92 protein-coding genes, 2 pseudogenes and 1 riboswitch (1 of these 95 running past the window's edge) are annotated in these 100,606 nt (G+C 72.7%); of the genes and pseudogenes, 50 read left to right on the top strand and 44 right to left on the bottom strand.

Annotation, left to right across the window (positions count from 1 at the left end; translation table 11 throughout):
- Positions 1 to 35: 35 nt before the first annotated feature.
- The gene (locus AB0I16_RS13050; protein WP_363249403.1) at positions 36 to 437 is read right to left on the bottom strand and encodes a hypothetical protein; all 402 of its coding nucleotides are present in this window, start codon (positions 435 to 437) and stop codon (positions 36 to 38) included.
- A 30-nt stretch (positions 438 to 467) separates the two neighbouring features.
- The gene (locus AB0I16_RS13045; RefSeq protein ID WP_363249402.1) at positions 468 to 1,724 is read right to left on the bottom strand and encodes a CoA transferase; all 1,257 of its coding nucleotides are present in this window, start codon (positions 1,722 to 1,724) and stop codon (positions 468 to 470) included.
- A gap of 106 nt (positions 1,725 to 1,830) precedes the next feature.
- Here AB0I16_RS13045 and AB0I16_RS13040 point away from each other — a divergent pair, with 106 nt between their 5' ends.
- A complete protein-coding gene (locus AB0I16_RS13040; RefSeq protein WP_363249401.1) occupies positions 1,831 to 2,397 on the top strand; it encodes a GNAT family N-acetyltransferase in 567 nt (188 codons plus the stop codon).
- Here the strand turns inward: AB0I16_RS13040 and AB0I16_RS13035 are convergent.
- Positions 2,391 to 3,332, bottom strand: a complete 942-nt coding sequence (locus tag AB0I16_RS13035) for a TauD/TfdA family dioxygenase (RefSeq protein ID WP_363249400.1) — start codon at positions 3,330 to 3,332, stop codon at positions 2,391 to 2,393. The genes AB0I16_RS13040 and AB0I16_RS13035 overlap by 7 nt on opposite strands.
- Before the next feature lie 189 nt (positions 3,333 to 3,521).
- Complete coding sequence (locus AB0I16_RS13030) at positions 3,522 to 4,394, bottom strand: SAM-dependent methyltransferase (RefSeq protein WP_363249399.1); 873 nt, start codon at positions 4,392 to 4,394, stop codon at positions 3,522 to 3,524.
- Positions 4,395 to 4,666: 272 nt separating this feature from the next.
- On the opposite strand from AB0I16_RS13030, the gene lpdA reads away from it, so the two are divergent.
- The 3 genes and pseudogenes from lpdA (at position 4,667) to AB0I16_RS13015 (ending at position 8,379) form a co-directional block, all read left to right on the top strand.
- A complete protein-coding gene (gene lpdA / locus AB0I16_RS13025; protein ID WP_363249398.1) occupies positions 4,667 to 6,070 on the top strand; it encodes a dihydrolipoyl dehydrogenase in 1,404 nt (467 codons plus the stop codon).
- A 130-nt stretch (positions 6,071 to 6,200) separates the two neighbouring features.
- Positions 6,201 to 6,953, top strand: a pseudogene (locus AB0I16_RS13020) (MMPL family transporter); the annotation flags it as partial.
- A gap of 64 nt (positions 6,954 to 7,017) precedes the next feature.
- The gene (locus AB0I16_RS13015) at positions 7,018 to 8,379 is read left to right on the top strand and encodes an MMPL family transporter (RefSeq protein WP_363249397.1); all 1,362 of its coding nucleotides are present in this window, start codon (positions 7,018 to 7,020) and stop codon (positions 8,377 to 8,379) included.
- 30 nt (positions 8,380 to 8,409) lie between these two features.
- Here the strand turns inward: AB0I16_RS13015 and AB0I16_RS13010 are convergent, their stop codons facing one another.
- Complete coding sequence (locus tag AB0I16_RS13010) at positions 8,410 to 9,624, bottom strand: MFS transporter (protein ID WP_363249396.1); 1,215 nt, start codon at positions 9,622 to 9,624, stop codon at positions 8,410 to 8,412.
- A 476-nt stretch (positions 9,625 to 10,100) separates the two neighbouring features.
- On the opposite strand from AB0I16_RS13010, the gene AB0I16_RS13005 reads away from it, so the two are divergent.
- Positions 10,101 to 11,627 (top strand): DHA2 family efflux MFS transporter permease subunit, encoded by a 1,527-nt coding sequence (locus AB0I16_RS13005; RefSeq protein ID WP_363249395.1) that lies wholly within the window; start codon positions 10,101 to 10,103, stop codon positions 11,625 to 11,627.
- A gap of 17 nt (positions 11,628 to 11,644) precedes the next feature.
- Here AB0I16_RS13005 and AB0I16_RS13000 read toward each other — a convergent pair.
- Both AB0I16_RS13000 and AB0I16_RS12995 read right to left on the bottom strand, forming a co-directional pair.
- Positions 11,645 to 12,372 (bottom strand): annotated as a pseudogene (locus AB0I16_RS13000) (pectinesterase family protein); the annotation flags it as partial.
- Positions 12,291 to 13,259: a LysR family transcriptional regulator gene (locus AB0I16_RS12995; protein WP_363249394.1), complete on the bottom strand. Its 969-nt coding sequence runs from the start codon at positions 13,257 to 13,259 to the stop codon at positions 12,291 to 12,293. The gene AB0I16_RS12995 and the pseudogene AB0I16_RS13000, both read right to left, overlap by 82 nt.
- Positions 13,260 to 13,426: 167 nt before the next feature.
- Between AB0I16_RS12995 and AB0I16_RS12990 the strand changes: the two genes are divergently transcribed.
- Positions 13,427 to 14,182 carry a sulfite exporter TauE/SafE family protein gene (locus tag AB0I16_RS12990; protein ID WP_363249393.1) on the top strand — a complete coding sequence of 252 codons (756 nt, stop codon included), beginning with the start codon at positions 13,427 to 13,429 and terminating at the stop codon, positions 14,180 to 14,182.
- 268 nt (positions 14,183 to 14,450) lie between these two features.
- A complete protein-coding gene (locus tag AB0I16_RS12985; protein WP_363249392.1) occupies positions 14,451 to 14,723 on the top strand; it encodes a hypothetical protein in 273 nt (90 codons plus the stop codon).
- Positions 14,724 to 14,734: 11 nt separating this feature from the next.
- Here the strand turns inward: AB0I16_RS12985 and asnB are convergent, their stop codons facing one another.
- Both asnB and AB0I16_RS12975 read right to left on the bottom strand, forming a co-directional pair.
- Positions 14,735 to 16,576, bottom strand: coding sequence for an asparagine synthase (glutamine-hydrolyzing) (gene asnB, locus AB0I16_RS12980; RefSeq protein WP_363249391.1), 1,842 nt, complete (start codon positions 16,574 to 16,576; stop codon positions 14,735 to 14,737).
- Between the two features lie 280 nt (positions 16,577 to 16,856).
- Positions 16,857 to 17,462 (bottom strand): TetR family transcriptional regulator, encoded by a 606-nt coding sequence (locus AB0I16_RS12975; RefSeq protein ID WP_363249414.1) that lies wholly within the window; start codon positions 17,460 to 17,462, stop codon positions 16,857 to 16,859.
- 461 nt (positions 17,463 to 17,923) lie between these two features.
- Here AB0I16_RS12975 and AB0I16_RS12970 point away from each other — a divergent pair, with 461 nt between their 5' ends.
- The 4 genes from AB0I16_RS12970 to AB0I16_RS12955 all read left to right on the top strand — a co-directional run bounded on the left by AB0I16_RS12970 (position 17,924) and on the right by AB0I16_RS12955 (position 22,097).
- Positions 17,924 to 18,811, top strand: a complete 888-nt coding sequence (locus AB0I16_RS12970) for a Gfo/Idh/MocA family oxidoreductase (protein WP_363249390.1) — start codon at positions 17,924 to 17,926, stop codon at positions 18,809 to 18,811.
- A gap of 463 nt (positions 18,812 to 19,274) precedes the next feature.
- On the top strand, positions 19,275 to 20,093 hold the full coding sequence (locus tag AB0I16_RS12965) for a helix-turn-helix domain-containing protein (RefSeq protein WP_363249389.1): 819 nt from the start codon (positions 19,275 to 19,277) through the stop codon (positions 20,091 to 20,093).
- Positions 20,094 to 20,204: 111 nt separating this feature from the next.
- Positions 20,205 to 21,245 carry a PhlD gene (locus tag AB0I16_RS12960; protein ID WP_363249388.1) on the top strand — a complete coding sequence of 347 codons (1,041 nt, stop codon included), beginning with the start codon at positions 20,205 to 20,207 and terminating at the stop codon, positions 21,243 to 21,245.
- Between the two features lie 63 nt (positions 21,246 to 21,308).
- Positions 21,309 to 22,097, top strand: coding sequence for a GNAT family N-acetyltransferase (locus AB0I16_RS12955; RefSeq protein WP_363249387.1), 789 nt, complete (start codon positions 21,309 to 21,311; stop codon positions 22,095 to 22,097).
- A gap of 11 nt (positions 22,098 to 22,108) precedes the next feature.
- Here AB0I16_RS12955 and AB0I16_RS12950 read toward each other — a convergent pair whose 3' ends face one another.
- Positions 22,109 to 23,335, bottom strand: a complete 1,227-nt coding sequence (locus AB0I16_RS12950) for an acyl-CoA dehydrogenase family protein (RefSeq protein ID WP_363249386.1) — start codon at positions 23,333 to 23,335, stop codon at positions 22,109 to 22,111.
- Between the two features lie 164 nt (positions 23,336 to 23,499).
- Here AB0I16_RS12950 and AB0I16_RS12945 point away from each other — a divergent pair, with 164 nt between their 5' ends.
- Positions 23,500 to 24,144, top strand: coding sequence for a TetR family transcriptional regulator (locus tag AB0I16_RS12945; RefSeq protein WP_363249385.1), 645 nt, complete (start codon positions 23,500 to 23,502; stop codon positions 24,142 to 24,144).
- Between the two features lie 22 nt (positions 24,145 to 24,166).
- On the opposite strand, the gene def is transcribed toward AB0I16_RS12945, so the two are convergent.
- Entirely contained in the window at positions 24,167 to 24,709 is a 543-nt protein-coding gene (gene def / locus AB0I16_RS12940; protein WP_363249384.1) for a peptide deformylase, read from the bottom strand.
- A gap of 139 nt (positions 24,710 to 24,848) precedes the next feature.
- Between def and AB0I16_RS12935 the strand changes: the two genes are divergently transcribed.
- From AB0I16_RS12935 to AB0I16_RS12915, 5 genes are all read left to right on the top strand, one after another.
- Positions 24,849 to 26,087: a MurT ligase domain-containing protein gene (locus AB0I16_RS12935; protein WP_062775844.1), complete on the top strand. Its 1,239-nt coding sequence runs from the start codon at positions 24,849 to 24,851 to the stop codon at positions 26,085 to 26,087.
- 48 nt (positions 26,088 to 26,135) lie between these two features.
- Positions 26,136 to 26,864, top strand: coding sequence for a glutamine amidotransferase (locus AB0I16_RS12930; protein ID WP_363249383.1), 729 nt, complete (start codon positions 26,136 to 26,138; stop codon positions 26,862 to 26,864).
- 178 nt (positions 26,865 to 27,042) lie between these two features.
- A complete protein-coding gene (locus tag AB0I16_RS12925; protein WP_363249382.1) occupies positions 27,043 to 28,068 on the top strand; it encodes a 6-phosphofructokinase in 1,026 nt (341 codons plus the stop codon).
- Positions 28,069 to 28,176: 108 nt separating this feature from the next.
- Positions 28,177 to 29,127: a cytochrome c oxidase assembly protein gene (locus AB0I16_RS12920; RefSeq protein WP_363249381.1), complete on the top strand. Its 951-nt coding sequence runs from the start codon at positions 28,177 to 28,179 to the stop codon at positions 29,125 to 29,127.
- A gap of 87 nt (positions 29,128 to 29,214) precedes the next feature.
- On the top strand, positions 29,215 to 29,373 hold the full coding sequence (locus tag AB0I16_RS12915) for a hypothetical protein (protein WP_363249379.1): 159 nt from the start codon (positions 29,215 to 29,217) through the stop codon (positions 29,371 to 29,373).
- Between the two features lie 35 nt (positions 29,374 to 29,408).
- On the opposite strand, the gene AB0I16_RS12910 is transcribed toward AB0I16_RS12915, so the two are convergent.
- On the bottom strand, positions 29,409 to 29,819 hold the full coding sequence (locus tag AB0I16_RS12910; protein ID WP_363249378.1) for an SSI family serine proteinase inhibitor: 411 nt from the start codon (positions 29,817 to 29,819) through the stop codon (positions 29,409 to 29,411).
- Positions 29,820 to 30,042: 223 nt separating this feature from the next.
- Here AB0I16_RS12910 and AB0I16_RS12905 point away from each other — a divergent pair, with 223 nt between their 5' ends.
- Positions 30,043 to 30,777 carry a lysophospholipid acyltransferase family protein gene (locus tag AB0I16_RS12905; RefSeq protein WP_363249377.1) on the top strand — a complete coding sequence of 245 codons (735 nt, stop codon included), beginning with the start codon at positions 30,043 to 30,045 and terminating at the stop codon, positions 30,775 to 30,777.
- A 169-nt stretch (positions 30,778 to 30,946) separates the two neighbouring features.
- Here AB0I16_RS12905 and AB0I16_RS12900 read toward each other — a convergent pair whose 3' ends face one another.
- The 7 genes from AB0I16_RS12900 to AB0I16_RS12870 all read right to left on the bottom strand — a co-directional run bounded on the left by AB0I16_RS12900 (position 30,947) and on the right by AB0I16_RS12870 (position 36,521).
- Positions 30,947 to 31,750, bottom strand: a complete 804-nt coding sequence (locus AB0I16_RS12900; protein WP_363249413.1) for an urease accessory protein UreD — start codon at positions 31,748 to 31,750, stop codon at positions 30,947 to 30,949.
- Positions 31,747 to 32,433 carry an urease accessory protein UreG gene (ureG, locus tag AB0I16_RS12895; protein WP_363249376.1) on the bottom strand — a complete coding sequence of 229 codons (687 nt, stop codon included), beginning with the start codon at positions 32,431 to 32,433 and terminating at the stop codon, positions 31,747 to 31,749. Before ureG ends, AB0I16_RS12900 begins: the two co-directional genes overlap by 4 nt.
- Before the next feature lie 188 nt (positions 32,434 to 32,621).
- Positions 32,622 to 33,296 carry an urease accessory UreF family protein gene (locus AB0I16_RS12890; RefSeq protein ID WP_363249375.1) on the bottom strand — a complete coding sequence of 225 codons (675 nt, stop codon included), beginning with the start codon at positions 33,294 to 33,296 and terminating at the stop codon, positions 32,622 to 32,624.
- 28 nt (positions 33,297 to 33,324) lie between these two features.
- Positions 33,325 to 35,046 (bottom strand): urease subunit alpha, encoded by a 1,722-nt coding sequence (locus AB0I16_RS12885; RefSeq protein WP_363249374.1) that lies wholly within the window; start codon positions 35,044 to 35,046, stop codon positions 33,325 to 33,327.
- On the bottom strand, positions 35,039 to 35,383 hold the full coding sequence (locus AB0I16_RS12880) for an urease subunit beta (protein ID WP_363249373.1): 345 nt from the start codon (positions 35,381 to 35,383) through the stop codon (positions 35,039 to 35,041). The genes AB0I16_RS12885 and AB0I16_RS12880 overlap by 8 nt, the downstream gene beginning before the upstream one ends.
- Before the next feature lie 16 nt (positions 35,384 to 35,399).
- Positions 35,400 to 35,702: an urease subunit gamma gene (locus tag AB0I16_RS12875; protein ID WP_363249412.1), complete on the bottom strand. Its 303-nt coding sequence runs from the start codon at positions 35,700 to 35,702 to the stop codon at positions 35,400 to 35,402.
- Positions 35,703 to 35,900: 198 nt separating this feature from the next.
- On the bottom strand, positions 35,901 to 36,521 hold the full coding sequence (locus AB0I16_RS12870; protein ID WP_363249372.1) for a TetR/AcrR family transcriptional regulator: 621 nt from the start codon (positions 36,519 to 36,521) through the stop codon (positions 35,901 to 35,903).
- Positions 36,522 to 36,699: 178 nt separating this feature from the next.
- Here AB0I16_RS12870 and AB0I16_RS12865 point away from each other — a divergent pair, with 178 nt between their 5' ends.
- Positions 36,700 to 37,704, top strand: a complete 1,005-nt coding sequence (locus tag AB0I16_RS12865) for an ABC transporter permease (RefSeq protein ID WP_363249371.1) — start codon at positions 36,700 to 36,702, stop codon at positions 37,702 to 37,704.
- A gap of 402 nt (positions 37,705 to 38,106) precedes the next feature.
- Here AB0I16_RS12865 and AB0I16_RS12860 read toward each other — a convergent pair whose 3' ends face one another.
- Entirely contained in the window at positions 38,107 to 38,385 is a 279-nt protein-coding gene (locus AB0I16_RS12860; RefSeq protein WP_363249370.1) for a type II toxin-antitoxin system Phd/YefM family antitoxin, read from the bottom strand.
- A 127-nt stretch (positions 38,386 to 38,512) separates the two neighbouring features.
- Here AB0I16_RS12860 and AB0I16_RS12855 point away from each other — a divergent pair, with 127 nt between their 5' ends.
- The 4 genes from AB0I16_RS12855 (at position 38,513) to AB0I16_RS12840 (ending at position 41,131) form a co-directional block, all read left to right on the top strand.
- Positions 38,513 to 39,148 (top strand): ATP-dependent Clp protease proteolytic subunit, encoded by a 636-nt coding sequence (locus AB0I16_RS12855; RefSeq protein ID WP_363249369.1) that lies wholly within the window; start codon positions 38,513 to 38,515, stop codon positions 39,146 to 39,148.
- 7 nt (positions 39,149 to 39,155) lie between these two features.
- On the top strand, positions 39,156 to 39,464 hold the full coding sequence (locus tag AB0I16_RS12850) for a hypothetical protein (protein ID WP_363249368.1): 309 nt from the start codon (positions 39,156 to 39,158) through the stop codon (positions 39,462 to 39,464).
- Positions 39,465 to 39,781: 317 nt separating this feature from the next.
- Positions 39,782 to 39,990, top strand: a riboswitch (cyclic di-AMP (ydaO/yuaA leader).
- A 2-nt stretch (positions 39,991 to 39,992) separates the two neighbouring features.
- On the top strand, positions 39,993 to 40,466 hold the full coding sequence (locus AB0I16_RS12845) for a C40 family peptidase (protein WP_363249367.1): 474 nt from the start codon (positions 39,993 to 39,995) through the stop codon (positions 40,464 to 40,466).
- A gap of 98 nt (positions 40,467 to 40,564) precedes the next feature.
- Positions 40,565 to 41,131, top strand: a complete 567-nt coding sequence (locus AB0I16_RS12840) for a DUF6328 family protein (RefSeq protein WP_363249366.1) — start codon at positions 40,565 to 40,567, stop codon at positions 41,129 to 41,131.
- 41 nt (positions 41,132 to 41,172) lie between these two features.
- On the opposite strand, the gene AB0I16_RS12835 is transcribed toward AB0I16_RS12840, so the two are convergent.
- Complete coding sequence (locus tag AB0I16_RS12835) at positions 41,173 to 41,625, bottom strand: ATP-binding protein (RefSeq protein WP_363249365.1); 453 nt, start codon at positions 41,623 to 41,625, stop codon at positions 41,173 to 41,175.
- A 273-nt stretch (positions 41,626 to 41,898) separates the two neighbouring features.
- On the opposite strand from AB0I16_RS12835, the gene AB0I16_RS12830 reads away from it, so the two are divergent.
- Both AB0I16_RS12830 and AB0I16_RS12825 read left to right on the top strand, forming a co-directional pair.
- Positions 41,899 to 42,774 (top strand): helix-turn-helix transcriptional regulator, encoded by an 876-nt coding sequence (locus tag AB0I16_RS12830; RefSeq protein ID WP_363249364.1) that lies wholly within the window; start codon positions 41,899 to 41,901, stop codon positions 42,772 to 42,774.
- A complete protein-coding gene (locus tag AB0I16_RS12825; protein ID WP_363249363.1) occupies positions 42,771 to 42,995 on the top strand; it encodes a DUF397 domain-containing protein in 225 nt (74 codons plus the stop codon). Before AB0I16_RS12830 ends, AB0I16_RS12825 begins: the two co-directional genes overlap by 4 nt.
- A gap of 33 nt (positions 42,996 to 43,028) precedes the next feature.
- Here AB0I16_RS12825 and AB0I16_RS12820 read toward each other — a convergent pair whose 3' ends face one another.
- A complete protein-coding gene (locus tag AB0I16_RS12820; RefSeq protein ID WP_363249362.1) occupies positions 43,029 to 44,216 on the bottom strand; it encodes an 8-amino-7-oxononanoate synthase in 1,188 nt (395 codons plus the stop codon).
- A 120-nt stretch (positions 44,217 to 44,336) separates the two neighbouring features.
- Between AB0I16_RS12820 and bioB the strand changes: the two genes are divergently transcribed.
- From bioB to AB0I16_RS12800, 4 genes are all read left to right on the top strand, one after another.
- Positions 44,337 to 45,554 (top strand): biotin synthase BioB, encoded by a 1,218-nt coding sequence (bioB, locus tag AB0I16_RS12815; RefSeq protein WP_363249360.1) that lies wholly within the window; start codon positions 44,337 to 44,339, stop codon positions 45,552 to 45,554.
- Entirely contained in the window at positions 45,547 to 46,836 is a 1,290-nt protein-coding gene (locus tag AB0I16_RS12810; protein ID WP_363249359.1) for an adenosylmethionine--8-amino-7-oxononanoate transaminase, read from the top strand. Before bioB ends, AB0I16_RS12810 begins: the two co-directional genes overlap by 8 nt.
- Position 46,837: 1 nt before the next feature.
- The gene (gene bioD, locus AB0I16_RS12805) at positions 46,838 to 47,566 is read left to right on the top strand and encodes a dethiobiotin synthase (RefSeq protein ID WP_363249358.1); all 729 of its coding nucleotides are present in this window, start codon (positions 46,838 to 46,840) and stop codon (positions 47,564 to 47,566) included.
- 136 nt (positions 47,567 to 47,702) lie between these two features.
- Entirely contained in the window at positions 47,703 to 48,374 is a 672-nt protein-coding gene (locus AB0I16_RS12800; RefSeq protein ID WP_363249357.1) for a class I SAM-dependent methyltransferase, read from the top strand.
- A 31-nt stretch (positions 48,375 to 48,405) separates the two neighbouring features.
- On the opposite strand, the gene AB0I16_RS12795 is transcribed toward AB0I16_RS12800, so the two are convergent.
- Complete coding sequence (locus tag AB0I16_RS12795) at positions 48,406 to 48,777, bottom strand: fic family toxin-antitoxin system, toxin component (protein ID WP_363249411.1); 372 nt, start codon at positions 48,775 to 48,777, stop codon at positions 48,406 to 48,408.
- Between the two features lie 4 nt (positions 48,778 to 48,781).
- Complete coding sequence (locus AB0I16_RS12790) at positions 48,782 to 49,075, bottom strand: toxin-antitoxin system HicB family antitoxin (protein WP_363249356.1); 294 nt, start codon at positions 49,073 to 49,075, stop codon at positions 48,782 to 48,784.
- Positions 49,076 to 49,239: 164 nt separating this feature from the next.
- On the opposite strand from AB0I16_RS12790, the gene AB0I16_RS12785 reads away from it, so the two are divergent.
- The 5 genes from AB0I16_RS12785 to AB0I16_RS12765 all read left to right on the top strand — a co-directional run bounded on the left by AB0I16_RS12785 (position 49,240) and on the right by AB0I16_RS12765 (position 55,819).
- Entirely contained in the window at positions 49,240 to 50,076 is an 837-nt protein-coding gene (locus AB0I16_RS12785; protein WP_363249355.1) for an ABC transporter ATP-binding protein, read from the top strand.
- A gap of 11 nt (positions 50,077 to 50,087) precedes the next feature.
- Complete coding sequence (locus AB0I16_RS12780; protein WP_363249354.1) at positions 50,088 to 52,652, top strand: FtsX-like permease family protein; 2,565 nt, start codon at positions 50,088 to 50,090, stop codon at positions 52,650 to 52,652.
- Between the two features lie 89 nt (positions 52,653 to 52,741).
- Positions 52,742 to 53,167: a GNAT family N-acetyltransferase gene (locus tag AB0I16_RS12775; protein ID WP_363249353.1), complete on the top strand. Its 426-nt coding sequence runs from the start codon at positions 52,742 to 52,744 to the stop codon at positions 53,165 to 53,167.
- Positions 53,168 to 53,477: 310 nt separating this feature from the next.
- Complete coding sequence (locus AB0I16_RS12770; RefSeq protein WP_363249352.1) at positions 53,478 to 54,809, top strand: hemolysin family protein; 1,332 nt, start codon at positions 53,478 to 53,480, stop codon at positions 54,807 to 54,809.
- Positions 54,806 to 55,819 carry a hemolysin family protein gene (locus tag AB0I16_RS12765; protein ID WP_363249351.1) on the top strand — a complete coding sequence of 338 codons (1,014 nt, stop codon included), beginning with the start codon at positions 54,806 to 54,808 and terminating at the stop codon, positions 55,817 to 55,819. Before AB0I16_RS12770 ends, AB0I16_RS12765 begins: the two co-directional genes overlap by 4 nt.
- 33 nt (positions 55,820 to 55,852) lie before the next feature.
- Here AB0I16_RS12765 and AB0I16_RS12760 read toward each other — a convergent pair whose 3' ends face one another.
- Complete coding sequence (locus AB0I16_RS12760; protein ID WP_363249350.1) at positions 55,853 to 56,104, bottom strand: holin; 252 nt, start codon at positions 56,102 to 56,104, stop codon at positions 55,853 to 55,855.
- Between the two features lie 111 nt (positions 56,105 to 56,215).
- Here AB0I16_RS12760 and AB0I16_RS12755 point away from each other — a divergent pair, with 111 nt between their 5' ends.
- The 6 genes from AB0I16_RS12755 (at position 56,216) to AB0I16_RS12730 (ending at position 64,980) form a co-directional block, all read left to right on the top strand.
- On the top strand, positions 56,216 to 56,995 hold the full coding sequence (locus AB0I16_RS12755; RefSeq protein WP_363249349.1) for an SGNH/GDSL hydrolase family protein: 780 nt from the start codon (positions 56,216 to 56,218) through the stop codon (positions 56,993 to 56,995).
- 79 nt (positions 56,996 to 57,074) lie between these two features.
- Positions 57,075 to 58,517: an adenylosuccinate lyase gene (gene purB, locus AB0I16_RS12750; protein WP_363249348.1), complete on the top strand. Its 1,443-nt coding sequence runs from the start codon at positions 57,075 to 57,077 to the stop codon at positions 58,515 to 58,517.
- Between the two features lie 200 nt (positions 58,518 to 58,717).
- Positions 58,718 to 60,565 (top strand): methylmalonyl-CoA mutase family protein, encoded by a 1,848-nt coding sequence (locus AB0I16_RS12745; RefSeq protein WP_363249347.1) that lies wholly within the window; start codon positions 58,718 to 58,720, stop codon positions 60,563 to 60,565.
- Positions 60,565 to 62,766 carry a methylmalonyl-CoA mutase gene (gene scpA, locus AB0I16_RS12740; RefSeq protein ID WP_363249346.1) on the top strand — a complete coding sequence of 734 codons (2,202 nt, stop codon included), beginning with the start codon at positions 60,565 to 60,567 and terminating at the stop codon, positions 62,764 to 62,766. The genes AB0I16_RS12745 and scpA overlap by 1 nt, the downstream gene beginning before the upstream one ends.
- A 13-nt stretch (positions 62,767 to 62,779) precedes the next feature.
- A complete protein-coding gene (gene meaB / locus AB0I16_RS12735; protein ID WP_363249410.1) occupies positions 62,780 to 63,808 on the top strand; it encodes a methylmalonyl Co-A mutase-associated GTPase MeaB in 1,029 nt (342 codons plus the stop codon).
- Positions 63,809 to 63,912: 104 nt separating this feature from the next.
- Positions 63,913 to 64,980 (top strand): enoyl-CoA hydratase/isomerase family protein, encoded by a 1,068-nt coding sequence (locus AB0I16_RS12730; RefSeq protein WP_363249345.1) that lies wholly within the window; start codon positions 63,913 to 63,915, stop codon positions 64,978 to 64,980.
- A gap of 20 nt (positions 64,981 to 65,000) precedes the next feature.
- Here the strand turns inward: AB0I16_RS12730 and AB0I16_RS12725 are convergent, their stop codons facing one another.
- The 3 genes from AB0I16_RS12725 to AB0I16_RS12715 all read right to left on the bottom strand — a co-directional run bounded on the left by AB0I16_RS12725 (position 65,001) and on the right by AB0I16_RS12715 (position 67,227).
- Complete coding sequence (locus tag AB0I16_RS12725) at positions 65,001 to 65,462, bottom strand: hypothetical protein (RefSeq protein WP_363249344.1); 462 nt, start codon at positions 65,460 to 65,462, stop codon at positions 65,001 to 65,003.
- A 68-nt stretch (positions 65,463 to 65,530) separates the two neighbouring features.
- Positions 65,531 to 66,277 (bottom strand): ABC transporter permease, encoded by a 747-nt coding sequence (locus AB0I16_RS12720; protein ID WP_363249343.1) that lies wholly within the window; start codon positions 66,275 to 66,277, stop codon positions 65,531 to 65,533.
- Between the two features lie 2 nt (positions 66,278 to 66,279).
- Positions 66,280 to 67,227 (bottom strand): ATP-binding cassette domain-containing protein, encoded by a 948-nt coding sequence (locus AB0I16_RS12715; RefSeq protein ID WP_363249342.1) that lies wholly within the window; start codon positions 67,225 to 67,227, stop codon positions 66,280 to 66,282.
- Between the two features lie 108 nt (positions 67,228 to 67,335).
- Here AB0I16_RS12715 and AB0I16_RS12710 point away from each other — a divergent pair, with 108 nt between their 5' ends.
- From AB0I16_RS12710 to AB0I16_RS12700, 3 genes are all read left to right on the top strand, one after another.
- A complete protein-coding gene (locus AB0I16_RS12710) occupies positions 67,336 to 68,553 on the top strand; it encodes a histidine kinase (RefSeq protein WP_363249341.1) in 1,218 nt (405 codons plus the stop codon).
- Positions 68,554 to 68,567: 14 nt separating this feature from the next.
- Positions 68,568 to 69,230: a response regulator transcription factor gene (locus AB0I16_RS12705; protein ID WP_363249340.1), complete on the top strand. Its 663-nt coding sequence runs from the start codon at positions 68,568 to 68,570 to the stop codon at positions 69,228 to 69,230.
- 97 nt (positions 69,231 to 69,327) lie between these two features.
- Positions 69,328 to 70,485: an ROK family transcriptional regulator gene (locus tag AB0I16_RS12700; RefSeq protein ID WP_363249339.1), complete on the top strand. Its 1,158-nt coding sequence runs from the start codon at positions 69,328 to 69,330 to the stop codon at positions 70,483 to 70,485.
- Positions 70,486 to 70,552: 67 nt separating this feature from the next.
- On the opposite strand, the gene AB0I16_RS12695 is transcribed toward AB0I16_RS12700, so the two are convergent.
- Positions 70,553 to 71,314: a GntR family transcriptional regulator gene (locus tag AB0I16_RS12695; protein WP_363249338.1), complete on the bottom strand. Its 762-nt coding sequence runs from the start codon at positions 71,312 to 71,314 to the stop codon at positions 70,553 to 70,555.
- A 310-nt stretch (positions 71,315 to 71,624) separates the two neighbouring features.
- Positions 71,625 to 72,515: an RNA polymerase sigma-70 factor gene (locus AB0I16_RS12690; RefSeq protein WP_363249337.1), complete on the bottom strand. Its 891-nt coding sequence runs from the start codon at positions 72,513 to 72,515 to the stop codon at positions 71,625 to 71,627.
- A 153-nt stretch (positions 72,516 to 72,668) separates the two neighbouring features.
- Here AB0I16_RS12690 and AB0I16_RS12685 point away from each other — a divergent pair, with 153 nt between their 5' ends.
- Entirely contained in the window at positions 72,669 to 73,556 is an 888-nt protein-coding gene (locus AB0I16_RS12685; RefSeq protein WP_363249336.1) for an alpha/beta hydrolase, read from the top strand.
- On the opposite strand, the gene AB0I16_RS12680 is transcribed toward AB0I16_RS12685, so the two are convergent.
- Positions 73,514 to 73,924, bottom strand: coding sequence for a VOC family protein (locus AB0I16_RS12680; RefSeq protein ID WP_363249335.1), 411 nt, complete (start codon positions 73,922 to 73,924; stop codon positions 73,514 to 73,516). The two genes, AB0I16_RS12685 and AB0I16_RS12680, sit on opposite strands and share 43 nt — an antisense overlap.
- A gap of 316 nt (positions 73,925 to 74,240) precedes the next feature.
- Here AB0I16_RS12680 and AB0I16_RS12675 point away from each other — a divergent pair, with 316 nt between their 5' ends.
- The gene (locus tag AB0I16_RS12675; protein WP_363249334.1) at positions 74,241 to 75,836 is read left to right on the top strand and encodes an alkaline phosphatase D family protein; all 1,596 of its coding nucleotides are present in this window, start codon (positions 74,241 to 74,243) and stop codon (positions 75,834 to 75,836) included.
- 175 nt (positions 75,837 to 76,011) lie between these two features.
- The gene (locus tag AB0I16_RS12670; RefSeq protein ID WP_363249409.1) at positions 76,012 to 77,454 is read left to right on the top strand and encodes a GNAT family N-acetyltransferase; all 1,443 of its coding nucleotides are present in this window, start codon (positions 76,012 to 76,014) and stop codon (positions 77,452 to 77,454) included.
- On the opposite strand, the gene AB0I16_RS12665 is transcribed toward AB0I16_RS12670, so the two are convergent.
- Positions 77,378 to 78,667 carry a PLP-dependent transferase gene (locus AB0I16_RS12665; protein ID WP_363249333.1) on the bottom strand — a complete coding sequence of 430 codons (1,290 nt, stop codon included), beginning with the start codon at positions 78,665 to 78,667 and terminating at the stop codon, positions 77,378 to 77,380. The two genes, AB0I16_RS12670 and AB0I16_RS12665, sit on opposite strands and share 77 nt — an antisense overlap.
- 60 nt (positions 78,668 to 78,727) lie before the next feature.
- Here AB0I16_RS12665 and AB0I16_RS12660 point away from each other — a divergent pair, with 60 nt between their 5' ends.
- Both AB0I16_RS12660 and AB0I16_RS12655 read left to right on the top strand, forming a co-directional pair.
- On the top strand, positions 78,728 to 79,225 hold the full coding sequence (locus AB0I16_RS12660; RefSeq protein ID WP_363249331.1) for an Lrp/AsnC family transcriptional regulator: 498 nt from the start codon (positions 78,728 to 78,730) through the stop codon (positions 79,223 to 79,225).
- A gap of 74 nt (positions 79,226 to 79,299) precedes the next feature.
- Positions 79,300 to 81,009: a DUF885 domain-containing protein gene (locus AB0I16_RS12655; protein WP_363249330.1), complete on the top strand. Its 1,710-nt coding sequence runs from the start codon at positions 79,300 to 79,302 to the stop codon at positions 81,007 to 81,009.
- 19 nt (positions 81,010 to 81,028) lie between these two features.
- Here AB0I16_RS12655 and AB0I16_RS12650 read toward each other — a convergent pair whose 3' ends face one another.
- From AB0I16_RS12650 to AB0I16_RS12640, 3 genes are all read right to left on the bottom strand, one after another.
- Positions 81,029 to 81,874, bottom strand: a complete 846-nt coding sequence (locus tag AB0I16_RS12650) for an SDR family oxidoreductase (protein WP_363249329.1) — start codon at positions 81,872 to 81,874, stop codon at positions 81,029 to 81,031.
- Positions 81,875 to 82,104: 230 nt separating this feature from the next.
- Positions 82,105 to 85,164 (bottom strand): SMC family ATPase, encoded by a 3,060-nt coding sequence (locus AB0I16_RS12645; RefSeq protein ID WP_363249328.1) that lies wholly within the window; start codon positions 85,162 to 85,164, stop codon positions 82,105 to 82,107.
- Positions 85,161 to 86,324, bottom strand: a complete 1,164-nt coding sequence (locus AB0I16_RS12640; protein ID WP_363249327.1) for an exonuclease SbcCD subunit D — start codon at positions 86,322 to 86,324, stop codon at positions 85,161 to 85,163. Before AB0I16_RS12640 ends, AB0I16_RS12645 begins: the two co-directional genes overlap by 4 nt.
- Positions 86,325 to 86,731: 407 nt before the next feature.
- Between AB0I16_RS12640 and AB0I16_RS12635 the strand changes: the two genes are divergently transcribed.
- Entirely contained in the window at positions 86,732 to 87,970 is a 1,239-nt protein-coding gene (locus tag AB0I16_RS12635) for an aminotransferase class I/II-fold pyridoxal phosphate-dependent enzyme (protein WP_363249326.1), read from the top strand.
- A 27-nt stretch (positions 87,971 to 87,997) separates the two neighbouring features.
- Here the strand turns inward: AB0I16_RS12635 and AB0I16_RS12630 are convergent, their stop codons facing one another.
- The 7 genes from AB0I16_RS12630 to AB0I16_RS12600 form a co-directional block, all read right to left on the bottom strand.
- A complete protein-coding gene (locus tag AB0I16_RS12630) occupies positions 87,998 to 89,062 on the bottom strand; it encodes a low specificity L-threonine aldolase (protein WP_363249408.1) in 1,065 nt (354 codons plus the stop codon).
- A 60-nt stretch (positions 89,063 to 89,122) separates the two neighbouring features.
- The gene (locus AB0I16_RS12625; RefSeq protein ID WP_363249325.1) at positions 89,123 to 91,066 is read right to left on the bottom strand and encodes an amidohydrolase family protein; all 1,944 of its coding nucleotides are present in this window, start codon (positions 91,064 to 91,066) and stop codon (positions 89,123 to 89,125) included.
- Between the two features lie 79 nt (positions 91,067 to 91,145).
- A complete protein-coding gene (locus AB0I16_RS12620) occupies positions 91,146 to 92,885 on the bottom strand; it encodes an FAD-dependent oxidoreductase (RefSeq protein WP_363249324.1) in 1,740 nt (579 codons plus the stop codon).
- Entirely contained in the window at positions 92,882 to 94,531 is a 1,650-nt protein-coding gene (locus AB0I16_RS12615; protein WP_363249323.1) for a glutamate--cysteine ligase, read from the bottom strand. Before AB0I16_RS12615 ends, AB0I16_RS12620 begins: the two co-directional genes overlap by 4 nt.
- Before the next feature lie 81 nt (positions 94,532 to 94,612).
- On the bottom strand, positions 94,613 to 95,269 hold the full coding sequence (locus tag AB0I16_RS12610) for a hypothetical protein (RefSeq protein WP_363249322.1): 657 nt from the start codon (positions 95,267 to 95,269) through the stop codon (positions 94,613 to 94,615).
- Positions 95,270 to 95,948: 679 nt separating this feature from the next.
- Entirely contained in the window at positions 95,949 to 96,932 is a 984-nt protein-coding gene (locus AB0I16_RS12605; protein WP_363249321.1) for a ribosome-inactivating family protein, read from the bottom strand.
- Positions 96,933 to 97,086: 154 nt separating this feature from the next.
- A complete protein-coding gene (locus AB0I16_RS12600) occupies positions 97,087 to 97,713 on the bottom strand; it encodes a YigZ family protein (protein WP_363249320.1) in 627 nt (208 codons plus the stop codon).
- 109 nt (positions 97,714 to 97,822) lie between these two features.
- On the opposite strand from AB0I16_RS12600, the gene AB0I16_RS12595 reads away from it, so the two are divergent.
- A complete protein-coding gene (locus AB0I16_RS12595) occupies positions 97,823 to 98,542 on the top strand; it encodes a 4'-phosphopantetheinyl transferase superfamily protein (RefSeq protein ID WP_363249319.1) in 720 nt (239 codons plus the stop codon).
- Here the strand turns inward: AB0I16_RS12595 and AB0I16_RS12590 are convergent.
- Both AB0I16_RS12590 and AB0I16_RS12585 read right to left on the bottom strand, forming a co-directional pair.
- A complete protein-coding gene (locus AB0I16_RS12590; RefSeq protein WP_363249318.1) occupies positions 98,526 to 100,190 on the bottom strand; it encodes an amidohydrolase in 1,665 nt (554 codons plus the stop codon). The genes AB0I16_RS12595 and AB0I16_RS12590 overlap by 17 nt on opposite strands.
- A gap of 92 nt (positions 100,191 to 100,282) precedes the next feature.
- Positions 100,283 to 100,606, bottom strand: the final stretch of a protein-coding gene (locus AB0I16_RS12585) for an APC family permease (protein ID WP_363249317.1). 1,143 nt of this gene lie beyond the right edge of the window; 324 of the gene's 1,467 nt are visible here — the last part of the coding sequence; its start codon lies off the right edge, out of view; the stop codon is at positions 100,283 to 100,285.

Genomic DNA, 100,606 nt, shown 5'->3' with positions numbered 1-100,606 from the left:
CCCGGTGCCCTCGGGCACCGGGGGCCGTGGTGTGCTCACCTCGCCCGCGGCGCCGCCGTCTCGTCGAGCCTCTCCAGGACGCGGGTGCGCAGCAGTTCGTACTCCTCGCGGAGCCGGCCTATCCGGGGCGGCCTGGCGACGACCGTCCCCTCGGTCACCACCTCCTCGGGCGCGAACTGCTCCCGGGTGAGGTCGATCTCGTACTCCCCGCCGATCCTGTTCCACCAGTGGAAGTCCGTCCGCCGGCCGTCGACGTGGACCTCGCCCCGCAGCAGGTCACCGCCCAGCAGGTCGTTCAGGACCAGCGCCGTGACGCCGCACTGGTCCCTGGCCGGGTTGTCGGCGCTCCACTGCGACCGGCACTCCGGTGTCATGGTGTCGGGGCCCCAACTGTCGCGGACGGCCGCCTGGATGTCGGTGAGAAGCAGAGGGTTCATGGGCCCCACCATGGCACCCGCCACTGACAATCACCCGTCCCCGCGGCCCGGCGGGGGCTCCGCGAGGCGTACGACCCCGCGCTCGGCCGCCTCGTCGACGAACTCCGCGTCGAACCCCGCCGCCGCGAGGACGTCCCGCGTGTCCGCCCCCGCGCCCCGCACCTCGGGCCGCACCCGCGCCGGGGTGCGGGAGAGCGAGACGGGCGGGGCGAGCCCGCGGTAGCCGTCGCTCTCGACGACCAGGCCGCGGTGGCGCGTCTGGGGGGCCGTCAGCGCCTCGGCGACGTCGTGCACGGGTGAGGCCGGGATGCCGCGCGCGGTGAGCAGCGCGGTGAGTCCGGCGCGGTCGTGCCCGGCGATGGCCTCCTCCAGGGCCGCGCGAAGCTCTCCCTGATGGCGCACCCGGTCCGCGTTGGTGCGAAAGCGCGGGTCCTCCACCAGGCCGGGCAGGGCGAGGACATCGGCGAGCGCGCGGAACTGCCGGTCGTTGCCGACCGCGATGAAGACCGGCCCGTCGGCGGCGGCGAAGGAGTCGTAGGGGGCGATGGAGGGGTGCGCGGAGCCGGTGCGGCGCGGCACGGTGCCGTCGGCGAGGTACGAGGCCGAGTGCGGGTGGAGGAGGCTGACCGCGGTGTCGAGGAGGGTGCAGTCGACGAGCTGGCCGAGGCCCGAGCGGTGCCGTTCGTGCAGGGCGAGCAGGATGCCGGAGAAGGCGAGGACACCGGTGACCTGGTCGACGACGGGTACGCCCACGCGCAGCGGCGGCCCGTCGTGCTCGCCGTTGACGCTCATGAGGCCGCCGTAGGCCTGGAGCACCGCGTCGTAGCCGGGCTGACCGCCGAGCGGTCCCCCGGTGCCGAAGCCGGTGATCCGGCAGTGGATGAGGGCGGGGTGGCGGTGGCGCAGGTCCTCGTCGGCGTAACCCCACTTGGCGAGGGTGCCCGCCTTGAAGTTCTCGACGAGGACGTCGGCGTCGCGCAGCAGGGCGTCGAGGATGTCGCGTCCCTCGGGCGCGGACAGGTCGACGACGATGTTCTTCTTGGCGCGGTTGAGGTTGCGGTAGTACGCGGAGGTGTCGGGCGCGACGAACGGCGGGCCCCAGCCCCGGGTCTCGTCGCCGGCCGGGGGCTCGACCTTGATGACGTCGGCGCCGTGGTCGGCGAGCAGCTGCGCGCAGTAGGGGCCGGCGAGGACCCGGGACAGGTCGAGCACCCTGAGCCCGGCCAGGGCACCGCCGGGCTCGGTGGCCGCGGTGTTCGCCGCGGACGGTGTCGGCGGGTTCGGCATCGGCAGGACCTCGGCAGACTCGGCTCGTGGCGCATGGCCCGGGATGCCGCCGAGGCTATGGACCCCATGATCGCCGGGTCAAGACCGGCCGGGACACAATGCGCGCATGCCCACTTCGCCCTCCGGCCGCCCCGTGCGGCCCGCCATGATCCGTACGGCCCGCCTCGACCTCGTACCGCTGCGGGTCGAGCACGCCGACGCCCTGTCCCGTGTCCTCGACGATCCGGCGCTGCACACGTTCATCGGCGGCGCCCCGGAAGACGCCGACGCGCTCCGCGCCCGCTACCGGCGCATGCTCGCGGGCTCCCCGGACCCCGGGGTCTCCTGGTGCAACTGGGTCATCGCCCTCCGCGAGGAGGACGGCGCCCCGTTGGCCGGCACCGTGCAGGCCACGGTCGGCCCCGGCGCTCCCGGACCCGTCGCGGAGATCGCCTGGGTGGTCGGGACCGCCTGGCAGCGGCGCGGGATCGCGACGGAGGCGGCCCGTGGCCTGGTGGACTGGCTGGCGGAACAGGGCGTGCGCACGGTGGTCGCGCACGTCCATCCGGACCACGGGGCGTCGGCGGCCGTCGCGGCGGCGGCCGGCCTCGCCGCCACGGACACGGTCCAGGACGGCGAGATCCGCTGGCAGTCGCCCTCGGACGGGACCCGGCGCCGGGCGCGGGATCAGTAGGGGCGGTCGCCCGTGATCGCGACGCGCTCCGCGACCCGGCGGTGCGGGGCGTAGTCGTCGACCGCGTAGTGCTGGGTCGCGCGGTTGTCCCAGAACGCCACGTCGCCCGCCCGCCAGTGGAAGCGCACCTGGTACTCCGGCACGTGGGCCTGGCGCACGAGGAGGCTCAGGAGCCGGTCGCTCTCCTCGCGGTCCATGCCCACGATGTGCGTGGTGAAGGAGGTGTTGACGAAGAGCGTCCGCCGCCCGGTCTCCGGGTGGGTGCGCACCACGGGGTGGGTGACGGGCGGGAACCGGTCCTGGTGCGGCACGAGCTTGTCGGGGCCGTAGAAGCGGGCGAAGCCGGGGATGAAGTCGTGCACGGCCAGCGCCCCTTCGATGCGCTCCTTGACGTCGTCGGGGAGGTTGTCGTAAGCGGCGGCCATGTCGGCCCACATGGTGTCCCCGCCGTGGGGCGGCACCTCGCGGAGCTGGAGGACCGCGCCGAGGGCCGGGCGTTCGCGGAAGGTGACGTCCGCGTGCCAGACGTTCTCGTACGTGGGGGTGGCGCTGCCGCCCTTGTCGAAGCGGACGACGTCGTCGGCGGAGCCGCGGGCGAGCAGCGGGTTGGTCTCCAGGTCGCCCCAGTTGCGGGCGAAGGCGCGCTGCTGCTCGGAGGTGATGCCGGCGCCGCGGAAGAACAGCACCTTCCATTCGAGCAGAGCGCGGTTCAGCTCCTCGCGCAGGGCGAGCGTGAGGGGCCGCGCGAGGTCGACGCCGCGGATCTCGGCGCCGATGAGGCGCCCCTGCGGGACGAGGTCGAACAGGTCGTAGGGCCGCTCCTGGCCGCCTTCGGGGAGGCGGTTCAGGGTGCGGCGGCCCTCGTACATGCCGTCGGCGGGGACGCGGGCCTCGCGCAGGACGGGGGTGTACGGGGCGCGGTCGGTGACAGCCATGGCGGGATGATCCTTCGGGTGAGGGGGAACGGGCGGCTGTGCGGAGGGGACTCCGGGGACAGCTAGCGGCCCGATCGCTCGCACCCGCGCCGCCACGGGACGCCGAACGTCCGGTCGGCGGCGGTCAGGTGCTGGATCATGGTCGTCATTGTGGGGCGCGCCGCGCACCGGGTCAACAGGGCCGTGGCGTCAGCCGTCCCGCCGCGCGGGCCGCAGCACTCCCCCGTACTCGTAGATGCCCTTGTTCGCCTCGGTGGCGCCGAGGTACGGCACGAGGTCCGGGTCGACGGGGGCCAGCGGCGGCTGTCCGGCGTCGGGGCGCCAGTCGACGAGGTTCACCAGGCCGGGCTCGACCGGGTCGAGTCCTTCGAGGAGGGCGTCCACCTCGGCGGGGGTGCGCGTCTGCCACGGGACGCCGCCGCCGGAGATGTGGGCGGTCATCGCGGCGCCCCTCGCGGGGTCGTCGGCGACCACCTGGGAGAAGCCGAGGAGGCTGCCGGGCGCGGCGCGGTCGATGAGGGTGCGCAGGACGTGCCGGGGCCCGTCGGCGTCGACGAGGTGGTGGCCCACGGAGAGGAAGAGGACGGCGACCGGCTCGTCGAAGTCGATGAGCCGCACCACGTCGGGGTGGCCGAGGATCTCCTTCTGGTCCCGCATGTCGCCCTGGATCACGGTGGTCGACGCGTCGTCGGCGAGCAGCGCGCGGCCGTGCGCGAGGACGATCGGGTCGATGTCCACGTAGACGACGCGGGCGTCGGGGGCGAAGCGCTGGGCGACCTGGTGGACGTTGTCGTCGGTGGGCAGGCCGCAGCCCATGTCGATGAACTGCCGGATGCCGGCCTCGCGGGTCAGGTAGCGCACCACACGGAAGAGGAACTCACGGTTCTGCCGGGCGATGTCGACGCACTCGGGGAACGAGGGCAGGGTGGAGAGCAGGAAGTCCCGGTCCACCTCGTAGTTGTCCTTGCCGCCGAGCATCCAGCCGTAGGCGCGTGCCGAGGTCGGGATGTCGTAGGGGATGGACGACGGGTCCACCGTTCCGGGCCGGTTGTCGCTGTCCACTGCGCGCTCTCCACCTCTCCCGTGGGCCTCACGGGACGTGATCCGTGACGGTGACACTATCCGGTGGTCCACGTTCGGGTGAACCGAGTGGGAGAAGTCAACGGGGTTGGCGGAGCGGTCGGTTGAGGCACGCGCGGCACAGCGCACCGGCGGGTAACTTCTCCGGCCGGCAGTGGCGTGCGCCACCCGCGCGCCGCGCGGGCCCCCGCATGGCGCATGATCGTGGCACAGAGCCACCCGTCATCCCTGTACCACCCAGAGAGGACCTCCCCATGGAAGACCGCTTCGACGTCGTCGTGCTCGGAGCAGGACCCGGCGGCTACGTGGCCGCCATCCGCGCCGCCCAGCTGGGCAAGCGGGTAGCCGTCGTCGAGGAGAAGTACTGGGGCGGTGTCTGCCTCAACGTCGGCTGCATCCCGACGAAGGCGCTGCTGCGCAACGCCGAGCTGGCCCACCTCTTCACGCACGAGCAGAAGACGTACGGCATCAAGGTCGAAGGGCAGGTCTCCTTCGACTACGGCGAGGCGTACAGCCGCAGCCGCACGGTCGCGGACGGCCGCGTCAAGGGCGTCCACTTCCTGATGAAGAAGAACGGCATCACGGAGTTCGACGGCCGGGGCACGTTCCTGGACGCGAACACGCTCCAGGTCGCGAAGTCCGACGGCACCACCGCCACCATCGGCTTCGAGAACTGCGTCATCGCCACCGGCGCCACGCCCCGCCTGCTGCCCGGCACCAGCCGCAGCGAGCGCGTCGTGACGTACGAGGAGCAGATCCTCGCCGACTCCCTGCCGCGCTCCATCGTGATCGCGGGCGCGGGCGCGATCGGCATCGAGTTCGCCTACGTCCTGCACAACTACGGCGTGAAGGTCACGATCGTCGAGTTCCTCGACCGCGTCGCGCCCCTGGAGGACGCGGACGTCTCCAAGGAGCTGGCCAAGCAGTACCGCAAGCTCGGCATCGACGTCATGACCTCCACCCGCGTGGAGTCCATCGACGAGTCGGGCGAGCAGGTCCGGGTGACCGTCACGGGCAAGGACGGCAAGGAGCAGGTCCTTGAGGCCGACAAGGTCCTCCAGGCCATCGGTTTCGCGCCGAACGTCTCGGGCTACGGCCTGGAGGCGACGGGCGTGGCGCTCACCGAGCGCGGCGCGATCGACGTCGACGGCCGCTGCCGCACGAACGTCCCGCACATCTACGCCATCGGCGACGTGACCGCCAAGCTGATGCTGGCGCACACCGCGGAGGCCATGGGCGTCATCGCCGCGGAGACCCTCGCGGACGCCGAGACGATGGAACTCGACTACGTGATGATCCCGCGCGCCACCTACTCCCAGCCGCAGATCGCCAGCTTCGGCTGGACGGAGGCGCAGGCCAAGGAGAAGGGCTTCGACGTCAAGGTCGCCAAGTTCCCCTTCCAGGCGAACGGCAAGGCGCACGGCCTCGGCGACACCGTCGGCTTCGTGAAGGTCATCAGCGACGCGAAGTACGGCGAGATCATCGGCGCCCACCTGATCGGCCCCGACGTCACCGAGCTGCTGCCCGAGCTGACCCTGGCCCAGCAGTGGGACCTGACCGTCCACGAGGTGGCCCGCAACGTCCACGCGCACCCGACCCTCGGCGAGGCCGTCAAGGAAGCGGTGCACGGCCTGGCCGGACACATGATCAACTTCTGAGGCGGCGCCGGACGCCCCGCCGTGACGCGAGTGACCGAAAGTGGGTGGCTCGACTGGCGGGGCGGCCCGGACCGGCCGATCCTTGTCGGGACACGACTGTGCGCCTCGGGGGCGAGGAGAGGCAGAGCCGATGTTTTCTGGTCTGGGCCGATTCGTGGTGCGCCGCCCGTGGTGGATCATCCTGGCGTGGGTGGTGGCGGCCGGCGCGGTGATCTCACTGGCACCGAAACTCACCTCCAGTTCCGACGAGGCGAGCTTCCTTCCCGAGCATTACGAGTCGATTCGCGCGGCCGACGTGCAGGAGAAGGAGTTCCCCGAGCAGCAGAACGTCGGCGCCGTCATCGTCTTCCAGCGCTCCGACGGCGGGAAGCTGACGGCCGCGGACTCCGCCGACGTGGAGCGCGTCTCCAAGGAGCTGCAGGCACGGAAGATCCCCGAGGTGCGGGCCGTCGTGCCGGGCGAGGTCTCGCCCAACAAGCTGGTGCGGACGTCGGTCGTCGCCATGCCGAAGATCACCGACCCCGAGGACACCGGGCAGCAGGACGCCGTGGAGAAGCTGCGCTCCGACCTCGGCCCCGAGCTGAAGGGCACCGGCCTGACGGCCGGGATCACCGGCTCCGCCGCCCAGGCGCTGGACGAGAGCGACGCCTCCCAGCGCGCGGGCATGCTCGTCGGGGTCGGCACGATCGTCATCATCATCGTGCTGCTGCTCGTCATCTTCCGCAGCCCCATCATCGCGCTGCTTCCGGTGGTCCTCATCGGCCTCATCTCCCCGATGGCCACCGGACTGATCGCCTCCGCCAACGAGGCCTTCGACATGAAGGCCGACTCCTCCATCCAGGAGCTGCTCACCGTCGTGCTCTTCGGCGTGGGCACGGACTACATCCTGTTCCTGCTCTTCCGCTACCGCGAGGCGCTGCGGGCGGGCGAGGACCCCAAAGGGCGCCATGGTGCACGCCGTCGAGCGGGTCGGGGAGGCCATCACGTCGGCGGCGGGCGCCGTCATCGTCGCCTTCGCCGCCCTCACGCTCTCCTCGCTCGGCATGCTCCGGTCCATGGGCCCCGCGCTCGCCATCGCGGTCTTCCTGACGCTGCTCGCCGGCCTCACGCTGGTGCCCGCCGTGGTCTCGCTGCTCGGCACGAAGGTGTTCTGGCCGTCGAATTCCTGGCGGCACGAGCCGCAGGGCACCGGATTCGCCCGGCTCGGCACGTCGATCGCCCGCAGGCCCGCGGTGTGGGCGGTGGTCTCGGCCCTGTTCATGGGCGCCCTGACCCTCGGCGCCCTCGGCTACCGGGCCAACTTCGACCTCGCCGGGTCCTCGCTGCCCGACGACAAGGAGTCGATGGTCGCGATGCGGGACCTGGAGAAGGGGTTCCCCGCCGGTTCCACCGACCCGACCTCCGTCTACCTCACCTCGACCTCCGAAAAGCCGGTGTCGCAGCAGCGGGCCGCCGCCTTCCGTGAGCGGCTCGCCGACGTGCCCGGCGTGGGCTCGGTCGCGGCTCCCCGCCTGAACCCAGGGCGCACGACGGCCTCGTACTCCGTGATCCTCTCGGACCCGCCCGCCTCCGACAAGGCGCTCGCCACGGTCAAGGACCGGCTGCGCCCCCTCGCACACGAGGAGGCCCCGGAGGGCTCGCGGGCGCTCGTCGGCGGCACGACCGCGATCTACGTCGACATCAACAAGGCGGTGGACCGCGACTACTCGGTCGTCTTCCCGGTGGCGGCGCTCGCCATCATGGTGATCCTGGGGCTGCTGCTGCGGAGCCTGGTGGCGCCCTGGTACCTGATGCTCTCCGTCGCCCTTGGCTTCGGCGCGACGCTCGGCGCCACCTCGCTGATCTTCCAGCAGATCGGCAGCCAGCCGGGGCTGATGTTCATGCTGCCGGTGATCATGTACTTGTTCGTGGTCGCGCTCGGCACGGACTACAACATCCTCATGGTGTCGCGCCTGCGCGAGGAGGCACGCGAGGGCCGCGGTCCGCGCGACGCCGCGGGTACGGCGGTGCGGCACTCGGGGCCGACGATCGGCTCGGCGGGCGTCATCCTCGCCGGTACGTTCGCGACGCTGATGCTCGCGGGCAACTCGACGCTCTCCCAGATGGGCTTCTCGCTCTCCTTCGGCATCGTGATCGCCGCGTTCGTCATGGCGATGGTCTTCACGCCCGCGCTGACGGCGCTCATCGGGCACGCGGCCTGGTGGCCGGGGCACGGGGACGAGAAGCGGAACGGGAGCGGCGCGGCCCCGCGGTCCGACGGTGCGCGGGAGGAGCCGCGGCGGGCGGACGGGGCGTCGCGACCGCGCTGACCGGGGCGCCCGGCGGGACGCCCGCCCGGCTCACCCCCGGGCGACCCCGGTGGCCGTCCCGCTGAGCGCCACGCACACCACGCCCACACCGACCGCGAGGCAGACCTTCGCCACCCCGAAGCCGGCCGCCGCCGCGGTGACGGCGGCGGCGCCCAGCGGGCCGAGCGAGTAGTGCGTCGTCCAGAAGGCCGCGGTGACCCGGCCGAGGAGGTGGCCGGGGGTCACCTCCTGGCGCAGGGACATCGAGCAGATGCCCGCGACGCCCGTGGCGAGCAGCATGCCCGCCGACAGGGCGCCGATGACCGGCACGCTCCCGGTGAGCCCCAGGCAGGCGACGGCGACACCGCCGAGAGCCGTGGCGCCGATCCAGGTCGCCCCGAACCCGAGGGCCCCGCGCACCCGCGTGACGGCGAAGGAGCCGAGGAAGGTGCCGACGGTCCCCGCGCTCAGCACGTAGCCCACGGTGTCGTCGCCGTGCCCGAGGTCCTCCTTGACGCGGTAGATGATGACGTCGGTCATGCCGTGGGTGAGGAAGATGAACACGGACAGGAGCACGGTCAGCGGGCGCAGCACGGGGTGGGCCCACAGGAAGCGGACGCCGGCCAGGAACTCCTGGCGCACCCCTCCCCGGCCCGGCTGCCCGGGTTCACCGGCCGGCGGCCGCAGTCTGACCAGGAGGAGCCCGGCGGCGGAGAGGGCGAAGGTCGCGGCGTCGATCCCGATGGCCGCCACGGGGCCGGCGGCGGCCGCGAGGAAACCCGCGAGGGTGGGGCCGCCGACCGTCGCCACGGCGTACGAGCCGAAGAGGTGGGCGTTGGCCCTGGTGATCTGGTCCGGTCGGACGATGGCGGGCACCACCGTCACGTACGTCACCTGGAACAGCATCGCGAAGCCGCCGGCGAGCGGAACGACCGTGTAGATCACCCACATCGGCGTCGCGAAGAGCCAGACCGCCGGAATCGTCGCGTAGAGCAGACAGCGCGCCACGTCCGCCGTCATGAGCAGTCCGCGCCGGTCGACGCGGTCGGCGACCACTCCGGCGAACAGCCCGGTGACGAGCGACGCGACGCCCGTCAGCCCGGTCACGAGCCCCATCTGGACGACCGAGCCCGTGCTGTGCAGTACGAGCAGCGGAATCGCCACGAAGGAGAAGGAGTCGCCGAGGGCGGAGAGGGTCTGGATGACCAGGAAGACGCGGTAGTCCCTGTTGGCCCAGAGGGAATCCGGGCGCGCGGGGTCGGTCACCGGCGGAGACTCCCTGTCCTGTCGGGGGCGTCGACGTCGTACGCGGTCTCCCGCGTCGGCGGTGGACCGAGAAGGCACGCTAGTGGCGGACCGGCGGCCGGTCCAGGCGTTTTTCTCCGCGCGCGGCGGGCCTCCCCATTTGCTTTCCCGGGGAAAGTGTGAACCCACACCAGAGGGCTCGAATTCTTTGCTCACACTTCCGCCGAGAATGCAAATAATGCCCTGCGGCGCCTTTGCTCACACCTTCGAGGTGAATGTCAAACGCGATTCAGAACACCCTCCGTGCCACCGAACACCCCGGCGACCAGCCCTTATCGGGTGCTAAAGTATTCACTCGTCCCGAGCCCAGGCCGCATTCCCAGCGCCGCGCCGCTCGGATTGCATTGCGGTGCGACCGTCGCTCGAAGCGGTTCACCAAGACTTCCCTCTCCGGAATTCCGGAGAAATACGTCCACGCCTCGCCCTGGAGTTCTCCCATGTCTGCTGACAGCCCCGCTGTCACCGCCCCCGCACCGGCGGGCACCGCCGGCGCGCCACCGCGCCGGCACCTCGGCCTCGCCCTGTTCGTGATCGCCGCGGCCCAGCTGATGGTGGTCCTGGACGGCACGATCACCAACATCGCCCTGCCCAGCATCCAGACCGCCCTCGGCGTCTCCGACGCCAACCTGGCGTGGATCGTCAACTCGTACGCCCTGGCCTTCGGCGGACTGCTGCTGCTCGGCGGGCGCGCGGGCGACCTCTTCGGACGGCGCCGGATGTTCCAGGTGGGCATCGCCCTGTTCACCCTGGCGTCCCTGCTCGGCGGGCTCGCCCCGAACGAGGGCCTGCTCATCGGCGCGCGCATCCTCCAAGGAGTCGGCGCGGCCGTCGCCGCGCCCAGCGCCCTGTCCCTGATCGCCACGACCTTCCCCGAGGGCAAGCCGCGCAACAAGGCCATGGGGGTCTACGCCGCCATGGCCGGCATCGGTGCCACCGTCGGGCTGCTGCTCGGCGGCATCCTGACCGACGCCCTCGACTGGCGGTGGGTGTTCTTCGTGAACATCCCCATCGGCCTGGCCGTCCTCGCGGGCACCAGGACCCTCGTCGAGGCCGAGCGCCACCAGGGCCGCCTCGACCTGCCCGGCACCATCACGGGCACCGGCGGTCTGATCGCCCTGGTCTACGGCATCACGCGGGGCGGCGAGCACGGCTGGACCGACACGCTCACCCTGACCTGCTTCGTCGTCGCCGCCGTGCTGCTCAGCGCCTTCCTGCTCATCCAGAGCCGCACCGGGCACCCGATGATGCCGCTGCGCCTCTTCAAGGACCGCAACCGCTCCGGCTCGTACGCCACGATGCTGTTCATCGGCGCCGGCATGATGGCGACCTTCTACTTCCTGACCCTCTACATGCAGCTGATCCTCGGCTACAGCGCGGTCAAGACCGGTTTCGCCAACCTGCCGTTCAGCCTCGGCATGGGCATCGCGGCCACCCTCAGCTCCAAGCTGATCACCCGCGTCGCTCCCCGGCTGATAGCCGGCCCCGGGCTGCTCGTGGCCGCGATCGGCATGTTCTGGTTCGCGACGCTGACGCCGGACTCCTCGTACGCCGGACACCTCATGCCGGCGATGTTCGTGACCGCGCTCGGCCTCGGCATGGGCTTCGTGCCCATGACCCTCGGCGCCGTCAGCGGTGTCGAGCACCAGGAGACGGGCATCGCCTCCGCGCTGCTCAACACCGCCCAGCAGATCGGCGGCGCGCTCGGCCTCGCCGTCCTGTCGACCATCGCGACCTCGGCGGCGAACGACAGGCTGCCCGACGCCGCCGCCTCGTTCTACCGCGGCGTCGCCACCAAGGACCAGGGCCTGGTGGCCGACGCCGCCGACGCCCTGACCCACGGCTACACGCTGGCGTTCGTCGCCGCGGGCGTCATGTTCCTCGCGGGCCTCGTGGTCACCGCGCTCGCCGTCAACGCCAGAGCCCAGGAGGCGGCCGACGGCGTGGCCCCCGTCCACCTGGGCTGAGTCACGTACGCGTCGGGTCAGCCGGCGGGCTTCCAGCCGCCGAGCCAGTCCGCGGTCTCCTGGTCCGCGGCCTGGGCGTCGCTCAGGTGCGGGCGGTCGGTGCCCGGGCCGCCCGCGCCCGGTCCCTTGTTCGCGTACTCGGCGAAGCGGTCGTCCTTCCAGGAGAAGCCGCCCATATCCGTCCAGGGGGTCTTCCTGATCGCGGCGCCGAGGGTGGTGCCGCGGACGGTGGTCTGCGGGTCGAGGCTCGCGTCACCGCCCGCGTGCCAGGGGCGGCCGAGGTAGAAGCTCCCGGCGGACACGTCGCCGTCGACTGACCGTCGAGCTGCTGGTGCGCGGCCTCGTCGAAGTCGTTGGAGACGGAGAGGTCGCGGGCCGTGAAGTCGTCGGCCTCCACGGCGACGGTCGCGCTGCCGCTGGTGCCGTAGGTGCCGCCGCCCGGCTTGGTCGTCCCGGAGGCGTGGCCCTCGACGATGAGCGTGTCCCTGCGGCTGCCGCCCGTCCTCACCATCGTGATGTGCGGCTTGTTCGACGGAACCTCGACCGTCTCGCGGTAGGTGCCGGGCGCGATCCGGATGACGACGGGCGCGGTGTTGCCCGCGGGGACGGCGTCGACGGCCTTCTGGACGCTGCGGTACTGCCCGCTGCCGTCCTTCGCCACCGTCAGGGTGGTGGCCCGTACCGCCTGTGTGCCGTTCGTCGTCCCGATGTCCTTCCGCGGCCCGGCGCCGGACCTGAGGATGGAACCCGGCCCGGCGTGGCGCAGTGCTCGGCCACGGTGTCGGCGAAGGCGCGGGCCAGCGGGGTGAGCGCGTCCCAGCGGCGCACCGCCCAGCCCACCGTCAGCGGGGGCAGCCCCGGCACGGGGATCATGCGCACGTCCCCGGCGGCCTCGCCGGGCAGTGCGGGCACCACGGCATGGCCGAGGCCCAGCTCCGCGAGGAGGACGGCGGTGTCCCAGTCGGCGACGCTCGTGACCTCGGGCAGTTCCACGCCCGCCTCCGCGAGCCGCCGGTCGAGCTGGGCGCGCGAGGTCGAGTGGGCCGGTGGCGTGATGAGCTGCGCGGTGGCCAGCTCGCCGAGCTCGACGCACGGCCGGTCGGCGAGCGGATCGCCGGGGCGCACGGCGAGGACCCACGGCAGCGCCACGACGGGCCGCTGCTCGATGCCGCGCACGTGCTCGCCGAGGGTGATCCAGGCCAGGTCGAGGTCGTCGGCGGCGAGCGCGTCGAAGCAGCCGCTGCTCGAACTCATGGTCTGGAACTCCAGGCCGGCCCGCGGATGGCGCTCCCTGAATCCGACGACGGCCTCGGTCATGAAGTGCCGCACGCTGGTGGCCCCGGTGGTCACCCGCACGGTGCCGCCGTCCCCGCTCGCCTGCTCCCGCAGGCGGCGCACGGCGAGGTCGATGCCGCCGATCCCGTCGGAGGCCGCCGCCGCGAGGAGGCGGCCCGCGGACGTCGGCACGACACCACGGGCGTGCCGCTCCAGGAGGCCGACGCCGCACTCCTTCTCCAGACGTTTGACGTGCTGGCTCACGGCCGACTGCGTACAGGCGAGGTCACGGGCGACGGCGCTGAGGCTGCCCGCGCGGCACACGGCCACGAAGACGCGGAGATCGTCGAGGGTCACGAGGGATGAAGTTATCCCTTGGGTCACCGCAAGCAAACCCGAGGATTGACTTGGGTTTTGGCCGTGCCGGAAGATCGGCACAGGTCCGGGCGGCGACCCGGCGACGGGCGTCGACCCGGGGCCCGGGCCCCGGAGAACCGGACTTGGGCCGGGCGGAAGGGTGTTCTGTGGAAGCGCTCGAAATGGTGGCGGTCGGAGCCGCCGGGATCGCGGCCGGCGGGATCAACGCGGTGGTCGGCTCCGGCACCCTGATCACGTTCCCGACCCTGCTGGCCTTCGGCTGTCCGCCGGTGCTGGCCAACGTGTCGAACAACCTGGGCCTCGTGCCGGGCACACTCAGCGCCGCGTACGGCTACCGGCGCGAGATGAAGGGGCAGGCCCGGCGTCTCGTGCGGTTCGGCGCGGCCTCCCTCATCGGGGGCCTGATCGGCGCGCTGCTCCTGCTCCGGCTGCCCGCCGACGCCTTCCAGGCGGTGGTCCCCGTACTGATCCTGACCGCCTGCGTCCTGGTGGTGCTCCAGCCGTGGCTGAACCGGCGGCTGAAGGAGCGGGGCAGCAACGGCAGGCAGGACGGCGGCGTCCCGATGTGGTGCGGCGTCCTCGCCACCGGCGTCTACGGCGGCTACTTCGGGGCGGCCCAGGGCGTGCTGCTCATGGGCCTCTTCGGCGCGTTCATCCTGGACGACCTGCAGCGTCTGAACGCCGCCAAGAACGTCCTCGCCTCCCTCGTGAACAGTGTCGCCGCCGTCGTCTTCATCCTCGTGGCGGACATCGACTGGACGATCGCCGGGATCATCGCCGCGGGGTCCACGGTCGGCGGGCTCGTCGGCGCCCGCTACGGCCGCCGCCTGCCGCCGGTCGCGATGCGCGGCTTCATCGTCGTCGTGGGCGTCACGGCGTCGGTGACCATGCTCGTGCGTTAGGCGGCACGTCCGGCCCGGCACCCTGATCGGGCCGCGCACCAGGACACTCTCCGGATGGTTTATCATTGAACATGAAGAGGCCCCGACCGAGATTCCCCCGTCCGGTCGGGGCCACTTCTCCTTTCCGGCGCCGCCTCTCGCCGCCGCGCCGCAGCGGAGCAGCACCGGTCGGCCTCCCCCTGTCCCGGCCTTCCGCGGTTTTCACGCCTTCGGGGACGGATGTGCCGACCCCGCCGCGCCCCACGGGCCCGAGCGGCATCATGCGCGCATGAACGGTGCCAAGCCTGTGCAGGTCTTGTTCACGCCCGAGGAGTACGCCACGGTCCTGCGGCGCGCGGACGGGCTCGGGGTGCCGGTCGCCGAGTACATACGCCGCGCGGTGACCGTCCCCGCCGAGGGGCGGCCGGTCCCCTGCCGGGCGGCGGACGCCCGGCGCGGGGCGTCCGTGCCGCCGGTCGAGCGGGGGCTCGGGGCCGACGGGACGCCGGCACTCCGGCGGTTCCTCGACACGCTCGCGGCGGCCGCCGAGCCCGGCGAGTGAACCCCGCGGGATCAGGAGAGCGCCAGGTCCGGCCGGTAGAGGTCGAGCCAGAGCGCGAGATCCAGGGTGCTCTCCAGGTCGCGCCGCGAGGCCTGGGTGATCTGCGGCGCCTCCCGCGCTGCGGCGCGGGCCGCCCGCTCCCTGTCCACCAGGTCGAAGACCGGATGTCCGGGCGTGGCGAGGAGATCCTTGACGTGCCCTTGCAGGGCGACGCCGTACGCGGGGTCCTGCGTCGAGGGATAGGGGCTCTTGACCCGGTCGTACACGGACCGGGGCAGCACGTCCGCGGTCGCCTCGCGCAGCAGGCTCTTCTCCCTGCCGTCGAACGACTTCAGCGCCCAGGGCGTGTTGTAGACGTACTCGACGAGCCGGTGGTCGCAGAACGGCACCCGCACCTCAAGCCCGACGGCCATGCTGGCGCGGTCCTTGCGGTCGAGCAGGATGCGCACGAAGCGGGTCAGGTGCAGATGGCAGATCTCGCGCATGCGGTACTCGAAGTCGCTCTCTCCGTCGAGCCGCCGGATGCCGTCGACGGCCGTCGCGTAGCTGTCCTTGACGTACGCGGGCAGATCGAGCGCGGCGGTCAGGTCGCGGCGCAGCACACCGGACTCGTCCCCGAAGTGGTCGGCGAACCGCACCAGCCAGGGGAAGGTGTCGCCCGTGCGCGCGCTCTCGTCGAAGAACTGCAGATAGCCGCCGAAGACCTCGTCCGCGGACTCCCCGGAGAGCGCGACCGTGGAGTGCTCGCGGATGGCGCGGAAGAGGAGGTAGAGGGAGGCGTCCATGTCGCCGAAGCCCGTCGGGATGTCGCGTGCGCGGATCATCTCGGCGCGCACGTCGGGGTCGGCGAGGGCGTGGGAGTCGAGGACGATGTCGCGGTGCTCGGTGCCCGCCGCCGCCGCGACGTCGTGCACGTACGGGGTGTCGGGGGTGCTCCGCAGCGCGTCGGCGACGAAGTTGTCGGTCTGCCCGGCGAAGTCGACGGCGAAGCTGCGCACCGTCTCGCCCTTCTCGGCGAGCTGCCGCGCGGCGAGCATCGTCATCGCCGAGGAGTCGAGACCGCCGGAGAGCAGGGTGCAGCGCGGCACGTCCGAGACGAGCTGGCGGCGCACGATGTCCTCCAGGAGCTCACGCACCCTGGCGACGGACGCCTCGCGGCCGTCGGGGTGGGGCCGGGTCTCCAGCTCCCAGTAGACGTGCCGGCGCAGCCCCGAGCGGTCGACCGTGACGACGGTGCCGGGCTCGACCTCGCGCATGCCGTCCCACACCGCGTGCCCCGGCGTCTTGACCATGGCGAACAGCTCGCGCAGCCCGTCGACGCCGACCCGGCGGCGGGCCAGCGGGTTGGCGAGGATCGCCTTGGGCTCGGAGCCGAAGAGGACGCCGTCCGGCGTCTCGTAGCAGTAGAAGGGCTTGATGCCCATGCGGTCGCGGACCATGACCAGCTTGTCGTGCCGGGCGTCCCAGACGGCGAAGGCGTACATGCCGTTGAGCCGCTCGGCGAGGGCCTCGCCCCATTCCAGGTAGCCGCGCAGCACGACCTCGGTGTCGGACTCCGTGGTGAAGCGGTGCCCGCGGCCGGTCAGTTCGCGCCGCAGCTCGGTGTAGTTGTAGGTCTCGCCCGAGTAGACGAGGGCGACGGTGCCGGCCGGCGTCTCGGCGGTCATGGGCTGGCGGCCACCCGGCAGATCGATGATCGCGAGCCGGCGGTGCCCGAGGGCCGCGGGCCCGCCGGCCCAGGTGCCCCGGTCGTCGGGACCGCGGCAGGACATCGTCTCCGTCATGGCGTCCAGGGTGCTCGACGCGGCCGTCAGGTCCCGTTCGAAGGAGACCCAGCCGGTGATGCCACACATGCGCTTCCTCCCGCGTTGCCGAACTAGATGTAATTAACACCTATGCGGTGAGCGTGCGCCGCCCCTGGCGTCCCGTCAACACCGCACGACCGCGGGCCCCGGGGTCACCGCCATGATTCCGGCCGCCCTCAGCCGGACCCGGAGACCGGGCGGGACCCGGCTCCGGCCGCCCACCCCGCGGGTTCGCCGGCCGTACCTTCGCGGAAGAATGCATTCCGGCCATGGGCAAAGACTTGTCAACGATGCGCGGCACGGCCTGCCTGTCCGACCCCCGAACCGGTCACCCGGGGGTCAGAAGGGCCTGCACGCCGGGCGCGTAGCGGTCGGTGATGTCGGCGATGGCCGCTTCGCGCAGGCGGGGGCCGCGGGCGACGCCGTACATCACGCCCAGACCGATCAGCATGCCCACGGCCAGCTCGGCCCGGAGCCCCGCGTCCGCCCCCGTGAGGCGTTCGCCGAGCCGCTCGACCACCTGGGCGCGGAAGTCGGCGCGCAGGACGTCGCCCCGCTCCCCGTGCAGCGGGGCGAAGACGATGCGCAGGAGGGGGTCGGTCCCGCGCTCGGCCTGGCCGGTCAGCAGGTGGCGGACCATGTGGCGGCCGAGTTCCGCGAGCGGTGCGTCGAGGAGGGCCGGGGCGTCCGCCTCGAAGGACATGACGTGCGAGAACAGGGCGTCCTTGTTGCCGAAGTACTTCAGGACCAGCGGGGCGCTGACCCCGGCCCGTTCGGCCACCGCCTTGAGGGTGATGTCCCCGTGCGCGTGCCGCGCGAGCAGATGCCTGGCGGCGCGGATGATGGCGGCCTTGGACGCCTCGGCGCCCCTGCGGCCACTTGTGCCCGTCCCCGCCGGTCCGTCCGCCGATGTGGCGGCGTCCCTCGTCCCCACCGTCACGCTCACGTTCCTTCCAAGGGCCGTCTCGCGGGCGGGCCCGCCGCTCGCGCCGGGCGCCCGCGCCTCTTCGCGAGCCGCCTCCGAGGGTATGGCCAAGGCTCCGGCGCACGCGACGGGCCCGGCCGTGACGGCCGCGCCGCGCACGCTCCGGCCGAGGGTCCGCGACGGCCGCACCCGGCGCCGAACCCGCCGCGCGAGCGCGCGCTCCTCGCGCGCCGCGGTGAATCCGAATTCACCGGGCGAGTGAATGGCAATTCACCGGTGGGTTCCGCGGCATGGGAAGGTGGCATGTGCCCCGTGTGCATGCCGCCGGAGCGCCGCCGCGCCGGCCCGGCGTCACCCGCCCCGCTCCGGCGGCCCGAACCGTACGCACGTGGCCGGCATCGGCTCCCGTCCGGAAGCTTCGTGGGCGGCCGGAGAGCTGTGTTCGAACGGCTTCGGTCATACTGCGGCGCATGAACCGACTCCGCATCGGCCTGGTCGGCACCGGCCCCTGGGCCACCGCCACACACGCCCCCGCTCTGGCCAAGCACCCCGACATCGACTTCAGCGGCGTATGGGGCCGCAGGCCCGAGGCGGCGGCCACGCTCGCCGCCGCCCACGGCACCTCCGCGTACGAGGACGCCGACGCGCTGTTCGCGGCCAGTGACGCCGTGGCGTTCGCGGTACCGCCGGACGTACAGGCCCCGCTCGCCGCGCGGGCCGCCGCCGCGGGCTGCCATCTGCTCCTCGACAAGCCGGTGGCCACGACGCCCGAGGCCGGGCGCCGGCTCGCGCAGGCGGCCGAGCGCGCGGGAGTGGCCTCCGTGGTCTTCTTCACGCTGCGCTTCGACGACGTGACCTCGGCCTGGCTCGACGAGCAGCGCGCCACGGACGGCTGGTACACGGGTCGCGCCGACTGGTACGGCTCCTTCTACACGCCCGAGGGGAACACCCTGTTCCCCTCTCCCTGGCGGGAGAGCAGGGGCGGCCTGTGGGACGTGGGTCCGCACGCGCTGTCGATGCTGATGCCGGTCCTCGGCGACGTGAGCGAGGTGACGGCGGCCCGGGGCCCCGGTGACACGGTCCACCTGATCCTGCGGCACACGAGCGGCGCGTCCAGCACGGCGGCGCTCAGCCTGACGGCGCCGGAGAAGGGCGCGGGCCTGACCGTGGAGCTGCGCGGTGAGAACGGCGTCTTCGTCATGCCGTCGTGGGAGCGCTCCGACAAGGCCATCGGCAACGCGATCGACGCACTGCTCTCGGCCGTGCGGACCGGTACGCCCGACCCGCGCGACGTCCGGTTCGGACTGCGCGTCACGGAGATCCTGGCGCGGGCCGAGGAGCGGATCGCCACCGCCTGAGACGACAGGCATCCCTTCCGCCCGGGACGAGAGAACGGGAACAGCCGCGGGCGGTCGGTACCGTGGCCGCTACGTAATGGCGAGTGACGGCACCGACCGCAGCCGGCGGACCCATGGAGCCGGTACGGGAAGAAGTACTGTGCGGTTCCCCGCTTGCCCTGTTTCCACTCACATGGAGCGGAATACGAACAACCGTTCCGCACACTTCCCGGATCGACCCGGAAGGCCCCGGGGGTACCCGGCGCCGGGGAATTTCAGCCATTCTCTGGCTCCCCGGACAAGACACCCCACAGTTGTGCATGCGCACGCGCCGACGATCGAAGGTGCAGGTCGGCGAGGTCGCGCCCACCATGATGCCGCAGCGTCTGATCGTTTTCTTCGGGCAATGTTTACTCCCAAAGAAGTTGCGAATATTTAGACTGCTGATGCTCCAACTCGGCGTGTACAAGAGGGATTACCCACCATGAACAAGACGGCGCTCCGCGCACTGCTCCGCGAACGACGCGCCCTCATTGCCCCCGAATCGCACGGCTTCTCCCGGCCCAGCGGTCAGGGCCGGCGCGCGCCCGGACTTTCCCAGCACCAGGTCGACCAGTTGCTGCACCGCACCTTCGGCACGTACCACCGTCTCGAATCCGGCAACTACCCCAACGCGCCCACCACCCTCCTCCGTGACGTGGCGCGCCTCTTCGGCCTGAACGAGCAGGAGTGGGTCTCCCTCAACCGCTACGCACTGCTCCAGGACCCGCCGGGACCGCTGCACCTCTCCTCCGGCAAGGAGGTCCCCGGGGTGTGGCAGGAAGCGGTCGACGGGATATCCCACATGGCCTACGTGACCGACGCCTCCTGGGACATGCTCGCCCACAACAAGCCGCTGGCCGCGATGTTCCCCGACGGAAACGTTCCCGCGAACGTGATGCGCTGGATGGTCCTGGACCCCGACGGCCGCCGCGCCCTGATGGACTGGCACTCCTCGTGGGCGCCCATGGTGCTGCCCCAGCTCCGGGCCGCGCTCGCCTCCAGGCCCGACGACGACACCCTCTGCCAGATCGAGAAGGAGGTGCTCGCCGACCCCGAGACCTCGGCCCTCTACCGCACGGGCGTCTCCCATCCCCACCCCGACGGCGACGAGCGCCCCCTGCTCCACCCCGACCTGGGCCCCGGCTGGGTCACCATGTGCACGGCCCAGCCCATGACGGCGCCCGGCGCCCGTCTCATGATCCTCGTGTTCCATCCCGGAGAGTTCCGCTCGCACCGGCGTGCGCCCATGCTGCGGGCCTGAGCACGCCCCGTCCCTGCCGGGAATCCTTGCTCACGTGGGAAGACGCGTTCGTGACGGTGAAGTACGTTGTGCCGCACCCGAACGTCCTTACGGCCCCATGGGAGTCGCCCCGTGCCCGCTCACGTCTCCAGACCGCAGACCGTCGTCGGGGATCACAAGGTCACCACCGCGGAGATAGCCGACGACATCCGCGCCCACCACGCGGGCCACCCCCGGCTCCGGGCGATCCTCCGCGTCATCGAGAACTGCGGCGTGCACACCCGGAACTTCACCCGCCCCCTCAACGCCCCCACCGTCTCGGGCACGGCCGACATCGGCGAACGCGCCCGTGCCGCCTTCGCGGACGCCCTCGACATGTCCGAACGCGCCGCCTCGGCAGCTCTCCGGACCGCCGGTCTCGCGGCGCACGACATCGACGCGATCGTCACCACGCACAGCACGGGCTGGTCCGTCCCCAACCTCGACGTCCACCTCATCGCCCGGCTCGGTCTGCGCCCCACGGTCCGCCGCGTCGCCCTGACCACGCTGGCCTGCCCCGGCGGCACCCACTGCCTGATGCGGGCCGCCGACATGGTCGCCGCCCGGCCCGGCAGCAAGGTCCTCGTGGTCGCCGCCGAGGTCATCTCCAGCGTCTACCACCACTCCGACACGGGCATCGAGTCGATGATCTACAAGGCGCTGTTCGGGGACTCCGCCGCCGCCGCGGTCGTCAGCGGCAGCCCGCTCGGCCCGGGGCTCGCGATCGAGGACTCCTTCGAGTACGTGCTGCCGGACAGCGTGGACCGGCAGCGGGGCCGGATCTCCCCCGACGGGTTCCACTTCGACTCGACCAAGAAGGCCCTGACGGCCGCCGACGACGTACTGCCCGCGCTCACCGAGTGGGTCGGCCCGGAGCAGGTGGACTTCGCCGCCATCCACCCGGGCAGTCTGCGGATCATCTCCGACACCGCCGCCGCGCTCGGCCTCGACGACCACGCGGCGCGGCACTCCACGGACACCCTGGCCGACGAGGGCAACCTCGGCGGGGTCAGCATCCTCCGCGTCATCGAGCGCACGCACGCGGCGCCCCCCGCCGCCGACGCGCGCGGCGTCGTCGTGGCCTTCGGCCCCGGTTTCTCCGCCGCGGCGCTCCGCTGCCACTGGCACGCCTGAGCCGACGTCCCGGCGGCCGAAAACCGTTTGCCGCGCGACGGCTCCCCTGCTGAAGTGCCCCTCATGGACCACGCAGCGGTACTCGCCGCCTACGACCGGCAGATCAGGCGCGACGCGCGGAGCGAGAGCCCGGGGGCGCGGGTCGAGCGGGGCGGTGGCGTCGTCCGGCAGACCGGCTCCGAGCAGGACTGGAACGGCGTCCTGTGGTCGGACGTGGACGCGACGACCGCCGACGCGGTGATCGCGGAGCAGGTGCGCCACTTCACCGCGGCGGGCCGCGAGTTCGAGTGGAAGCTGCACTCCTACGACCGCCCCGACGACCTCGCCCGGCGTCTCCTCGCGGCCGGATTCGTGGCCGAGCCCACGGAGACCGTGATGGCCGCAGAGGCCGACGGCCTGCCCGCCGGTCCCGAACTGCCCGCCGGCGTACGACTGGTGGAGGTGACGGACGAGGCGGGCGCCCGGCTGATGTCGCAGGCGCACCTCGCGGCGTTCGGCCCCGCCGACGCGGCCCTGAGCGAGCGGCTCGGCCGACGGGTCCTCGCCCGGCTCGCCGAGACCCCCGACGACATCGTCGCCGTGGTCGCCCTGGCCGGCGACCGGCCGGTCTGCGGCGCCCGCGTCGAGTTCCGCCCCGGCACCGACTTCGCGGGCCTCTGGGGCGGCGGCACCGCCCCGGAGTGGCGCGGCCGGGGCATCTACCGCGCGACGGTGGCTCACCGCGCCCGCATCGCGGCCGAGCGCGGCTACCGCTACCTCCAGGTCGACGCCTCCGACGACAGCCGCCCGATCCTCGACCGCCTCGGCTTCACCACCCTGTGCACGACGACCCCGTACGTCCACCGGCCCTGAGGGCCCCGGGTCTAGCGGATGGGCATCCCCGACAGCGTGCGGGCGATGACCAGGCGCTGGATCTCGCTCGTGCCCTCGAAGATGGTGTAGATCGCGGCGTCGCGGTGCATGCGCTCCACCGGGTACTCGCGCGTGAAGCCGTTGCCGCCGAGGATCTGCACGGCCTGTGCGGTGACCTTCTTGGCGACCTCGCTCGCGTACAGCTTGGACATGGAGCCCTCGGCCGACTCGAACTTCTTGCCGGTGCTCGCCATCCAGGAGGCGCGCCACACGAGCAGGCGGGCCGCGTCGATCTGCGTGCGCATGTCGGCGAGCTGGAAGGCGACGCCCTGGTTGTCGATGATCGGGCGGCCGAACTGGGTGCGTGTCCTTGCGTACTCCAGGGCCTCCTCGTACGCGGCGCGCGCCGTGCCCACCGCCATGGCGCCGACGGCGGGGCGGGACGCCTCGAAGGTGGCCATCGCGGCGTTCTTGACGCGTTCGCCGCCGCTCCTGGCGCGCTCACGCGCGCGTGCCAGGCGCTCGTCCAGCTTGTCCTTGCCGCCGAGCAGGCAGTGGCCGGGAATCCGCACGTCCTCAAGGACGACCTCGGCGGTGTGCGAGGCGCGGATGCCGTGCTTCTTGAACTTCTGGCCCTGCGAGAGGCCGGGGGTGGCGGGCGGGACGACGAAGGAGGCGTGGCCCTTCGAGCCCAGGTCGGGGTCGACGACCGCGACGACGACGTGGACGTTGGCTATGCCGCCGTTGGTCGCCCAGGTCTTGGTGCCGTTGAGGACCCACTCGTCCTTGGCCTCGTCGTAGACGGCGCGGGTGCGCATGGCGGCCACGTCCGATCCGGCGTCGGGCTCGGAGGAGCAGAAGGCGGCGACCTTGACGTCGTTCACGTCGCCGTACATCTGGGGTATCCAGGTGCCGATCTGCTCCTCGGTGCCGTTGGCGAGCACGCCGACGGCGGCGAGACCGGTGCCCATGATGGACAGGCCGATGCCGGCGTCACCCCAGAAGATCTCCTCGGTGGCCATCGGGATGCCGAGTCCCGTGGGGTCGAAGAACTGCTGGGCGTAGAAATCCAGCGAATAGATCCCGAGCTTCGCCGCTTCCTGGATGATGGGCCAGGGAGTCTCCTCGCGCTCGTCCCATTCGGCGGCCGCGGGGCGGATCACCTCGGCGGCGAATCCGTGGAGCCAGTCCCGGACCTCCTTCTGTTCGTCGTTGAGCTCCATGGTGAACTCGGCCATGACCCCTCCAGGACCTGCGATCAACTGCCACGTTACTTGCGGTAACGGAAGTGTGTTACCGGCCAGTAGCCGATGTCAACCACCGACAGCCCGTTCGATGCGCAGGGCGCTCGGAGTGTTACGTTGCGCGTGCGTCACCGAATCAGCACGGGCGGGGAGAAACCATGGAGACCACTCAGCGGACCGACCAGCAGCGGTCCGCCGAGCGCCGTCGGCGCGAGCTGCTCGAAGCCGCGGACCGGGTGGTGCTGCGCGACGGACCGGGCGCCTCGATGAACGCCATCGCGGCGGAGGCCGGCATCACCAAGCCGATCCTCTACCGCCACTTCGGCGACAAGGGCGGCCTCTACGCCGCGCTCGCCAAGCGGCACACGGACGCGCTGCTCGAAGCCCTGCGCGCCGCGCTCGACGCCCCGGCCGAACGCAGGGAGCGCGTCGAGGCGACCCTCGACACCTACCTCGCGGCGATCGAGGCGCGCCCCCAGGTCTACCGCTTCCTGATGCACCCCTCGGAGGCACCCTCCCCCGGCGACCAGGGCTTCGACGTCGGCGTGCACTCCGCGCCCCTGCTGCGCCGCCTCGGCGAGGAGCTGGCCGAGGTCATCGAGGAGCGCGTCGACCTCGGCCCGGAGAGCGCGCAGCTCGCCCGCGTCTGGGGGCACGGCATCGTCGGCATGATGCACGCCGCGGGCGACTGGTGGCTCGGCGAACGCCCCTGCCCACGCGCCCAGTTGGTGCGCAGCCTGGCCGATCTGCTCTGGGGCCGGCTGGCCGCGGCGGGCAACCGCGTGGGCGGCCCCGGATTCTGAGAGCCCGTGTCGACGCGGGGCGTCAGGCCGTGTTCCAGGACGCCCGCGCGGCGGCCCGCAGCACCCTGCGGCGGCGCCAGCCGGTGACGCGGTCGGTGTAGACCGAGCCCTCCAGGTGGTCGCACTCGTGCTGGAGGCAGCGCGCGAACCAGCCCGTCCCGTGCACCTCGACCGGCTCACCGCGCAGGTCGACCCCCTCGACCACCGCGTGGTCGAAGCGCGGCGTGCCCGCTTCGAGGCCCGGCAGCGAGAGACAGCCCTCGGGGCCGCGCACCGTCTCGCCGTCGGCCTCGACGAGACGGGGGTTGACCACGTGCCCGAGGTGACGGATGTCATCGTCGTCCGGGCAGTCGTACACGAACACGCGCTTTCCGACGCCGATCTGGTTCGCCGCCAGGCCCACCCCCTGGGCCACGTACATCGTCGCGAACATGTCCTCGACCAGACGCGCGAGGCCGGGCCCGAAGTCGGTGACCTCCTCGCAGGCCGCGTGGAGCACGGGGTCACCGAGCAGGGTCAGAGGTCGTACGCGCCCCGAGGCGCCCGGGATCGAGCCGTGTCGCATGGCGGCAAGAGTACGGTCCATGGGGACGAGCGGCACCGAGGTGGTGCCGCGGTGCAGGCTTGTCGGTGGATCTCGATAGGCTGAGCAGAGAAACGATGCCGGGCAGGCGCGGCGCCGTACGCAAGGAGGATCTCGACAGATGTCAGGCAACACGGACCCGCTGTCGCCGCGGGCCAAGCTGGCCGTGACGGCGGGCAAGGCGGCCGCGGCGGTGTCGCGCGCGGCCGGCCGCGGCAGCGGATCGGTGATCGGCGGCAAGGTCGCGCTCCGGCTCGACCCCGAGCTGCTCGGTCGGCTCGCCACACACCTGGACGTCGTCCTCGTGTCGGCCACCAACGGCAAGACGACCACCACACGCCTGATCGCGGAGGCTCTGCGGGCCAGCGGCCCCGTCGTGTCCAACGCCCTGGGCGCGAACATGCCCGCGGGCATCACCTCGGCGCTCGCCGGCGGCTCCGACGCCAAGTACGGCGTGATCGAGGTCGACGAGAAGTACCTCGCGGGTGTCGCCCGTGACGTGGACCCGAAGGCCATCGCGCTCCTGAACCTCTCGCGCGACCAGCTCGACCGCGCCGCGGAGACCCGCATGCTCGCCGAGAAGTGGCGCGAGGGCCTGTCCGGCTCCAAGGCCGTGGTCGTCGCCAACGCCGACGACCCGCTGGTCGTCTGGGCGGCCTCCTCCTCGCCGAACGTGGTGTGGGTGGCCGCGGGTCAGGAGTGGAAGGACGACGCCTGGTCCTGCCCGTCCTGCGGTGGCGTCATGCAGCGCCCCGGCGACGACTGGTTCTGCGGCGAGTGCGGCTTCCGCCGTCCCGCCCCGAGCTGGGTGCTCTCCGGTGACCACGTCCTCGACCCGCACGGCTCGGCGTGGCCCATCCACCTGCAGCTCCCCGGCCGCGCCAACAAGGCCAACGCCACCTCGTCGGCCGCCGTCGCCGCCGTCTTCGGGGTGCCGCCGCAGGTCGCCCTGGAGCGGATGTACCAGGTGCAGGCCGTCGCGGGACGCTATGACGTCGTGCAGTTCCAGGGCCGCGACCTGCGGCTGCTGCTCGCGAAGAACCCCGCGGGCTGGCTGGAGACGTTCTCGCTGATCGACCCGCCGCCGACCCCGGTGATCCTCTCGGTGAACGCCCGCGGCGCGGACGGCACGGACACCTCCTGGCTCTGGGACGTCGACTACACCCGCCTCGCCGGTCACCCGATCTTCGTTCTCGGCGACCGCAAGCTGGACCTCGCGGTGCGCCTGGAGGTCGCGGGCCTGGACTTCCGGGTCTGCGAGACCGTCGACGAGGCGGTGCAGCTCGCCCCGCCCGGACGCATCGAGACGATCGCGAACTACACCGCGTTCCAGGACCTGCGCCGCCGCGTCGGCAACTGACCCACCGGCCCCCTTGGCCCTTCACAGAACTCGTAGGGACGAATGAGCATGAGTGACAACAGCCTGCGGCTGGTGTGGGTCTACCCCGACCTGCTGAGCACGTACGGAGACCAGGGCAACGCCCTGGTGGTGGAGCGCCGCGCCCGCCAGCGCGGCCTCCAGGTCGAGCGCTACGACGTGCGCAGCGACCAGCCGGTGCCCACCTCCGGCGACATCTACCTGATCGGCGGCGGCGAGGACCGGCCGCAGCGGCTCGCGGCCGAGCGGCTGCGCCGCGACGGCGGCCTCCAGCGGGCCGTGGGCAACGGCGCGATCGTCTTCTCGGTCTGCGCCGGCTACCAGATCCTCGGCAACGAGTTCATCAACGACCTCGGTCAGCGCGAGCCGGGCCTCGGCCTGCTCGACGTGGTCTCCACCCGCGGCGAGGGCGAGCGGTGCGTCGGTGACGTCCTCGCCGACATCGACCCGCAGCTCGGCCTGCCGCCGCTGACGGGCTTCGAGAACCACCAGGGCATCACCCACGTGGGCCCCGCGGCCCGCCCCTTCGCCCGCGTCACGCTCGGCCGGGGCAACGGCACGGGCGACGGCACCGAGGGCGCGTACAACGGCACGGTCTTCGGCACGTACATGCACGGCCCGGTCCTCGCCCGCAACCCGCTGATCGCGGACCTGCTGCTCAAGCTGGCCCTCGACGTGAACGCGCTGCCGCCCACGGACGACCGGTGGTACGAGGCGCTGCGCTCCGAGCGCATCGCCTCCGCCCAGCAGCCCGCCTGAGCCGGTCGAAGGCTCCGGGAGGAGGGCCCGCCTGACGCCCCGCCCGCACATGTGAGCGGGGGCGTCCAGCCCTCGGACGCCTGATGCGGTCCGGCCCCCCGCCGCCTATAGGGTGGCGGGAATTCAGCCGGACGGCGTGGTCCGGTCATCGGCCCACGTTGCAAAGGTATTCCGGGCTATGCGCATTGGTGTCCTGACCTCCGGCGGCGACTGCCCCGGCCTGAACGCCGTCATCCGCTCCGTCGTGCACCGCGCGGTGGCGGACCACGGGGACGAGGTCATCGGCTTCCACGACGGCTGGAAAGGTCTCCTGGAGTGCGACTACCGCAAGCTCGACCTCGACGCGGTGGGCGGCATCCTCGCCCGCGGCGGGACGATCCTCGGCTCCTCGCGAGTACAGCCCGCGCACCTGCGTGACGGCGTGGAGCGGGCCAAGGGCCACGTCGCCGACCTCGGCCTCGACGCGATCATCCCGATCGGCGGCGAGGGCACGCTGAAGGCGGCCCGGCTGCTCTCGGACGCGGGCCTGCCCATCGTCGGCGTGCCCAAGACCATCGACAACGACATCGCCGTCACCGACGTCACCTTCGGCTTCGACACCGCCGTGGGCGTGGCGACCGAGGCGCTCGACCGCCTGAAGACCACCGCCGAGTCGCACCAGCGCGTCCTCATCGTCGAGGTCATGGGCCGGCACACCGGCTGGATCGCCCTGCACTCCGGAATGGCGGCGGGCGCGCACGCCATCGTCGTGCCCGAGCGCCCCTTCGACATCGAGGAGCTGGCCGCGAAGGTCGGCGAGCGCTTCTCGGCGGGCAAGAAGTTCGCGATCGTCGTGGCCGCCGAGGGCGCCAAGCCCCGCGAGGGCTCCATGGAGTTCGACGTGGGCGGCAAGGACGTCTACGGCCACGAGCGGTTCGCCGGCATCGCCCGGCAGCTCTCCCTCGAACTGGAGCAGCGCCTCGGCAAGGAGGCCCGTCCGGTCATCCTCGGGCACGTGCAGCGCGGCGGCACCCCGACCGCGTACGACCGCGTCCTCGCGACGCGCTTCGGCTGGCACGCGGTGGAGGCCGCCCACCGCGGCGAGTTCGGCGGGATGACGGCGCTGCGCGGCACCGACATCACCATGGTGCCGCTCGCGGAGGCCGTCGAGACCCTGAAGACCGTGCCCGACGAGCGGTACGCGGAGGCGGAGTGCGTGCTGTAGGTCCGTCGCCCGTCGTCCTACTCGCCCCCGGTCGCGTCTGCGGCCGGGGGCGGTTCTACTCTGGTGCCGACACACGTCGCACAATCCGCATGAATCAGGAGACACCGGATGGATCACAGCGGGCACGGCATGAACATGGATCTGCCGCCGTTCACGCTGGGGCGAGGCCTGGAGATCTCCGCCGACCCCTTCTTCCTCATCGGCGGCCTGGTGGGCTTCGCCCTGTACGGATGGGGTGTGGTGCGGCTGGTGCGGCGGGGCGACAAGTGGCCGGTGGGGCGCACGGTCGCCTTCGGGCTCGGGGTGCTCACCGTCCTGCTCGTGATGTGCACCAAGCTCAATGACTACGGCATGGTCATGTTCAGCGTGCACATGGTGCAGCACATGGTGATCAGCATGCTGTCGCCGATCCTGCTGCTACTCGGCGCCCCGATCACGCTGGCCCTGCGCGCCCTGCCCGCGGCGGGCCGCGGCCACAAGGGCCCCCGCGAGTGGCTGCTGTGGCTGCTGCACAGCCGGTACATGCGGATCATCACGCACCCCGCGTTCACGATCCCGCTGTTCATCGCGAGCCTGTACGCGCTCTACTTCACGCCGCTCTTCGACACGCTGATGGGCTCCAAGGCGGGCCACATCGGGATGATGGTGCACTTCCTCGCCGTCGGCCTGGTCTTCTTCTGGCCGATCATGGGCGTCGACCCCGGCCCGCACCGGCCCGGCTATGTGATGCGGATGCTGGAGCTGTTCGCGGGCATGCCGTTCCACGCGTTCTTCGGCATCGCGCTGATGATGGCGACGCAGCCGATGGTCGGCACCTACATGCACCCGCCGGCCTCCCTCGGCATCGACGCCCTGGCCGACCAGGAGGCGGCGGGCGGCATCGCCTGGGCGTTCAGCGAGATCCCCTCCGTGGTGGTCCTGGTCGCCCTGCTCTTCCAGTGGCGCCGCTCCGAGGACCGCGAGGCCCGGCGCAAGGACCGCGCCGCCGACCGCGACGGCGACAAGGAGCTGGAGGCCTACAACGCCTACCTGGCCTCACTGGCCGCACGCGGACGCTAGCGCGGACGGGGCATCGCGGGTGACGATGGTCTTCGGACCGCGGTCCCGGCGCGCAGGCGCGGCGGGCTGCCGGGAGGAGGCGGAGCGATGCCCGGTTCCACGAAGACCATGGGTGGGTTCACCATCGGCGGCCTGGTCATGGTGACGGCCTACTCGGTGACGCTCGGAAGCAACGGCTGGCTGTGGTTCGGCTGGGTCGTGCTGGGACTGCTCACGCTGGGGATGGTCCTGTCGCGCGGCACGTGAGCCGGGCGGCGCCTCCGGTGCGGGGCCGTCCCGGCTCAGAACCGGAAGACGGAGCCGGTGGCCGCCTCCAGCTCGCAGCGGTTGGGGAAGACCTTGACCCAGCTCACGCCCCGGCCCTCGTGGCTGCCGTGCGCGCTGGCGGTGACCGGGTCGTACTTCTTGGTGCAGGGCCGCTTGACGGGGGGCAGCGCGTCGAGGTCCCCCGCGGCCCTGCCGATCTCCGCGCAGGCCAGGGCGGCGTGCGGGTGGCGCCCCGCGGGCTTGGGCTCGCAGTGCAGCAGCACTCCGCGGATCCACGTGTCGTCCGATTCGGCGACGGTGAGGAAGAGCCCGCTCTTCGCGGCGGCGTCCGAGGCCGCCGCCCGCGTGGGGGCGCCGGCCGCCTGGGCGGGGACGGAGACGCCGAGGGCGACGAGTGCGGCGACGGCGACGGTAAGGGGGCGCATGCGGGACCTCCGGTGGCGGTGACGGTGACGTTCTGTGGTGTCGGCCCCGGCGGCAGGGGCGCCGGGGAGAGACCAGGGGACCCCCCGTCCGCGCAGGACGTCGCGGCGCCGCGCCGGTGTTTCGCCCGGCCGGTGGTCCACAACAGCCCGAACGGGCTCTCGCGTCCGCACCGTTGATTGGCTACTGTGCGTCGGCACCGGGACGAGGGGGAAGGCAGCCACCATGTTCTATCCACTGCTCAAGTACGTGCTCCTCGGTCCGCTGCTCCGGCTCATGTTCCGGCCCAGGATCGAGGGCCTGGACCATGTGCCGCAGACGGGCGCGGCGATCGTCGCGGGCAACCATCTGTCGTTCTCCGACCACTTCCTGATGCCGGCGATCATCAAGCGCCGCATCACGTTCCTGGCGAAGGCCGAGTACTTCACGGGGCCCGGCATCAAGGGCCGCCTCACCGCCGCGTTCTTCCGCAGCGCGGGCCAGATCCCGGTCGACCGTTCCGGCAGGGAGGCGGGCAAGGCCGCGATCAGGGAGGGCCTCGGAGTGCTGCGCAAGGGCGAGCTGCTCGGCATCTACCCGGAAGGCACCCGCTCGCACGACGGACGGCTCTACAAGGGCAAGGTCGGCGTCGCCGCGATGGCGCTCAAGGCGCGGGTCCCCGTGATCCCCTGCGCGATGATCGGCACCTTCGAGGCACAGCCGCCCGGCCAGAAGCTCCCGAACCTGCGCCGCGTGACGATCCGCTTCGGCGAGCCCCTGGACTTCTCCCGCTACGTCGGGATGGACAACGAGAAAGCGGTCCTGCGGGCGGTCACCGACGAGATCATGTACGCCATCCTCGGCCTCTCCGGCCAGGAGTACGTGGACAAGTACGCGGCGGTCGTGAAGGCGGAGGAGGCGGAACGCGCCGCGGAGGGCGCCAGGGAGCCCCGCAGGTTCCCGCGGCTGCCGCTGAGCTGACGCCCCCGCCGAGGGCGCCGACCGTCGCGGAGACCGGCGCGGCCGTGGAGTCCCCCGGCCGCCCCGCTCTCGTACCGCGAGGCACTCACCGGGACGGTGGCCGAGCCGGTCGAGCGGCGCGCGGCGACTCCGGGGCCGACTCCTTCGACCACGGCTCCGCGGTGGAAGCTCACTCCAGGTCGCGCAGCGCCGCGTCCAGTGCCCGGCGGACCAGGAGGGCGTCCGGGGCCACCGCGGTGACCAGGACGCCGGGTCCGGCCAGCGGGGTGAGCGCGGCCCACTCCCCCAGTGGCGCGGCCTTCGGCCCGCCCCGCTCGTACTCGGGCCGGACGACGACGAGCTGCCCCACCGCCCGGTGGCCCGCCAGGACGGCGGGGCCGTCCCAGCCGCCGGGCGCGCCGGGGCCGAACGCCAGCTCCTGGTCGAGCAACGGCACCCCGGCCCGGTACACGGTCAGCCGACTGCTCAGCCGGCCGGGGGCCTCGGCGGCCCGTCCGAGCACCTGTTCCTCCCGCAGCACCAGACGGGCACCCGCGGCGAGCTCCACGCGCGTCGAGAGCCGCAGGTCGCTGTCACGCACCGAGATCAGCTGCTCGGGCAGCCACCGCAGCTCGGCGCCGTCGGCCACGCCGATCCGCACGTCGTAGCGCGCCGCCCCGCCGCTCTGGCCCGGCAGCGCGAGGGTGGCCGCCGCCGAGTCGACGTGCAGCCGGGCCCCGGCGTGCGCGGTGGCCTCGACGGTGAGGTGGTCGCCGCCGAGCGGGCCGCTCATCGCCCCGACCAGCGTGACGCGGGCGGCCGGGCCGCCGGAGCGGGCGCGGGTGCGGCGCAGGGCGAGCGGGCCCTCGCCGTCGAGCACGGGCAGGGCCGTGCCGCCCCGCCCGTCGGCGCGCGCCTCGATCCGGGCGGTGGCCCGCAGCCCCGCGCCGCCCGACGCTCCCGTACGGCCCCGGGGGGCGGTGCCCGCCCTCACGCCGACGCGGTCCACGCGGTGTACTGCTCGCGCACCCAGGCGGCGACGGGGCCGACGCCCTCCTCGGACCGCAGCGACTGGAAGACCACCGGCAGCTGAGCGCGCTGCGCCTTGGCGTCGGCGGCCATGGTGGCCAGGTCCGAGCCGACGTGGGGGGCGAGGTCCGTCTTGTTGACGACCAGCAGGTCGGCGGTGGTGACGCCGGGCCCGCCCTTGCGCGGGATGTCGTCGCCGCCCGCGACGTCGATGACGAAGATCTGCGCGTCGACGAGCCCCTTGGAGAAGGTGGCGGTGAGGTTGTCGCCACCGGACTCGACGAGGATCAGGTCCAGCGGCCCGGCCTCGTCCTCCAGGTCCTCCACGGCCTCCAGGTTCGCGGAGATGTCGTCACGGATCGCGGTGTGCGGACAGGCGCCGGTCTCCACGGCGGTGATCCGCTCGGGCGGCAGGACGGCCTCGCGGAGCAGGAACTCGGCGTCCTCGCGGGTGTAGATGTCGTTGGTGACGACGGCGAGGGACAGCTCGTCGCGCAGGGCACGGCACAGCGCGGCGACGGTGGCGGTCTTGCCGGTCCCCACGGGCCCTCCGAGCCCGATGCGCAGAGCGCGCCGGCTCCCGTCGGGCCGCCGCGCGTCGGCGGAGACGGCGGCGGGGCCGTGGTCGTGGGAGTGGTCGAGGTGCATGAGGGCTCCTGAGGTTCGTGATCGGATGGACGGGCCGTTCAGCCCGTCCGGTGTCTGAGGAGGAGGCCGTTCGGGCCGAGAGAGGGGGCCCCGGGGCGAAGCCCCCGGCAGTCGGCCCCGGCAGTCGGCCCCGGCGGGCGGGCGGCTCAAGCGGCGGTCCGAGAAGCCGGCGGCGGGAGAGAGCGCCGCTACGAGGCGAAGAGCCGCACGGGCCACCCCGCGTGCGCCTCCGCGCCCAGCTCAAGGAGCGGAGCCGACCCCGCGGGCAACGCGTCGACCCCCTCGCAGAGGGCCCTGCCCGCCGCCTCCGCCGCCCGCAGGACGACCCGGTCGACCTCGGGCGCGAGGCGGGCGAGAACCCCCGTGGCGTCGAAGGGGTCGAGGCTGAGCAGCCGCACCGTGGCGGTCGCGGGGCCGCTGATCCCCTCGTACGCCGAGCAGTACGCCGCGTCTTCAGGCCCGAGCCCCGCGGCCCGCGCGGCGAGCCCCAGCACGACCGGCTGATGCGCCCCCTTGGGGAAGAGCCGGGCCAGCGCGTCGAGTTCCGGATGCGGCCAGGTCGCCCGCGCCGCCCGCGTGAGCTGCCTGCCGAGCCGCCGCGCCGCCACCCGCAGCGCGGGCGAAGGCGTACGGGCGTCGGCCGCGGCGTCGAGGGCGGCCGGGTCCACGCCGAGCGCGGCGGCCGCGGCGAGGGAGGCCGCCACCAGGCCGCTGGTGTTCAGCCGCCCCCGGCAGAAGTCCTCCAGGCTCGCGGCGCCGGTGACGCGGCCGGCCTTGACGGCCTCTTCGGCGCCGCCGGAGTGGGCGTGCCCGCCGGCGGGGAAGCGGCCGTCGGCCAGGACGAGGAGTGCTGCGCGTGACATGTGATCGTCGCCTGTGTCCACCGGGCCTTCAGAAGAGGAAGTACCGCTGGGCGAGCGGCAGTTCCATGGCGGGCGACGGTTCGACGAGTTCACCGTCGATGGTGACGGCGAAGCTGTCGGGGGCGACCTCCACCCGGGGCAGCGCGTCGTTCTCCCGCATGTCGGCCTTCGAGCGGCCCCGCGTGGAGCGGATCGCGGTGAACGGCTTGTCCAGGCCGAGGCGTTCCGGAAGCCCGTCGTCCAGAGCCGCCTGGGTGACGAAGTTGACCGAGTTGAGGCCGGGGGCGCGCCCATGGGCCCCGTACATGCGGCGTGGCAGGACCGGTTGCGGGGTCGGGATCGAGGCATTGGCGTCGCCCATCTGCGCGTAGGCGATCTGTCCGCCCTTGAGGACGACCTGCGGCTTGACGCCGAAGAACGCAGGGTCCCACAGGACGAGGTCCGCGAGCTTGCCGGTCTCGACCGAGCCGGTCTCGTGGTCGATGCCCTGTGCGACGGCCGCGTTGATCGTGTACTTGGCGACATAGCGACGCGCACGGCGGTTGTCGGCCCGGGTGTCCCCCGGCAGGAAGCCGCGGCGTCTCTTCATCACGTGGGCGGTCTGCCAGGTGCGCAGGACGACCTCGCCGACGCGCCCCATGGCCTGTGAGTCGGAGGACATGATCGAGATGGCGCCGAGGTCGTGGAGGATGTCCTCCGCGCCGATGGTGGTGGGCCTGATGCGGGACTCGGCGAAGGCCAGGTCCTCGGGGACGGCCGGGTTGAGGTGGTGGCAGACCATCAGCATGTCGAGGTGTTCCTCGACGGTGTTGACGGTGTGCGGCCGGGTGGGGTTGGTGGAGCTGGGCAGCATGTTGGGCAGCGACACCGCGGTGATCATGTCCGGGGCGTGGCCGCCGCCCGCGCCCTCGACGTGGAAGGCGTGCAGGGTCCGGCCCGCGACGGCGTCGAAGGTGGCGTCGACGAAGCCCGCTTCGTTCAGGGTGTCGGTGTGGACGGCGAGCTGGGCGCCGGTCTCCTCGCAGACGCCCAGGCAGGCGTCGATGACGGCGGGTGTCGCGCCCCAGTCCTCGTGGATCTTGAAGCTGACGGCTCCGGCCCGCAGTTGGGCGTGCAGGGAGGCGGTGGAGACGGTGTTGCCCTTGCCGAGGAAGCCGATGTTGACGGGGCTGGACTCCAGGGCGGCGAACATCCGCGCCAGATGCCAGGCGCCCGGCGTGATGGTGGTCGCCTTGCTGCCCTCGGCGGGGCCCGTGCCGCCGCCGAAGAGCGTCGTGACGCCGGAGGCCAGCGCCTCGTCGACGATGGTCGGGGAGATGAAGTGGATGTGGGTGTCGATGCCGCCGGCGGTGAGGATCTTGCCGTTGCCCGAGAGGATCTCGGTCTCCGGGCCGATGACGAGCGCGGGGTCGACGCCGTCCATCGTGTCCGGGTTCCCGGACTTGCCGATGCCGGTGATCCGGCCGTCCCGTATGCCCACGTCGGCCTTGACGACGCCCCAGTGGTCGACGATCACCGCGCCGGTGATGACGGTGTCGGGGGCGCCCTCGGCGCGGGTCGTGCGGGACTGGCCCATCGACTCGCGGATGACCTTGCCGCCGCCGAACACGGACTCGTCGCCGGAGCGTCCGGGGCCGCCCGCGCGGTCCTCCTCGATCTCGATCAGGAGGTCGGTGTCGGCGAGCCGGATGCGGTCGCCGGTCGTGGGGCCGAAGAGATCGGCGTACGCGGCGCGCGACAGCTCAGGCATCGAGGGCACCTCCGGTCTCGCCGCGCAGACCGGGCACGACGCGCTTGCCGGCCAGCGGGACGAGTTCGACGTCGACGGGGATGCCGGGCTCGAAGCGCACGGCGGTCCCCGCGGCGATGTTGAGCCGCGTGCCGCGCGCGGCGCCGCGGTCGAAGCGCAGCCCGGGGTTGGCCTCGGCGAAGTGGTAGTGCGAGCCGACCTGGACGGGCCGGTCGGCGGCGTTGAGGACGGTGAGGCGGGTGGCCTCGCGGCCCTCGTTGAAGAGGACGGGCTCGTCGGCGAACAGGATCTCGCCGGGGACGAGGTCCCGTCCCGTGCCGTGCGTGGCGGCGTGCATGAGGGGCGGTCTCCCGTCAGACGATCGGGTCATGGACGGTGACGAGCTTGGTCCCGTCGGGGAAGGTGGCCTCGACCTGGACGTCGTGGATCATCTCGGGGATGCCCGGCATGACGTCGTCCCTGGTGAGGACCGTGCGTCCGGACGACATCAGCTCGGAGACCGTGCGGCCGTCGCGGGCGCCCTCAAGGATGTGCGAGGTGATGAGGGCGATCGCCTCGGGGTGGTTGAGCAGCAGCCCCCGCGCCCTTCGCTTCTCGGCCACGTCCGCGGCCACGTGGATGAGCAGTCTCTCCTGCTCGTGCGGGGTCAGTTGCACGATTCCCACCTCAAGTCCTCGCTCCGGACCATGCGGGGTCCGGATCGCCGCACCACCGCGACAGGTATAGATGTAACACACATCGAATGCGCGCGATCTTGCGCACCCTGGCTACGAAAACCCCTGGTGGCGTGCGACGGGAGGGTAGCGGGGCGGAGTTTCACCGAGGTTAACCAGTCGTTGACCGGTCCATGACCGTCAGCTGGGCTCCCCCATACTCATCAGGGCGCGCACGCCGTCCTGGAGCGCCTCGACGGGCACTTCGTCGAACAGCGCGTACTGGGCCGCGAAGCCCTGCGCCGCGGCGATCATGGTCCGCGCGACATGGTCGGCGGGGATGTCCGCGCGCATCATGCCCGCCTTCTGGTACCCCTCGACGATCGCGACCCAGGCCGCGCGCACCCTGGCGTAGACGCCCGCCATGAGGGCCGAGAGGTGCTGGTCGCGGAGCGTCTCCGTCCAGACCTGGATCATCAGCCGGGGGAAGGACGACCTGGCGCCCTCGCGCATCCCGGGCCGCAGGTCGAGCACTTCGGACAGCACCCGTCCCACCAGCACGTCCGGCGGGGGCGGCGGGCTCTGCCGGGCGGCCGCCTCGAAGACGCCGCTGATCTCGGCCAGGACCTCGGAGACGATCGCGGCGATCAGCTCGTCCTTGCCCCGGAAGTAGCGGTAGACCGCGCCCGCCGAGAGGCCGACCTCCTTCAGCACGTCCTGCATCGAGGTGGCGTGGAAGCCGTTGCGCGCGAAGCAGAGTGCCGCGCCGTCGATGATCTGCCGACGCCGGGCGTCGAGGTGTTCCTGGGATACGCGGGCCATGCGCCCCAAACTAAAACGAACATTCATTCTTGACAAGCTCGCCACACCGCAGGACAGTGGCCCTGACCGCAAAACGAACGCTCCTTCTCTTTACTTCCGGTCCTCTCCGCGTACTTCCGGTCCTCTCCGCGTACTTCCGGTCCTCTCCGAGCATCCCGCCACCGAGGAATGAATCACCATGCCGACTCCGCCCACGACGTCCACACCGACGCCCGCGCCGGGCCGCCGCGCCCTGGCGGTGACCCTCCTGGTCCCCGTCCTCGCCGCCCTCGCGCTCTGGGCGTTCGCCTGGCCCGCCGCCCGCACCGCCCCGCGCGACCTGCCCCTCGGCGTCGCCGGCACCGCCACCGCCGCGGAGCCGATCGCCCGGCAACTCGCGCGGCACGACGGGGCTTTCGACATCCACCGGTACGCGGACGAGGCCGCCGCCAGGTCGGCCATCGAGGACCGGGCCGTGTACGGCGCGGTCGTGGCCACGCAGCGGGGCCCCAAGCTGCTGACCGCGACCGCCGCGAGTCCTGTCGTCGCCCAGTTGCTGGGGCAGGCCGTGCAGCGACAGGCGCCGCGGGGCGCCCCGGTGCCGACGGTCGACGTGGTGCCCGCGCCCGCGGCCGATCCCCGGGGGTCGGCCCTCGGTTCGAGCGTGCTGCCGATGGCGATCGCCGGGGTCGCGGCCGGGGCCCTCATCGCGCTGCGGGGGCTGCGCGGCCTGCGCGCGGCGGCGGCGCTGGTCGCCACGGCCGTGCTCGTCGGAGCCGTGGCCGCCGCGCTCACGCACAGCTGGCTCGGCATCCTCACCGGCGACTGGCGGGCGGAGGCCGGGGTGCTCGGCCTCTCCACGCTCGCGGTGAGCGCGGCGGTGGCGGGGTTCGCGGCCCTGTTCGGCCCGGCGGGCATCGGGGTGGGCGGCCTGCTGATGGTGCTCATCGGCAACCCCTTCTCCGGGGTCACCTCCGCGCCGTACCTGCTGCCCGAACCGGCCGGCCTCCTCGGGCAGTTGCTGCCGCCGGGCGCCGGTGGGTCCCTGCTGCGCTCGGTGGCGTTCTTCGACGGCGCACGCGCCACTGCACCCGCGGTGACCCTCGGCGCGTGGGCCGCGCTCGGCCTCGCGGCCGTCCTGCTCGGCGCGGCGGTACGGAAGCGGCCGGCACCCGGCGCCGCGGGGCCCACGGCGGTCGGCTGAGGCCGGCCCAGGAAGCCAGACGGCACCCGGCGCACCACCGGGGACCCGAAGGCCGCGCCCTCCGGACAGCCGCACGCCCCCGCTGTAGCGGACGGGGGCGTGCGGCCTCTTCGCGCACCCGCGGGTGCCGCGACGTCGACGGCTGGGCGCCGGCCTCAGGTCACGGGCGTCAGGGTCTGGACGGCCTCAAAGCACAGGCAGCCGCACGGGCGGCCTCAGGTCACGGGGCGACCTCACGGCACAGACGGCCTCACGGACGACCTCAGGTGACGGGGCGACCTCACGGCACAGACGGCCTCACGGACGACCTCAGGTGACGGGGCGACCTCACGGCACAGACGGCCGCACGGGCGGCCTCCGCGCTCGGCGGGCGCGTCACCGTACTCCCGGCGCCGCCCGCCGTCACCGCGCCTGCGGCCCCCGGTGCTCCGCCGCGATGCCGAACCGCTGCCGCTCCGGCGCCGCGGGCGGCACGGGGGCGACCGAGGTGACGGTGCTGACCGTCCGCTGCTCCTCGGCTTCCGCGAGCCCTTCGAGGCGCTCCAGGTCGGCGGCGGAGACCAGGGCCACGAGTGGCTTGCCGTGCCGCGTGACGACGACGCGCTCACCGCCGTAGACGACGCGGTTGATCAGCTCGGCGAGCTCTGCGCGTGCTTGCGTCACCGGAATCTCGTAGGCCATGCCCTCCAGCTTAGACGCCGCCTTTCCCACAGCGGGGTGACGTGAAGGCTCCACCCCTCCAGCGTACGTCCTGTACATTTTTTACAGAGGTCCGGGCCGTCCGCGACCGAGAGAGAAGAGGCGCGCCATGAACCGTCCGTCCGCCCGTCATGTCCTGCCCGAGTTCACCGAGCGCACCAGTTCCGGCTCGCGGACGATGGACCCGTACTCCAAGCTGCTCGAAGAGCGGATCGTCTTCCTCGGCACCCCCGTCGACAGCACCTCGGCGAACGACGTGATGGCGCAGTTCATGCACCTGGAGTACGTGGCGCCGGACCGCGACATCTCGCTCTACATCAACTCCCCCGGCGGCTCGTTCAGCGCGATGACCGCCATCTACGACACGATGCGGTTCGTCAGCTGCGACGTGCAGACCACCTGTCTGGGCCAGGCCGTCTCGACCGCCGCCGTGCTGCTGGCCGCCGGGACACCGGGCAAGCGGTTCGCGCTGCCCGGGGCGCGCGTGCTGATCCAGCAGCCCTCCGTCGCCGAGCCGTTCCAGGGGCAGGCGAGCGATCTGGCGATCCAGGCGGAGGAAGTCGCGCGGACGCGGAGCCTGCTGGAGGACCTCATCGCGCACCACACCGGGCAGCCGCGCGAACGGGTCACCGAGGACATCGAACGGGACAAGATCCTCGACGCCGCGGCGGCCCTGGAGTACGGCCTGGTGGACCGCATCATTCCCAGCCGCAAGGGCTCGCTCGGCGCGCGCGACGCGGGGTGACGCGCCGATGCTGCCGCCCGAACCGCCGCCGCTGCCCGCCCTCACCCGGGCCGAGGCCGAGCTGATCGACCGCTATCTGGAGGTCGTGGACCTGCTGGGCCGGATCAACCCCGCCCGCGCGGAGCACACGTATCGCGGACTGCGTGCCGCCCAGGCGCTGGTCGGCAGAGCGACGGCGCTGCGGGACGCGCTGACGCTCATGCACCAGCGGGGCGAGAGTGAACTGCACGCGGAGACCCTCGACCGGGCGTTGCGTGTTCTCGACGGCGAACGGCGGGCGGGACGGGTCGCCCTGCCCCCGCCGCCGGGCGGGTGACCGGTACGCGCCGCACTCCGATACGTCTGGTTCCGGTTTGAAACGGACCAGACGAGCTACCCCCGATGGCGTACGAATCCCTCTTTCTTTCCGGGGCCGCGAGTTGCGCGGCTCGCGTACGCGAAGCCCGGAATTTGACGTTCCGTCGCTGGTGGAGGCGTCGTCAGAAGCATGGGGCCGAGGCCCATTTCGGCTGTGTCCACCCGAACAGGTCAGTCGTGAGTAGCCTCACAAAAGGCCGTTTCGGCTCGGCTTTCGCACCCTTGTCGGGTCAAGATCCCCTTCGACGACAAGACCCCGCCGCTGTGGCGGGGCGATCCGGGCGGACGCCGAATCCTGCCGCCGTTCCGGATGACCGGTCGACATCTGTGCAACGGCAGGAGTGGAGGACCCAAGTACGACGGGCCCGCCCGGGAAGTTCCGGGCGACGCCCTTGGGGTGAAGCCGCAGAGCACGACGCGGCCGGGCATCTTCGCCTGCCCGAACCCGACAGGTCATCCTTCTCAGGCGGCTGACGAAGGGTTATGCATGTCCGCGGAGAATTCCGTTCCGTCGCTGCTCAGCAAGGCCGGGGCCGCATCGGCCCTCACCCTCGCCGTCGTGGGCGGCACCCTCGTGGCCCCCGGGCTCACGACCGAGGCACAGGCGGCCACACACGCGACGAAGGCGCTCAAGATCGCGGCGTCCAAGAAGGGCTCGCCCTACGCCTACGGGGCGACGGGCCCCCACCGGTTCGACTGCTCGGGCCTGACGCAGTACTCGTTCAAGCGCACGGGCAAGAAGCTGCCGCGCACCGCCGCCGCGCAGTACAACAAGACCCGGCACATCGGCAAGTCGCAACGGACCCCCGGCGACCTGGTGTTCTTCCACTCGGGGCGGAACGTCTACCACGTCGGTATCTACGCGGGTAACGGCCGCATCTGGCACTCGCCCAAGACGGGGGCCGTGGTGCGCCTGGAGAAGATCTGGACCAACAGCGTCTGGTACGGCCGGGTGCGCTGACCCGCGCCGCGTCCGCCGAACGGGCGTGCTCCGCCTGCCCGACGTGCTCTCGTACGCCGGGAACGCTTGGGGCGCGCCCGTTCGGATACTCGTACGGGATGTCGGACGACTACTCCTGCACCGCCCGCAATGAGACGCCGCTGGAGCGCGCCGACCGCAACTTCGCGGAGCTGCTCCAGGAGTTGCGGGTCACGCAGACCGGCGTCCAGATCCTCTTCGCCTTCCTGCTCAGCCTCGCCTTCACGCCGCGCTTCCCCTCGCTCGACGCGGTGCAGCGCGGCACCTACATCACGACGCTGCTGCTCGCGGTGGCCGCCGCGGCGCTCCTCACGGCGCCCGCCGCGCTGCACAGGTCGCTGTTCCAGCAGCGCGTCAAGCCGCTCATCGTGCGCGTCTCCGCCCGCCTCGCCGCGGTCGGCCTCGGTGTGCTGATGCTCGCCCTGACCGGGTCCGTGCTGCTCGTGGTGGACGTGACGGCCGGAAGGACCGGGGGCGTCGCGGCGGGCGCGGCGGCCCTGACCGTCTGCGTCGGGCTGTGGGGCGTGCTGCCGCGGCTCGTACGGCGCGCGGCGCGGCGCGCCGGGACGGCCGCCCGCGGCGTCGCGGACATCACGCCGGTCGCGGTCCGCGGAGGCGTTCCGCATGCCCTGCGCCGGGAGCGGTAGCCGTGCCGGTTCCACCGCCGCGCCCCGGGCCCGCCGCCCGGTCAGTGCGCGGCACCGCGCGCCCCGCCCTGGAGCGGCGCCGTCCAGGGCAGGGCGATCCACACGGTCTTGCCCCCCTCGTCGGTCGGGCTCACCGAGAGACGGCCGCCGCATTCGGCGGTGAGCATCCGGATGATGACCATGCCCCTGCCGTTGTCCTGCTGGACGGCGGCGGGCAGCCGGCGCGGATAGCGGGGGTGGCTGTCGGTGACGCCGATCCGCAGCCGCTCGTCCCGGTCGAGCTCGACGTCCACGGTGAAGGTGGGCGAGAGCCCGCGGGTGTGCTGCACCGCGTTCGTGGCGAGTTCGGAGACGATGAGTCTGACCGTGTCCCCCACCTCGGTGCTGTCCGGCAGCCCCCACTCCGCGAGCACCTTGGACACGAACTTCCGGGCCGCGGCGACCGAGGCGGGATCGCTCGGCAGAGTGACGGATACTTCCTTGTGATCTGCCATGGCGACGCTGTCCCTTTCCCACCGGGGGCCGGTCTCCGACTCGGAGCGGATGACTCGAGGACGGCTCCGGACTGGTGCTTCGCGCCAGCCTCCCACTCCTTGGCCGCTCACGGGTGGCGATCCACCGAGATGTGCATATATCTGTCGCTCGATGCGGTGAACTCTGCTACGGACGACCCTATTTGGGCACCAGCTCGGTGCTTGTTCTAATCTCGCCCGTGACTTCGGCAACGCCGTCGAATCTTCGGCCGATCCGTCCGAAAGGGAGCGAATATGCGGTACGGGCCTGCGGTGCGCCGCCGTCAACTCGGAGCCGAACTCCGGTCGCTGCGCGGGCGGGCCGGGTTCACCAGCAGCGAGGCGGCCGCCCGGCTCGGCTGGCACCAGTCCAAGGTGAGCCGCATCGAGACGGGCCGCAGCGGGGTGAAGACCTCTGACGTGCGACGTCTGCTCGACCTCTACGAGGTGCGGGACCCGCGCCTCAGGGACCTGCTCGCGGCGCTGGCCGGCACGGACGACGCCGGTGAGGGGCGCCACCACTGGTGGAAGGCCTACCGGGACCTCCTGCCCGCCGCCTACCGCGACTTCATCAGTCTGGAGTCGCAGGCGAGCCGGATGCGCACCCTGGAGACCACCGTGGTCCCCGGCCTGTTGCAGACCCGCGACTACGCCCTCGCGGTGACCCGGGCCGCGGTCACCGGCCTGTCCGAGGCGCAGGTCGACGCCCTGGTGGAGGTCCGCCTGGCCCGTCAGGACGTGCTGCGCGCGGAGCCTCCGCTCCAGCTGAGCGTGGTGCTCGACGAAGCGGTTTTGCGCCGACCGGTGGGCGGACCGGAGGTCTTCGCGGGGCAGCTCGTCCGGTTGAGGGAGATGTCCAAGTTGCCACAGGTGCGACTACAGGTGCTGCCGTTCACCGCTGGGGAGCATGTGGGCTTAATCGGCCCCTTCGTTATTTTTTCGTTTCCGAACATTTCTGATCTGGACGTGGTTGTTCTCGACCATTTGACGAGTAGCCTCTGCCTAGAACGGAAAGAAGACCTCCGGGCCTACACCGAGGCCTTCAACTCCCTTCAGGATCGGGCGCTTTCACCCGAGGAATCGGAGAAATTCATCGCCGGGCTTAGCGACGGCACGAAGGAGGAACAATGACCGCAACGCCTCGGCACGTCCGCACCAGCAGCACCCTCCAGGGCGCGAGGTGGCGGCGCAGCAGTCACAGCAACGGAATGAACAACTGCGTCGAGACGGCCACGCTCGACACCGGCAGGCCGAACCGCCTGCTGGCCGTGCGTGACTCCAAGAACACCGAAGGATCCGCCCTGCTCTTCTCCCCCGGTCCCTGGGAGATCTTCCTCGACAGCCTGCGGTGAGCCGCGCCGGCCCCGAGCGGGGGCCGGAACGCCTCAGCGAGGCGCGGTGCGGCTGATCACCCCTACGGCATCGGCGATCTGTGTGCCGGTGAGATCCGCGCGAGCGGTCAGCCGCAGCCTCGAGATGCCGTCCGGTACGGACGGCGGCCTGAAGCAGCCGACTGCCAGGCCCGCGGCCCGGCAGTCGGCTGCCCAGCGCACGGCCTCCTCCGGCCCCGGCGCGCGCACGGAGACGACGGCGGCGTCGGGACGTACGGCCGTGAGCCCCTCGGCCGTCAGGCGGTCGTACAGCTCGGCGGCGACCTGCCGGGCCCGCGCGGCCCGTTCGGGCTCGCGGCGGAGCAGCCGCAGGGCCGCGAGCGCGGCGCCCGCCGCGGCGGGCGCGAGGCCCGTGTCGAAGATGAAGGTGCGGGCCGCGTTCACCAGGTGGTCGATGACCTCGGCGGGGCCGAGCACGGCGCCGCCCTGGCTGCCGAAGGACTTCGACAGGGTGAGGGTGACCACGGTGCCGGCCGCCCCCGCGAGGCCCGCGGCCCGCGCGGCGCCCCGGCCGCCGTCGCCCAGCACACCGAGCCCGTGGGCGTCGTCGACGATGAGCCCCGCGCCGGACTCGCGGCACACCGAGGCCAGTTCGCCGAGCGGCGCGGCGTCGCCGTCCACCGAGAACACCGTGTCGGAGACCACGACGGCGGGACCGTCGTGCGCGTCGAGCGCCTTGCGGACCGCGCCGGGGTCGGCGTGCGGCACCACCCGGGTCGTGGCGCGGGCGAGCCGGCAGCCGTCGATCAGCGACGCGTGGTTGCCCGCGTCGGAGACGATCAGCGAGCCGTGCGGGGCGAGCGCGGTGACGGCGGCGAGGTTCGCCGCGTAGCCGGAGGACAGCACGAGCGCCGCCTCGAAGCCGCAGAACTCCGCCAGTTCGCGCTCCAGGTCCTCGTGGAGCCGGGTGGAGCCCGTGACGAGCCGCGATCCCGTGGCGCCGCCGCCCCAGAGCCGGGCCGCCGCCGCGGCGCCCTCGGTGATCTCCGGGTGCCTGGTCAGGCCCAGGTAGTCGTTGCTCGCCAGGTCGAGGAGGCCCCCGGCGTCCGCGGCGCGCGGGCGCAGGGTGCGGACGAGTCCGGCCTCGGCGCGCAGCCGAGCCTGCTCGTCGAGCCAGTCGAACGGCGAACGCGTGGACGGCTCACGTACGGGGCCCGGCGCGGCCGACTCGTTTGTAGACATTGCACAGACCGTAGCCGTCCTGCCACCCGGGCAGGGTGTGGCGATACCCACACCTCAATCCCTTTCTGTTGTGCGAACCCTCCTTGGCCGGGGAGGCTGCGGTGCGTAAGGATCAGCGCCATGGATCTGCTGAACACGCTGGTGGACAAGGGGCTTCGGCGCGAGCTGCCGACCCGTGGAGAGGCGCTGGCCGTGCTGGCCACGTCCGACGACGATCTCCTGGACGTAGTGGCCGCCGCCGGGAAGGTGCGGCGGCAGTGGTTCGGGCGGCGGGTGAAACTGAACTATCTGGTCAACCTCAAGTCGGGCCTGTGCCCGGAGGACTGCTCGTACTGTTCGCAGCGGCTCGGCTCCAAGGCCGAGATCCTCAAGTACACGTGGCTGAAGCCGGACGAGGCCTCGCAGGCCGCGGCGGCCGGGGTCGCGGGCGGCGCGAAGCGGGTCTGCCTGGTGGCCAGTGGCCGCGGCCCGACGGACCGCGACGTGGACCGGGTCGCGCGGACCATCGCCGCGGTCAAGGAGCAGAACGAGGGCGTCGAGGTGTGCGCCTGCCTCGGTCTGCTCTCGGACGGGCAGGCGGAGCGGCTGCGGGGCGCGGGTGCGGACGCGTACAACCACAACCTGAACACGTCGGAGGCGACGTACGCGGACATCACCAGGACGCACACCTACGCGGACCGCGTGGACACCGTGCGGAAGGCCCACGCGGCCGGGCTCTCCGCCTGCTCCGGGCTGATCGCGGGCATGGGCGAGAGCGACGAGGACCTGGTCGACGTGGTCTTCTCGCTGCGCGAACTCGACCCCGACTCGGTGCCGGTGAACTTCCTGATCCCCTTCGACGGCACCCCGCTGGCCAAGGAGTGGAACCTGACGCCGCAGCGCTGTCTGCGCATCCTGGCGATGGTCCGCTTCGTCTGCCCGGACGTCGAGGTGCGCATCGCGGGCGGCCGCGAGGTCCATCTGCGCTCGATGCAGCCGCTCGCGCTGCACCTGGCCAACTCCATCTTCCTCGGCGACTACCTGACCAGCGAGGGCCAGGCGGGCAAGGCCGACCTGGACATGATCGCGGACGCCGGTTTCGAGGTCGAGGGGACCGAGCAGGCCACGCTGCCCCGGCACCGCGCGGACGCGGCGGGCTGCGGCTCCCACGCGGCGCGGACCGGCGGTGGCTGCGGCTCGCACGAGGAGAGCGGTGGCTGCGGGCCGTGCGGCTCGGCCGGGAGCGAGCCGGCGGTCGCGAGCGGGCCCCCGGTCGAGACCGCCCCCGCCGAGGCGCGCACGGATCTGGTGTCGGTACGCCGCCGGGGCGCGGGGACGGACCTGGCGCCCAATGCGTGACCTGTCCGCCGCCGAGCTGCACGAACTCGTCGAGCTTGACCGCCGCCACGTGTGGCATCCCTACGGCCCGATGCCGGGGCGTCAGGAGCCGCTGGTCGTGGCGGCGGCGAGCGGGGTGCGGCTGCGCCTCGCCGACGGCTCCGGCGAGCTGGTCGACGGCATGTCGTCGTGGTGGTCGGCGATCCACGGCTACAACCACCCCGTGCTGAACGAGGCCGTGCGCACACAGCTCGACCGGATGAGCCACGTCATGTTCGGCGGTCTGACGCACGAGCCCGCCGTGTCCCTCGCGAAGCGCCTTGTCGATATGTCTCCCGAGGGGCTCGAACACGTCTTCCTCGCCGACTCGGGCTCGGTCTCGGTCGAGGTCGCCGTGAAGATGTGCCTGCAGTACTGGCGTTCCCTCGGCCGCCCCGAGAAGCGGCGCCTGCTCACCTGGCGCGGCGGCTACCACGGCGACACCTGGCAGCCGATGTCCGTCTGCGACCCCGAGGGCGGCATGCACGGGCTGTGGCAGGGGGTCCTGCCGCCGCAGGTGTTCGCGGACGCGCCGCCGGACGCCTACGAGGAGTCGTACGCGGACGGGCTGCGCGAGCTGGTCGAGCGTCACGCGGGGGAACTCGCCGCGGTGATCGTGGAGCCCGTGGTGCAGGGCGCGGGCGGGATGCGGTTCCACTCCCCCGCCTATCTGCGCGTGCTGCGCGAGGCGTGCGACGCGCACGGCGTACTCCTGGTCTTCGACGAGATCGCCACCGGCTTCGGCCGCACGGGCGCGCTGTTCGCCGCGGACCACGCGCACGTCACCCCGGACGTGATGTGCGTCGGCAAGGCGCTGACCGGCGGCTATCTGACCCTGGCGGCCACACTGTGCACGGCGGGCGTCGCCGAGGGCATCTCGCGCGGCGAGGTCCCCGTCCTGGCGCACGGGCCGACGTTCATGGGCAACCCGCTGGCCGCGGCGGTGGCCGGCGCCTCGATCGACCTGCTGCTCGGGCAGGACTGGCAGGGCGAGGTCAAGCGCGTCGGGACGGGCCTGCGCGACGGCCTCGCCGAGGCCGCGGACCTGCCCGGCGTACGGGACGTCCGCGTCCTCGGCGCCATCGGCGTCGTCCAGCTCGACCACCCGGTGGACATGGCGGCGGCGACGCGGGCCGCGGTGCGCGAAGGCGTGTGGCTGCGGCCGTTCCGGGACCTGATCTACACGATGCCGCCGTTCGTCACGGACGACGACGACGTGGCACGCATCGCGCGCGCGGTCAGCGCGGCGGCGAAGGAGGGCTGACGTGACGGTGATCGTGGTGTCCGGTACGGGCACGGAGATCGGCAAGACGGTGACGACGGCCGCGGTGGCCGCCGCCGCCCTGGCGGCCGGGCGGCGCGTGGCGATGCTCAAGCCCGCGCAGACCGGGGTCGGCCCCGGCGAGCCCGGTGACGCCCAGGAGGTGGCACGGCTGGCGGGCGGCGGGATCACCGCCCTCGAACTGGCCCGCTTTCCCGAGCCGCTGGCGCCGGACACCGCGGCCAGGCGGGCCGGGATGGCGCAGGTGCGCCCGTACGAGGTCGCCGACGCCGCCGAGAAGCTGGCGGTCGAGCACGACCTCGTGCTGGTCGAGGGGGCGGGCGGGCTCCTGGTCCGCCTCGACGACGAGGGCGGCACGCTCGCGGACGCCGCGCGGCTCCTGGGCGCCCCTGTCCTCGTGGTGGCTCCGGCGGGCCTCGGCACCCTGAACACGACGGCGCTGACGGCCGAGGCCCTGCGGGCACGCGGGGTCCGGCAGCTCGGCGTCGCCATCGGGAACTGGCCGGCCGCCCCCGACCTGGCGTCCCGCTGCAACCTCGCCGATCTGCCGCGGGCCGCGGAGTCCCCGCTCCTCGGCGCGGTCCCGCAGGGCGCGGGCTCCCTCGAAGGCGCAGCGTTCCGCGCGGCGGCCCCCGGATGGCTCGCGCCCGAGCTGGGGGGCACATGGGACGCGGAGTCCTTCACGCGGCGCGAGGCACCGCGGGAGCGCTGAGAGAAGACCTGGTCGGCGTGGGTGCGCTGGGGTGAGATCGCTCGCCCCGGCGCACGGCTCACGGCTCCGGACGGGGGCAATCCGCGCCGCGGTTGGGCAGCATTGCGGTAACAGCTCGTCCCGCCGAGGAGGGCCCATGTCTCCGCGATCCGCCAGGACGGCGTCCCGGGACGCCGTGCACCACCCCGTCTTCGCCCGCTTCTACGCCCGTCAGAGCGTGGCCGCGGAGCCCGTGGTCTCCGTCTACCGCAAGGAGCTGCTCGCCGGGCTCTCCGGCCGGGTGATCGAGGTCGGGGCGGGCAACGGGCTGAACTTCGCGCACTACCCCCGTACGGTCTCCGAGGTCGTGGCGATCGAACCGGAGCGGCTGCTGCGGCAGCTGGCCGTGGAGACGGCACGGCACGCCGATGTGCCCGTCGACGTGGTGCCGGGTGCCGCCGAGGCGCTGCCCGTCAAGAGCGAGGCCTTCGACGCGGCCGTCGTGTCGCTGGTGCTGTGCAGCGTACGGGACGTGCGGCGGGCGCTCGGCGAGCTGCACCGTGTGCTGCGGCCCGGTGGCGAGCTGCGCTTCTTCGAGCACGGCCGGGCGCCCGGCGCTCTGATGGCGGGCGTCCAGCAGGTTCTGGACCGCACGGTGTGGCCGGCGCTGTTCGGCGGCTGCCACGTCGCGCGGAGCCCCCTGGACGCCCTGGTCGACGCGGGCTTCGAGATCGGTCCCCACCGGCGGTTCACGGTGCCGGCGAGGGGGCCGCGCATACCCTTCTCCTACTGCCTGATCGGCACGGCACGGCGGCCCGAGCTGTCCTGAGGCGCGGCGTGCGCCGTACGGGAGCCTCCGCTCACAGGCTCCACCGGCGCAGCTCGTCCGCGATGGCCCGCACGCTCGCACCATCCTCCTTCACCAGGCGCGCCAGGTCGCGCACCTGCTCGGGAGAGGTGACGACCTTGGTGCCGCTGGAGACGAGATAGGCGTAGGCGACGGAGGCGGCGAAGAGCGCGTTCGAGCGTTCGAGCGCGGGGATGTGCAGCAGGAGCTGGAGGAGCGCGGCGGCCCTGTCGTGCGGCGTCTCGTAGACCGGAACGCCGAATATCTCCGCCTCGTGCCGGCTGACGGCGGCGACGAGCGCGCCCCAGTCGGTGACGGCGGGGTCCCCCGGGGTCTTGTGCTCGGCGATCATCAGGAGCCAGGCAAGATCGATTCTGAGGTTCAACGGCTCAGCGGCGATCTTCACCGAACGGGCGTGTGGCGTCGTGCAGGGCGCGTACGGGAGTGTCGCGGACCGCGCGGCTGCCCTCGCGGTCCTGGCCGAACTCCTCGACGAAGACGCTCTCGTACTGCTTCATGAAGTCGGCGGCGGCCTCGACGAACGTGTGGCCCACTTCTCCTGCGTCCTGTTTCACGAGTTCCTCTATGTAGCGGTTGACGCTGATTCCCCGGGCCAAGGCGCGCTCCCTGGCGGCCCGAGCGGTGCCCTCGTCCACTCGTACGTTCAACTGGGTCTTCGCCATTCCTTCAAGCTAGCGCCGAGGTGCTATCAGGACAAGGGCGCCGGACAGTGCCCCTTACATGCGTCCCCGTCCCCGACCTCGGAGGGATACCGGAGACCGGGCGCGTCCCACTACTCTGCGCGCAGACACGGGAGTTGGAACGGCCACACACCAGGAGGCGGCCCTTGTCCACACCTGCTTCGGCTCCGTCCACCGGCCGCCCCGGGGCCGCCGGGACCGCCGCGCGCGCCCGCGGTCTCACCAAGGCGTACGGCTCGGGCGAGACGACCGTGCTGGCCCTCGACTCGGTCGACGTGGACATCGCGCGCGAGCGCTTCACGGCCGTCATGGGCCCGTCGGGTTCGGGCAAGTCCACCCTCATGCACTGCCTCGCCGGGCTCGACAGCGTGTCGGCGGGTCAGGTGTGGCTGGGCGACACGGAGATCACGGGGCTCAAGGAGCGGGAGCTGACCCGGCTGCGGCGGGACCGTGTCGGTTTCATGTTCCAGTCCTTCAACCTCATCCCCACGCTCAACGCCCTGGAGAACATGACGCTGCCGATGGACATCGCGGGGCAGCGGCCCGACCGCGACTGGCTTGAGCACGTCATCGACACCCTGGGGCTGCGGGACCGCCTCAAGCACCGGCCCGCGCAGCTCTCCGGCGGACAGCAGCAGCGCGTGGCGTGCGCGCGGGCCCTGGCGTCCAGGCCCGAGCTGATCTTCGCCGACGAACCGACGGGCAACCTCGACTCCCGCTCGGGTCTCGAAGTGCTCGGCTTCCTGCGCGAGGCGGTCGACCGACTGGGCCAGACGGTGGTCATGGTGACCCATGACCCGAGCGCCGCCGCCACCTCCGACCTGGTCCTCTTCCTCGGTGACGGGCGGATCGTGGACGACATGGCGCGCCCGACGGCGGACGGGGTGCTCGAACGCATGAAACGGTTCGACGCCCTGGGCGCGGTGCCGCCCGGCGCCCCCGGACCCTCGGCCGGCGACGACGCCGCCGCCGAGCAGGGCTGAGCGGGGCTGCCGTGCTGAAGGCGACGCTCAGGAGCTTCCTCGCGCACAAGGGCCGGCTCGCGCTCTCCGCCCTCGCCGTCGTCCTCTCGGTGGCGTTCGTGGCCGGCAGCCTGATCTTCTCGGACACGGTGAGCCGCACCTTCGACCGCCTGTTCGCCTCCACGTCGGCGGACGTCATGGTCGGGCCGCAGGACGACCTCGACGAGGCCGTGCCCTCGGGGCGGACCCCGACGGTGCCCGCGAGCCTGCGGGAGCGGGTGGCGGGGGTCGAGGGCGTCGCCGACGCGCACATCGACGTCTCCGTCGAGAACGTCACCGTCGTCGACAGCGGCAACGACCCCGTGAGCTCGACGACCGGCGCGCCGACCGTCGCCACCAACTGGTACGTCACCGACCGCAGCCCCGTGGAGCTGACATCGGGCCACGCGCCGCGCGGCGCGGGACAGGCGGTCCTGGACGCGGACACGGCGGACAGGAAGGGCGTGGAGATCGGCGACACCCTCACCGTCCTCGCCCGCCCCGGCTCCTTCGAGGTGGAGATCGTCGGCATCGCCACCTTCACCACCACCAACCCCGGCGCGGCCCTCGTCTTCCTGGAGACGGAGAGCGCCCAGCGCGAGCTGCTCGGCTCGGCCGAAAAGGCGACGAGCATCTCGGTGACCGCCGACGACGATGTCGGCGACACGGCCCTCAAGCGCCGCATCGCCGCCGAGCTCGGCTCCGGCCACAAGCTGGAGACCGCCGACGAACAGGCGGAGTCCGCCGCGTCCGACCTGGGCGGCTTCCTGGACGTCATCAAGTACGTGATGCTCGGCTTCGCCGGAGTCGCCGTACTCGTCGGCGTCTTCCTGATCGTCAACACCTTCTCCATGCTGATCGCCCAGCGCACCCGCGAACTCGGGCTGCTGCGCGCCCTCGGCGCCGACCGCGGTCAGGTGCGCCGCTCCGTGCTCGTCGAGGCCCTGCTGCTCGGCCTGGTCGGCGCCACGCTGGGGCTCGCCGCGGGCATCGGCCTCGCCCTGGGCCTCATCGAGCTGATGGGCGTCTTCGGGATGAACCTGAGGTCCACGGAGATGGTCGTGAGCGGGGCGACACCCGTGGCGGCGTACGTCGTCGGGGTCGGCGTCACGTTCGTCGCCGCCTACCTCCCCGCCCGCCGGGCCGCCCACGTCTCGCCGATGGCGGCGCTCGCCGACGCGGAGATCGCCGGGGTGGGGCGGCCGTTGCGGGTGCGGGCCGTGGTGGGCTCCGTCGTCGCGCTGGGCGGCGCCGCCGCGCTCGTCGGCTGCGCCGTCGCCGGGCGGACCTCGACGGCGGCGTCCCTGCTGGGCCTCGGCATCGCCCTGACCCTCGTCGCCACCGTCGTCGCGGGGCCGCTCCTGGTGCGGCCGGTGATCCGGGTGCTCGGCGGGGCGTTCCCCGCCGTCTTCGGACCGGTGGGCCGGATGAGCCAGCGCAACGCGCTGCGCAACCCGCGCAGGACCGGCGCGACCGCCGCCGCGCTGATGGTGGGCCTCGCGCTGGTCGGCGGCCTCTCCGTGGCGAGCGCGTCGATGACGAAGTCCTTCGACCAGCAGATCGACGCCACCCTAGGCGCCGACTTCGTCGTGCAGAACAGCAACTTCATGCCCTTCTCGCCGGAGGTCACCGACAGGGTCGAGGACATCGAGGGCGCCGGGCTCGTCGTACGCCAGCGCTTCGCCCCCGTCGAACTGTCCCTGCCCGACGGCGAGAAGGTCGAGACCACGGCCGCGGGCTACGATCCGCGGCTCGACGACGTCGCCAAGGTGACGTACGCCGAGGGGAGTTCGCGGGCCGCGCTGGCTCCGGGGCACATCGGCATGGACAAGGAGTTCGCGGCGGAGCACCGCGTGCGCGTCGGCGACGAGCTGCCCGTGGTGTTCCCGGAGAAGCGGAAGGCCACGCTGACGGTCGGCGCCCTCACCGACCAGGACGCGCCCGAGGGCTTCGGGGTCACGGGCGGGCTCTTCCTCGGGCTCGGCACGGTCGAGAAGTACGTGCCGGGCGGCCAGGACGCCGCCGTGTACGTCAACGCCGCCGCGGGGACGGACCCCGGCACGCTGCGCGAGCGCCTGGAGAAGGCCCTCGATCCGTATCCGCAGGTGCAGGTCCGCGACCAGGCCGACTACAAGGAGCTGATCCGCCGGCAGATCGCCGTGATGCTCTACCTCGTCTACGCGCTGCTCGGCCTCGCCATCGTCATCGCCGTCCTGGGCGTGGTCAACACGCTGGCCCTCTCCGTCGTGGAGCGCACCCGGGAGATCGGGCTGCTGCGCGCCATCGGACTCGGCCGGCGTCAGCTGCGGCGGATGATCCGCCTGGAGTCGGTGGTGATCGCCGTCTTCGGAGCGGTCCTCGGTCTCGCGCTCGGCCTGGTCTGGGGCGTCGCGGTGCAGCAGATCCTCGCGCTGCAGGGCATGAAGGAGCTGGCCTTCCCCTGGCCGACGATCGTGGCGGTGGTGATCGGCTCGGTGGTCGTGGGCCTCGCCGCGGCGCTGCTGCCGGCGCTGCGGGCGTCGCGGATGAACGTACTGGCGGCGATCGCGCACGAGTGAGGGCCGGGGGCCGCCGGCCGAGCCGGCACCGCCGTCCGCATCCTGGAAACGTCACGCGCCCCTCCCGCCCCGGTGCTGGGATGGTGCCCATGGACGATCTCCGGATACGGGCCGCCGAGCCCGGTGACCTCGACGCGGTGCTCGCCTTCTGGAAGGTGGCCGCCGAGGGGACCAGCATCAGCGACGACCGCGCCGGCGTGGAGCGCCTCGTCGGCCGTGACCCCGAGGCGCTGATCCTCGCCGAGCGGGGCGGGGAGCTGGCCGGGACGGTCATCGCGGGCTTCGACGGCTGGCGCTGCCACCTGTACCGCCTGGCCGTCCACCCCGGACACCGCCGCCGGGGCGTGGGCTCCGCGCTGCTCGCCGCGGCGGAGGAGCGCTTCGTCCGCCTCGGGGGACGGCGCGGCGACGCCATGGTCCTCGACCGGAACGCGCTCGCCCACCCCGCCTGGCGCGCGGCGGGTTACGCCCCGCAGCCCCAGTGGTCCCGGTGGGTGAAGCGCCTCGCGGACTGAGGCACCGGCCGGGCGTGCCGCATCCCAGGGACGGGGCCGGCCGGCGTGCCGCACCTCAGGACCGATCCGGCCCGGCGTGCCGCACCTCACGAACCGCGGCGCGGACGCACGCGCGGTCCGGGTACACGGGCGGGATGAGCAGCCTGCACCCACCGACGCACCAGCGCGGCTTTGCTGATCCTTTACCATGGAGTGGTCACCCGTACCCCCCGACCGAAAGGTGTGAGCGTCCGTCCATGGGCGAGCCCCCCAGTACCCGACATCGCGCGTTCCTCCCGCCACTGCCTGATCATGGGACGGAGGTGACCCGATGACCGAAGTGCTCCTGCTCCTCGTGGCGGTGCTGCTCTGCCTGGCCTGCGGCGTCTTCGTCGCGGCGGAGTTCTCCCTCACGACCGTCGAGCGCAGCGAACTCGAACGAGCCGTAGAACGCGGCGAGCGCGGCGCCGCCGGCGCCCTCAAGGCGGTCAAGAACCTCACCTTCCAGCTCTCCGGCGCGCAGCTCGGCATCACCGTCACCAACCTGGTCGTCGGCATGCTCTCCGAACCGTCGATCGCCAAGCTGATCGCGGGCCCGCTGCACGACATCGGCCTGCCCCGTTCGGCGGCGTCCTCGGTGGCCCTGGTCATCGGCACGGCGCTGTCCACGGTCTTCCTGATGGTCATCGGCGAGCTGGTGCCCAAGAACTGGGCGATCTCCTCGCCGCTCGCCATCGCCAAGCGCGTGGCCACGCCCCAGCGGCTCTTCAGCGCGGCGTTCCGGCCCTTCATCGCGCACCTGAACAACACGGCGAACCGTTCCGTACGCCGCTTCGGCATCGAGCCCGCCGAGGAGCTGGCCTCCGCGCGCGGCCCCAAGGAGCTCGTGGCCCTCGCCAGGCACTCCGCCAGGGAGGGCGCGCTGGAGGCGGACACCGCCGAGCTGTTCGTCCGTACGCTGAACCTCGCCGACCTCAGCGCGGAGAACGTGATGACGCCCCGCGTGCAGGTCATCGCCCTCGACGTGCACGCCACCTGCGAGGACGTCGCGAACGCCACGCGCGCGACCGGACTCTCCCGGTTCCCCGTCTACCGCGGCAACCTCGACTCGGTCGTCGGCGTGGCGCACATCAAGGACGTCCTCGCCATACCGGCCGAGCGCAGGCCGCGCGCGTCGGTCGCCGAGATGATGCGCGAGCCGCTGCTCGTACCCGAGTCGCTGACCGTCGACCGCCTGCTCGACCGGCTCTCCGGCAAGCGCACGATGGCCGTGGTCATCGACGAGTACGGCGGCACCGCCGGGGTCGCGACCCTGGAGGACATCGTCGAGGAGGTCGTCGGCGAGGTGCGCGACGAGCACGACCCGCACGAGACGCCCGACATCGCCACCGCGGGCACGGACGAGGACGGCAGGACGCTCTGGTCCGCCGACGGCGCCGCCCGCACGGACCAGCTCGCGCGGGTCGGCCTGCGCGCGCCCGAGGGGCCCTACGAGACGCTCGCCGGGCTCGTCGCGGCCGAACTCGGCCGGATTCCCACCGAGGGCGACAGCTTCGAGGTCGGCGGCTGGCGCCTGGTCGTCCAGGACGCCACGGGGCGGCGCGCGGCCCGCGTGCTGCTCCACGCCCCGCCGGCCGCCGATGAGCAGGAGGACGCCCGATGACCGCCATCCAGTTGCTGATCGGCCTGGCGACGCTCGTCGTCAACGCGTTCTTCGTGGGCGCCGAGTTCGCGCTCATCTCCGTGCGCCGCAGCCAGATCGAGCCGCACGCCGAGGACGGCGACCGGCGCGCCAAGAGCGTGATGTGGGGGCTCAAGCACGTCTCCGCGCTGCTCGCGGCGGCCCAGCTGGGCATCACGCTGTGCACCCTGGTGCTCGGTGTCGTCGCGGAGCCCGCCATCGCGCACCTCCTTGAGCCCGTGTTCGACGGGGTGGGCGTGCCGCACGGCCTGGTCCACCCGATCTCGTTCGTCATCGCGCTGACCGTGGCGACGTATCTGCACATGCTGCTCGGCGAGATGCTCCCGAAGAACATCGCGCTCGCGGAGCCGGTGCGGACCGCGCTGCTGCTCGGGCCGCCCCTGGTGGCGCTCGCGCGGGCGCTGCGGCCGGTGATCTTCGCGATCAACGCGTTCGCCAACGGACTGCTGAAGCTGCTGCGCGTGGAGGCCAAGGACGAGGTGTCGGCCAGCTTCTCCGACGAGGACCTGGCCCGCATGGTCAAGGACTCCGGTGACGCGGGTCTGCTCGACGACCGCGCGCAGGAGCGGCTGCACGACGCGCTGGAACTGGGCCGCCGCCCCGTCAGGGACGTGGTCCTGCCGCTGGAGGACGTCGTCTACGCGCGCGTGGGCGTCACTCCCGAGGGCCTTGAGCGCCTCTCGGCGGAGTCCGGGTTCTCCCGCTTCCCCGTCGTCGACGCGGGCCGTCGCATCGTCGGCTACCTGCACGTCAAGGACGCGCTCGACCGGATGCCGCGGGACCTGCCCTTCCGGGTGCCCGACATGCGCAAGATCGCACAGGTGCGCGAGACGACGCCGCTGGACGACGTCCTGACCGCGATGCGCGGCACCCGTACGCACGTGGCCGCCGTGCTCGGCTCCGACGGCCGCCTGGCCGGCATGGTCACGATGGAGGACGTGCTGCGCGAACTGTTCGGCCAGCCCGTCTGACACCCGGGCACCGTCCGGCGGGCCGGGCCGGCGTCACCCGCGTGGTGGCGCCGGCCCGGATTCCAGGGGCCGCTCCGTGAGGCCGGGGCCCTTCGCTCCGGCCTCGGATGCGCCGATCGCCGTCAGGACGGCGAGGAGCGCGGCGAAGCCGGCCGTCGCGAGGGCGGCGCCCCACGCGACGTCGAGGAGACTGGTCGCCCCGGCGGCCAGCACGGCGGCGAGCGCCTGCGCGAAGGTGCGGAGGGCGCGTTCCGCGGTGGCTTTCCAGAAGGCTGCGGTCCACATGGCGGCTCGCTCTCTCGCGGTGACGGCGTGCCCTATGGCATACCGCCGCGCCGCCCCGCTGCCCAGGTCCGCGGCGTCCCGGCCGCCGCGCGGGTTACCATCGCAGGCGCCATGCACATGAATGCCAAGTACAACAGTCTCGTCGCGGTCGGCGACTCCTTCACCGAGGGCATGTCGGACCTGCTGCCCGACGGCACCTACCGCGGCTGGGCCGACGTGCTGGCCGGCCGGATGGCCGCCCAGAGTCCCGGCTTCCGGTACGCGAACCTGGCGGTGCGCGGGAAGCTCATCGGCCAGATCGTCGCCGAGCAGGTGGGCGTCGCCGCGGAGATGCGGGCCGACGTGGTCACGCTGGTGGGCGGGCTGAACGACACGCTGCGCCCCAAGTGCGACATGAACCGCGTCTGCGACCTCCTCGAAGAGGCCGTCGAGCGGCTCGCGCCCTCGTGCAAGCAGCTCGTGCTGATGCGCAGCCCCGGCCGGAACGGTCCCGTGATGGAACGGTTCCGCCCCCGCATGGAGGCGCTCTTCACCCACATCGACAACCTGGCCGCGCGGCACGACGCCCTGGTCGTGGACCTGTACGGCGCGACCGTCCTCGGCGACCAGCGGCTCTGGGACGTCGACCGGCTGCACCTCACCGCGGAGGGGCACCGCAGGGTCGCCGAGGCCGTGTGGCAGGCCCTGGGCCACCCGCCGGAGGAGGACTGGCGGACTCCGCTCGGCGAGGCCGCCCCGCCGACGTGGGCCACGCGCCGCGTCGCCGACGTCCGCTTCGCCCGGCAGCACCTCGCGCCGTGGATCGTGCGCCGACTGACCGGCCGCTCCTCCGGTGACGGCCTGCCGCCCAAGCGTCCCGACCTGCTGCCGTGGGAGGACCCGCGCGGCTAGGGAGCGCTTCGCCCTCGTAGCTTCCGACGAACGGGGGCGTGGCGCTGGCCTGCATGAATGCCCAGTAGAATCTGGTCACGTGACTGCCGCGCCCGCAAAGCCCCGTATCCCGAACGTCCTCGCCGGACGTTACGCCTCCGCCGAGCTCGCCACCCTCTGGTCGCCCGAGCAGAAGGTGAGGCTGGAGCGTCAGCTCTGGCTCGCCGTGCTGCGCGCGCAGAAGGACCTCGGCATCGAGGTCCCCGACGCCGCCATCGCCGACTACGAGCGCGTGCTCGACCAGGTCGACCTGGCCTCCATCGCCGAGCGCGAGAAGGTCACGCGCCACGACGTGAAGGCCCGCATCGAGGAGTTCAACGCCCTCGCCGGGCACGAGCACGTCCACAAGGGCATGACCTCGCGCGACCTCACCGAGAACGTCGAGCAGCTCCAGATCCGGCTCTCCCTGGAGCTGATCCGCTCCCGTACCGTCGCGGTCCTCGCCCGGCTCGGCCGGCTCGCCGGCGAGTACGGCGAGCTGGTGATGGCGGGCCGCTCCCACAACGTCGCCGCGCAGGCGACGACGCTGGGCAAGCGCTTCGCGACCGGCGCCGACGAGCTGCTCGCCGCCTATCGCCGCCTCGACGACCTCCTCGGCCGCTACCCGCTGCGCGGCATCAAGGGCCCGGTCGGCACCGCCCAGGACATGCTGGACCTGCTCGGCGGCGACGCCGAGAAGCTGACCGACCTCGAAGGCCGCATCGCCGGGCACCTCGGCTTCGACCGCGCCTTCACCTCGGTCGGCCAGGTCTACCCGCGCTCCCTCGACTACGAGGTCGTCACCGCCCTGGTGCAGATCGCCGCCGCGCCCTCCTCCCTCGCCAAGACGATCCGCCTGATGGCGGGGCACGAGCTGGTCACCGAGGGCTTCAAGCCGGGCCAGGTCGGCTCGTCCGCGATGCCGCACAAGATGAACACCCGCTCCTGCGAGCGCGTCAACGGCCTCACCGTCATCCTGCGCGGCTACGCGTCGATGACCGGCGAGCTGGCGGGCGACCAGTGGAACGAGGGCGACGTCTCCTGCTCGGTCGTGCGCCGGGTCGCGCTTCCCGACGCGTTCTTCGCGCTGGACGGGCTCCTGGAGACGTTCCTGACCGTCCTCGACGAGTTCGGCGCCTTCCCGGCCGTCGTCGCCCGCGAGCTGGACCGCTACCTCCCCTTCCTCGCCACCACCAAGGTCCTCATGGCCTCGGTGCGGGCGGGCGTCGGCCGCGAGGAGGCCCACGAGGCGATCAAGGAGAACGCGGTCGCCTCCGCGCTCGCGATGCGCGAGCGGGGCGCCGAGCGCAACGAACTCCTCGACAAGCTCGCCGCGGACTCCCGTATCCCGCTGGACCGCGCGCAGCTCGACGAGCTGATGGCCGACAAGCTGTCGTTCACGGGTGCGGCGAGCGACCAGGTCGCCACGGTGGTCGCGCAGATCGAGGAACTGCTCAAGCGGCACCCGGAGGCCGCCGCCTACACGCCCGGCGCGATCCTCTAGCCCTTCTGGAGCAGACGGGTCCGCCGGATCAGGACGAGGGCCCCGGGGCGCGACGCCCCGGGGCCCTCGTGCTCGTCGTGCCCGGTTCACCGGAGATCCACTAGCCGTCCGCTCGTCCGAGATCAAGGGCGTTCAGAAGAGGGCAAGGTCACAGCCTGTGGTGGCACCGCGTGCCACCGGTTGAGCCCTAGCATCAGGGCATGACGGTCCTGCCTGACGACGGGCTTTCCCTGGCCGCCGAGTTCCCTGATGCGACCCATGAGCAGTGGCAGCGCCTGGTGGAAGGCGTGCTGCGCAAGTCGGGTAAGGACGCATCGGGGACGGCCGCCGAGGAAGCGCTGTCCACCGCACCTGAGGACGGGCTCACCACCCGCCCCCTCTACACCTCCCGTGACACCGCGCCCCCCGCGGGCCACCCCGGATTCGCCCCCTTCGTGCGGGGCGGCACACCCGGCGGCAGCGCCCCCGCCGGCTGGGACGTACGGCAGCGGCACACGGGCACCGACCCCGCCCGCACCAACGAGGCCGTGCTCGCGGACCTGGAGAACGGCGTCACCTCGCTCTGGCTCGGCGTGGGCGCGAACGGCGTGCCCGTCTCCGCGCTGCCCCGGGCGCTGGACGGGGTCTACCTCGACCTCGCGGCCGTCGCGCTCGACGCGGGCGCCGCATTCGCCCCCGCCGCCCGCGCGTTGTTCGCGCTGTACGAGGCCGCGGGCGTCGCGAAGGACGCCGCCCGCGGCACGCTCGGCGCCGACGTGCTCGGCCACGAGGCCCGTTCGGGCGAGGCTTTGGACGCCGCCGACGCCGTGGAGCTGGCGCGGGTGTGCGCACGGGAGTACCCGGGCCTCCGGGCGCTCACCGTGGACGCGCTGCCCTACCACGAGGCGGGCGGCTCGGCCGCGCAGGAACTGGGCGCGTCGCTCGCGACCGGCGTCGCGTACCTGCGCGAGCTGACGGCGGCCGGGCTCTCCGTGCCGGAGGCATGCGCCCAGCTGGAGTTCCGCTACGCGGCCACCGCCGACCAGTTCCTGACCATCGCCAAGCTCCGTGCCGCGCGCCGCCTCTGGGCGCGCGTGGCCGAGGTGTGCGGCGCCGTCGCCGCCGGGGCGCAGCGTCAGCACGCGGTGACCTCGCCGGTGATGATGACCCGCCGCGACCCGTGGGTGAACATGCTCCGCACGACGGTGGCCTGCCTGGGGGCCGGGGTCGGCGGCGCCGACGCGGTCACCGTGCTGCCGTTCGACCACTCGCTCGGGCTGCCCGACGCCTTCGCGCGCCGCATCGCCCGCAACACCTCCACGATCCTGATCGACGAGTCCCACCTGGCCCGCGTGATCGACCCGGCGGGCGGCTCCTGGTACGTGGAGCGGCTCACCGACGAACTGGCGCAAGCCGCGTGGGCGTTCTTCCAGGAGATCGAGGGCGCGGGCGGCCAGGCCGCCGCCCTGCGCTCCGGGATGGTCGGCGACCGCCTCGCCGCGACCTGGGCGGCGCGCGGCGAGAAGCTGGCGCGGCGCCGCGAACCGATCACCGGCGTCAGCGAGTTCCCGCACCTCGACGAGCGGCCCGTGGAGCGCGAGGCCGCCCCCGCCGCACCGGCCGGCGGCCTGCCGAGGGTCCGGCGCGACGAGGCGTACGAAGCCCTGCGCGCCCGCTCCGACGCGCACCTCGCCTCGGCAGGGGCGCGCCCGAAGGTGTTCCTGGCGGCGCTCGGCCCCGCCGCCGCGCACACCGCGCGGGCCGGTTTCGCCGTGAACCTCTTCCAGGCGGGCGGCATCGAGGCCGTCCACGAACCGGTGACGGTGGACGCGGCGACGGCCGGCGACGCCTTCCGGGCCTCCGGCGCACGCATGGCAGTCATCTGTTCGAGCGACGCGCTCTACGCCGAGCAGGCCGCGGCGGTCGCCGGGGCCCTCAAGGACGCGGGCGCCGAGCACGTCTTCCTCGCGGGGCGCGGTGAGTACGACGGCGTCGACACCCGCGTCCACGCCGGCTGCGACGCCGTGGCCGTGCTCTCCTCCACCCTCGACCGCATGGGAGTGGCGTAATGCGCATCCCCGACTTCTCCTCCGTGGACCTGGGGCCCGGCACACCCGCCGCGGGCTCGCACGAGCAGTGGCGCGCCGCCGTGAAGGAGGCCACCGGCAGGTCCGAGAGCGACCTGCTGTGGGAGACCCCCGAGGGCATCGGCGTCAAGCCGCTGTACACCGGCGCCGACCTGGAGGGCCTCGACTTCCTCGGCACCTATCCGGGCGTGGCCCCGTATCTGCGCGGCCCCTACCCGACGATGTACGTGAACCAGCCCTGGACGATCCGGCAGTACGCCGGGTTCTCCACCGCCGAGGAGTCCAACGCCTTCTACCGGCGCAACCTCGCCGCCGGGCAGAAGGGCCTCTCGGTCGCCTTCGACCTGCCGACCCACCGCGGCTACGACAGCGACCATCCGCGCGTCACCGGTGACGTCGGCATGGCGGGCGTCGCCATCGACTCGATCTACGACATGCGGCAGCTGTTCGACGGCATTCCGCTGGACGAGATGACGGTGTCGATGACGATGAACGGCGCGGTGCTGCCCGTGCTCGCGCTGTACATCGTGGCGGCCGAGGAGCAGGGCGTACCGCCCGAGAAGCTGGCCGGGACCATCCAGAACGACATCCTCAAGGAGTTCATGGTCCGCAACACCTACATCTATCCGCCGACGCCCTCCATGCGGATCATCTCGGACATCTTCGCGTACACCTCGCAGAAGATGCCGCGGTACAACTCCATCTCCATCTCCGGCTACCACATCCAGGAAGCGGGCGCGACGGCCGACCTGGAGCTGGCCTACACGCTCGCCGACGGTGTGGAGTACCTGCGGGCCGGACAGAAGGCGGGCCTGGACGTCGACGCGTTCGCGCCGCGCCTGTCGTTCTTCTGGGCGATCGGCATGAACTTCTTCATGGAGGTCGCCAAGCTCCGCGCCGCGCGCCTGCTGTGGGCCAAGCTCGTCAAGCAGTTCGATCCGAAGAACGCCAAGTCGCTCTCCCTGCGCACGCATTCGCAGACGTCGGGCTGGTCGCTGACCGCGCAGGACGTGTTCAACAACGTCACGCGCACCTGTGTCGAGGCGATGGCCGCGACCCAGGGCCACACGCAGTCGCTGCACACCAACGCCCTCGACGAGGCGCTCGCGCTGCCCACCGACTTCTCCGCCCGCATCGCCCGCAACACCCAGCTCCTGATCCAGCAGGAGTCGGGGACGACGCGGACGATCGACCCGTGGGGCGGCAGCGCGTACGTGGAGAGGCTCACGTACGACCTGGCGCGCCGCGCCTGGCAGCACATCGAGGAGGTCGAGGCGGCCGGCGGCATGGCCAAGGCCATCGACGCGGGCATCCCGAAGCTGCGCGTGGAGGAGGCCGCCGCGCGCACGCAGGCCCGCATCGACTCGGGGCGGCAGCCGGTCATCGGCGTCAACAAGTACCGCGTGGACTCCGACGAGCAGATCGAGGTCCGCTCGGTCGACAACTCCGCGGTGCGCGCCCAGCAGATCGACAAGCTGCGGCGCCTTCGCGAGGAGCGCGACGACGCGGCCTGCCGGGACGCGCTGCGCGCGCTGGCCGCGGCGGCCGAGCGCGGCTCCGGGCCCGGCCTGGAGGGCAATCTGCTCGCGCTCGCGGTGGACGCGGCCCGCGCCAAGGCCACGGTCGGTGAGATCTCGGACGCGTTGGAGAGCGTGTACGGGCGGCACGCGGGCCAGATCCGTACGATCTCCGGTGTGTACCGCACCGAAGCAGGCCAGTCCCCGTCCGTCGAGCGCACCCGCGCCCTGGTGGACGCCTTCGACGAGGCCGAGGGCCGCCGCCCGCGCATCCTGGTGGCCAAGATGGGCCAGGACGGCCACGACCGCGGCCAGAAGGTCATCGCCAGCGCCTTCGCCGACCTCGGCTTCGACGTCGACGTCGGCCCGCTCTTCCAGACGCCCGCGGAGGTCGCGCGCCAGGCCGTCGAGGCGGACGTGCACATCGTGGGCGTCTCCTCGCTGGCCGCGGGGCACCTCACCCTCGTACCGGCGCTGCGTGAGGAGCTGGCCGCCGAGGGCCGCGACGACATCATGATCGTGGTGGGCGGGGTGATCCCGCCGCAGGACGTCGAGGCGCTGCACAAGGCGGGCGCCACGGCGGTGTTCCCGCCCGGCACGGTGATCCCGGACGCGGCGCACGACCTGGTGAAGCGACTGGCGGCCGATCTCGGCCACGACCTGTGAGCCGGTGAGCCCCCTGCCTGTCACGATCGACATCGACGCGTACGCCAAGGGCGTCCTCGACGGGAAGCGCGCGTTCGTCGCGCGGGCCATCACCCTCGTCGAGTCGACCAGGCCCCAGCACCGGCTGCTCGCACAGCGGTTGCTGACCGAACTGCTCCCGCACAGCGGGCGGGCGCGGCGGATCGGCATCAGCGGGGTGCCGGGCGTGGGCAAGTCCACGTTCATCGACGCGCTCGGCACGATGCTGACCTCGCTCGGGCACCGCGTGGCGGTGCTCGCCGTCGACCCGTCGTCCACGCGGACGGGCGGCTCCATCCTCGGTGACAAGACCAGGATGGAGCGGCTCTCCCTCGACCCCGCCGCGTTCGTGCGGCCCTCGCCCTCCGCGGGGACGCTCGGCGGGGTCGCCAAGGCGACCCGCGAGTCCATCGTGGTGATGGAGGCCGCGGGGTACGACGTGGTGCTCGTGGAGACCGTGGGCGTCGGGCAGTCGGAGACGGCCGTGGCGAACATGGTCGACACGTTCCTGCTGCTCACCCTCGCCCGCACGGGCGACCAGCTCCAGGGCATCAAGAAGGGCGTACTCGAACTCGCGGACGTCATCGCCGTGAACAAGGCCGACGGACCGCACGAGAGGGACGCCCGCTCGGCGGCCCGCGAACTCGCGGGCGCGCTGCGCCTGATGCACCCGGGCGACGCCGCGTGGACGCCGCCGGTCCTGACGTGCAGCGCGCGGGAGTCGAGCGGTCTCGACACGCTCTGGGAGCGGCTCGAACAGCACCACACGCTGCTCGACTCGACGGGACGCCTCGCCGCCAAGCGCCGCGACCAGCAGATCGACTGGACGTGGTCGATGGTGCGGGACGAACTGCTCGGCAGGCTCCGCGACCACACCGAGGTGCGGCGGCTGGCCCCGGAGCTCGAACAGCGCGTCCGGGAGGGCACGCTGACGGCCACATCGGCGGCCGGGATGATCCTCGACGCGTTCCAGGGCCCGGGGCGGGGCGACACCCCGCAGGCGCCGGAGGCGTCCTCGCACTGAACCGCGGCTCCGTGCGGGGCCGGCGGGGAGCACCGACGCGTGCCCGCCCGTCCCGCACGGCCGCCCCGCACCACCGCGCACCCCAGGAACGGAGCCACCGCACCATGAACGCCCCCTCCCACGTCGCCTCCCCCGGTGACGCCCCCGTCCTGCTCCGACGCGCGGGCCGTGCCGCGTACGCCGTCCTGAACCGGCCGCGGGCCATCAACGCCCTCGACCACGCCATGGTCCGCCTCCTCGACAGCGCCCTCGCCGACTGGCACGGCGACGACTCGGTGGAGACGGTCGTCCTCACCGGCGCCGGGGAGCGCGGGCTCTGCGCGGGCGGCGACATCCGCTCCATCCACGACGACGTCCGGGCGGGGCGCCCGGCGGCCCCGGCCGCGTTCTGGTACGACGAGTACCGCCTGAACGCCCGCATCTCCCGCTTCCCCAAGCCGTACGTCGCCGTCATGGACGGCATCGTGATGGGCGGCGGCGTGGGTGTCTCCGCGCACGGCGGGGTGCGCGTGGTCACCGAGCGCTCCCGGATCGCGATGCCCGAGACCGGCATCGGCTTCGTGCCGGACGTCGGCGGTACGTACCTCCTCACGCGCGCGCCCGGCGAGCTGGGCACGCACCTCGCCCTCACCGGCTCCCCCGTGACCGCGGGCGACGCCCTGCTCTGCGGGCTCGCCGACCACTACGTGCCCTCGGAGCGCCTGCCCGCGTTCACCGCCGCCCTCGCCGACCTGCCCGCGGCCGACGCCGTACGCCGCTACGGGGCCGCCGCGCCCGGCGCCGGACTGGCCGCGCACCGCGAGTGGATCGACCACTGCTACGCGGCCGGCACCGTCGAGGAGATCGTGGACCGGCTGCACGCCAGCGGTGACCGGCACGCGAAGGAGGCCGCCGAGACGCTCCTGGCCAGGTCGCCGACCGCCCTGAAGGTCACGCTCGCCGCGCTGCGCCGGGCCCGCGAACTGCCGGACCTGGAGGCCGTGCTCGCCCAGGAGTACCGCGTGTCCTGCGCCCTGCTGAGCGCGCCGGACCTGCCCGAGGGCATCCGCGCCCAGGTCGTCGACAAGGACCGCAGGCCGCGCTGGTCGCCCGCGGAGCTGGCGCGGGTGACGGAGGCCGACGTGGCCCGCTGCTTCGCCGAGCCCGCCGGAGGGCCGCTGCGCTTCGGCTGACCCGCCGCGGGCTCCGCGCCTCAGGGTGGCGGTATCTCCGTCACCACGGCGAGGAGCTGGAAGGGCAGTTCCTTGTCCCACTGGGCGACGCCGAGGGCTATCCAGCGCCCTTCCACATGCCACAGGTGCAGGTCGGGCACGGCCGAGGCGAGCTGGGCCCACGGCTCCGGTATCTCCTCGTCGGCGCCGGTGCCGCCGAGGTCGGCGGCCACCATCCGGTCGAAGAGGCTCGCCAGGCTGAACCGCTGCGGCGGCCCCCAGCGGTCGGCCAGGAGGACCGTGAGGCCGTCGCGCTCGGCCTCGTACTGCTCCTCGGTCCGGTCCCGGCGGGTGCCGTCGTCCTCCCAGAAGGTGTCGCTCGTCAGTAACTCCCCGATGTGGTAACCGGGGCCTTCGGAGCCGCACTCCGACCTGCCGTGCTCCGCGGGGAACTCCCGCGAGCGCAGCAGGTCGATCACGGCGAGATGCTGTGCGGTACTCATGGGGCCCAGTAAAGCGGGCGGCACTGACAATCAGTCATCCACCGGGCGGCGGGGAGGCGTCGGCGGCCTCACGCGTCGCGCCGGCGCACCGCCCACCAGCCCGCGAGCAGCGCGGCGACCGCCCAGGCCGCCAGCACGGCGAGTCCCGCCCAGGGCCCCAGCGTTCCCGTGGGGGCCTCGTGCAGCACCTGCTGGCCCGCCTTGTCGGGCAGGAAGGCCGCGACGCCGCTGTCCATGTCCCCGATCACGAAGGACACGATGAGCGTGAAGGGGATGAGGATGCTCAGGACGGCGACGCCGCTGCGCAGCACCGCCGTCAGGCCGACCGCGAGGAGCGTCATCAGGGCGAGGTAGATGCCGCCGCCCACGCAGGCCCGCACCGCGCCGGGGTGACCGAGGCCGATCCCTTCGTCGCCCAGGAGCGCCTGGCCGACCAGGAACGTCCCGAAGCCGGTGAGGAGACCGGCGAGCAGCGCGAGGCCGCCGACGACCGCGGCCTTGGAACCGTAGAAGAGCCCGCGGCGCGGCACCGCGGCGAGCGAGATCCGCAGGGCACCGCTCGTGTACTCCGACGAGACGGCGGTCGTGCCGAAGCTGATGGCCGCGATCTGACCGAAGTTGAAGGCGTAGAAGGCGTCGAAGAGCGGCTCGGCGCCGGCGTCGTCCGCCTCGGCGGCGCCGACCGTCGCGAACACCAGGGCGGTGATGGCGACGGTCGCCAGGACCACGCTGACCAGCGAAACGATGCCGGACCGCAGGGACCTGATCTTGATCCATTCGGCGTGGGCGACGGGCAGTACGGCGGTGCGGGACACGGTCAGACCTCCTGGGGGGACGTGGCGGCGGGTGCGGCCTGGGCGGTGGCCGCGAACTCGGTCTCCTCCGCCGTGAGGGCGAGGTACGCCTGCTCCAGGGAGACACGTTCGTCGGCGAGTTCGAGTACGGGGATGCCGGCGGCCGCGGCGATGGCGCCGACCTCCTCGGCCCTGGCGTCGTCGACCGTCCAGCGGCCGTCGTCCGCGTCCCCGAGCGCGTACCCCTTGGCCAGGAGGATGTCGCGGAGCCGGTCGGGGTCGGTCGTGCGCACCCGCACGCGCGGGTGGCTGTGCGCCTCGATGAAGTCGGGCATCGGGGTGTCCGTGAGGAGCCTGCCGCGGCCGAGGACCACCAGGTGGTCGGCGAAGGTGGCGGTCTCGTTCATGAGGTGGCTGGAGACGAGGACCGTGCGGCCCTCCTGGGCGAGGCACCGCAGCAATTCGCGTATCCAGATGATGCCTTCGGGATCGAGTCCGTTGGACGGCTCGTCGAGCATCACCACGGCGGGATCGCCGAGCAGGGCCGCCGCGATGCCGAGGCGCTGCCGCATGCCCAGCGAGAACGTCTTGATCCTGCGCCCCGCCACCGTCGCGAGGCCCGCCTCTTCGAGGACCTCGTCGACGCGGCGCGCCGGTATGCGGTTGCTGACGGCGAGCGCCAGGAGGTGGTTGCGGGCGGTACGCGAGCCGTGTGCCGCCTGGGCGTCCAGGAGGGCCCCGACGTGGCGCAGGGGGTCGTCGAGGCCGCCGTAGGCGCGCCCGCCCACCGTGGCCGTGCCCGAGGTCGGCCGGTCGAGGCCGAGGACGAGGCGCATGGTGGTCGACTTGCCGGCGCCGTTGGGGCCGAGGAATCCGGTGACCTTGCCGGGGCGGACGCTGAACGAGAGGGCGTCCACGGCCCGGGTCGTGCCGTACTCCTTGGTGAGGTCTTGGACGTCGATGCTGGTCATGGGGTCAGCCTCGCCGCGCGCCGGGCCTCGGGTCTTCCCCCGCCCGGGGAGTCCGTCTCCCCCGTGCGGGGGAGCCGCGCGGGGGAGCCCTGCTGGCACGATGACGGCATGCACGGCTTCCTGCGCCCCCTGACGCGCGCGTTCACCTATACGCGCTGGCTGCACGTCTTCCTGGGGTCGGCCATCGCGTGGGTGAGCGCCTCGATCTATCCCGGGCTCTCCGAACCCACGTACACCCAGTGGGTTCTCGTCGCGGTCGTCCCCGCTCCCCTGCTGATCGTGGCCGCCATGGTGCCCGTCGTGCGCAGGGCGGAGGGACTGCAGGCGCGCATGATGCTGTTCCCCGGTCAGCACGCGCGCGTGCCGGGCGGGGAGACCGAGGAGACCGGCGTCTCCGTGGCCCCTTCCGCCTCGTGGCGTGACCGGGTGCGGACCGCCGTGTGGCTGCTGTTCCGTCTGGAGACGGGCATCGCCATGGTCCTCCTGACAGGCCAGCTCATCGGGATGGTCTTCACCATGAGCGGCGCGAACGACCAGCCGCCCGGGGCCGACGGGCTGCTGATCACCCCGCCGGGTGCGGGCTGGGTCCGGCTGCCGGTGAGCGTCCTCCTGGTCCTCGCGGAGTACGGCCTGCTGCTGGGGGCCGGGCACGTGACGGCCGTGGTGGCCCGCCGCCTGCTCGGCCCCTCCCCCGCCGAACGCCTCGCCGTCATGGAGGAGCGCACCGAACAGCTCCTGGAACGCAACCGCATCGCGCGCGAACTGCACGACTCGATCGGCCACGCGCTGACCGTCGCCGTCGTCCAGGCGGGCGCCGCGCGGGCCGCGTCCGACCCGGAGTTCACCGCGCGGGCCCTGGAGGCCGTCGAGGAGACCGGACGGGCCGCTCTGGAGGACCTGGAGCGGGTCCTGCGGGTGCTGCGCGAGGACGAGCAGCCGGTGAGCGGCCGGCCGGACCTCACCGACGCCGACCGTCTCCTGCAGTCGGCGCGCGCCTCCGGGGCGAAGGTGGACGTGGAGGTGACGGGTCCCGTGGAGCGGCTGCCCGGCCCTGTCTCCCGTGAGGGGTACCGCATGCTCCAGGAGGCGTTGACCAACGTCCTGCGGCACTCGGGTCCTGTGCCGGTGCGGCTGCGGATAGCCGTCGACGACAGCCGCCTGGTGCTGGAGGTGCGCAACGCGCTGCCGGGCGCGGCCGGTTCGACGGGGCGCGGCGGCAGCGGTCTGCGCGGGATACGGGAGCGGGCCACGCTGCTCGGCGGGCGGGCCACCACGGGCCCGCTGGACGGCGACTGGCAGGTGCACGTCGAATTGCCGCTGCGGTGATCTACGCTGGCCGGATGCCGGTCTCAGTGCTCCTCGTGGACGACGAACCCCTCGTACGCGCGGGTCTGCGCGCCGTTCTTGAGGCGCAGCCCGACCTGCGCGTCGTGGGTGAGGCCGCCGACGGGGCCGCGGTCATCCCGCTCGTCCGTGAGCTGCGGCCCGACGTGGTCGCGATGGACGTCCGCATGCCGCTCCTCGACGGCATCGAGGCCACCCGCGCGGTGCTGCGCACGGTGCGGGAACCGCCGAAGATCCTCGTGGTGACGACCTTCGAGAACGACGAGTACGTGTACGAGGCGCTGCGCGCGGGCGCCGACGGCTTCCTGCTGAAGCGGGCGAGGCCCGCGGAGATCGTCCACGCCGTGCGTCTGGTCGCCGAGGGCGAGTCGCTGCTCTTCCCCGCGGCGGTGCGGCAGCTGGCGGGCGAGCACGGCAGACGGCGCGGCAACGCCGGGGCGCGGGCGGTGCTCGACCGCGCGGCCCTGACCGAGCGTGAGGCGGAGGTGCTGCGGCTGATGACGCGCGGTCTGTCCAACGCGGAGATCGCCGCCCGTCTCGTGGTCGGCACCGAGACGGTGAAGTCGCACGTCAGCGCCGTCCTGGGGAAGCTGGGTGCGCGCGACAGGACGCAGGCCGTCATCGTCGCGTACGAGTCCGGTTTCGTGGCACCGGGATGACGGCCGGGGGCGGCGGGAAGAAGGGCCCGGCACTCGCCGGGGCCCTGTCCTGCGAGTACGATCCGGCCATCATGCGCACGAGCTGGAAGGACGGACGTTGGGGCAGCTGACCGGCGGGGACCCCTCTCTGTTGCGGCGGATCAACTCCGCGGTGGTGCTGCACGCGCTGCGTGGAGCGGACCTGGCGACGCTCACGGAGATCACCCGCGTGACCGGGCTCTCCCGGCCCACCGTGGAGGGGGTCGTCGAAGGGCTCATCGAGGCCGGGCTCGTGGTGGAGTCGGCGGCCGACGACAGCGGTGCCCGGCGTCAGGGCCGGCCGGCCAGGAAGTTCCGCTTCCGGGCGGAGGCGGGCCATCTGCTCGGCCTGGAGATCGGGCCGCACCGGGTGGCGGCCGTCCTTTCGGACCTGGACGGCAAGGTCCTGGGGACGGCGTCGAAGGACGTCTCCGAGGACGCCCCGGCCGACGACCGCCTCGAACGGCTGCGCACCACGGTCGCCGATCTGCTGCGCCGCGCGGGCATAGCGCGCAACACGCTGCGCGCCGTCGGCGTGGGCAGCCCCGGCATCCTGGAGGCGGACGGCGCGGTGCGCCTGAGCACGGCACTGCCCGAGTGGACGGGGCTCCAGCTGGGCGAGCGGCTGCGCCGCTCCTTCAGGTGCCCGGTGCTCGTGGAGAACGACGCCAACGCGGCGGCCGTGGCCGAGCACTGGAAGGGCGCGGCGGCCGGCATCGACGACGTGGTGTTCGTCCTCGCGGGGCTCAGCCCGGGGGCGGGGTCGCTGATCGGCGGGCGGCTGCACCGCGGCTTCGGCGGCGCGGCGGGCGAGATCGGCGCGCTGCACCTGCTCGGCAGGGAGGTCACCCCGGAGACGCTGCTCTCCACCACGGGCGAGCCGCTGCACCCCCTGGACGAGCAGGCCGTCGCCGCGGTCTTCGCGCACGCCAAGGAGGGCGACGCGCGGGCCATGGCGGCCGTGGAGCGCTTCATCCAGCGCCTCGTGCACGACGTGGCCGCCCTGGTGCTCGCCCTGGACCCGGAGCTGGTCGTGGTGGGCGGCTGGGCGGCGGGCCTCGACGGCGTCCTCGCCCCGCTCCACCGCGAGCTGGCGCGCTACTGCCTCCGCCCGCCCCGGGTGGCGCTGTCGCTGCTGGGTGAGGCAGCGGTGGCGACGGGGGCGCTGCGCCTCGCGCTCGACCACGTCGAGGAGCAGCTCTTCGCCGTCGAGGGCACGGTCACCGCACGCCGTTGAGAGCACGCGGCCCCGCGGGCCTTCGAGGGCCCGCGGGGCCGTCGTGCGCGTCCGGGGTGCGGCGCGGTCAGGGGGCGCCGTGCTCGGGGCCGTGGTGTATCTCCACGGAGCCCGAGTCGCCGAAGGTGAGGCGGCAGGTGTCCGCGCGGTAGGTGGCGACGGAGACGGCGGCCGTGCGGCCCTCGGCGAGGAAGCGGGTCGTCACGAGCAGCACGGGGGCTCCCGGGAGCCGGTCGAGCGCCTTGGCGTCGTCGGCGCGGGCCGAGCCGAGCTCGACGGCCCTGTCCTGCCCTTCGAGGGTGAGCCGTGCCAGTTCCCGCAGGACCACGCGCGCGCGGGCGGCGCCGGAGGGCGCGTCCATGCCGGTCAGCTCGGCGACGGACGACATCGGTACGTACAGCAGCTCGGCGGCGACGGGCTGGCCGTTCGAGACGCGGGTGCGCCTGATGACGTGGACCTGCTCCTCGGGGAGGGTCTCCAGCATGCGGGCGACGTCCGCGGGCGGGGCCGCGGGCGCGCAGTCCGCGGGCTGCCAGGCGTCGCCGGGCGCGCCGGGCCAGGAGCCCTGGGCGGAGCCGACGGCCACGCCCATGCGCGGCGGGGCGACGGTCGTGCCGACCCCGCGGCGGCGCTGGAGCCTGCCTTCCAGTTCGAGCTGTTCGAGAGCTTGGCGGAGCGTGGCACGGGCGACGCCGAAGCGGGCGGCCAGATCGCGCTCGTTCGGCAGGATCTCCCCGACCGCGAACTCGGAGTCGAGTGCCTCACTGAGCACGGTCTTCAGGTGCCAGTACTTCGGCTCCGGCACCGTTTCGAGCTGCGTGGTCCCCACCCTGTCCTCCGCAATCGCCGTTCACCGGCGGCGTTTTAGCGCCCTTGTTTATTAAAGGTTCCTGCACTATCTCTGCGACCATAGGCCCGCACTCACCCTTGGTCAAGACCAATCCTCGATCCGTAACGGTGTGCACAGGCCTGATGCCACAGAGCATTCACGCGGAGTTCGCAAGCGGCCAAGCAGGCGTTATCGGCCACGCGGGGGCCCGAGCCGCGGAAGATCACGAGCGAGAAGGGGCTCCCGCCTCTCGGCGGGAGCCCCTTCCTCACGAAACACACGCTTTGCGCGGATCTCTCTCCGCCGCGGCCTAAACGGTGAGCGACACCAGCTTGTCCGGATTGCGGACGATGTAGATGTCCTGGATGCGGCCGTCGACGACGTCCACCTGGAAGACGCTGTCCGGCTTGCCGTCCACGAGGAACAGCAGGCATTCGGCGCCGTTGAGCTCCATGAAGCGGAACTCCGGCCGCCGGACGCCCTCCAGGCCCTTGCGGACGACGCCGTGCAGGAAGCGGCCCACCCTGTCCGCGCTCTCCAGGGCGCGCACCGGGGCCTTCGTCTTGCCGCCGCTGTCGCCGACCAGGCGCACGTCCGGGGCGAGGAGCGACATCAGCCCGTCGAGGTCGCCCTCCGTCGCCGCCGCGAGGAAGCGCTCGGTCAGGTCGCGGCGCTGGGCGGGGTCCACCTCGTAGCGCGGGCGGCCGGCGTCGACGTGCTTGCGGGCGCGCCCGGCGAGCTGCCGGACGGCGGCCTCGCTGCGGTCGAGCGTGGCCGCGATCTCCGCGAAGGGGAACCCGAAGGCCTCGCGCAGCACGAAGACGGCGCGCTCCAGCGGGGAGAGGGCCTCAAGGACGACGAGGAACGCCAGGGAGACCGACTCGGCGAGCACCGCGCGCTCGGCGGTGTCGGGCACGGTCGGCCCGTAGTCGGTCACGTAGGGCTCGGGGAGCCAGGGGCCCACGTAGGCCTCGCGCCGGGACTGCACGTGGCGCAGGCGGTCGATGGCGAGCCGGGTGGTGACGCGGACGAGATACGCGCGGGGTTCGCGCACATGGGCGTGGTCGGCGGCGGACCAGCGGAGCCAGGCGTCCTGGACGACGTCCTCGGCGTCGACCACCCGCCCGAGCATGCGGTAGGCGACGCCCATCAGGACGGGGCGGTGCTCTTCGAAGACGTCGGTCACGCTGTCGTTGGCCACTGCTCCATCCCAGCCCACGGCGGATCTCCTGTCCAGGACGTAAAAGCGAGGTGCGTCACCTCTTGAAGTGGAGGCTACCGGGCGGTAATTGTTGCTGACAACGCGTCTAACGACTTGACGAACCGCCGCCCCGCGGCGGGGACAGGAGCAGCCATGGCCGCAGAGGTGTCCTTCGAGGTCACGTCCCCCGACGGCCCGCGCACCGCGACCATCTCCTACGCGCGCTCCGGCGCCGGTGAACCCTTGCTGCTCCTGCACGGCATCGGCCACCACCGGCAGGCCTGGGACCCGGTCGCGGAGATCCTCGCCGCCGATCACGACGTGATCGCCGTGGACCTGCCGGGCTTCGGCGCCTCGCCCTCGCTGCCGGACGGCCTGCGGCACGACCTGCCGACGGTGGTCCCCGCACTCGGCGGCCTGTGCCGGGCCCTGGGCGTCGAGCGCCCCCACGTCGCGGGCAACTCCCTGGGCGGCCTGCTCGCCCTGGAAATGGGCCGGCGGAAGCTCGTACGGTCCGTCACCGCCCTCTCCCCCGGCGGCTTCTGGACGCCCGCCGAACGCCGCTACGCCTTCGGCACGCTGCTCGCGATGCGGCACGGCGCCCGGCTGCTCCCGGTGTCCGCGATCGAGCGCCTCTCGCGGTCCGCCGCCGGGCGCACCGCCCTGACCAGCACCATCTACGCCCGTCCGTGGCGGCGTTCACCGGAAGCCGTCGTCGCGGAGACGCTCGCGCTGCGCGACGCCACGGGCTTCGAGGCGACCCTGGAGTCCGGGCGCGACCTCCCCATGGGCGAGGACGTGCCGGGGCTGCCCGTCACCGTCGCCTGGGGCGACCGGGACCGGCTGCTCCTGCCCCGCCAGGGCGTCCGCGCCAAGCGGGCCATCCCCGGAGCGCGCCTGGTGCGGCTCCGCGGCTGCGGCCACGTCCCGATGAGCGACGACCCCGCCCTCGTCGCCCGCGTCGTCCTGGACACCTGCCGCGCGGGAGGAGCCCACGATCAGGAGTTGGACCACGCGCGCGTGGAGAGCACGAGCCGGTAGCCGTCCGGGTCCTCGACCGTGACGCCCCACTCGTTCCAGTACGGGTTGGGGGACGTGACCCGCTTGCCGCCGTGCTCCTCCAGCCGTGCGACGCGTTCGTCGGGCACCGGCCCGTCCACGTAGACGACGAGCAGATCCTCCTCGGTGGGGCGCGGCCGGACCGGCGCCGCCGCCTCGCTGACGAGTTCGAGGTGCCAGGACGCGTCGGGCCACCCCACCATGAGCAGGGAGTGCTCGCCGGGAGCGGACCCGCCGTCCGCGCGGTACACCACGCTCAGGCCGAGGCCGTCGACCCAGAAGCGCTCCGCCGCCGCGAGGTCGCGCGACGGGCGGGCGATGCGGATGTGGCTCTGACCGTTGACGGGCATGGCGTTCCCCCTGGACGTTCGGCTCGGTGTGCGGCGTACCCGCCGGCACGCCGCCGTCAGGAGCGTAGGCAGCCGGAGATCCTGTGCGCATCGGCCGTACGGCGGGGCCGAGCGGCCCGGCATCCGCCCGTGGACCCGCGTCCGGCGACCTAGGACCCGCGTGAGCGGCGGCGCCGCGCGCCCCCCGAGGTGATCTCCGCCCGGCGGTTCCCCTGCCCGGGTGGGCAGTTGTTCACTTGTGGTTCGCGTGAAGTCTGTGGCGCGCCCCCGACGGGGCGCCCGCAGACTGGTCGCACCGTCAACTGGAGGCGCATTCATGTCATCACGTCAGCCGAGCCCGTCCCCCCGCCGCCGCAGCCTGCTGCGCGGATCGCTCGCGGTGCCCGCGGCGCTCGCCGTGCCCGCGCTCGCCGGGCCCGCGCGGGCCGGGGCGGCTCCCGCGCTCGCCCTCTCGGGCCGCCCGAGGGCCGCGTGGGGTGTCCAGGCGGGCGACGTGGGCGCGCACGCGGGGCTCGTCTGGGTGCGCTCCGACCGTCCGGCGCGGATGATCGTGGAGACGTCGGCCACCGAGTCCTTCCGCAACGCGAGACGCTGGCGCGGACCGCTGCTCGGCCCCGGCACGGACTTCACCGGCACCACCCGGCTGCACGGGCTGCCCGCCGGCGAGCAGATCCACTACCGGGTGCTGCTCGCCGACCCCGACGACCCCAGGCGCACCGGTGAGCCGGCCGGCGGCACGTTCCGTACGACACCGAAGGGCCGCAAGGACGGCGTGCGCTTCCTGTGGTCGGGGGACATCGCGGGGCAGGGCTGGGGCATCAACCCGGACCGCGGCGGCTACCGCGTCTTCGAGGAGATGCGCCGCCGCGACCCCGACTTCTTCCTCTGCAGCGGCGACAACATCTACGCCGACGGGCCCATCCAGCCGAGCGTGACGCTGCCCGACGGCAGCGTATGGCGGAACGTGACGACGGAGGAGAAGTCCAAGGTCGCCGAGGACCTCGCGGAGTTCCGCGGCGCGTTCCGCTACAACCTGCTCGACGAGAACCTGCGGCGGTTCAACGCCCAGGTGCCGTCCATCGTGCAGTGGGACGACCACGAGGTGCGCAACAACTGGTACCCGGGGCAGATCCTGGACGACGCCCGCTACACCGAGAAGAACGTGGACGTGCTCGCCGCCCGCTCCCTGCGGGCGTTCAGCGAGTACTACCCCATCTCCACGCTGCCGCCGGGCGACGAGGACGGCCGGGTCTACCGCGTGCTGCGGCACGGCCCGCTCCTGGACGTGTTCGTCCTGGACATGCGCACCTACCGCAACGCCAACTCCCCGAACCGCCGGCCCGATGACGCCACCGGCATCCTCGGCGCCCGGCAGCTCGCCTGGCTGAAGCGGGAGCTCTCGCGCTCGCGGGCGGTGTGGAAGGTCATCGCCTCCGACATGCCGCTCGGGCTCGTCGTGGCCGACGGCGGGACCAACTTCGAGGCCGTCGCGCAGGGCGACCCCGGCGCCCCGCTCGGCCGTGAGCTGCAGATCGCCGAGCTGCTGCGGCACATCAAGCACCGGAAGATCACGGGCACCCTGTGGCTCACCGCCGACGTGCACTACACGTCGGCGCAGCACTACGACCCCTCGCGGGCCGCCTTCAAGGACTTCGCGCCGTTCTGGGAGTTCGTGTCGGGGCCGCTGGCCGCGGGCGGTTTCCCGGCGACGAAGCTGGACGGAACCTTCGGCCCCGAGCAGACGTTCATCAAGGCACCGAAGCGCTCCAACACCTCACCGGCCGAGACCCCGCAGTATTTCGGCGAGGTCGACATCGACGGAGACAGCGGCGAGCTGACGGTGCGGCTGCGGCAGGAGGGTGGCGGCGTGCTGTTCACCAAGGTGCTCAGACCCGGCCGCGTGGGGCAGTAGGCGGGGCAGGGGGCAGTAGGCGGGGCGGGGACCGGGGCAGTAGGCGGGGCGACGGCCGGGCGGGGGCCGGGGCGCAAAGCGGGCAGATGGCGCCTTAACCCATCGGTCACAACACGTTTGTGATCACGCAACACCGATCCCGCACAGTGGCCGTATGCGCACTGACATGTCTCATATGACCCGGACCAAGCACGGCCGCCCCGCCCACCACTGGCGGCGCGACGTGGTCGAGTTGGCGGCCCTCTTCACCGCCGTGGCGGTCGCGGACGCCGTGGCGAACATGATCGGGCACGGCCCCGGAGGGCCCGCCCTGCTCGTGATCTCGGCCGTGGTGCTCGTCGCCACGGCCGGGTTCCACATCTGGTGGGCCCGGCGCCACAACCACGCGCCGCCGGTCGCCCACGATATCGGCGCCCGGCCGCCCTCCCCCGCGGAGCAGGCCGGGCACGGCCCCGCGCCGGCCGCCGCGGCGACACCCCCGGGGACGCCCGCGGGCACGACGTCGCTCTGGCGGATGCGGACGACCGTACGGGACGAGCCGGGGTCGCTCGCCGCGCTCTGCGGGGTGTTCGCCGCCCGGCGGGTGGACATCCTGAGCCTGCAGACGCACCCGCTGGCCGACGGCACCGTCGACGAGTTCCTGCTGCGCGCCCCCGAGGAACTGCCCGCCGCGGAGATCACCCGGGCGATCGCCCACGCCGGCGGCTCGGGCACCTGGATCGAGCGCGCGGACGCCCACGACCTCGTGGACGCCCCCACCCGCATCCTCGGCCTGGCCACCCGCACCGCCCTGGACGCCTCCGAACTGCCGCTGGCGCTCCGCCACCTGCTCGGCCGCTGCACCATCCGCTCGCTGCCCGCGGCGACGCGGAACGCGGCACCGCCGCTCCCCGCGGACGGGGCGCTGGAGGAGACGGTGCTGCGTCTGCACGGTCCGGACGGCGAGACGATCACCGTGGAGCGTCCCTACCTGCCGTTCACCCCCACGGAGTTCGCACGCGCGCGTGCGCTGGTGGAGCTCGACACGCGGCTCGGCCCGCGCGTCCCGCGCAGCCAGGACGTCCTCACCCTGCCCGAGGGCAACTCCATCACCGTGCGCCGCGCCGACACGGACGACGTCCCGGCCGCCGTCGCCATGCACGCGCGCTGCTCGGCCCGCACCCTCGGCATGCGCTACCACGGCCCGGTGCACGACGCCGACCGCTACCTCGGCCACCTGCTCAGCCCCCGCTTCGGCCGCACCCTGGCCGTGCGGACGGCATCCGGACGGATCGTCGGCCTCGGCCACCTGCTGTGGGACGGCGACGAGACGGAGGTCGCCCTGCTCGTCGAGGACGACTGGCAGCGGCGCGGCATCGGCGGCCACCTGCTCGGCCGGCTCGTGGCGATGGCGGTCGAGGCCGGCTGCGAGAGCGTGTACGCGGTGACGCAGGCGTCCAACACCGGCATGGTGGCCGCGATGCGCGGGCTCGGCCTGCCCCTCGACTACCAGATCGAGGAGGGCACGCTGGTCATCACGGCCCGCCTCGAAGCGACCCCCGTCAGCTCGCGCCCGCCGTATGACGGGCTTCGGAGCCACGAGACCGTCGCCGGTCCCCGTCCGCGGACGGAGGGCTGACGGGGCCGAGCGCGCGGTCGAGGTCGCTCCACAGGTCCTCGACGTCCTCAAGGCCGCAGGACATCCGCAGCAGGCGGTCGCTCACCCCCGAGGAGTGCCGGTCGCCCGCGTCCACGATGCGATGGCTGATGGACGCCGGGTGCTGGATGAGCGAGTCGACGCTGCCGAGGCTGACCGCCGGGGTGATCAGCCGCACCCCCGCGGTCACCTCGTGCGGGTCCCCGTACACCTCGAAGGCGACCATGGCACCGCCGAGCCGCGGATAGTGGACGCGCTCCACGCGCGGGTCGGCGGCCAGGCGCCGTGCCAGCTCCGCCGCCGTCGCCGACGCGGCACGCACCCGTACGGGCAGCGTGGCGAGGCCGCGCAGCAGCAGGTACCCGGCGAGCGGGTGCAGCACCCCGCCGGTGGCGAAGCGCACCTGGCGCAGCCGCCGCGCGAACTCCTCGTCGCACGCCACCACTCCGCCGAGGACGTCCCCGTGGCCGCCCAGGTACTTGGTGGCGCTGTGCAGCACCAGGCGCGCACCGCTCTCCGCGGGCCGCTGGAGCACGGGTGTGGCGAACGTGTTGTCGGCGAGGAGCGGCACCTCGCCGCACGCCTCGGCCACCGCCGCGAGGTCGAGTTCGGCGAGGGTGGGGTTGGCGGGCGACTCCACCATCACGAGCCCCGTGTCGGGTCTGACGGCCTCGGCGATGGCCTTGCCCAGGGACTCGGCGCCGCCGCCGTCCGGGCCTTCGGCGTCCGTACCGTCGGCGCCCTCCCACCGGTCCACCCAGGTCACCTCGGTGCCGAGCAGCCCCGCGGTGAGCATGTGGTCGCTGCATCCGTACAGCGGTCTGACGGCCACGACATGGCGCAGGCCCGCCGAGCCCCGTACGAGCAGGACCGCGGTGAGCGCCGCCATGCCGCTCGCGAAGGCGACCGCGCTCTCGGTGCCTTCGAGCCGGGCGAGCGCGGTCTCGAAGCGGGCCACGGTCGGGTTGCCGAGCCGGGCGTAGACGGGCGGCCCTTCGTCGAGTATCCCCTCGGCGGCGAAGGCGTCGACGCGGGCGGCCTCGCCACGGCTGTCCGCCGAGGGGTAGGTCGTCGAGAGGTCGATCGGTGCCGCGTGCAGGCCGAGTCCGGCGAGGTCCTCGCGCCCGGCGTGTACGGCTTCGGTGGCCAGGGCCCGGGTGCGGGCCGTGCTGACGGTTTCCGTGTTCGCGTCCATGCCCCACAGGCTGAACACCTGCCGGGCCTTCGCCCCCCTTTCCCGTGCTACGTTCGCCCGATGCCCGAATCCGTCGTACTGGACCCGGTGGACCTCCACATCCTGCGCGCCCTGCAGAACGACGCCCGGACCACGTACCGCGACCTCGCGGCGCAGGTCGGTGTCGCGCCGTCCACGTGCCTCGACCGCGTGACGCGGCTCCGGCGCTCCGGGGTGATCCTCGGGCAGCAGCTCCGCCTCGACCCGGCGAAGCTCGGGCGCGGGCTCCAGGCGTTGCTCTCGGTCCAGGTCAGGCCGCACCGCAGGGACCTCGTGGTGCCCTTCGTGGAGCGCATCAGGGAGCTGCCCGAGTCCCTGTCCCTCTTCCACCTCACGGGCCCCGAGGACTTCCTGGTGCACGTGGCGGTGGCGGGCCCCGCGGACCTGCAGCGCCTCGTGCTCGACGAGTTCACCGCGCGGCGCGAGGTGGCGCGCGTGGAGACGCGGCTGATCTTCCAGCAGTGGCAGTGCGGCCCGCTGCTGCCGCCCGAGGCGGGCGGGGACACCACCGGCGCGTGACCCGGCGGACCCGGTGCCCGACCGTGACGCAAAGGCACTGGCGCCCACCGGACGACTACGGCCAGGATGTCCGCATGCCAGACACCAAGCACGCGCAGTCGAACACCGCCCCCCTGCCCCGCGACGTCGCCGACGCCTACGTGGACGAGTTGATCGCCCTCGACCCGATCACCGGCACCTACCTCGGCGTGAAGGAGAGCGACAGCCGGCTCCCCGACACCTCGCCCGCCGGACAGGAGGCGCTGGCGCGGCTCGTGCGGACGACACTGGCCCGGCTGGACGAGGCGGAGCGCGAGCCCGGTGCGGACACCGAGGCCGAGCGGCGGTGCGGCAGGCTCCTGCGGGAGCGGCTCACCGCCGAACTCGCCGTGCACGAAGCGGAGGAGGGGCTGCGCTCGGTCGGCAACCTGCACACGATGCCGCACCAGGTGCGCGAGATATTCACCGTGACGCCGATGGAGACCGAGGAGGACTGGGCGACGATCGCCGAGCGGCTGCGGGCCGTGCCGGCCGCGTTCGAGGGCTACCGCGCCTCGCTGGAACTGGGCCTCGACCGCAAGCTGTTCGCCGCTCCGCGCCCCACCGCCACGTTCATCGGGCAGCTCACCGAGTGGACCGGTGAGGAGGGTGACGGGCGCGGCTGGTTCGAGGAGTTCGCCGCCGACGGGCCCGAGGCCCTGCGCGCCGACCTCGACGCGGCGGCCCGCGCCGCCACCGCGTCCGTCACCGCGCTGCGCGACTGGATGCGGGACGTCTACGCGCCCGCGATCGAGGGCGCGCCCGAGACCGTGGGCCGCGAGCGCTATGCCCGGCTCTCCCGCTACTTCAACGGCACCGACCTCGACCTGGACGAGGCGTACGCGTACGGCTGGTCGGAGTTCCACCGGCTGCTCGCGGAGATGCGGGCCGAGGCCGAGAAGATCCTGCCGGGCGCGGCGACGCCCTGGGCGGCGCTCGCCCACCTGGACGAGCACGGCACGCACATCGAGGGCGTCGAGGAGGTCAGGGTCTGGCTGCAGGAGCTGATGGACGAGGCGATCGAGGCGCTGGACGGCACGCACTTCGAACTCGCCGAGCGGGTCCGCAGGGTGGAGTCCCACATCGCCCCGCCCGGCGGCGCCGCCGCCCCCTACTACACGGCCCCGTCCGAGGACTTCTCGCGCCCCGGCCGCACCTGGCTGCCGACCATGGGCGACACCCGCTTCCCCGTCTACGACCTGGTGTCCACCTGGTACCACGAGGGCGTTCCCGGCCACCACCTCCAGCTCGCGCAGTGGGCGCACGTCGCGGAGAACCTCTCCCGCTACCAGGCGACCGTCGGCATCGTCAGCGCCAACGCCGAGGGCTGGGCGCTGTACGCGGAGCGGCTCATGGACGAGCTGGGCTTCCTCACCGACCCCGAGCGCAGGCTCGGCTACCTCGACGCCCAGATGATGCGCGCGCTGCGGGTCATCGTGGACATCGGCATGCACCTGGAGCTGGAGATCCCGGCGGACTCGCCGTTCCACCCGGGTGAGCGCTGGACCCCCGACCTCGCCCAGGAGTTCTACGACGCGCACTGCAGCCGTCCCACGGACTTCGTGACGAGCGAGATGACCCGCTACCTCACCATCCCCGGCCAGGCCATCGGCTACAAGCTGGGCGAGCGCGCCTGGCTGCTCGGCAGGGAGAACGCGCGCCGCCGCCACGGGGACGCGTTCGACGCCAAGGCGTGGCACATGGCCGCGCTCTCGCAGGGCTCGCTCGGCCTCGACGACCTGGTGGAGGAGCTCTCGAAGCTGTGACGGCGCCGGCGGCTCCCGGTCAGTGCCGGAAGCCGCCCTCGGAGTCGATGACCTGGCCGGTGACCCACTCGGCCTCGTCGGTGGCGAGCCAGGCGATGAGCCGGGCCGGGTCGTCGGGCATCCCCCAGCGGCCCGCGGGGGACGCCGCCTCGACCTGTGCGTAGGCGTCCCCCGTGAGGTAACCGGTGTCGACCGGGCCGGGGTTGACGCTGTTCACGGTGACCGCGAGGTCGGCGAGGGTGGTCGCGAGCGAGCGGGTGACCGAGGCCAGGGCGCCCTTCTGCAGGGCGTAGGCGATCTCGCCGGGCATGCCGTCCGCGATGTCCTGCCCGGACGTCATCATGACGACGCGGCCGCCGGGTGAGCGGGGCGGCAGCTCGGCCCGCAGCCGGGCGTACGCCTGGACGAGGAGGATCACCGACCGGGTGTCGACCGCCCAGTGGACGTCGAGCATGGCCGCGTCGATCGCGTCGAGCGTCCCGTCGCTGCCGCTCAGCGCGTGGTTGGCGACCAGGATGTCGATCCGCCCGCCGAGCGCCCGGGCGGCGGTGTCGATCAGCGCGGCGGGGGCGGCGGGTTCGGCGAGGTCTCCCGGCCCCGAGCGGACCGTGGCGTCCGGATCACCGGCCGCGGCACGCACCCCGTCGACGACGTCCTCGATCCGGTCGGCGCCCCAGGGCATCGCGGCGTCGTGCGGCACGTGGTGGTGCAGATAGACCCCGGCCCCGTACGCGACGAGCCGCCGGGCCACGGCATACCCGATGCCGTCCCGCCGACTGGCCCCGGTGACGAGCGCGGTCCTCCCCCGCAGGGGCAGCGGGTCGCGGCGGAGCTGGGCGGGGGTGGGAGGAGGCAGGCGCGGCATGCGACTCATGATGGCGGACGGGTCCGGGTCGTCGCACGGGGTTTGCGGGGCGACGGCGGGTGAGCGGGGCTCACCGGCCGCGCCCATGGCGCCGTCCCGCGGCGGGCCGGCGGGCCGACGGAGGCGGTGGCGGGCAGGGCGAGGGGCGGTGGCGGGCAGGGCGAGGTGCGGCGGGGCACGCACCGGGACCTACGGCATGAGCCTTCGCTCCGGTGCCGATGACCTGATCCTCACCGACCGCCCCGCTGCCGTACGGACGAGCCCGCGCGGCCCTTCACGACCTCCAGTTGCGCGTGCACCCGCCGCCGCAGGTCCGCGACGTGGCTGACGATGCCGACGCTGCGGTCCCGCTCGCGCAGGGAGTCCAGGACGTCGAGGACCTCGTCGAGGGTCTGGTCGTCCAGGCTGCCGAAGCCCTCGTCGATGAAGAGCGTGTCGAGCCGTACGCCGCCGGCCTCGTCCGTGACCACGTCCGCGAGGCCCAGCGCGAGCGCGAGGGAGGCGAAGAACGTCTCGCCGCCCGACAGGGTCGCCGTGTCGCGCTCGCGGCCCGTCCACGCGTCGACCACGTGCAGCCCGAGGCCGGAACGGCCGCGTCCCGCGCGGTCGTCGGAGTGCACCAGGGTGTAGCGCCCCGACGACATCCGCCGCAGCCGCACCGTGGCGGCCGCCGCGACCTGTTCGAGCCGGGCGGCGAGCACGTACGACTCCAGGCGCATCCTGCGTTCGTTCTCCGCCGACGTGCCCGCCGCGAGGCCCGCGAGCCGCGCCACCCGGTCGTACGCGGCACGCAGCGGCGCCCGTTCACGGCTCGCCGCTGCCGTGCGGGCGGAGAGCCGGTCCAGCTCGGCGCAGCGCCGCGCCGCCGCGTCGCACGCGGACCCCGCGGCCCGCAGCCGCCGCCCCGCGTCGTCGGCCGCCGCCCGCGCGGCCGACAGGTCCACGGCGGGCCCCTCGGCGGCGGCCACCGTCTCCGGCTCGGCGAGGACGGAACGCACCGCGGCCTCCTCGTTCCGCCAGGCGTCGATGCGGTGCTGGACCTCGCGGTACCGCGCGTCGTCGAGCAGGGCGGCCGCCGCGGCGGCCGGTGTGTCGAACCCCGCGCGGAAGGCAGCGTCGGCCAGCCGCGCGTCCGCCTCCTTCAGGCGCTCGGCGGTGTCGTCGGCCGCGCGCACGGCCTCGGCGGCCTCGGTGAGCAGCGCGGCCTGCCGCTCCAGTTGCGCGGCGCGGTCGGCCACGCTGCCGGTGGTCCCGCGCGCACGGGCCAACTCCTCGGCGAGGCCCTCCTGTTCGCGGTCGAGGGCCTCCCGCAGGGTGGCCCTCGACGCGGCCCTCCGCACGGCCTCCTGCTGTCCGGCGAGCCTGCGCTCGTACTCGCGCTCGGCCCGTGCGAGCGCTTCCCGCGCCGCGTGCAGGCCGGAGGCCCGGTCCCTGGCCTCGGTGTGCTCGCGGCGCAACGCGTCGACGGCTGCTGCCAGTTCGTCCGCCGCGGGGTCCTCGTCCGCGTCGTTCCCGCCCCCTTGCCCGCCGCGCGCGGCGGCGGCCTGGGCGGCGAGCGCCTCCCGTACGTCACCCAGTGCGCGTTCGGCGGCCGCGCGGGACTCCTCGGCGGCCCGGTGGGCGGCCAGGGCCGCTTCCTCGGCGCCGCGGTCCACGTGTCCCGCGCCCTTGCGCGCGGGGGCGGGGTGTTCCGTGGACCCGCAGACCGCGCAGGGAGCACCGTCCGTGAGGTGTGCGGCGAGCTCCGCCGCGATGCCGTTGAGGCGCTGCTCCTTGAGGTCGAGCCAGCGCTCGTGGGTGGCGGTGGCGTGCTCACGGGCGGCGAGGGCCCGCTCCTGCGCGGCCGTCGCGTCCCCGGCGAGCCGGTCGCGGTGCCGGGCCGCGTCGAGCCGGGCCAGGGCGGGCTCCAGGCGCCCGGCCACACACTCGGCGTGGGTCACGGCCTCCTGGGCGGTGGTCATGCGTTCCCGCAGGGCCGTGCGGGTGGCCTCCCAGCCGTCGAGCCACGCCGTCGCGTCCTGCAAGAGTTCGTCGTCGGCGTGCTCCTGGCGGTCCAGGGACGCGCGCTCCCCCGCGATGTCGGCGAGCCGTCGCTCGGCGCGGCGGGCGGACGCGAGGCCGCCGAGCTCCTCGGCGGCCTTGCGCGCGGCGGCGGCGAGCCCGGCCGCCCCGGAAGCGGCGAACGTCTCGGGCAGCCGGGCACGCGTGCGTGCTTCCTCGCGCGCCGCCGCGCGGTGCTCCGCGTCGGCGGCGTCGCGCAGGTCGAGTGCGGGGGCGACCGTCTCGGCCTTGCGGGCGCGGTGCAGGCACCGCTCCCACTCGCGCAGCTCGTCCTCGCGCGCGTGCAGCCGTGCCGCGCGCTCCCGCGCCTCGGTGAACCGGGCCCGCAGCCGGTCGAGGTCGCGCGCCTCGGCGAACCGGCGGTCGGCCGCGGCCTGCGCGGACTCCGCTGCCGTGAGGGCGCACCGCGCGACCGCGAGGCGTTCGCGGGCGTCCACGCGGGCCACGGCCGCCCAGGCGAGGACTTCCGACGCGAGCCCGGGGTCGCCCGGCGCGAGGTCCGGCAGCGGAAGCGCCATGCCCCCGCCATCGTCAGCGGCAGCCTGCTGCATGCGGTGCGCGTCGGCCATGAGGGCCGCGTCGCCCGCCTTGACCTCGGCCTCCGCGGTGCGCCGCTGCTCGGCGAGGCGCTGCTCGACGGCGGCGAAGCGGTGGGTGTCGAAGAGCCGTCCGAGGAGTCTGCCGCGGGCTTCCGCGTCCGCGCGGAGGAAGCGCGCGAAGTCGCCCTGGGGCAGGAGCACGACCTGGCAGAACTGCTCCTTGCTCATGCCGAGCAGCTGGGTGATCTCCTCGCCGATCTCCTGGTGGGAGCGGCTGAGGTCCTTCCAGCGACCGCCCGCGCCGGGTCCCTGCCCGCTCTCGTACTCGCGCAGCCAGCTCTGCGCCTTCTCCGTGGTCGTGCCCGTGCCGCGCTTCTTGGGGCGCTCCCACGGCGGCTGGCGGGTGATCTCCAGGCGGCGCCCCGCGACGGTCAGTTCGAGGCGGACCTCGGTGCGCGCGCCCGCCCGGGCGTGGTCGCTGCGCAGGGTCGTGCCCTGCTTGCCGCCCTGCCGGTCGCCCGGCACCGATCCGTACAGCGCGAAGCAGACGGCGTCGAGGACGGAGGTCTTGCCCGCCCCCGTCGGGCCGTGCAGCAGGAAGAGCCCGGCGGCGGAGAGGTCGTCGAAGTCGATGTCCTGCGGGTCGCCGAAGGGGCCGAAGGCGGTGAGGCGGAGCCGGTGGAGTCTCATCGGGCGACCTCGCGCAGGGTGTCCTGGGCGCGGACCGCGTCGAAGGCCGAGCGCAGCACGTCCCGCTCCGCCTCGTCGGGTCCCGCGCCGCGCACGTGGACGACGAAGTCGTCGGCGATCTGCTCGTCGCTGCGGCCCTTCAGGCGCTGGGCGTAGGAGACGTCCGGGTCGTCGGGTGCCCGGTCGGGGTCGAAGACGAGGCTGAGCGTGTGCGGGAAGCGTGCGCAGAGCCTGGCCATGGGGTCGTCGGGCCGGATCGCGTCGGTGAGGGTGGCCTCGACCCACGCCGTCTCGTGCCGGTCGAGGGCCGGGTCCTCCAGGAGTTCGTCCAGGGTGCCCCTGAGGCGGGCCAGGGAGCGCGGGACCGGGCAGTCGACGCGCTCGGCCTCGACCTCGCCCCCGGGGCCGAGGTCGACGAGCCACATGCTCTTGCGGTGGTCGGCCTCGGAGAAGGAGTACGGCAGCGGGGAGCCGGAGTAGCGCACGCGCGTGCCGAGCGTCTGGCTGCCGTGGAGGTGGCCGAGGGCCACGTAGTCCACGCCGTCGAAGACCGCCGACGGCACGGCCGCGACCCCGCCGACCGTGATGTCCCGCTCGCTGTCGCTGATCGTGCCGCCGCTGACGAAGGCGTGGGCGAGGACGACGGAGCGGGTGCCGTGCGCGCGGGTGGCGAGATCGGCGCGGACGCGGTCCATGGCGGCGCCGACGACCGCCTCGTGGCCGGCCTTCGCCACGCCGAACTCGTCCTTGACCAGGGCGGGTTCGAGGTAGGGCAGGCCGTAGAAGGCCACGTCCCCGTGGTCGTCGGCGAGGACCACGGGCTCCGCGCAGGCGGCGGGGTCGGTGCGCAGATGGATGCCGGCGCGGTCGATGAGCCCGGCGCCGACGCCGAGGCGGCGCGCCGAGTCGTGGTTCCCGGAGATCATCACCGTGGGCACCCCGAGGCCGGCGAGCCGGTGCAGCGCGTCGTCGAAGAGCTCGACCGCCGCGAGGGGCGGCACCGCCCTGTCGTACACGTCTCCGGCCACCACGACGGCGTCGACGTCGCGCTCGCGTACGGTCGACACCAGATGGCCGATGAAGGCGGCCTGGGCGTCGAGCATGTTCACGCGGTGGAACGAGCGGCCCAGGTGCCAGTCGGACGTGTGCAGCAATCTCATTAAACGGCTCCGACCTGCACGTTTCTCTCGGTAACGCCTCAAAAACCAGCACAAGCCAGCACGGGAACCCCGGGTTGGCACCCATTACGCTAACGCCTGGCCGCACCTGATTCACCACTGACCTCACTGCGCAACCGGGCTGCGACAGGCCGACCATGCGAACCAGGGGCACAGAAGCATCCCGGCTCGGACGAGGCCGCAGGCCGATGAGCCGAAGGCGGTGAGGGTTGGGGGTCGCAGCCCTTGAGACAGGATCGTGTCACGAGTTCCCGGGCCGGGCATCCGACGTCTTCCTGCCGAGTCGGGCTGCCGTGTGGCTGCCGTTTCGGTCGCGGGGCCGAGGTGTTGCGAGATCGCCTCGGCCCTGCCCGACACTCCGAGCTTCCGGTGAATGGTTCCTGTCCTGGGTGGGACTGCAAGCGGGACCGGCGGAGGCTGCCGCCGTCATCCATGCCGACTACACCCGCTGGTGGGCCGTGTGCCGCCGACTGTCCAGCGCGGCCCGCGAGCAGAGGGCCATTCCCGAGGCTGTCGTCGAGTACCTCGACCTCTTCCGTGAGGAACCCCGGGAGATGATCGGCGCCGCGCTGGAGACCATCGATCACGGCTTGGCCCTGGGCGAGGACGTTCAGCGGGCCTCGCACCTACGAAGGACCCTCCTCATGAAACATGGCCTCGACCACACCCCTTCCCCGCCCGGCCGGTCCTCCGCAGCCGAGGCGGACGTCCTGGCGCTCGTCGAGAGCCGCGTCCGCTCCCGGAGCCTCGGGGGCGGACGGACTCCGGCACTGTGGACACGCGCCATCGACGCCGTGGACGGCATGACCCTCCAGTACCCGGACGAGCCGCCCCAGACCGCCATGACCAGCTACGACTACCTGGGTCTGCTGGGCCACCCCGCAATCGACGAAGCCGCCAGGGCCGCCATCGAGAAGTACGGGACGGGCGGGCACGGCACCGCCGCGGCGGCGGCCTCCCTCACCTCGCACCGCCGTCTGGAAGAACGCCTCGCTGCCTTCACCGGCCATCAAGGGGCCATCCTGCTGCCGTCCGGGTTCCAGACCAATGCGACGGCGATACCAGCACTCGTCGGCAAAGGGGACTGGATCTTCTCGGACGACCTCAACCATGCCAGCATCGTCGCGGGATGCTCCATCGCCTCGGCCCGCGGAGCGCACGTACGGACCTTCCGCCACAACGACCCCGCCCACGTCCGGAGCCTCCTCTCCGAAGCACCGGACGACGTGGTCAAACTGGTCGTCTGCGACGCCGTGTTCAGCGCGGACGGCGATCTGCTCGACCTGCCGGCCTTCGACGAGGCGTGCCGCGAGCACCGAGCCGTCCTGTACCTGGACGAGGCCCATAGTCTGGGCGTACTCGGCGCGACCGGACAAGGACTGCACGAGCACTTCGGCGTGGCTCGGTCACCCCTCGGTCTGACCATGGCGACATTGAGCAAGACCGTGCCCTCCGCGGGCGGTTTTCTGGCGGGCCCCGCGTCTCTCACCCGACTGCTGCGGCTCGCCGCTCCCGGCCACGTCTTCAGTGCGGCTCTCCCGGCGATGGCGTGCGGAGCCGCCATCGCCGCACTCGATGTCATCGACCAAGCCCTCTCCACGTTCGCCGCGGCATTCCGTGAGGAATGAAAGCCCTGCCGAATCCCTCAGGTGCGCTCACTGCGAAAGGGTCTCCTCCACGGCGGCTCCGAAGGTATCGACATCCCTTTCGGTGGTGTCGAACGAACACATCAGACGCACTTCCCCGCGGTCCTCGTCGTTGGTGTAGATCGTGTATCGCTCCAGAAGGCGGGCGAGGGCCGCACGGGGCAGCGTGACGAATACCGAGTTGGCCTCGACGGGCCGGGTGACCCTCACTCCGTTCAGGCCGGCGAGCAGGGAGCCGAGTCTCGTGGCCATGGCGTTCGCGTGGGACGCGTTGCGTCTCCAGAGGTCTCCTTCGAGGAGTGCTTCGAATTGCACGGAGAGGAAACGCATCTTGGACGCGAGATGGGTGGAGCGCTTACGCAGGTAGGGGATTCCCGTCACCCGGGACGGATCGAGTACCACGATGCATTCGCCGAACAGGAGGCCGTTCTTGGTGCCGCCGAAGGACAGGACGTCGATCCCCGTCTCTGTCGTGCAGGCCGACAGAGGGACGCCCAGGAACGCGGCCGCGTTGGCGAGTCGCGCACCGTCCATGTGGACGGCCAGCCCGTGTGCGTGCGCGCATGCGGAGAGAGCGCGTATCTCCTCGGGGGTGTAGCAGGTTCCGAGTTCCGTGGCCTGGGTCAGGGAGACAGCTTGTGGCTGAGCGCTGTGGACGTCGCCGGCCGCCTCTACCGCGCGATCGACGAGTTCGGGGCTGATTTTGCCGTCCTCAGAGGGGAGTTCGAGCAGCTTCACTCCCGCGACGTGCTCCGGAGCACCTCCTTCGTCCTCGGTCAGATGGGACTGCTCCGCACACAGGACCGCTCCCCAGCGGTTGGTGACGGCCTGCAACGCTATGACGTTGGCTCCCGTCCCGTTGAAGACGGGAAATGCCCGGGCGGCCGGTCCGAAATGCCGGCGGAAGGTGTCGTCCAGCCGAGTGGTGTACTGGTCCTCGCCGTATGCCTGTTGATGCCCGCCATTGGCGAGGATCAGGGAGGCCAGGATTCTCGCGTGGGCGCCGGAGCAGTTGTCGCTGGTGAATTCCCGTCGGCCCGGGTCGTGGCGGAGAGTGGCGTCCGTGGAGGGCAGCCGGCCGGCAGGACGCGTCCTGAGGAGGGGCGGCGGAGGTCCGCCCGGCGCGCCTTCTCTTCAACCGCCGTGAACGTAGGTCCAGTACGGATCGATGAGGGAGCCCAACTGCCGGGCGGTGTGGAGTACGCGGTCCGGTTCTTCGCCGTGGGCCAGTCCGTACTCAAGCACCTCCAGGGTTCCTTCGGCGACCTCGGGGGGCGGCTCCTCGCCCCAGGAGTCCAGATAGGCGAGTACGGAGTCCGGCGCGTCCGCCAGATCCCGGGAGGCGGCGGAGATCCGGGAGAAGAGGGTGCACCAGGTCGAGAGGTCCGTGTGCAGGTAGAGGGCGGCTTCGGCCGGCCCCGCCTGGGTGCCCATCCACGTGAGGTCGCGCACCACGCGGAACAGCCCCTGGTCGACCGGGACCAGCGGAATGCCGGTGGCGGGGATGCCGACCGACGGAGCCGCCTCGCGTAACAGGCCGCGGGCGGTCGAGACGGTGTGCAGGACGAAGGAGAACAGGGTCGCCGGTATCTCGTGGCGGTGCCTGGACACCAGGAGGGCGTAGGTGGAGAGTTCGGCTTCCTGGCACTGGTATTCGGCGAGCAGCAGCCTCTTGAAGTGGCCCCTCCCCATCTGCCCGTCCTGTGCCAGCATGACCAGCTGGTTTCCGGTGACGAACCGTTCGACGTCGGGCTTCATCGCTTCGATCATCTGCTCGGGATTCATGCGGTTCTCCTTGACGGGGTTCGAGGATGGAGGGCGCGGCCCCCGGCCGGCCGCGCTCACCGAGACCGTGTCCCGTGCCGCGGTGACCAGCCGACCGTGCTGCACCACGTACCGGGCACGGCCGGTGGCGGTGATGTCGTCGAAGGGGTCGCCCGCGAGGGCGACGAGGTCCGCGGTCGCGCCAGGTGCGATCGTGCCCAGATCTGGGCGCGCGAGGAGGTCTGCCGCGACACACGTGGCTGCCCGCAGGGCGCGCAGGGGGGTGTAGCCGTGGGCCACGAGAGTGGGGAACTCTCGCCAGTTCTCGGCGTGAGGGAACATTCCGGCGTCGGTGCCGAAGGCTGTCTTCACGTCGGTACGTGCGGGCCGGAGGAGTCCTTCGCGCAGCATGTCGACGTGTTCGCGGTAGTTGCGCCGCATGACGGCCGTGGAACCGTCCCAGAAGTCGTCGTCGTCGAGCCGGTCCAGGAAGTAGGTCTGGGCATAGTGGGTGGGCACCAGGAAGACGCCCGCCTCCTCCATGGCCCGATACGTGGCTGCGCCGGCGAAGTAGCCGTGCTCCACGCTCCGCACCCCCGCGGCCACGGCGCGCAGCACGGCGCGGTCCGTGAAGACATGTGTCGCGCAGGGCAGGCCCAGGTCGTCGGCGGTGGAGACGATGGTGTGCATCTCCACACGCGAGTAGGAGGTGCTGGTGGGGCTGTCCACCGGGGAGGAGAACCCGCCGCCACCGGCGAACTTGATCCAGTCGGCTCCGGCGCGGGACTGTTCGCGCACGGCCCGGCGCAGCTCTTCGACGCCGTCGGCCAGCGTGCCGATCTGGTGTCCGTACCGCTGGGCGAGGTCGGGGTCCTTGTCCCCGTGGCCGCCGCGGGGGGACAGGATGTTGGGGGCGGCGACGATGTGCGGGCCCTCGACCAGACCGTTCTCCACGGCCGTGCGCAGCGAGACGTTGAGGGGGAGGTGGGCACTGCCGAGGTCGCGGACGGTGGTGAATCCGTTGTGCAGCAGGGCGCGGAGGGCCGGTAGCGCTGTGAGGGTCTGGTAGGCGGAGGGTGCTGTCTCCGCGCTCTGGTCCAGGAGGTGGACGTGGCAGTCGATGAAGCCGGGCATGAGCGTGCAACCGGGCATCTCCACGATGTCCGTCTCCTGGGCGGGACGGAGGTCGGGCCCGACCGCTTCGATCCGGCCGTCGCGGACCAGGACGGACATGTGGTCGACCGGGGTGTCCGCGACCGCGTCCCAGACACGGTCGGGGCGCAGCAGGAGCTCTCGGTCGGAGGGTGCGTGCACGATTACCTCCGGAAACGGTGGTGGCGAGAGGCCGGGGCGTCCGAGGGGGGCCGGGGCCCGGGAACCCGGGGGTCGGGCGTCAGGCCGTGGTGAGCGGCGTGTAGTGGGGGTCGTTCCAGACGTCTCCCGGCCCGGGATTTCCCGGTTCGGGGCGGGCGCCGAGCTGGCGCAGGACCCCCCAGGCGGCGTTGAGCCCGGAGGCGAGAGCGTGGTTGAGCCAGCCGGGGGACCAGGAGGTGTCGTCGCCGGCGAGGTACAACGCGTTCGGCGGCTCGCCCGGCACGGCCGGCGTGCCGGTGAAGTCCTTCATGAAGTGAGCGAACAGGTCACGTTGGTAGGGGTAGTCGCCCGGGCACGACCAGCGGCTCAGGCCGCGGAAGTTCCTCTCGTTCTCCCACGAGACGGTGATGGCTTCGCCTGTGCGGACTTGGGCGCGCAGGTCGTCCGCCACCTCGGGGTGGATGGCGGCGAGCTCGCGGACGAAGAGGGCGATCCGTTCCTCCAGGGTGGAAGGGGCGATCTTCACGGCGTCCTGGGCCCAGGTGAAGCTGAGGTCCAGCACGCCGCGGCGGCCGCGGGGACCTCGCGCGGGCCCGTAGTCCATGGTGTAGACGGCCCTGGGCAGCCGGTCGGTGAGGGTGACCCCGTCCATGGACGTCTTCTCCCAGAACGGTTGGTCCACGACGAGTGCGGTCTTGGAGGACTGCCAGTACTGGAGGCGTCGGACGGCCCGCCAGAGCCGGGGTCCGAGCACGGGGACGCGGGCAGAGGTGGAACGCACTTCGACCCCGGTCTCCAGCAGACGCGTCTGCGGGGTGAAGACAGCCGCTGCGAATCGCTCGCTGCGCCCGTCCTCGCCGTGCACCACGACGCCGTGTGCCGGCTCGGGCTCGACCTCCAGGAGGCGTACGGCGGGCCGCGGCGATCCATGGTTGATCGCCTCCACGCTGCACGTCCGCCCTTGCGGGTCGGTCGTGCGGTGGCTCCAGAAGCCCTCGGCGAGCCGGCTGATGCCGTCCGGCGCGTACAGGAGGCTGCTGCCCTCGCTGCACAGCAGCAGGCGCAGTATCTCCACCGTGCTCAGGTGGAAGAAGGAGTCCCAGACGGCCGGGCCCACTCCTGCGGTGCCGAGGACGCGCGCCTGGTCGTGGCTGAGGCCCACGGCGTCCGGGTCGCGCAGGAAGCGGTAGAAGGACCACAGATCGAACCGGGTCAGCACGTCGCGCCAACGGCGGCGTACCGCACCGAGGTCGCGCGCGGCCAGGTCCCGCTGGATCTGGAAGAAGCCGATCCTGGCCAGGGTCTGCTGCCAGCGGGTGTGTGCCTCCCGGAATCCCTCGTGGAGACCGTACAGGTCCTTGATCTCTTGTGCGGCGTACTGTCCGCCGTCGACGTCGAGCAACGTCAACGGCGTGGTGGGAGCCGCGTAGTTGTCCCGGAACGCCTCAAGCCGCACCCCGAAGGTCTGAGCGTACTGGCGCAGCAGCCGGGCGGTTTCGGGGAAGCGCAGGCAGCCCAGCTCGACGACCGCGCTGTCCTCGTCGTGAAGACGCCGGCTGTACATGCGGCCTCCGAGGCGTCGCCCGCCCGGCCCGTCCGCGCTCTCTTCGGCCTCGTACAGGACCGGGCGGCAGCCGGCCCGTGCCAGCTCGTACGCGGCGGCCAGTCCGCTGCCGCCGGCGCCGATGACGGCCACACGCGCTCCCCGGACCTCCTCGGGCAGCCGGCCCATGCGGCGGTCGCCGGCGACGTGGGCGGCGTAGTCGAAGGGGAAGTCCACCTGAAGATCGGTGGCGGGCGGCGCGGCAGGTGGGCTCATCGCTGACTCCAGGGCAGGTCCGCAGGCAGGTTCCATGTGTGTACGGGCGCGGCGCTCTCGGCCAGCCGCGCATACCGCATGGTCAGGTCGCCCAAGGGGGGCCGTCCTGGACCACCGCCGGCCCCACCGGTTCCGGGAACCGCTTCGGGGGGCTGCCCGGTTCGTGTCGTCGACGCTCCCGAGGTGGCGGCATCACCCCGGGGCAGGCTTCCCGTCCGCTCCCCCGGGGTGGCGGCGGTCCGCTCCGCCGGCAGTGCCCCACCAGCCCCGCGCGGTGTCTCCCGCCGCCGGCTCAACACCTCAAGAGACCGCTGCTGCCACCACGCTCCCGTGCGGCCCGTGGAGACCCGCTCGTGCAGGAGGTTCAGCATCGTGTCCGCCTCGTCGGCGTCCACCCCCGACATGATCAGACCTGTACGGGCCTGGGGCAGCAGCTTGTGCACCAGAGCGCCGGCCTCGTGTTCCTGAGGGGCCGATCCGGGCGAGGGCCACCACAGAGACGCGCGCAAACCGTCGCGCGCGGCCCGGTAGAAGTTGGCCTTGGCGCAGGCGAAGGGCAGACAGTGCGCCACATCGCGTCCGCCCGCGGCCAGGAACAGGGTCAGGCCGACCAGGAAGGCCGTGTTGACCGCCATGTCCAGTGGGGTGGGCCCCGAGGGCAACGCTCTCAACTCGATCCGCAGATGCCCGCGCGGATCGTAGACCGGACGGTTCCATGACCACACCGTGCTCAGATGCAGACGGAGTTCTTCGAGTGGCGGATACCCCGCTTCGTCGGAGCCGCCGTCGCGCGCATCGCGGTGGGGTGCCGGAAGCAGGACGTCATAGGCGTGGACGGCTTCGTCGAACACGGCGAGGGGCCCGCCGCGCAGCCACGCCCGGCCGAAACCGACCCGGGGCCGGGGGGCTCCGGGACGAGTGCCGCCGCGATCGCCGAAGCCTTGCTCGTACAGGGGAATCCGAGCCTCCTGCCCTCCGGCGCGGCCCAGCGGAAAGGGGGAGTTGCCCGCTACCGCCAGGGCGGGTGCGGTTGCGAGTTGCGCGGCGTTGAAGGTGTGGAGGAACCGGGCCGGCGGCACCGTCAGATGGACCTGCCAGGAGCAGGCGGCCCCTTGTACGGCTACGGACTCCGCCCGGAGCACTCCGTCCCTTCCCTCCGCCACGCGCAGGGGGAACGGTGTGGGGCGGCGCTTGGCCCAGGCGCGTTCCAGGGCGTGGAAGCGCGGCACCGGGGTCAGCGCCTCCGTCGTGACGTCCGCCGACGTCAGTGTGGGCAGCGTCCCGATCGGGACCGCCCTCGCTCCGTGCATCCGCAGGGACTGGGCCGTGATCTGGCGCAGCCTCTGAGTCGCCTGCTCCGCCATGGCGGTGAACGGACGTCCCCGAAGAGGCACCGGCTCCAGGTTCGCCTCAAGGTTGAACCGCGCCACCTCCAGAGTGAGCCGGTCGTCCTGGAGAACCTCGTGCACGGCGACGTTGACCGGGGCGGGACCACCGCTCTCCCCGACGAGGGACGCTTCCAGCTCCGCACCCAGAGTGGCCGGAACCGCTCCGAACTTCGGATCACCCACCACCTTTCCCAGCGTGGAGAGACAGTCCTCCAAGCGGGCGCGGAAGTGCACGTGATCCCGTTCTGTGAAAGTCACCCGTCCGACGTCCTTGCCCATGCACACTCCTGCGTGTTGCCCGCGCCCCGATGTCCGGCATGCCTGGCCTGCTCGTGTGTTTCAGCCGGTCGTGGCGACCGCCCGCCACCAGGCTCTGAGTGTCGGCTCCATCCGCACCGCGCTGCGCGTGATCCACTCGTCCGGTTCCTGCTGCGTCCGGCCGTACTCGATGACTTGCAGCACACCGTCCGCCACCTCCGGCGGGTTCTCCCGGTAGGCGCCGATGTACTCGACCGCGGCCTCGGGTACGTGCTCCGCCTCGCCGAGCACGTCGGCGAGGACCGCGCAGGTGTTGCACCACAGGGTGAAGTCGGTACGCGCCAGGAGTGCCGCCTCCGCCGCCCCGGCGTGAAGGGCCACCCACGAGATGAACTCGGTGAACCGTCGCACCGGTTCCAGCCGGGGAGCCCGGCGCATCTCATCGGGCGACATGCCCAGGGCCGGCGCGAGACCGCCCACCATCCGGTGACGTGCCTGCATCAGCTCGTGACCGACGAAGGAGAAGAAGCCGCCGGGCACTTCGTGGGGGTACCGGGACAGCAACAGGCCGTAGGCCGCCAGTTCGGCTTCCTGCGACTGGAACTCGGCGAGAGCGAAGCTCCGCAAGTGTTCCTCTGTGATCATTCCTTCCCTGGCCAGGGACAGGAACTCGTTGGCACTGAAATGTTCGGGGAGATTGATGCCCACAGCGTCGATGAACTCGGTGGCAGACGGCACAGGAAATCTCCTCCGGTCGGGAAAGATGCAGGGGGCAGCGGCGATACCCTGTGAATTGCTCGGATACTGGGACACCTTGCGGCGATCACGCCCACCGCAATCCTGGTGGCGGTTCGCCTACGCATCGGACTACCTACCCAGCAAGTCCGCTCCCAGCACGCGAGTCGCCTTCCCCTGGGCGCGTGACCTTCCTGTACCGGAGTCCGCTCCGCAGCATGGCGGGATCTGCGAACAGCCCGCCGACCTGCATAAATCCGCCGAACAGGCGTCTCCGAAACCGTCGGCTGGAGCGAATCCGGAAGCGGACCGCACGTGACCGGATCACGCACCGGACGAGCCGCAGGCAGAACACTGTCGCCTCATTCGATGCGCGCCTTCCCTCCAGTCCCGGGCCGAGATGCAATTTGAGTCGATCTGCGAACGAAGATTCTCATGCGCGTCGGAGCTGAATTTTCCGAGAAGGGCGCACGGCGATAAGCACTGTCCACGCACATTGGCTGGATAAGCCGAACGGGCTCTGCCTCATGCGCAAGTGGTGGAACATCGTAGGAAAACACAGACACGCGAGACCGGCGGCGCCGGGACCGTCTCCTCCTTCGACGTCCGCCTGGAAAGGGCCGCCGCCACGCCGGTGGGCAGCGGGGTCTGGGTCACCGACGAGGACTCCGATGTTGCTGGATCAGACGCTGCCCACGTTGGCGAGGAAGGGGCCGAGGGGCGGATGGTTCGGCGCGCCGAACATGACCTGCTCCCAAGTCCGGTATGTCCGTCCGTTGATGGGCACTGGATTGCCCTGGTTTCCCTGCATGGTCCGGTGAACCATCGCGGACATGGTGTCCCAGTTGTTCTCCAGCTCGGCGCCGAATGGCCCCAGGTGTACCGGGCGGTTGGAGTCGAGCGGGTCGTGGCCGTAGGAGAGGACGTTGCCGATGCGGGTCTCGATCCAGCCGAAGCGGGCGGCCTCGGAGGTGGCGCCGATGAAGAAGGCGAGTGCCCGTTGCACTGCCTGGCTGTTCCTGGTGCTCGCGGTGACGTTCTCCAGGTTCTCCAAGTGCGTCAGGAAGTTGACCGACGTGCAGTGCTGTGCGCCCCGCCATTCCGGCGAGGCGGAAAGCGTCCCGTAGCTCCCATTGGAGCTCATCGCGGTGACTATGGGGGGCGTCGTCTGGTTCCAGTGGGCCTGCATACTGCCCGCCAGGTGCCTGGTGTAGGAGGCGTTGAAGCGGTAGTGGTGGCCGTGAGCGGAGAAGCCCATCAGGTAGAGGTTGTCGACGGAGAAGTACAGCGCGACGTCGGCCCTGCTACGGCCGCTGGCGTTGCTCCAGAGCAGGACCCGGATGATACGACGGGTGGCGCTCTCTTCATCACGGACCGTCGTGTCATAAATGCCGTGTACGCCCTGGCTGCCGGCCATCGGTGTGCTGGCGAGATCACGCATTCGGTCCACCACGGCCATGTAGTCCTGCGCCTGCCTGCGGGCGGTGGTGGTGCCGCGCGGTTCGTCCCAGTCCTCCAGGTGCCAGTCGATGTCGGTCCACAAGGCGTTGGTGTTCGCGAAGGCCCGCGGTGCGGCCAGACCCTGCACCGCCCCCAGGGCGGGAACCGCCAACACCGCAGCCCCGATCCTCGCGAAGGACCTACGAGACAGTTCGATTTTGCCCATGAGTACGCCTTTGGAAGTGAGGAGTGAGGAGCGACGGTGGACCACCGCTCCTCCCTGATGACGCACACTCTCCCGGGCGCCGCTTGCGTCGGACATACCTCCGGCTCACGTCCGGCTGACGCTCCCTCGCGAACCAGTGGTGGGGCACCGCGCGTCAGGCGTCTCCGTACGCCTCTCCGCCGAGTTCGAACTCCGCGGTCCCCGCGGTGACATCGGCGAGCCAGCCCCGGAAGGCGGCCACGTCGGCGTCGGGCAGGCCGATCTCGATCGTGACCGCGTCGCCGTAGCGGACGTCGCGCACCGCACGTCCCGCCGTGCGCAGGTCGTTCTGGACGCGGCCCGCGCGCTGGTGGTCGACGGTGACCGTGGCGAGGCGGAAGCGGCGGCGGGTGACGGTGCCGAGGGCGTCGAGCGCCTCGCCGACCGCGCCTCCGTAGGCGCGGATGAGACCGCCCGCGCCGAGCTTGACGCCTCCGTAGTAGCGGGTCACGACCGCCACGACGTACCGCATGTCGCGGCGCGTCAGCATCTGCAGCATCGGTACGCCCGCGGTGCCGCCGGGCTCGCCGTCGTCGCTCGCCTTCTGCACCGCCGCGTCGGCCCCGATCACGTACGCGAAGCAGTTGTGCGAGGCCGCCGGGTGCTCCTTGCGCACGCGGGCCACGAAGTCCTGCGCCTCCCGCTCGGTGGCCGCGGGCGCCAGGGCGCACAGGAAGCGCGAGCGGTTGATCTCGGTCTCGTGCACGCCCTCGCGGGCCACTGTGCGGTACTCGTCCTGCATCACGCCAGCGTATGCGCTCGCCCGGCCCTCCCGTACCCCGGCGGCCCCGGGCCCGGAGTACCGGCGTCTGCTACGCGCGCGTGCCGCCCGCCCGGTACGGTGATCTCTCGTGACGTCACCCTCGATATCCGTGCGCCGGGTCCCCGAGTCCGCCGGGCCCCTGGCTTCTCTGCTCGCCGCCGTGCCCGTCACCGTCGAAGAGACCCATGACGACCCCGACGACGCCGTCCTCTTCCCCGAGGAGGAGGCGGTCGTGGCGAACGCCGTGGCCAAGCGGCGCAACGAATTCACCACCGTCCGGCACTGTGCCAGGACCGCCCTGTCCCGCATCGGGGTGCCGCCCGCGCCGATCCTCCCGGGGCAGCGGGGCGCGCCGCGCTGGCCGGCCGGTGTCGTCGGCAGCATGACCCACTGCGCCGGGTACCGCGCGGCGGTCGTGGCCCGCGCCGGCGAGGTCGTCTCGCTCGGCATCGACGCCGAGCCCGGCGAGCCGCTGCGCGACCCCGGGGTCCTGGACCTGGTCGCCGACGAGACGGAGCGTGCCGCGCTCGCGGACCTCGGCGCCCGGCAGCCGGCCACGCCGTGGGACCGGCTGCTGTTCAGCGCCAAGGAGTCCGTCTACAAGACGTGGTTCCCGCTCACCGGCCGCTGGCTCGGCTTCGAGGAGGCGCGGGTGGACCTCTCGTCCGACGGGACGTTCACCGCGCGGCTGCTCGTCGAGGGCCCGGTGGTGGAGGGCGTCGAGGTGAAGGTGTTCTCCGGCCAGTGGGTCGTGCGCGACGGCATCGCGGCCACGGCGATCGTCCTGCCGGTCACGAAGCGTACGTAGGGTCCGCGGACCGCTCCCGCGACGACGCGTCCGCCCGCGCCCGGTACGAGGCACGGCCCTCCAGCCAGGTGCCGAGCACGCGCGTGTGGCGGATGTCCATCGGATCGCCCGCGCGCGGGTCGGCGGAGAGCAGCACCAGGTCGGCGGGGGCGCCCGGGGTGAGGTACAGCCGCTCGTCGGCCCCCGCCTGGTGGGCGACCCCGGTGGTGGCCGCCGTCAGCGCCTCCTCGACGGTCAGCCGCTGCCGGGGAATCCAGCCCCCTGCCGGCTCCCCCGCGAAGGTGCGCCGGGTGACGGCGACTTGGATGCCCTCCAGCGGGACGTACGAGCTGACGGGCCAGTCACTGCCGAAGGAGAGGCGTGCGCCGTCCCGTGCCAGCGCGCCCATGGGGTACTGGAGGTCCGCCCGGTGCGCGCCGATGCGCGGGACGGACAGCTCGGTCTGGACCGGGTCGGGCTGGGCCCAGAGCGGTTCGAAGTTGGCGATGACGCCGAGCGCGGCGAACCGGGGCAGGTCGGCGGGGTCCACCACCTGCACGTGTGTGATCACGGGGCGCCGGTCCCAGGCCGGGTTGGCGCGCATCGCGGACTCGATCGCGTCGAGCGAGGCGCGTACGCCCGCGTCGCCGATCGCGTGGATGTGCGTCTGGAAGCCCGCCGCGTCGAAGGCGCGCACGGCCTCGGCGAGCGCGTCGGGTTCCCATACGGGCATGCCGCAGCTGTGCGGCGCGTCCTCGTAGGGGGCGAGCATCGCGGCCGTGCCGCCCTCGATGACGCCGTCGCTGAAGAACTTCACCGTCCGCGCGGTCAGCAGCCCGCCGCCCTCGGCGGCCACGCGCGCGCGGGTGTCGGCGAACGGCCCGAGCTGGTCGAGCCACCGGTCGGGGTCGGCGCGCTGGGCGAGGTCGACGCGGACGGCCAGCGCGCCGGAGATGGCGGCCGACAGGTAGGCGTCCGCCATCTCCGGCTCGACCCAGGCGTCCTGGACCCAGGTCACGCCCGCGCGCGCGTACGCGTGCCCTGCCCTGCGCACGGCTTCGGCGAGTTCGTCCACCGTGCGTGCGGGCACCTGGTCGAGCACGAGGTCGCAGGCGTGCCACTCGCGCAGGGTGCCGAGGGGCGTGCCGTCGGGGCGGCGCACGACCTGGCCGAGCCGCGGTTCCGGGGTGGCCCGCGTGACGCCCGCCCTGCGCAGCGCCTCGGTGTTGCACCACACGGTGTGGTAGTCGTGGGCGCGCAGGACGACCGGGCGGTCGTCCACGGCGGCGTCCAGCCAGCGGGCGTCGAACTCGCCGCCGGGCGCGAGCGCCGGGTCGTAGGAGGCGCCGACGATCCACTCGGCCCCGGGGTGCTCGTCGGCCCACCGCCGGACCTCGGAGACGATGGCGGCCACCGAGTCGAGCTGCTTGATCCGTGGACCGAAACCTTCGAGGCCGCCGAAGAGGGGGTGGGCGTGGCCGTCGCCGAAGGCGGCCATCAGGAGACCGTCGCCGATGTCGACGACCTCGTCGGCGGTCGGGACGAGAGTGCGGGCGTCGTCGCCGAGCGCGACGATCCGGCCGTCGCGCACGGCGAGTGCCATGCTGTCGCCGTGGACGCCGCTGCCGGTGCGGACCGGCCCGAGAAAGACCAGGGTTGTCGCCGTCATGCCGTCGGTTCCTCCTAGCGCTTGCGCGGTGCGGGTGCGGAGTGCGAGGTACGGGGTGTTGCGGTGGGGGGTGCGGTGAGGAGTGGGAGGTGTCAGACGCGCTCGGCGTCCACCGAGGTCAGGCGCTCGTACGCGGCCCGATCGCGCCGTCTCATCCGCAGGGCGAACACCGCCCCCGTCACGAACAGCACCGGCAGCGGTGCGATCAGGGCGGCGTTCACCGCGCGGGAGGCACCGGTGAGCAGATCGAGGTCGGCGCAGACCAGGACGCTCATCACGGCGAGCCCCGCGCAGGCCACGAGGGGCGCGGCGACCACCCGCCAGGCCGGCATCGCCCGCCGGTCGCGGCGGAAGAAGCCGTACACCGCGAGGGCGGCCAGCGCCTGCATGAGCATCACGCCGAGGATGCCGGAGCC

It is taken from the genome of Streptomyces sp. NPDC050703 (assembly GCF_040654435.1).
GTDB lineage: Bacteria > Actinomycetota > Actinomycetes > Streptomycetales > Streptomycetaceae > Streptomyces.
Note: the sequence above shows the minus strand (reverse complement) of the source record. Positions and strands in the feature narration are given on the sequence as shown.

Excerpts from the sequence above, each read along its gene's own strand:
- AB0I16_RS13050 (WP_363249403.1), bottom strand. The coding sequence starts at position 437 with ATGAACCCTCTGCTTCTCACCGACATCCAGGCGGCCGTCCGCGACAGT.
- AB0I16_RS13045 (WP_363249402.1), bottom strand. The coding sequence starts at position 1,724 with ATGCCGAACCCGCCGACACCGTCCGCGGCGAACACCGCGGCCACCGAG.
- AB0I16_RS13040 (WP_363249401.1), top strand. The coding sequence starts at position 1,831 with ATGCCCACTTCGCCCTCCGGCCGCCCCGTGCGGCCCGCCATGATCCGT.
- AB0I16_RS13035 (WP_363249400.1), bottom strand. The coding sequence starts at position 3,332 with ATGGCTGTCACCGACCGCGCCCCGTACACCCCCGTCCTGCGCGAGGCC.
- lpdA (WP_363249398.1), top strand. The coding sequence starts at position 4,667 with ATGGAAGACCGCTTCGACGTCGTCGTGCTCGGAGCAGGACCCGGCGGC.
- AB0I16_RS13015 (WP_363249397.1), top strand. The coding sequence starts at position 7,018 with ATGGTGCACGCCGTCGAGCGGGTCGGGGAGGCCATCACGTCGGCGGCG.
- AB0I16_RS13005 (WP_363249395.1), top strand. The coding sequence starts at position 10,101 with ATGTCTGCTGACAGCCCCGCTGTCACCGCCCCCGCACCGGCGGGCACC.
- AB0I16_RS12985 (WP_363249392.1), top strand. The coding sequence starts at position 14,451 with ATGAACGGTGCCAAGCCTGTGCAGGTCTTGTTCACGCCCGAGGAGTAC.
- asnB (WP_363249391.1), bottom strand. The coding sequence starts at position 16,576 with ATGTGTGGCATCACCGGCTGGGTCTCCTTCGAACGGGACCTGACGGCC.
- AB0I16_RS12970 (WP_363249390.1), top strand. The coding sequence starts at position 17,924 with ATGAACCGACTCCGCATCGGCCTGGTCGGCACCGGCCCCTGGGCCACC.
- AB0I16_RS12965 (WP_363249389.1), top strand. The coding sequence starts at position 19,275 with ATGAACAAGACGGCGCTCCGCGCACTGCTCCGCGAACGACGCGCCCTC.
- AB0I16_RS12955 (WP_363249387.1), top strand. The coding sequence starts at position 21,309 with ATGGACCACGCAGCGGTACTCGCCGCCTACGACCGGCAGATCAGGCGC.
- AB0I16_RS12950 (WP_363249386.1), bottom strand. The coding sequence starts at position 23,335 with ATGGCCGAGTTCACCATGGAGCTCAACGACGAACAGAAGGAGGTCCGG.
- AB0I16_RS12945 (WP_363249385.1), top strand. The coding sequence starts at position 23,500 with ATGGAGACCACTCAGCGGACCGACCAGCAGCGGTCCGCCGAGCGCCGT.
- def (WP_363249384.1), bottom strand. The coding sequence starts at position 24,709 with ATGCGACACGGCTCGATCCCGGGCGCCTCGGGGCGCGTACGACCTCTG.
- AB0I16_RS12935 (WP_062775844.1), top strand. The coding sequence starts at position 24,849 with ATGTCAGGCAACACGGACCCGCTGTCGCCGCGGGCCAAGCTGGCCGTG.
- AB0I16_RS12930 (WP_363249383.1), top strand. The coding sequence starts at position 26,136 with ATGAGTGACAACAGCCTGCGGCTGGTGTGGGTCTACCCCGACCTGCTG.
- AB0I16_RS12925 (WP_363249382.1), top strand. The coding sequence starts at position 27,043 with ATGCGCATTGGTGTCCTGACCTCCGGCGGCGACTGCCCCGGCCTGAAC.
- AB0I16_RS12920 (WP_363249381.1), top strand. The coding sequence starts at position 28,177 with ATGGATCACAGCGGGCACGGCATGAACATGGATCTGCCGCCGTTCACG.
- AB0I16_RS12915 (WP_363249379.1), top strand. The coding sequence starts at position 29,215 with ATGCCCGGTTCCACGAAGACCATGGGTGGGTTCACCATCGGCGGCCTG.
- AB0I16_RS12910 (WP_363249378.1), bottom strand. The coding sequence starts at position 29,819 with ATGCGCCCCCTTACCGTCGCCGTCGCCGCACTCGTCGCCCTCGGCGTC.
- AB0I16_RS12905 (WP_363249377.1), top strand. The coding sequence starts at position 30,043 with ATGTTCTATCCACTGCTCAAGTACGTGCTCCTCGGTCCGCTGCTCCGG.
- ureG (WP_363249376.1), bottom strand. The coding sequence starts at position 32,433 with ATGCACCTCGACCACTCCCACGACCACGGCCCCGCCGCCGTCTCCGCC.
- AB0I16_RS12890 (WP_363249375.1), bottom strand. The coding sequence starts at position 33,296 with ATGTCACGCGCAGCACTCCTCGTCCTGGCCGACGGCCGCTTCCCCGCC.
- AB0I16_RS12885 (WP_363249374.1), bottom strand. The coding sequence starts at position 35,046 with ATGCCTGAGCTGTCGCGCGCCGCGTACGCCGATCTCTTCGGCCCCACG.
- AB0I16_RS12880 (WP_363249373.1), bottom strand. The coding sequence starts at position 35,383 with ATGCACGCCGCCACGCACGGCACGGGACGGGACCTCGTCCCCGGCGAG.
- AB0I16_RS12870 (WP_363249372.1), bottom strand. The coding sequence starts at position 36,521 with ATGGCCCGCGTATCCCAGGAACACCTCGACGCCCGGCGTCGGCAGATC.
- AB0I16_RS12865 (WP_363249371.1), top strand. The coding sequence starts at position 36,700 with ATGCCGACTCCGCCCACGACGTCCACACCGACGCCCGCGCCGGGCCGC.
- AB0I16_RS12860 (WP_363249370.1), bottom strand. The coding sequence starts at position 38,385 with ATGGCCTACGAGATTCCGGTGACGCAAGCACGCGCAGAGCTCGCCGAG.
- AB0I16_RS12855 (WP_363249369.1), top strand. The coding sequence starts at position 38,513 with ATGAACCGTCCGTCCGCCCGTCATGTCCTGCCCGAGTTCACCGAGCGC.
- AB0I16_RS12850 (WP_363249368.1), top strand. The coding sequence starts at position 39,156 with ATGCTGCCGCCCGAACCGCCGCCGCTGCCCGCCCTCACCCGGGCCGAG.
- AB0I16_RS12845 (WP_363249367.1), top strand. The coding sequence starts at position 39,993 with ATGTCCGCGGAGAATTCCGTTCCGTCGCTGCTCAGCAAGGCCGGGGCC.
- AB0I16_RS12840 (WP_363249366.1), top strand. The coding sequence starts at position 40,565 with ATGTCGGACGACTACTCCTGCACCGCCCGCAATGAGACGCCGCTGGAG.
- AB0I16_RS12835 (WP_363249365.1), bottom strand. The coding sequence starts at position 41,625 with ATGGCAGATCACAAGGAAGTATCCGTCACTCTGCCGAGCGATCCCGCC.
- AB0I16_RS12830 (WP_363249364.1), top strand. The coding sequence starts at position 41,899 with ATGCGGTACGGGCCTGCGGTGCGCCGCCGTCAACTCGGAGCCGAACTC.
- AB0I16_RS12825 (WP_363249363.1), top strand. The coding sequence starts at position 42,771 with ATGACCGCAACGCCTCGGCACGTCCGCACCAGCAGCACCCTCCAGGGC.
- AB0I16_RS12820 (WP_363249362.1), bottom strand. The coding sequence starts at position 44,216 with ATGTCTACAAACGAGTCGGCCGCGCCGGGCCCCGTACGTGAGCCGTCC.
- bioB (WP_363249360.1), top strand. The coding sequence starts at position 44,337 with ATGGATCTGCTGAACACGCTGGTGGACAAGGGGCTTCGGCGCGAGCTG.
- AB0I16_RS12810 (WP_363249359.1), top strand. The coding sequence starts at position 45,547 with ATGCGTGACCTGTCCGCCGCCGAGCTGCACGAACTCGTCGAGCTTGAC.
- AB0I16_RS12800 (WP_363249357.1), top strand. The coding sequence starts at position 47,703 with ATGTCTCCGCGATCCGCCAGGACGGCGTCCCGGGACGCCGTGCACCAC.
- AB0I16_RS12790 (WP_363249356.1), bottom strand. The coding sequence starts at position 49,075 with ATGGCGAAGACCCAGTTGAACGTACGAGTGGACGAGGGCACCGCTCGG.
- AB0I16_RS12775 (WP_363249353.1), top strand. The coding sequence starts at position 52,742 with ATGGACGATCTCCGGATACGGGCCGCCGAGCCCGGTGACCTCGACGCG.
- AB0I16_RS12770 (WP_363249352.1), top strand. The coding sequence starts at position 53,478 with ATGACCGAAGTGCTCCTGCTCCTCGTGGCGGTGCTGCTCTGCCTGGCC.
- AB0I16_RS12765 (WP_363249351.1), top strand. The coding sequence starts at position 54,806 with ATGACCGCCATCCAGTTGCTGATCGGCCTGGCGACGCTCGTCGTCAAC.
- AB0I16_RS12760 (WP_363249350.1), bottom strand. The coding sequence starts at position 56,104 with ATGTGGACCGCAGCCTTCTGGAAAGCCACCGCGGAACGCGCCCTCCGC.
- AB0I16_RS12755 (WP_363249349.1), top strand. The coding sequence starts at position 56,216 with ATGCACATGAATGCCAAGTACAACAGTCTCGTCGCGGTCGGCGACTCC.
- AB0I16_RS12745 (WP_363249347.1), top strand. The coding sequence starts at position 58,718 with ATGACGGTCCTGCCTGACGACGGGCTTTCCCTGGCCGCCGAGTTCCCT.
- scpA (WP_363249346.1), top strand. The coding sequence starts at position 60,565 with ATGCGCATCCCCGACTTCTCCTCCGTGGACCTGGGGCCCGGCACACCC.
- AB0I16_RS12730 (WP_363249345.1), top strand. The coding sequence starts at position 63,913 with ATGAACGCCCCCTCCCACGTCGCCTCCCCCGGTGACGCCCCCGTCCTG.
- AB0I16_RS12725 (WP_363249344.1), bottom strand. The coding sequence starts at position 65,462 with ATGAGTACCGCACAGCATCTCGCCGTGATCGACCTGCTGCGCTCGCGG.
- AB0I16_RS12715 (WP_363249342.1), bottom strand. The coding sequence starts at position 67,227 with ATGACCAGCATCGACGTCCAAGACCTCACCAAGGAGTACGGCACGACC.
- AB0I16_RS12710 (WP_363249341.1), top strand. The coding sequence starts at position 67,336 with ATGCACGGCTTCCTGCGCCCCCTGACGCGCGCGTTCACCTATACGCGC.
- AB0I16_RS12705 (WP_363249340.1), top strand. The coding sequence starts at position 68,568 with ATGCCGGTCTCAGTGCTCCTCGTGGACGACGAACCCCTCGTACGCGCG.
- AB0I16_RS12685 (WP_363249336.1), top strand. The coding sequence starts at position 72,669 with ATGGCCGCAGAGGTGTCCTTCGAGGTCACGTCCCCCGACGGCCCGCGC.
- AB0I16_RS12680 (WP_363249335.1), bottom strand. The coding sequence starts at position 73,924 with ATGCCCGTCAACGGTCAGAGCCACATCCGCATCGCCCGCCCGTCGCGC.
- AB0I16_RS12675 (WP_363249334.1), top strand. The coding sequence starts at position 74,241 with ATGTCATCACGTCAGCCGAGCCCGTCCCCCCGCCGCCGCAGCCTGCTG.
- AB0I16_RS12670 (WP_363249409.1), top strand. The coding sequence starts at position 76,012 with ATGACCCGGACCAAGCACGGCCGCCCCGCCCACCACTGGCGGCGCGAC.
- AB0I16_RS12665 (WP_363249333.1), bottom strand. The coding sequence starts at position 78,667 with ATGGACGCGAACACGGAAACCGTCAGCACGGCCCGCACCCGGGCCCTG.
- AB0I16_RS12660 (WP_363249331.1), top strand. The coding sequence starts at position 78,728 with ATGCCCGAATCCGTCGTACTGGACCCGGTGGACCTCCACATCCTGCGC.
- AB0I16_RS12655 (WP_363249330.1), top strand. The coding sequence starts at position 79,300 with ATGCCAGACACCAAGCACGCGCAGTCGAACACCGCCCCCCTGCCCCGC.
- AB0I16_RS12650 (WP_363249329.1), bottom strand. The coding sequence starts at position 81,874 with ATGCCGCGCCTGCCTCCTCCCACCCCCGCCCAGCTCCGCCGCGACCCG.
- AB0I16_RS12645 (WP_363249328.1), bottom strand. The coding sequence starts at position 85,164 with ATGAGACTCCACCGGCTCCGCCTCACCGCCTTCGGCCCCTTCGGCGAC.
- AB0I16_RS12640 (WP_363249327.1), bottom strand. The coding sequence starts at position 86,324 with ATGAGATTGCTGCACACGTCCGACTGGCACCTGGGCCGCTCGTTCCAC.
- AB0I16_RS12620 (WP_363249324.1), bottom strand. The coding sequence starts at position 92,885 with ATGAGCCCACCTGCCGCGCCGCCCGCCACCGATCTTCAGGTGGACTTC.
- AB0I16_RS12605 (WP_363249321.1), bottom strand. The coding sequence starts at position 96,932 with ATGGGCAAAATCGAACTGTCTCGTAGGTCCTTCGCGAGGATCGGGGCT.
- AB0I16_RS12600 (WP_363249320.1), bottom strand. The coding sequence starts at position 97,713 with ATGCAGGACGAGTACCGCACAGTGGCCCGCGAGGGCGTGCACGAGACC.
- AB0I16_RS12590 (WP_363249318.1), bottom strand. The coding sequence starts at position 100,190 with ATGACGGCGACAACCCTGGTCTTTCTCGGGCCGGTCCGCACCGGCAGC.